This is a genomic window from Halomonas sp. GD1P12, assembly GCF_025725645.1.
Classification (GTDB): domain Bacteria; phylum Pseudomonadota; class Gammaproteobacteria; order Pseudomonadales; family Halomonadaceae; genus Vreelandella.
On the sequence record NZ_CP107007.1, the window covers coordinates 1,983,783 to 2,098,286 of the forward strand.

The window sequence follows — 114,504 nt, forward strand, 5'->3', positions numbered from 1 at the left end:
ACGCTCTCTTCAGCGGCCAAACTCTTTGCCGAGCTGATCGCTATACTCGCCGGCGTGGGCATGCTGGTGGGCGCGCTTTCCATGACGGGGCTCTCTGGCACCATCGCCAACGACTTCATCAACATCGCCGGCGGCAGCGTCCCGCTTCTGTTGATCATGGGCGCGGTTACAAGCTTCGTACTGGGCATCGGCATGACCGTGACGGCGGCCTACATCTTCCTGGCCGTGGCGCTAGCGCCGGCGCTGATTCAAGGCGGTGGGCTGGATCCCATGGCGGTGCACATGTTCATTCTCTATTGGGGCATGTTGAGCTTCATCACACCGCCCGTGGCGCTCGGCGCGTTCGCCGCCGCCACGGTAGCAGGCGCCCGCCCCATGGCCACTGGCCTGCAGGCCATGCGCTTGGGCAGCGTGATCTATTTCATTCCGTTCTTGTTCGTACTCAACCCAGCGCTGATCATGCAAGGCGCGCCGCTGCTGATTCTGGCTGTGTTCGTACAAGCGGTCATCGGCATCGTGCTGTTCGCCTCCGCCATGCAGGGCTATTTGATCGGCGTGGGCCGTTTGGGCTACGGCGTGGTGCAGGAGAGCATCATTCGCACCCTGGTGCTGTTGGCAGGGCTGCTGCTGGCACTGCCTGGTGGCGGTTTGGTGCCGCTAAGCCAACTCGAGCTTATCGGCTTGGCGCTTGCCGCGCTCATACCCGGCGTACTGCTCGCCCGCTTGAGCCAGCGTCGGCAAAAGCCTGCGCATCAGCTGGGCTAACAGCACTGGCTACGGCGCTACGCAGGACAACGACAATCATAAAAATAGCCAAAAGGTATTCGTGATGAAAACAACTTTTCGATCAGTTGCCATCGCCGTGCTCTGTGCCGGCCCGGTGGGCATGCCCTTAGCCGGTGCGGATATGCCCACCACCTTGAACTGGACTTCTTATGGAACCGGTACCAGCGCCAATGCCCAGATCATGGCTATCAGTCAACTTCTGCAAACTGAGTACGGCACGCAGTCCCGGGTGATTCCCGGGGAGAACGACACCATGCGCATGACCCCACTCAAGACGGGACGGGTGGATCTTTGCGCCTGCGGCATCGCCAGCTACTACGGCTCGGAAGGCGTGATGATGTTCGCGCGGCCAGACTGGGGGCCGCAACCGATTCGCGTGATCACAACCTCCATGGCGGGTTTTGGCCTCGGCATGGCGGTGGCGGGCGATGTCGAACTCGAAACGCTGGCCGATCTAAAAGGCAAGCGGCTTGCCTACCTGCGCGGCGACGATGCGCTGAACAAGGCTGCCGAAGCGTACCTCGCTTTCGCCGGGCTTACCTGGGATGACGTGGAGAGGGTCGATTTTCCCGGCTATAACGCCGCCTTCGATGGCATCATCAGCGGCCGTGCCGATGCGGCTATTACCACCACCGTCACCCCGGCAGCGCAGCGCTTGGCCGCCAGCCCTCGCGGTTTGCAATGGCCAGTACTTTCGGCCGACGACACAGCGGGCTGGGAGAGGATGCTTGACGTAGCGCCTTACTTTCAGCCTCACACTGTCACCTCAGGCGCCGGCATCGATCAAAGTGCGCCGCTCGCCAGTGCAAGCTACCCCTATCCTATCGTCGTCAGCAACGCAGACCTTACCGACGAGACCGTTCACGGGCTCATCTCGACGATGGTCGAATCCTATGACGATTATAAGGACAACGCACCAGGCGCTAGCGGCTATGCGCTAGAAAACCAGAACATGGCTTGGGTGATTCCGTTTCACGATGCAGTGGTCGATTACTATCGCGATACCGGTATTTGGACCGACGCCATGGAGGAACATCAGCAAGCTCTGATCGCGCGACAGACGCTGCTCATGGAAGCCTGGCAACGCTATAAAAGCGATGCACCCGAGAACGAAGATGCTTTCATCGAGGGCTGGATGGAGCAGCGTCGTAGTGCGCTGCAATCAGCCGACATGGCCCCAGTCTTCTAAATCAGAACGGTAGTTAGACGTTGGCGGTTCAACCTCTTCGTCATTAATTACATGAATGAAATAATCTTAATTTTGCATTGCGGAATATAATTTCGCTATATTGACTCGCTGCGTCGCATTCGCCATGATTTGACGATCCACCATTTATTCAAGCGAGAAAGCCATGACCGTTTCTTACCAGCGCCACGGGGATATTGGCGTCATTGAAATCGACAACCCGCCGGTCAACGCACTGGGGCACGCCGTGCGCAGCGGCCTGATCGCGGCGCTCGAGGAAGGCATTGCCGATCCGCAAACCCAAGCCCTGGTGCTGATAGCCAAGGGCAGGACGTTTATCGCCGGTGCCGACATTCGTGAATTCGGCAAACCTTCCAAGACCCCGGTGCTTCCTGACGTCATCAACGCATTGGAGGACTGTCCCAAGCCGCTGATCGCCGCACTTCATGGCACGGCCCTGGGCGGCGGGCTCGAAGTGGCGCTGGCCTGTCACTATCGCGTAGCGCTTGAAGGCACGCGTGTCGGCCTGCCGGAGGTCAAGTTGGGGCTATTGCCTGGCGCCGGCGGCACCCAGCGCCTGCCGCGCCTGACCGGGGTTAAGCTTGCGCTAGACATCATTACCAGCGGACATTTCGTGAATACCGATGAAGCGCTCCACGCTAACATCATCGACGCTTTGAGCGATGCCCAGACGCCGCTGGAGGCGGGCCTCGAAGCAGCGCGCGAGGCCCTGGACGGGCGTATCACGCCGCGCGTCACCGGCGAGCTGCCCGCCCCGCAGGCGGACCCGGAAGCCGTGAAGACAACCCGTGATCGACTTCAGAGAGAAACCCCTGATCTTTTCTCACCGTTTCGCATCATTGAGGCCATCGAGGCCTCTACCACCGCGACAACGCTCGCCGAAGGGCTCAAGCGCGAACGCGAACTGTTTCTGGCCTGCATGGACTCCCCCCAGCGCGCTGGCCTGATTCATCTATTCTTTGCCGCGCGCAGCCCGCATCTGGTCAACGGCGTGGAAGACGCCTCTCCCTTCGAGCGAGTGGCGCTCATCGGCGAGCATCCGTTATTCGAAACGCTTTCGAAAGCCGCCTCCCGCGCCAATATCTCGCTACTCGAAGCGCCGGATGCGCAAACCGAGCTCTGCCTGATCGCCCCGAACGCAGAGAGTGACGCCTGCCCGCCAGGCGCCGTTCGCGTCACACTTCAAAGCGCCTCGGACGGCTGCCCCGAGACCGGGCTTGGCTTGATCCTCGCCGACACCGGTGCTTTTCACGAGCTGGTCGACTGCAACGATGACGAGCTTGCCCACCAGCGCACCGCGCTGACGCTCAAGGCGCTGCGCGTCAACGTGGTTGCAAGCCGCCGCCAAAGCATACTGGCCACGCTCAAAGGCGCACTCGAGAACGCCTCGGCAGATGAGAAGCGGGCATCACTCGAAGCCGCAAGCCTAGGCATCGCCGAGCGCGGCGAGTGTTTTCGTCCCGCCGACATCGACCTGCTGGCCGTCGAGGCGCTCGACTACCCGCGCGCGCTCGGTGGCCCTCACCGACAGGCCACGCTGAGCGATAAGGAGCCGTCATGAACCTGACCTTTACCGCCGAAGAGCAGCGCTTTCGCGCCGAGGTGCGCGCGTTTCTCGCCGACTCGCTGCCTGACGACATTCGAAAGCGTGTGCGCCTTGGCCGTCACCTACGCGCCGACGATCACCTGCGCTGGCAGAATATCCTAAGCCGCCAAGGGTGGCTGGCCGCCAACTGGCCCGTCGAACACGGCGGTCCGGGCTGGGGCCCGGTGCAGCGCCATATCTTCGATGAAGAGTGCGCCGCCGCTCACGCTCCGACCGTCGTGCCCTTCGGCGTCAATATGGTGGCGCCGGTCATCATGAAGTTCGGCACCGCCGAGCAGCAGGCGCGCTACCTGCCGCGCATTCTCGACAACCAGGACTGGTGGTGCCAGGGCTACTCCGAGCCTGGCGCCGGCTCGGATCTTGCGAGTCTCAACACTCGCGCGGTACGCGAGGATGATCATTACATCGTCAATGGTCAGAAGACCTGGACCACCCTGGGCCAGCACGCCAACATGCTGTTCTGCCTGGTGCGAACCGATCCCGCCGCCAAGAAACAGGCCGGCATCAGTTTCTTGCTGATCGACATGCAGACACCGGGCATCACGGTGCGGCCGATCGTAACGCTCGACGGCGCCCATGAGGTCAACGAAGTCTTTCTCGACAACGTGCGCGTCCCGGTCGAAAACCGGGTGGGCGACGAGGGTCAGGGCTGGACCTGCGCCAAGTTTCTGCTCACCCACGAGCGCACCGGTATCGCCGGGCTTGGCCATGCCAAGCAGGCACTCGTCCACCTGAAATCGCTGGCAAGCCGTATCCAGCATCGCGGTAAACCGCTGCTCGAACAGCCAAGCTTTCGCCAGCGCGTGGTCAAGACCGAGATCGAGCTGATGGCGCTGGAGGTGACCAATCTACGCGTGATCGCCGCCGCCCGCGACGGCGGCGCCCCCGGCGCCGAGAGCTCGCTCTTGAAAGTGCGCGGATCAGAACTTCGCCAGGAGCTGAGCGAATTGACTCGGCGAGCGCTGGGACCTGCTGCGGTGGCGTTTTTTCCCGAGTTTCTCTACCAGGACGAACCGCTGGACGAGGCCTACGCCGCGAGCGCGGCGGCCAGCGCCCAGTATTTCAATCGGCGCAAACTCTCGATTTACGGCGGCGCCAACGAGATACAAAAAGGCATCGTCGCCAAGACCATTCTAGGTATGTAAGGAAAGCGCCATGGATTTCGCATTGACCGATGAACAGCGCATGCTCGATGAGACGCTGACCCGCCTGGTGGCCGACAAGGTCTCCTTCGAGCAGCGCCGCCACATGCTTAACGCCTCTAAAGCCGGCGCCGATGACCCTCTTTGGCAAAGCTTTGCCCAGCTTGGCCTTCTGCATATGCCTTTCGATGAGTCGGTGGGCGGGCTCAATGGCGACGGCACCGATCTGATGATCATCCTGCAGACTCTGGGCCGCGGTCTGGTACCGCAGCCCTACCTATTTGGACTCGTGCTGCCGGGACAGCTTTTGGCGCTGATGGCCAGCGCCGAGCAGCGGACCTGTTGGCTAGACCCTCTTCTTGGCGGCGAGCATCAGTTGGCGTTCGCCTGGCAGGAGGTCGCCGCCCGCTATGACGCCAAGGGAATCGCTACCACGGCGCGCCGCGAGAACGATCATTGGCGCCTCACGGGCCAGAAGACGCTGGTGATGAACCTGGAGGCGGCCGCCGCAACGCTGGTGACGGCGAAACTCGAAAGCGGCAAGCTAGGGCTGTTCGCGGTGCCCGCCGCCAGCGTCGGCGTGTCGTGCTTCAACTACCGTACGATGGACGAGCAGAGCGCCGGCGATCTGACGCTAGATGACGTGGTGCTGGGTTTCGAGCACTGCCTGAGCGAGGACGTGGAAAGTGCGCTGGAAGAAGTACTCGCCATCGGCCGGGCCGGGCTCTGCGCTCAGGCGCTGGGCGCCATGGAGTCCGCCTGCGACCAGACCCTTGAGTATCTCAAGGATCGCAAGCAGTTTGGCGTTTCGCTGGCGACGTTTCAGGCGCTACAGCACCGCATGGTGGACATGCACCTGCACCTGGAGCAGTCGCGTTCCATGACGATTCTGGCGGCCACCAGCCTGACGCTAGATCCTGCTGATCGTGACTATAAGATCGCCGCCGCCAAGGCCTACTGCGGCGAATCCGCCCGCTTCATCGCCGAACAGGCGATCCAGCTACATGGCGCCATGGGCATGACCGACGAGTGCCATGTCGCAAGCCTCGCACGGCATCTGGTGATGTTCGATCATTACTTGGGCGATTGCGATTTTCATCTTGAAACCGTCAGCGACCGAATCGACGCTGCCTAAGGAGCTTTGCATGTCGTCCTACCCCGATGAAGTGGTCACCGTTAGCCCCGTGGGAGAGGGCGTTGTCGAGGTGGTGATCAATCGCCCGAGCGTGCGCAACGCCTTGAACGAAGCGACCGCGTTGGCACTAGGCGATGCCTTGAAAGGCGTTGCCGAAAATGCTGATGCGCGCTGCGTGATCCTGCGCGGCGAAGCCAGCGCGTTCTGCGCCGGCGCCGACCTTGGGGAGTTTGAGAAGGCCGGTGCTCAGCCGGCCAGCGAACGGCTGGCGCGGCTTTTTCTGCCCGCCCTGAACAGCTTGATGTCCATGGAGAAGCCCGTAATCGCCGCAGTGAGCGGAGCGGCAGCGGGTATCGGCGTCTCCTATGTGCTGGCAAGTGACATGGTGGTGATGGGGCGCTCGGCCTACTTGAAGCTTGCGTTCATCAATATCGGCCTTATTCCCGACGGTGGTGCCAGCTGGCATCTGGTGCACAAGCTGGGCCACCCCCAGGCCTTCGAGATGGCCGCCCTGGCTATCCCTATCGAGGCCGAGCGCTGCCGGTCGCTGGGTCTTGCCAACCGCGTCGTCGATGACAACGAGGTCGTGGCTCAGGCTCGCGAGCTGGCAAGCCAGCTGGTCAAGCAGTCGTCCCAGGCGCTGGCGGCCACCAAGCGAGCGCTGCGCAGCGCCCAGGAGTTTTCGCTTGTCGATACCATGAAGCTCGAAGGCGAGCTTCAGGATCAGTGCAAGGCATCAGACGAGTTCAAGGAACAGCTCGCGGCGTTTCGTCAGAGCCGGCGCAAGGCGTCCAACGCCTGACGGAAATCGCGCGATAATGTGGCGACCGAGGTCGCCACGCTCTCCAGTGAGTCGATCGACCCCACGCCCTGCCCCGCACCCCATATATCCCGCCAAGCCTTCGCCTTGCTGCCGCCGCCGGAGCCATAACGCATGGCGCTCTTGTCGCCCTCGGGAAGCGCGTTCGGGTCAAGCCCCGCCGCCTCGATGCTCTGACGCAGATAGTTGCCGTGCACCCCGGTAAAAAGATTGGTGTAGACGATATCTCCCGCTGCAGCCTCCAGCACCATCTGCTTGTACGACGCCTCAGCGTTAGCCTCTTGAGTTGCGATAAAGCGGGTGCCCATGTAGACCATGTCAGCGCCCATGGCGAGGGCCGCCGCGATCTGCTCGCCGCGCGTAATCGACCCGGCAAGCACGAGCGGCCCATCAAAAAAGGCGCGCACTTCCGCCACAAAGGCGAAGGGGTTGAGCCGACCGGCGTGGCCACCGGCGCCCTGACAGACCAGAATCAGGCCATCGACGCCGGCCTCGACGGCCTTTCTGGCATGACGCAGCGTGGTAACGTCGTGAAAAACCCGCCCCCCATAGGCGTGCACCTGTTCGACTACGCGATTTGGCGCATGAAGACTGGTGATGACCAACGGCACTCGGTACTCGGCGCATAACGCCACATCGTGCTCGAGGCGGTCGTTGGTCGGATACACGATCTGGTTCACCGCGAAAGGCGCCGCCGGTGTATCCGGGTGGTCGTCGTTGTAACGCGAGAGGCTTTGGGTAATTTGCTCAAGCCAGTCGCGCAGCGCCTCTGCCGGGCGAGCGTTGAGCGCGGGAAAAGCACCGATGATACCGGCCTGGCACTGGGCAATAACGAGTTCAGGGCCGGAAACGATGAACATGGGAGAGCCGATCACTGGCAGCGCCAGTGAATCGGTAAGATCGTTCAGCATGGTCAGCTCGCAGTCGAATCAGGTGAAAATAAAGGTGTCACAATCGCAACGGCCGGCAAGCGCCGGCCGCAGACATCGTCACGACAAGAGGCCCTCGAGGGCCTCCTTCGCCGTTAGAGCTTACTCTCGAGCTCTGGCAGAAGCTCGAACAGATCCCCCACCAGGCCGTAGTCCGCCACCTGGAAGATCGGCGCTTCCTCGTCCTTGTTGATCGCCACGATCACCTTCGAGTCCTTCATCCCCGCCAGGTGCTGGATGGCGCCGCTGATGCCCACCGCGATGTACAGATCCGGCGCGACGATCTTGCCCGTCTGACCCACCTGCATGTCGTTGGGCACAAAGCCCGCATCCACCGCCGCCCGGGAGGCGCCGACCGCCGCACCGAGCTTGTCGGCGATGCCGTCGAGCAGTCTGAAGTTCTCGCCGTTGCCCATGCCACGGCCCCCGGAGATCACGACCTTCGCGCCCCCCAGCTCCGGGCGGTCGGACTGCGCGAGCTCCTCACCGACGAACTGCGACTGGTCGTTCTCGACCACGGTGTCCACTGCCTCGATGGCGGCCGCGTTGTCGCGGCCCACGGCATCGAACGCCGTGGTGCGCACGGTCATGACCTTGAGCGTGTCGTCGCTTTTCACCGTGGCGATGGCGTTGCCGGCGTAGATCGGACGCTTGAAGGTGTCCGGGCCGTCGACCGCCACGATTTCGGAAAGCTGGCTGACGTCCTTGAGCGCGGCGACCCGCGGCAGCACGTTCTTGCCCGTGGTCGAGGCGCTGGTGAGAATATGGCTGTAGTCGTCGGCCAGCGACACCACCAGCGCACCCAGCGGCTCGGCGAGCTGGTGGGCGTAGACGGCGTTATCCGCCAGGCGAACCCGGGTGACGCCGTCGAGTTTCGCGGCGGCCTCCGCCGCGGCCTGGACGCCGTCGCCGGCGACCAGCACATCGATATCGCCGCCGATCTCGCGGGCGGCGGCCACCACGTGGGCGGTGGCGTCAAGCAGATGGCCGTCGTGAAGATCGGCCAGTACCAGAATGCTCATGGAGTGTACTCCCTGGAATAACGGTGAAAGAGGCAAGCGGAAGGTGGGGGGATCAAAGCACCTTCGCTTCGTTCCTGAGCTTGTCGACCAGCTCGTCGACCGAGGCCACTTTTACCCCGCCCTTGCGCTCGGCCGGCGTTTCGACCTTCACCAGGCTCACTTTCGAGGCCACCTCGATGCCGTAATCCGCCGGCGTTTTGACATCCATCGGCTTCTTCTTGGCTTTCATGATGTCGGGAAGCTTGGCGTAGCGCGGCTCGTTGAGGCGCAGATCGGTGGTGACGATCGCCGGAAGCGACAGTGACAGCGTCTGCAGGCCGCCGTCGATCTCGCGGGTGACGCTGACCCGGTCGCCGTCGACGGCAACCTTCGAGGCGAAGGTGGCCTGGGGCAGATTGGACAGTGCTGCGAGCATCTGGCCGGTCTGGTTGTTGTCGGTGTCGATCGCCTGCTTGCCGAGAATCACCAGCCCCGGCTGCTCCTGTTCGACCACCTTCGCCAGCAGCTTCGCCACCGCCAGCGACTCGACGCGCTCGTCGGTCTCGATCTGGATCGCCCGGTCGGCGCCCAGCGCCAGCGCGGTGCGCAGCTGCTCCTGGGCAGCTTTCGGGCCGATGCTCACGGCGACCACTTCCGTGGCCACGCCCTGCTCCTTCAGGCGCACCGCCTCTTCCACGGCGATCTCGCAGAAGGGGTTCATGGCCATCTTGACGTTGGTCAGATCCACGTCCGAATGATCGGCCTTGACGCGAATTTTCACGTTGTAGTCGATGACGCGCTTGACCGCGACTAGTACTTTCATGGGAATGCTCCTGCCAAGTTTATCGTTCCGCAAAGCAAAACATTATTTCAATTTATAGAGATCAACAGTAAAAAAACCTAGCGCAAAAATCAAGCGCGAAACGTGCGCCTCAAACGGGCGAGCAGGCAAACCAAAGCGCCAGCAGTGGCACGGTGGCCAGTAGAAATCGTCCGTTCCAACGGTAGCCAATGTGCTGGGTGGGCACACCAGTGAAACGCGAAAGAATGAGCATCGATGCCGTCATCGGTGACGACATCAGCGACAGCGCCCAGCCCACCATGAGCGAGGCGGCAATGATGACCGGCGGCAGACCGTCGATGTCGAGCGTGGGCAGTAGCCCCGCCAATAGCGTTACCGTAACGATGGGGTTGACCCCCAGCTGGGCGAGCCCCAGGACCGTGAACATGGCCAGCACGGCGTTCAGTGTTCCCAACGAATCGAGTATTGAGAGAAGCGGTGCCAGTGACTGAGTATCCACCAGCCCGATGCACAGGTGCCCAAGATAGCCCGCCGCTCCGAGTACCACGATCTCGTTGGCGCTGGGCGAGAGCAGCCAGGGAAGCTTGCGATGCGCGGTGGCGATGGCAGCGGGCAGGCCTCCATAGCGGAGTCGGCGACGCTGCCAGGCAAGCCAAAAAAGCGCGCTGGCAGGCGCGCCGATCAGCGTCGCCACCGGCAGGCGAACGCCCAGAAGCAAGGCGATCAATACGACCAGCGCGACCACGGCGGCCAGCAGCGCGCTGAATCGGGCCAGCGGCAACAGTGATGGCGCGACACGCGAGCTGTCGGCGGGCGGGTGCGGGCCTGTCAGGTAATCCACCGCCCAACCGACCAGAAAGGTAAGGCCTGCAGCGAAAAACACATACGGCGCAAGCTCGAGCCAAGTGATCTGGGGGATGCTCGAGAGCACCACCGCCACGCCCATTCCCATGGGCGAAATCAATGGAGCCAGGGCAAACCCGCGTAAAAGCGCCAGCATCATTCGGCGCTGACGCGCCTCACGCACCCAGGCACGTCCCTGAGCCGCCTCGAGCGTGTTGCTCTTCTCGATCATGGCGGCAAAGAGGTTCAATACGCCGATATTGAGAATGATGCCGAACAGTATCGAGCCGAAAGAGAGAATCGGGTAGCGCCGGCCGGGAGGCTGCAGCAGCATGGCTTGCCCACAGCGACGTACCAGCGGCGAGCCGTAGGCGGGAAGACGCATCATGCCAAGCGCCACGACGAAGGTCGCAAAAAAAGCGAAGCGGCCGCTGGCCTCGAACAGCAGCATCGCAGGCGATGACGAGAAGACGATCGCCAGCATGCTCACCAGGCCCGCCACGGCAAGTAGTCCCCGCGCCATGGCGTTCAGCTGGCCGGATAGCGTGGTGAGATACACAATCAGAGCCACGACACCCACCCCCTGGGCCACCACGGAGGTTCCCCCGCCACTCACCAGATGCAACAGTGTCGCCAGCGTCACTATCAGCAGCAGCGAAACCCGCAGACGGGCAGTCGTCACTCGCGGTGTCCTTTCAGACGCTCCTTGAGTAGCGAGATGGGCACGCCGTCGGGTGATTCGCTGCCGCTCAAGCGCTTGAACGATCCCTCTCCCATGGCGACGAGCCTACCCTGCTCATCGACGACCTCGGCACTGGTCATGTAGATCTTGCGCCCGCCACCGCGCAGCACGCCGACACAGCGCAGCACACCCTGCTTAGCCGGGCTGACGAACGTGGTGCTAAGCGAGAGCGTGACGGCACGGCGGGCGTTGCCTGGCACGGGGCAATAAAGCCCTGCAAGGCTCAAGGCATTGTCCAGAAGCGCCGAGAGCACGCCGCCGTGGACGTTTCCGCTTCGATTGAGGTGTTTCTCCTCGAGAGTCAGCTCGACCACGGCGCGCTCGGCATTCCACTCGACCACGCAAAGCCCCAGTAAATCGTTGAAACCACCTGGCTCATCGGTCGGTACACCGTTCTGGTCATCATCGGCTCGACGCATCACTCACCCTCCTGCTGGGCCAGATCACGCAGGCGGCCCTTGAGAATCTTGCCCGTGGCGGTGGAAGGCAGCGCCTCCATCATGACGATTTGGGCAGGCCGCTTGTAGGGGGCTAACCGTTCGGCAATGAACGCCTTGAACTCGACCATGTCGAGCTCGACGCCCTGCTCGCACTGCACAAAGGCGATGACTTCCTCGTTGCCCGCCACTTGGCGCCCGACCACGGCACATAGTGTGATGGCCGGGTGCTCGTTGATTACCGCTTCGACATCCGGCGGATAGATGTTGAACCCGGAGCGAATAATGAGCTCCTTGCTGCGTCCAACGATATAGAGCTGGCCGTCATGATCGACTCGGGCGATATCGCCAGTGTTAAGCCAGCCATCTGCGGTGAGGCTCTGGCGTGTCGCCTCGGGCTGACGAAAGTAGCCCTTCATGACGTTGGGGCCGCGTACCCAGAGCTCGCCCACTTCGTCACCGGCGGTTTCGCCGGTAGTGGTGCTGCCCAGTGGCTCGAGCCGATACTCAAGAAGCGGCAGTACCCGACCGACCGTATTGCTTTCGTGGCGATCATCGATACGCGTCTGGCTGATGGTCGGGCTGGCCTCGGTCAGCCCGTAGCCATTGTGAAGCGTCAGGTTGAAGGCCGCCTCCACCCGGCTCTTGGTATCGCTGTCCAAAGGCGAGCCGCCGGCGGAGATGTAGATCAGCGCCGGCGCCTTGAGTTCGCAGCACTCGCGCTTGAGGTACTCGAGTGCGCGGGCGTACATCGCCGGCACGCCCTGAAGCACGCTGATCCGCTCCTCATCGAGGGTCTTGAGCAGGTGCGCGGCATCGAAGCGAGGCACCGTATACAGGCAAGCGCCATTATAGAGTGAGCCCATACAGACCGACGATAAGCCGAAGACGTGAGACATGGGGAGCACCCCGTAGACCCGCTGGCCTTCGTTCAAGTGACGCATGCCGCCGGAAATCGAGGCGATGTAGAGAATGCCGCGATGGGTCAGCATCACGCCCTTGGGCGTTCCCGTCGTGCCCGAGGTGTAGATCATCGCGGCCACCTGCTCGGCGCCGCTTTCACTCACCGGCTCCGGGTCGCTTTCGAGAAGCGCCGAAAGGGCAAGCTCGCCGAGCTGCGGATGCTGATAGCGGTCGGCGCCGTGACGCTCGGCATGGCTGGCGGCATCAATTGATGCCTCGCAGGTATAAATGATGCGTCGGGGCAGGCAGTTATCGCGAATAAGATCGATCTCCTGCGCCGAGAGCCGTGAGTTGACGATCGCGACCCAGACATCCATTTCGCTGGCCGCCAGAAGCAGCACCACCAAAGCGCGGCCGTTTTCGCTCACCGTCATGAGGCGATCGCCGGGGCGAAACCCGAGCCCTTCGAGCCAGCGGCGTGCGGCGCGTATCTCATCGCCAAGCTCGGCATAGCTCCAGCGGACCCCGCCATCGACGATGGCCGGATGCTCGCCGAGACGCTGGGCGTTTTCCAGCACCCGGGTGCTGAGACGCTCGGGAAGTTGCGCCACCAGCTCGCTTGCAAGCGTACCGAAGATATCCTCGTCCGGCGCCTGGTAGGGAACCGACAGAGCCATCAGGACGCCTCCCGTACCATGTTACGGGCGATGACCAGCTGTTGGATCTGCGTGGTGCCCTCGTAGATGCGAAACAGACGAACATCGCGATAGAAACGCTCGACGGCGTACTCGGACATGTAGCCCGCACCGCCGTGAACCTGCACCGCGCGATCCGCCACGCGCCCCACCATCTCGGCGCAGAAGAGCTTGCAGCACGACGCCAGGGTCGAAACGTTCTCGCCGTCGTCCTTGCGTCGCGCGGCGTCCATCACCATGGTGCGCCCGGCGTAAGCCTCGGTCTTGCTATCCGCCAGCATCGCTTGTACCAGCTGGTGCTCAGCGAGTGCGGCGCCGAACTGCTGGCGCTCCATGGTGTAGTTGAGCGACTCCTCGACCAGCCGCTCGGCTACGCCCACGCAGACGGCTGAGATATGCAGACGCCCACGGTCGAGCACCTTCATGGCGGTCTTGAACCCTTGGCCTTCCTTGCCGCCGATGATGTTCTCTGCAGGCACCCGGCAATTATCGAAGATGATGTCGCAGGTGTGGGCACCCTTCTGGCCCATCTTGCTGTCCGCCGGGCCACGTACCAGCCCCGGGGTGTCGCCTTCGACGATGAAGGCCGAGATGCCGCCGGCACCCTTGTTGTCCGGATCAGTGCGCGCCATGACGGTGAACAGGTCCGCCTCGGGGCCGTTGGTGATATAGCGTTTGGTGCCGTTGAGAATATAGTGACCGCCGTCACGTACGGCGGTGGTGCGCAGACTCGCTGCGTCGGAGCCGGAATCCGGTTCAGTCAGACAGAACGAGCTGAGAATCTCGCCGGTCGCCAGGCGCGGCACGTAGCGGGACTTCTGCTCGTCGGTGCCGTCGATCAGGATGCCCTGGGCGCCGATACCGTTGTTGGTGCCGAAGACCGAGCGAAATGCCGGCGAGGTCTTGCCGATCTCCATGGCGACCAGCGCCTCCTCCTCCATGGTGAGCCCCAGGCCGCCGTACTCTTCGGGGATGGAAAGGCCGAACAGCCCCATCTCCTTCATTTCCGCCAGCAGTTCAGCGGGCACGGCATCGTCCTCGGCCAGTCGCGCTTCGTTGGGAATCAGGCGCTCGCGCACGAAACGGGAGATGGTATCGACTAGTTGATTGATCAATTCGGGGTCGCGAATCATGACGGCTCCAGAGGGTAGCGAGTAGCATTTCGAAAAATGCGCTGCGAAATGGCTGGTTTCAATACTTACTTTTGTTTTGCAGAGCAAAATTATGGTTCGATATTATTGTCAAGCACTTTTGCATAGCCTAGGATGCTAGTCAATTATTGAAACCTGATTTTGCAATGCAGAACTAAAGCTTTTTGTTTTCTAGTTAAAAGGAGTGTTTATGACAATAACGACATCTTCTCCCTTTACCACGCTAGGTATTGTGGGCACCGGCGCCATGGGACGCGGTATTGCACAGCTGGCGGCACAGGCGGGTCTGGAAGTAAGGCTCTTCGATGTCAAGGAGGGCGCAGTTGAAGAAGCCAAGGCGTTCATCGAAGGCCTGTGGCAACGCGGCGTCAAAAAAGAGCGCCTCTCCAGCGAAGAGGCCACGGCCTACGGTGAGCGGCTGCAAAAAGCTGACGATCTTGAGGCGCTCGCCCCTTGCGACATCGTGGTCGAGGCGATCGTCGAGCGGCTCGACGCAAAGCAGTCGCTATTCTCCGAGCTCGAAGACATCGTCGACACACAAGCAGTACTGGCGACCAATACCTCGTCGCTTTCGGTCACCGCCATCGCCGCAGGCTGCCGCCACCCGGAACGCGTCATCGGATTTCACTTCTTCAATCCAGCGGTACTGATGAAAATCGTCGAGGTAATTCCGGGGCTTCGCACCAGCAACGAGTTCACTGAGCGCGTGAGCGCGCTGGGCGAAGCGATGGGCCACTTCACCGCACTCACTACCGACACGCCGGGTTTTCTGGTCAACCACGCCGGGCGCGCCTTCGGCACCGAGGCGCTGCGCATTCTGGGCGAAAGCGTCACCGATGTGGCCACCATCGATCGCATCATGGTCGATCAGGGCGGTTTCCGGATGGGGCCATTTACTCTTCTGGATCTCACGGGCCTCGACGTTTCCCACGCGGTGATGGAGTCCATTTATCACCAGTTCTATGAAGAACCGCGCTTTCGCCCGTCCCCGCTGACACGCCAGCGCCTGGATGCCGGGCTTCTCGGTCGAAAGACCGACGAGGGCTTTTACCGCTACGTGGATGGCAAGCAGCAGATGCCCTCGGAACCCGAGGTGCCCGGGGCCGAAGCCCGCCCGGTGTGGATTAGCCAGGACGACCTGCAAAGCGCGGCGCTGCTTGCCCAACTCGTGCAAGATGCTGGCTGGACGCTGGAAACTACGGATGCTCCCTCGCCAAAAGCGCTATGCCTGCTGACGCCGCTGGGCGAAGACACCACGACCTGCGCCCTGCGTCTCAAGCTCGATCCTCGCCGCTGCGTCGCCGTGGATATGCTCGCCGGGCTTGAAAAGCGCCGCAGCTTGATGGCAACACCGGTCACCCAAGACGACTATCTGCAGGCCGCCGCCGCTCTGCTCAATCACGACGGCACGCCGGTCAGCACCTTTCAGGACAGCAACGGCTTCGTGCTTCAGCGTATCGTGGCCTGCATCGTCAACGTGGGCGCCGAAATCGCCCAGCAAAGCGTCGCCGAGCCGGCCACCATCGACCGCGCCGTGGAACTCGGACTGGGCTACCCCTTTGGGCCGTTGAAGATGGGGGATCACTACGGGGCGCGACGCATTCTGACCATTCTCGATCGGCTGCAGGCGGCCACCGGGGACCCGCGCTACCGCCCAAGCCCGTGGCTGCGTCGTCGCGCCGAGCTCGACATACCGCTGACCCAAGCCTGAACGAAATCGCGCCGGGCCGAATCCTATTCTGAAACCCGATTCGGCCGGCCTACTTGATAAACGCCCATTGACCACAACAAGGAAAACGTCATGACCGATGCCTACATTTATGATGGTATTCGCACACCGTTTGGACGCCACGGCGGTAGCCTTGCGGCCATTCGCCCGGACGATCTGCTAGGGCTCACGCTCAAGACGCTCGTCGAACGCAACGCCTTCAAGCCTGAAAACTACGAAGACGTGCTGGCCGGTTGTACCAACCAGGCCGGGGAAGACTCGCGCAACGTCGCGCGCCACGCGGCGCTTTATTCGGGGCTGCCTATCGAGGTGGCGGGGCAGACGGTCAATCGCCTGTGCGGCAGTGGCTTGGCGGCGATGATGGATGCCGCCCGCGCGGCGCGCGTGGGCGAAGGTGAGCTGTTTCTCGCAGGCGGCGTGGAGTCGATGTCCCGCGCGCCCTACGTGCTGGGTAAGGCGGAGACCCCCTACGCCCGCAACCAGCCGATGTTCGATACCGTCATCGGTTCGCGCTTTCCCAACCCGTGGATCGCCCGTGAGTACGGCAACCACAGCATGCCGGAAACCGCCGACAACGTTGCCCGCGACCTGAACATCAGCCGCGAACAAGGCGATGCCTTCGCCGCACGCTCGCAGGCACGCTACGCCAAGGCGCTGGAACAAGGATTTTATGAAGGCGAAATCATGGGCGTTGAAGTCCCCCAGGGACGCAAGCAGCCGCCGCTGCTGGTCGACAAGGATGAACATCCGCGCCCTCAGAGCACCGAGGACAAGCTCGCAAAGCTCGGTGCGCTGTTCGAGGATGGCGTGGTCACCGCCGGCAACGCGTCGGGCCTCAATGACGGCGCCGCGGCGCTGATCGTCGGCACAAAAAGCGCCGGCGAGAAAGCCGGAGTCGCTCCCAGGGCGCGAATCGTCGCCAGCGCCGTGGCCGGCGTTTCACCGCGTGTGATGGGGCTAGGGCCGGTTCCCGCTTCTCAAAAAGCGCTCGCCCGCGCGGGCCTTTCGCTTTCACAGATGGATGTCATCGAGATCAACGAGGCGTTCGCCGTGCAGGTCTTGGGCTGCGTGCAAGGGCTTGGCCTTTCAAGCGACGACCCGCGACTGAACATGAACGGCGGCGCCATCGCCATCGGTCACCCGCTGGGCGCTTCCGGCGCGCGCCTGGTACTGACCGCCCTGCGCCAGCTGGAAGCCACCCACGGCCGCTACGCGCTGGTGACCATGTGCATCGGCGTGGGCCAGGGCATCGCCACGGTCATCGAGCGCCTCGACGCTTGATCGCCTGCGTTGAAGGGTGTCACGCCGGCCCCGGTGACATATGCGATAATGAGCGCCATTCACCACCGACTGGAAGACCGAATGCAACACACCGATAGCGATGCCCCGGCCTCGCCCGGCAAGGATCGCAATTTCGTCACTGCTCTAGCCCGCGGGCTGGAGCTTTTGCGCGCCTTCGGAACCGGTGAGGAGTATCTGGGCAATGCCGAGCTCTCCAACCGAACCCGCATTCCCCGCCCGACGGTATCCAGGCTCACCTACACGCTGACCCAGCTCGGCTATCTTCAGCATAATACCCATCTGGAGAAGTACCGACTCGGTCCCGGCGTACTGGCGCTGGGCTACCGCTTTCTAGGCAACATGGGGATACGCGAGATCGCTCGCCCTCACTTGCAGAAGTTTGCCGAAGCCACGGACTGCAACGTAAGCCTGGGCGGTGCGGATCGCAGCGACATGGTGTATCTGGAAACCTGCCACGGCAGCGGGCCGTTGATCATTCGACTGGATGTGGGCTCCAGATTGCCTATCGCCACCTCGGCCATTGGCCGAGCATGGCTGTGTGGCCTGACAGAGAGTAAGCGTGAGCAGGTCCTTCAGGTGCTCGCTCAGCACCATGAGCGTGACTGGCCAGCACTTGAAGCGGGTATTCAGCAAAGTCTGGAAGATTACGCCCAACACGGATTCTGCTTTTCGGAGCAGGATTGGCAACGTGACATCAGCGCCGTGGCCATGCCGCTCATTCTGGAAGATGGCGCCGAGGTCATGGCAATCAACTGTGGTGGCTCCAGCGTGCGCCTGGATCACGATCGACTGGTGCACAACCTTGGGCCGCGCCTCAAGGAGGTAGCCGCGCAAATCAAGCAGGAACTCGCTCCCAAACCGCGCATAGTGCGCTAAGCTTGCGTCCAGAGCTTTTCACTAACGTTCGTTTGAATGCATCATGAAAAGCGCGAGATCGAAAGGACGCGGGAGCGGCAATGCCAACGGAGTGGATCAAACGCGAGGGAGACACGCTCACTCTCAAGGGGGAGTGGACGCTCGAGCATTACATGGCGCTTAAAAAGGCGCTCGACGACCTTGGTCAAAAGCCCGAACCCGAGGTAAAGCTCGAGGGCTTTGATCGCATTGACACTGCCGGCGCGGCGCTATTGGTCGATCTTCTAGGCGTCGAGCGCGCCGTTCAGGTCGATGAGTGGGCAAGCGATTTACCCGACTCGCAGCGCGCGCTGATCATGCGTATTGCCAGCGCCATGGACGTTTCGCTGACCCTGGAGACCGACACGCCGAATCGGCTGGTGTCGATGCTCGCCGGCATCGGCGAGAAGGTCGAGGCGCTTTATCGTCAGCAGCGCGAGCTTTTAGGCTTTATCGGGCTGGTGCTGGCAACGGCGCTGCCGGTGATGGTCAATCCGCGGCGCTGGCGGGTAACGGCGACCGTCGCCCATGTTCAGCAAAGTGGTTTGAACGCCGTGCCCATCGTCATGCTGCTCACCTTCATGGTGGGTGCGGTGGTCGCCTTTTTAGGCGCAACGGTGCTGCAGAGCTTCGGCGCGACCGTCTATACCATCAATCTGGTAGCGTTCTCGTTTCTGCGCGAATTCGGCGTGCTCCTGGCCGCCATTCTGCTGGCCGGGCGCACGGCCAGCGCCTTTACCGCCCAGCTTGGCGCAATGAAATCCAACGAGGAGATCGATGCGCTCAAGGCGCTGGGACTCGACCCGATTGAGCTTCTGGTGCTGCCGCGCATTCTGGCGATGCTGGTGAGTCTGCCGCTTCTGGCGTTCATCGGCATGCTCAGCGGCCTGCTCGGCGGTGCGGTGGTCTGTGCGGTGTCGCTCGATATACCGTTCTATCAGTTCATGAGTACGCTGCAGGAGAGCGTCTCGCTCAATCATTTACTCGTCGGGCTCGTAAAGGCGCCGGTGTTCGCCTTCATCATCGCGGTCATTGGCTGTCTTGAGGGGTTCAAGGTCGCCGGGAGCGCCCAGTCGGTCGGCGCTCACACCACCTCGAGCGTGGTGCAGTCGATCTTCATGGTGATTTTGATCGACGCGCTGGCCGCGCTCTTTTTCATGGAGATGGGCTGGTGAGTCGCGACGATGGCACGACCGCAAAAAGCACAGAAGCTGGTCGCGAGCCGGTCATCCGCGTTCAGGGGTTGGTCAACCGGTTCGGCGATCACACCGTGCACGAGCATCTCGATTTGACCGTCGAAAAAGGCGAGATTCTCGGCGTGGTGGGTGGCTCGGGCACCGGCAAGTCGGTGCTGCTTCGAAGCATCGTTGGTTTGCAGCGTCCTAACGAAGGCACCATCGAGGTGCTGGGTACGGATCTCTCGACGCTGGACAATGAGGCGCGCAGCCGGGTCGAGCGTCGCTTCGGCGTGCTGTTTCAGCAGGGGGCGCTGTTTAGCTCGCTGAACCTGCAGGAGAACATCGCCCTGCCGCTGATCGAGCACAGCGGCTTGCCGCGCGAGGAGGCCGAATATCTGGCGCGCATCAAGCTCTCGCTGGTGGGGCTTTCACCAGAGGACGCACGCAAGTCGCCGGAATCGCTCTCCGGCGGCATGATCAAGCGGGCGGCGCTGGCCCGCGCGCTGGCACTGGACCCGGATATCCTGTTTCTGGACGAGCCCACCGCAGGGCTCGACCCCATCGGCGCCGCCGCTTTCGATCAGCTGATCAAGACGCTGCGCGATGCGCTCGGTTTCAGCGTGTTTCTGGTGACCCACGACCTGGACACGCTCCATGCGGCCTGCGACCGGGTCGCGGTGCTGTCGCAAAAGCGCGTGCTGGTGGCGGATACGTTGGAAAACGTTGCCCAAACCGACGACGAGTGGGTTCAGGAGTACTTCAACGGCCCGCGGGGTCGCGCCGCCGCTTCCTCTTTCGATCAGGAGTGACACGCTCATGGAAACCCGTGCGCATCACGTTTTAATTGGCCTTTTTACCCTGCTGACCGCGGCCGGCGCGCTCGTGTTCGCGCTCTGGATGAGCCAGGCCGCCGGTGAACAGGAGTATCGGCCCTACCGCATTCTGTTCGACAGAAGCGTCAGCGGGCTATCCGAAGGGAGCTCGGTGCAATACAACGGCATTGAGGTCGGCGAGGTCACCCATATGGCGCTCGACCCGACCGACCCGCGCCAGGTAGTGGTGTCGATTCGCGTCGAAAGGGAGACGCCGATCAAGATCGATACCCGCGCCAAGCTCTCGATTCCCAGCATCACCGGCAGCATGTCGGTACAGCTTGAAGGCGGCGCGCCGGAAAGTCCGCTTTTGTACGCACAGTCCGATGATGCGGTGCCGTTCATCCAGGCGGATCCTTCGCCCATTGCCACGTTCATGGAGCAGGGTGAGGAGATGATCGACAACGTCAACGCCATTCTCGAGAACGCGAACCGGTTGTTCAACGACGAGAGCCGCGAGCAGGCGGGCAACATTCTGACCGATATTGCCGAGATCACTGACATGATCGCGTCCCAGCGTGCCGCGCTCGACGAGAACATGGCGCTGTTTGGCGATACGTCCCGCCAGGCTACCGCCACACTTGAACGCATCGAGGTGCTCAGCGACGAGACCACCCGGCTTTTGCGCGAGGATGGCCAGCAGGTAATGGCGAGCGCGGCCAGCGCCAGCCAAGACGTTGCCCGGGCCGCTCAGCGCATCGAGCAGCTGGTCAACGACAACGCCGCCGCGGTCGAAAGTACCCTTGCCAGCACTCAGGACGTCGCCCCGGCCCTCTCGGCGCTGCGCTCGACGCTGACCACGCTTGACCGTATCACCCGCGATCTCGAAGAGAACCCGACCGACTTTTTACTGGGTCGTGACCAAATAGAGGAGTTTCGCCCATGAAGATTCGCGCAGGCCTTGGCCTTTTCGCGGCCGCGCTGCTGGCGGGCTGCTCGGTGCTGCCGGAAAGCGACCCGGCCACGCTCTACCGCCTGCCGGTCGCCGCCAGTCAAACCCCGGCGAACAACCCCTTGCTCGGCGATAAGCGCCTGGGCGTCGCCGCCCCGGAAGCGGGGCATCTGTTCAGCGGCAACCGCATCGTGGTCTATCCGGATCGCAACGTGGTCAACGTTTACGAAGGAGCGCGCTGGCACGAAGACGCTCCAGCGCTGATACAAACCCGCCTGATCGATGCGCTTTCGCAAAGCGGTCTGTTCGAAGGTGTTAGCGTCGACCGGCTGCCGTCGGATCTGCTGCTGGTGAGCGAGCTCAGGCACTTTCAAAGCGAGTACGACCGCACGCCTCCAGCGGCGCGCATCCAGCTCGACGTTCAGCTCGTCGATGGAAAGCGACAGCCGATCGCCAACGAAACCCTGATCGCTAGCGCCCGCGCGGCAAGCGTCGAAATTCCCGATGTCGTCGACGCCTTTGGCGAGGCCAGCGACCGCTTGAGCGCCGCGCTCGTCGAGTGGCTCGCCAACCTTTCAAGCGACGCGCTCGAATCCGAGCGCCTGAATTGAAACGTCAAAGCGCCCGCGGGTTTTTGGGGTAAAAGCGTTCGGGCTGGCGCTCGAGGTGGGAAAAAAACCGGGTGTCCTTATAGGGCATTTTCATGAAGCCGGAGACCCCCAACCCGTCGATCAAATTGACCGCGTCGAGTATCCGATCCAGTAGCGCTGTAAAGGCGTGCTCCTGGTCCGGGTCGAGCAGCCGGTAGTAGCTGTGAATCTTCAGGTGTCGCGGATGGGCCTCGAAGATGATCATGCCGGTGTGGTGGATCTCGTTGAGCCGTTTGAGCAGCGCCATGATGGTCTCAGGCAGCGCCAAAAGCTCTTCCGGATCGGGGCCGTCCTCGAAGTAGCTGTGTTGGCGGGTGCGGTTCTCCTCCGGCGTGGCGCTTTGCTCGAAGCGAATACGGGTGTCTGGCTGGCGCTCAAAAGGCTCAGCTTCGCTCGCCCGCTCCAGATGCAGCGTCTGGCGGGCGTCGAACAGGCAGCTTTTGAACACCCCCTGACGATGAATGGCGCGGGCCAGGTGTACCATGTTGTTGACTGCCTGAGTGAACGCCGGGCGTTTGGCCGGGTCGTGCAGGTTCAAGGAGGAGTCGATATAGACCCCGTCGGCTTCCCAGCGAATGGCGAGCCCCCCCACGACCGGGTATCGGCCCAGCCGGCTCACCGAGGCGAGAAACGCCTTTTCGGTTTCCCCCATCCCCTGCATGAACTGCTTGTAGTAGCGGTCGAGCTGCACGTCGTTGACGTCATCCAGCGCCGGCTCGACGTTGGCTTCGCGCAGAAACGCCTTACGTGAGCTGTATACCACGGTATCGATCTCGGCGCCGGCCGGGCGTGCCCAGACCGGAATCAGCGCCACGGCGGGCTTTTCAGGCAGATCCACCATCACCGTGCGCGCCATGGCGGGCATGCGCGCGAGAAAGTAGTCGCCGGCCTGGCGGCGCGTAGCGGGGTCCGGGTCGAGCATGGCGTCGAGCGTGCGGGCGAACTCGACGGGAAGGCCCAGCGAGCTTGCCGGAATGGCGCGGTGGCCGAATCGGCAGGACTGAGCCGAGGCGAGTGCGTAGAGCGTGCCGGCCACGCCCTGCTCATCAAAACGCGGTGACGACAGCGCCCCGCTCAGCTGCTCCTCGCCAATGAAATAGACGTCGCCCAGGCGCGCGTTGGTGTGCTGGAGATGATTGGACATCAGCTCCATGACGTTGCTGCCGACCGGCTGCAGATCGCTATCCAACTGGGCGAAGACCGATGACCCCCAGTCGATCAGCGCCACGGTCTCACGAGCGGCGTCATACACCAGGTTCGAGGGTTTGATGTCGCCATGCACCAGCGGCCGTCCGTGGGGGCCGGTCTCCTGACGCAGCGCCAGCAGAATATCGGCGAGCTGCGCGGCGATGTTGACGACCAGCCGAGGCGATAGCCGCCCGTAGCGCAGCGAAATCTCCTCCAGATTCAGGCCCGGCGCCCGCTCCATGACCAGAATCGACTGGCCGCGAATGCGCTGATAGCTGATCAGCCGCGGTATGCGCGGATGGTCAATTTGATCGAGCATGAACGCCTCCTCCTCGAGGCGCTCCTGCAGATGCGTGGGTAGGGTGATACGCGAGAATTTGAACACGTAATGGCGGAGGGTGGCACCCTGCTCGGCGCGGCCGGCAAAGACGAAGCCGTAGGCGCCCTTGCCGATCAGCTCGATCGCCTCGAACCCGAGCTGGCCGAGCTCGGCCTGGCAAAGCGCTACCCAGTCCTTGAGCTTTCGCGCATCCCGATGGTTGAGAAGATAAACCGACTGCTCTTCGGGAATGTAGAACTGCTGTAGCGCCTTGGGCATCGCTCCCTCGTCGGGCTTTTGCGGTCAGTGGCTAGCGTAGATGCAAAAGCATCGACTCCGGCGACTCCAAAAAGCCTTTCCAGGCATTACAAAAGCGCGCAATGGTGCCGCCATCGATGAAGCGGTGATCGCCTGCCCAGGTCACCGTCATGATCGCCCGGCGCTCGACCGTCCCCGCTGCATCGAAACGCGGCAGCCACTGGCTTTTGCCGATGGCGACGATCGCCGCCTCCGGGGCGTTGATGATCGGCGCGGCGTAGGTGCCGCCAAGCGCACCGATGTTCGAGACGGTGATCGTGCCGCCCTTGAGATCCGCCTGATCGACGCGCCCTTCTCGCGCCGCCTGGGTCAGCCGGCCGATCTCCCTGGCAAGCTCCATCAGCGTGAGCGCCTCGACCCCTTTGACGTTGGGCACCATCAGCCCCGCCTTGCCATCCACCGCCATGCCAATATTACAGTGGGCGGCGTAGTGAAGGGTGTCTGCCGCCTCATTAAGCCGGGCGTTGACCAGCGGCTCGGACGCGATCGCCAGCGCCATCGCTTTCATGAAAAACGGCATCAGGGTCAGCCGCTCGCCGCCTGCCTCGACCGAGGGCTTGAGCCGCTCGCGAAGCGCCAGAAGCTCGGTGACGTCGATCTCTTCGCCGTAGTGAAAGTGGGGAATGGTGCTGACCGAATGCACCATGCGCTTGGCCATCGCGGCACGCATTCCGCGAAGTGGCTCGGTGCGCTCGCCAGAAGTGTCCTCGGCTGGCACCTGGTTCTTATCGCTGCTTACGCCGTTCAGATGCGCCAGCACGTCTTCTTTCAGCACCCGGCCGTCCTTACCGCTGCCCTTGATCTCGTCGAGCTTGAGATCGTGCTCGCGCACTAGCCGACGCACAGCCGGGCTCGCCGGCGTTTTGCTATGGCACTGTTGAGGCGAAGCATCCGGCGCCTTTTGGGTATCAGTATTGGAGACGGATGAAGCTTCCGGCGCTGTCGGTCGTGACGCCGGCTGTTCACTCGGGGATGCCTCGACTTTATTCTCGTTCGCTGCGCCAGCGCTCTCCTCATCGGGTTCAGCGTCATCGGCCTGGTAGGCGTAGAGCGGCGCGTGCACCTTGGCGATCTCACCTTTTTGCACGTAAAGCCTGGTGACCACGCCCGCCTCGGCGGCGGTGATCTCGACCAGCGCCTTGTCGGTCATCACCTCGACGACCGGCTGGTCCTCTTCGAGCCGGTCGCCCTCCTGGACGCGCCACTCGACCACTTCACACTCCACGATCCCTTCGCCGATGTCCGGCAGTACAAAATCACTCATGGTGTCTCTCCCGGATTAGAAATCGACGCTTTCACGGATCGCCTCGAAGATCTTGAGGTGATCCGGCAGATACTCTTTTTCGAGCACCAGCGGAAACGGCGTGTCCAGCCCGGTCACGCGGCGAATGGGGGATTCCAGGTAGAGAAAACAGCGCTCGGCCACGGTGGCGGCGATCTCGCCGGCAAACCCGCCGGTCAACGGCGCCTCGTGGCTAATCACCAGCCGCCCGGTCTTTAGCACCGACTCGACCACGGCGTCGCTATCCCAGGGCGCCAGCGTGCGAAGATCGATCACTTCGCAGTCGATGCCCTGCTCCTCGGCAAGCTCGGCGGCCTTGTGAATCACCTCCATCTGCGCGCCCCAACCGACCAGCGTGATGTCGCCGCCTTCGCGGGTGATCTCCGCCTGTCCGAGGGGGAGCTGGTAGTCCTCTTCCGGTACCTCGCCGGTGGCGGCGCGGTAAAGGCGTTTGGGCTCGAGAAACAGCACCGGGTCCGGGTCACGGATCGCGGCGAGCAGAAGCCCCTTGGCCTGGTAGGGGTTTCGCGGCACCACCACCTTGAGCCCCGGCGTATGGGTGAAATAGGCTTCCGGCGACTGCGAGTGGTAGAGCCCGCCGGCGATGCCACCGCCGTAGGGCGTGCGGATGGTCAAACCGCCGACGTTGAAAAGATCGCCGGAGCGGTAGCGAAACTTGGCGGTTTCGTTAACGATCTGATCGAACGCCGGAAAGATGTAGTCGGCGAACTGGATCTCGGCTACCGGCACCGAGCCCTGCGCGGCCAAGCCGTTGGCGAAGCCGATGATGCCCTGCTCGACCAGCGGCGTATTAAAGCAGCGCGCCTTGCCGTACTTCTCCTGAAGATGGCTGGTGGCGCGGAAAACGCCGCCAAACACGCCCACGTCCTCGCCAAAGCAGATGACCTTGTCATCCTCGGCCATGGCGATATCCAGCGCCCCGTTGATCGCCTGAAGCAGATTCATTTTAGCCATGGCTACACTTCCTCATCCGTGGACGCGGCGGGCGCGATGTCCAGATCCAGCGATTTGGCGCCCTTCGGGTAGGCCTCCGGGTAGCGGCGGATATGGCGCTTGAGCCCGTCGAGCTGGCGCGTAAGCTCCGGGGTCACCTCGGCGTAAACGTCGGTAATCAGGGAGTCCAGCGGCGGCGCGGCACGCTTCTCGGCGCGCTTCAGGGTCTCCAGCACCTCGCGGCGCAGCGACTCCTCAAGCTCGCTCTGCTCATCGTCGCTCCACCACCCCTGGTGGGTAAGCCACTTTCTAAAGCGCAGCACCGGGTCCTTGAGCCGCCAGGTCTCCTCTTCGCTCTTGGCGCGGTAGCCCGACGGGTCGTCTGACGAAGAGTGGGCCGCGAGACGATAGGACATCGCCTCGATCAGCACCGGTTTGTTCTGTTCGACGGCGATGACACGCGCTTGGCGGGTCGCCTCGAACACCGCCAGCGCGTCGTTGCCATCCACGCGAATGACGTGCATGCGATAGCCCATCGCCCGTGGGGCGATACCGTCGGCGGCGAACTGTTCGACCGCGGGCGTCGAGATGGCGTAGCCGTTGTTACGGCAAAAAAAGATGACCGGTACCTGGTGGACCGACGCCATGTTGAGCGCGGCGTGAAAGTCGCCTTCCGAGGCCGCGCCTTCGCCGAAAAAGGTCAGCGTGCAGAGGCCGTCACCGGCGAGTTTCTGGCCGTAGGCGTAGCCCGTAGCCTGGGGGATTTGGGTTGCCAGAGGCGATGAAATGGTCATGTAGTGCAGCTTGCGCGAGCCGTAGTGCACCGGCATCTGCCGGCCCTTGCCGTAGTCCAGCTCATTGCCGAACAGCTGGTTCATGAACTCGTCGATGGTGAAGCCGCGATACATCAGCGCGCCCTGCTCGCGGTACTGCGCCATGATCATGTCGCGCTCATCGAGGGCAGCGGTGGCACCGACGATGGCGGCCTCCTCACCGGTACACTGCATGTAAAAGCTCAGCCGGCCCTGACGCTGGGCGGCGAGCATCCGCTCGTCGAGAAGCCTGGTGGCAAGCATCGCCTTGTACAAGCGCCGAGCGTGGTCGCGCTCGAGCGCCGGGGCCGTGGCACCGTCATAAAGCGTCCCTTCCGGGTCGAGCAGGCCAAAGGTCGGGATGGAAAACTCGTCGCCGGTCATGAAACTCGGCTGATGGTCAAAGCGTGTCATTTTTTATCCTTGTATGCCCCTTTTGAAGGCAGTGTTGTCGGTGTCGACCGTTTTTGCCAGTGGATATAACCGGCAGCGATCAACGCAACACGTGAACAGTAACGCAGCGAACCACTTTTAGAGATACGACTTAGGGCGCAGAGCCCAAGCGCGCGCTTGGAAAACGCTAACAAGATGGGGGTTAAGCGGCGGAGCGCCTGGCCAGCGCCTGCTGGAAAAGGTCGAAAAGGCTATCGACGGTGAGTGCCAGCAGCGCGATCAAGAGCGCGCCCTGGAGGACGTAAGCCATGTTGGCATTGACGATGCCGGAGATGATCGGGTCGCCCAGGTTGCTCGCCCCGACCGTCGCCCCCAGCGCGGCGGTGGCGATATTGATCGTGATCGAAGTGCGGATGCCGGCGAGAATCACCGGAGCAGCGAGCGGCAGCTCCACACGCCAGAGAATTTGTCGCTGGGTCATGCCCATGGCGAGCGCCGCCTCTTTGGTACCAACGTCCACGCCCTGTAGACCCGCCAGCGTGTTGCGCAAAATGGGCAAAAGCCCGTACAGCATGAGCGCAACGATGATCGGAAGCGTGCCAAAGCCCAGCACCGGTACCGCCAGCGCCAGTACCGCTACCGGCGGAAAGGTCTGGCCAATGGAGGCAAGCTGACCCGCCAGCGGCAGAAAGTCGCGCCCACGCCGGCGGGTGACGCCGATGCCCGCCAGCACGCCGACCACGATAGTGACCGCTCCGGCCACGCCGACCACCAGTAAATGGCGGCCCAACAGGTCGAGAAAGCTGGCGCGGCTATAGATGACCTGGCGGGCATCCGGTGCAACCCAGCGAAAAAAACCGTCGACATAGGGCATGCCGAAGACCGCCAGCGCCAGCAGCGCCAACCAGCCAAGCGGCACCAGCCAGCGCGGTGAACAACCGGGGCGCAACGATTCAACATTAGCCTGCACGGTGAGCGCCCCGCTCGGTCTGGGCTTCCTTGATCAACCGGCGAAGCGTGAGCTCACCGATGGGCACGTCGCTTGAGTCGACCACCGTGAGCCGGTCGCAGTGATCGCGCATCATCATCGAAAGCCCCTGGCGCAGGGTGAAGTCGCCGGGAATACGCGCATGGGCAGGAATGGCCGAGCCAAGCGAGGTCATGTGATCCCTCACCCTGGTCAGCGCGGCCTGCTTGAGCCCGCGCTCGAGCCCGCCGAGCATGGATTCCACGAAGGCGTCCGCCGGGTGCTGTAAAAGCGCCAGCGGGCTGCCCTGCTGCACGATGCGACCATCGCGCATCACCACCAGGTGGTCGGCAAGCTTCAACGCCTCGTCCATGTCGTGGGTAACGAACACTACGGTCTTGTGCAGTTTGGCCTGCAGGCGTAAAAGCTCGTCCTGGAGTTTTTCGCGCGTCAGTGGGTCGAGCGCGCCAAACGGCTCGTCCATTAGCAGAATATCCGGGTCGGCGGCCAGCGCCCGGGCAACGCCCACTCGCTGCGCCTGACCGCCGGAGAGCTGGTGAGGGTACTTGTGGGCGAACTCGTTCACGGGCAGTCCGAAAACGCCCATCAGCTCCTCCACCCGCGCGTTGACCTTCTCGGCGGGCCATTTCAAAAGCCTTGGCACCAGGCCGATATTGCGCGCCACGCTCCAGTGGGGAAACAGCCCGGTACTCTGGATAACGTAGCCGATACGCCGTCTTAGCTTGACCGGATCGAAGCTCTCGAGAGGCTCGCCATTCAGCGTGATCTCGCCGTCGCTATGCGGGATCAGCCGGTTGATCATGCGAAGCGTGGTCGACTTCCCACAGCCGGACGTGCCGACCAGCGCACAGAACTTGCCCTGGCCGACGGTCAGCGAGATATCGTCGACCGCGGTGGCTTCACCAAAGCGCTTGGAAACGTGAGAGAGCTCGATCATGCCTGTCCTCCGTGACGGGTGAGTTCGGCCAGCGCCCCGAGCCCGGCATCCACGATCAGCGCCATGACCACGATCGGCAGCGCCCCGAGCAGCACCATGTCCATGGCGGCCTGGCCCAGCCCCTGAAAAATGAACGTGCCCAATCCACCGGCGCCGATCAGTGCGGCCACCGCGGTAAGTCCCACGGCCTGAACGGTGGTGATACGCACGCCTTCCAGCAGCACCGGCAGCGCCAGCGGAAACCGAACCTGCCAGAACCGTTGGGCCGGTCGCATCCCCATGGCGGTAGCGGCTTCCAGCGTGTCCGGGCGCACCTCGCCCAGCGCAATATAGGTGTTTCGCGCAATGGGCAGCAGGCTATAGGCGATCAGCGCGACCAGCGCCGGCGTATTGCCGATGCCGCTCACGCCGAGATCGCGCAAAAAAGTCACGTTGGCACCAAGCCAGGCAAGCGGCGCCAGCAAGAGCCCGAAAAGCGCCAGACTGGGGATGGTTTGAAAGAAGTTCAGTAGCGCAAACCCGACTTTTTCCACTCGAGTGAAACGGCGCATCAACAGCGCAATCGTCATACCCAGTACCAGGCTTACGCCCACGGCGCTGGCGACCAGCACCAGATGCTGGGACAAGGCGGCGTAAAACGCACTCTGACGCGAATGGAGCTCCTGTACCAGCGCCAACTCGTCGAGCCAGAGGCGAGCGCAGAGCCACCAGACGAGCGTCACGCCGACCAGCAGCGCGGCGGTGGCCAGGCGTTTGAGCCCAAGACGCAGGCGAAGCTCGATCAGACACAACAGCAGCACGAACAGCAGCGTCCAGTAGCCCGCACCGATACCGAGCCGCGCCTGGGCAAGCGCCGGGTCGATTAGCAAATGACCAGCGACCATCAACCCGAAGGGCATCAGCAGCAAAATCAGCACCACGAGCAGCAGCATCGCTTGGTAATTGACCGGCTCGGCCTTGAGCGACATCGCCGCCAGCGCCAGAAGCAACAGCGAGATCAAAAGCGCTCCCACCACGCCGAACGCATCGACGACGCCAAACGTACTACCGGGGACGATACGGTTGGGCGCAACGCTGACCGTGGAGGTCAGCCAAAGCGCCGCGAGCATGACGATCGAAAGCGTCAGCAGTACCGCATTGGGCGCAAGCGTTCGCGCCCCGGCCTTGAGCCGGGCCACTGCCCGTAATGGCATCGATCAGTCGCCCAGGCTATCGAGGTAGTCGCGGGCCACCTGATCCGGCGACAGTCCGTTGACCGCTACGTCGGCGTTCAAGCGCTGCAGGGTTTCGAGATCAAGCGTCTCGAACACCGCCTCCAGGCTCTCCTCGATGGCCGGGTAGGTGTCGAGTACGCTTTCACGCACCAGCGGCGCGGGCTGATAGATCGGCTGCACGCCTTTGGTGTCCTCGAGCACGACGAGGTTGAGCGCGTTGAGTCCGCCGTCGGTGCCGTAGGTCATCGCCGCGTTGACGCCGCTGGTTTGCTGAGCGGCGGCGCGCATGGTGGCAGCCGTGTTGCCGCCGGAAAGCACCAGCAGCTGATCGTCGGACAGCTCGAAGCCATAGGCGTTCTGGAACGCCGGCAGCGCCTGCTCGGATTCGACGAACTCGGCGCTGGCGGCGAACTTGAATTCACCGCCCTGCTCCAGGTACTCGGCCAAATCGTCCAGCGTCTTGAGATCGTTCTCCTCGGCCAGGTCGCCGCGCACGCTGATCGCCCAGGTGTTGTTGGCGCTGGCCGGGCGCAGCCACACCAGACCATTTTGCGCGTCGCGCTCGCGCACGGCTTCAAAGGCCTGATCGGCGTCGTTCCAGACCGGGCTGTCGGTCATGTCGAAAAAGAACGCGCCGTTGCCGGTGTACTCCGGGTAGAGATCGATTTCGCCGGCTTCGATGGCGCTTCGTACCACGCTGGTGGCACCGAGCTGCAGACGGTTTTCCGTCGGAATCCCTTCGCGCTCCAACGTCTGAATGATCAGCTCGCCAAGCACCGAGCCTTCGGTATCGATTTTCGACGCGACGACCACCGGATCATCGGCCTGGGCGGCGCTGGTTGTGAGGGCGAGCGCCAGCGTTGCAAGCGTGGGTTTAACCATGGAGCGCATTGTCATCATCCTTTATTCAATTGGCTCATCAAAGCGTTGAGTATAGGTGTCGCGCCGTCAAGCGCCACACCCACTCCCCGCTCTAGCTCGCCTCGACCACCCAGGTCGTGCCCTCGCGGGAGTCCTTGAGCACGATACCGAGCGCTGCCAGCTCGTCGCGAATGGCGTCAGCCCGGGCGAAGTCCTTGTCCATCTTGGCCTGCTTGCGCTGCTCGATCTTCTCTTCGATGTCGGCGTCGCTGATCGCCGCGCTCGCGGTGCCCTTGAGAAACGCGCTCGGTGCCTGCTGTAAAAGCCCCAGCACGCCGGCCAGGCGAACGAGCTCAAAAGCCAACGCCGGCGCGCCCGACGGCGCCTCGGTTTTGGCGCGGTTCACTTCGCGGGCCAGATCGAATAGCACCGCCAGCGCTTCCGGGGTGTTGAAGTCGTCGTCCATCGCCGCCTTGAAGCGAGCATCGAACGATGTCTCCTCCATCGGCTGCGACGCAGAGGCAAGTTCGACACCGTCAAGCGCGGTGTAGAAGCGGATCAGCGATTTTCGCGCCTCGACCAGCGAGCCCACCGAGTAGTTGATCGGGCTTCGGTAGTGACTCGCCACCAGTAGAAAACGCACCACTTCCGGGTCGTGCTCTTCGAGCACGTCGCGGATGGTGAAGAAGTTGCCGAGCGACTTGGACATCTTCTCCTGGTCGACGCGCACCGCGCCCGCGTGCATCCAGGTATTGACGTAGGTCTGGCCGGTGGCGGCCTCGGATTGGGCGATCTCGTTTTCGTGGTGCGGGAAGGTCAAGTCCGGGCCGCCGCCGTGAATATCGAACGTATTGCCCAGGCAGCACGTCGACATCGCCGAGCACTCGATGTGCCAGCCAGGCCGACCGTCGCCCCAGGGCGAGCCCCAGTGCGCCTCACCCGGCTTGGCGGCTTTCCAGAGTACGAAATCGAGCGGGTCTTCCTTGTGCGTGTCCACCTCGATACGAGAACCCGCGCGCATGTCGTCGAGCTGGCGGTTGTTGAGCTTGCCGTAGCCTGCGAACTTGCGTACCCGGTAGTAGACGTCGCCGTTGTCGGCACGGTAAGCAAAGCCCTTGTCGATCAGCGTCTCGATCATCGCGGTGATGTCGTCGATATGGCCAGTGGCCCGCGGCTCTCGTGACGGCGGAAGCACCCCAAGACGCGCCTCGTCCTCGTGCATCGCGGCGATCATGCGCTCGGTGAGCGCGCCGATCGGCTCGTCGTTCTCTTCGGCGCGCTTTAAAATCTTGTCATCGATGTCGGTGATATTGCGCACGTAGTCGACCTCGAACCCGCGCTCGCGCAGGTAGCGGGTGATCACATCAAACGCCACCATCACCCGGGCGTGACCCAGGTGGCAGTAGTCGTACACCGTCATGCCGCACACGTACATGCGCACCTTGCCAGGCTCGATCGGGGTGAAGGTTTCCTTGGCCCGGGTAAGCGTGTTGTAGATCTGCATGGCCACCTCAGCCCTTTTTCTGAATTTTCGCCCAGCTATCCTTCAGCCCGACGGTGCGGTTGAAGACGAGCTTGTCCGGCGTCGAGAGGTGGCGGTCGGCGCAGAAGTAGCCCACCCGCTCGAACTGGTAGCGCGACTCCGGCTTGGCATCCGCAAGGCTCGGCTCGCCAACGGCCTGGCAGACGACCAGCGACTCCGGGTTCAGGTGATCGAGGAAGTCGGAGTCCTTGTCACGGTCCGGCTGCTCGACCATGAACAGGTTGTCGTAGAGGCGCACTTCCATGGGCACGCCGTGAACCGCGCTCACCCAGTGGATCACGCCCTTGACCTTGCGCCCTTCCGGGTTCTTGCCGAGGGTATCGAAATCCACCGAGCAGCGAAGCTCCTCGATCTCGCCGGCGTCATCCTTGATTACTTCGTCACAGCAGATCACGTAGCTGTTACGTAGGCGCACTTCCTTGCCCGGCGCCAGGCGGAAGAACTTCTTGGGGGCGTCCTCCATGAAGTCTTCCTGATCGATATAGAGCTCGCGGGTCAGCGGCACGCGGCGCACGGGCATGTCGTCGCGGGCCGGGTGACCGGGCACCTCGTACACCTCCTCGAAGCCTTCGTCGACGTTGGTCAGCACCACCTTGAGCGGCTTCATCACGCACATCGCGCGCGGGGCATTGTCCTCGAGATCCGAGCGGATCGCGTGGGTCAGCATGGCGATGTCGACCAGACCGCCGTCGGCGCGGGTCACGCCGATCATTTCGCAGAACTTGCGAATCGAGGCCGGGGTGTAGCCGCGCCGGCGCATGCCGGAGATGGTCGGCATGCGCGGGTCGTCCCAGCCCTCGACGATCTTCTCATCGACCAGCAGTTTCAGCTTGCGCTTGGAGGTGAGCGTGTAGTTCAGGTTCAGGCGCGCAAACTCGATCTGGCGCGGCTTGCTGGGCACCGGCAGGTTGTTCAAAAACCACTCGTAAAGCGGGCGGTGATCCTCGAACTCCAGGGTGCAGATCGAGTGGGTGACGCCTTCGAGCGCATCCGACTGGCCGTGGGTGAAGTCGTAAGAGGGGTAGATCTTCCAGGCATCGCCCGTCTGGTGGTGGCTTGCGTGGCGAATGCGGTAAAGAATCGGGTCGCGCAGGTTGATGTTCGGCGAGGCCATGTCGATTTTGGCGCGCAGCACCTTTTCGCCTTCACCGAACTCACCCAGGCGCATGCGCTCGAGCAGATCCAGGTTCTCCTCGACCCCGCGCTCGCGATAAGGGCTCGGGCGGCCGGGTTCGGTCAGCGTGCCGCGGTATTCGCGAATCTCGTCAGGATTCAGGTCATCGACGTAGGCCTTGCCTTCGCGCACCAGGTGCTGCGCCCAGGCGTAGAGCTGGTCGAAATAGCTCGATGCAAAGCGCACCTCGCCCGCCCACTCGAACCCCAGCCACTCGACGTCCTCCTTGATGGCGTCGATGTAGGCCTGTTCTTCCTTCGCCGGGTTGGTATCGTCGAACCGCAGATGACAGTCACCACCGAGCTCACGCGCCAACCCGAAGTTGAGACAGATCGACTTGGCGTGGCCAATGTGCAAAAAGCCGTTGGGCTCCGGGGGGAAACGCGTCACGATCGTGCTGACCTGCCCGCTTTCGATCTCGTCGCGTACCTGGTTGCGAATGAAGTTCGGCGCTTTGGTGGTCTCGTTGGTCATGGCGGTGTTGATAACCTCACAGTGGATGGCGTGCCGGACGAAAAGCAGTGCGCGTCGTCCCGGAGTAAAACCGTAGCGCTTCGCGGCGCCGGGCAAAACCGCTATTATAACGCGACGCCGATGCACAGCGCCAAGGCGAACGCCTTCATTCAACAGGAATTTAACCATGATCGTATTACAGACCAGCATGGGCGACATCACCGTTGCGCTCAATCACGACAAGGCCCCGAACACCGCCGCCAACTTCGAGCAGTACGTGCGTGACGGCTTCTACGACGGCACGCTGTTTCACCGCGTGATCGACGGCTTCATGGTCCAGGGCGGCGGCTTCGACACCAACTTCGAGCAAAAGCCGACCCGCGACCCGATCGAAAACGAAGCCGACAACGGCCTTGAGAACACCATCGGCACACTCGCCATGGCGCGCACCCAGGACCCGCACTCGGCGAGTTCGCAGTTTTTCATCAACGTGGGTAACAACAGCTTTCTCAACCACAGCGGCAAGAACCTGCAGGGCTGGGGCTACGCGGTGTTCGGCGAAGTGGTCGACGGCATGGACGTGGTCAACGCCATCAAGGGTGTCTCCACGACCCGCCGCGGCATGCACGCCGACGTACCCGCCGAGGACGTCGTCATCGAGCGCGCCTACGTCAAAGACGAGTGATCACCGGGAGGCCTATGCGCACGCTGCTGGTAGCCGATACGCACTTGAGCGGCGATACCCCCGAGATCAACCGGGGGTTCTTTCGCTATCTTGAACACACCGCCCAGGGGGCCGAGGCGCTCTACATTCTGGGCGATCTGTTCGACGCCTGGATCGGCGACGACACCCTCGACGCCCCGCACCCCAGCGCCCAGGTGGCAAGCGAGGTCGCCACGCGCCTGCGCGCGCTGGTCGATGCCGGTACCGCCGTCTATTTTCAGCACGGCAACCGCGACTTCTTGCTTGGCGAGCGCTTTTTAAGCGACTGCGGCGCCACGCTTTTGCCCGACACCTTCGAGACCGAGCTTCAGGGCCTGCCCGTCGTGCTGCTGCACGGCGACAGTCTCTGCACTCAGGACGAGAGCTACATGGCGTTTCGCGCCCAGTCGCGAAACCCCGAGTGGCAGGCGCACATTCTCGCCATGCCGCTGGGCGAGCGCCTGGCGCTGGCCAAAAAGCTGCGCCTGGAGTCGGACAGCGCCAATGCCGGCAAGGCCGAGGCGATCATGGACGTCACCCCGTCAGAGGTGACGGCGCTACTGCGCCAAACCGGCGTGAGCACCATGATTCACGGCCACACCCATCGCCCGATGGTGCACGAGCTGACCGTCGAGGACGTACCGGCCCGGCGCTTTGTTCTGGGCGATTGGCAGCCGCACCAGGGGTGGGACATCGTGATCGAAGCCTGTGATGGTTTGCCGACCCCGCGGCTTCGCCGCTTCGCGCTGGATGCGCCGCCCGAGCCGGACGCCGGTTAAACACGACCGGCGCGGCGCCAAAGGCACGCAACCCGCGGACATGAAAAAGCCGATCCACTGGATCGGCTTTTTCGTATCATTCAAGAGAGCCCTCCAGTGATAACGAGGGCTCGATTGAGTGTCTAACGCTCGATGTCGGCGTCGTCTCTGAGCTGCTCGATCAGCCCCTGGACCGCGGCCTGGGCGCGAAGCTGCTCGGAAATGCGGGCGACGAACTCACTCGCCTGATCGCCTTCGCCGCTCTCCGGCGTGCTTACGCTATCGAGCGCCACCACGGCCACGCTTGCGGGCATCAGTACGCTTGCGTAGCTTGAGTCACCGTCAACCGGGCGCGGCATGGCAAACACGCCGTCGACCAGCGTCGCCGGCAGCGTCGTCGGCCCCTGGCGGGAAATATCGCTGGCCTCTTGCCAGTCGATGTCGACCGACTCATCATCTCTCAGCGCCTCGATAAGCCGCTGGGCCTCTTCCTGCAGCGCATTTTGGCGCTGGGCGGCGGCGACGTATCCTTCGATGTCGCTTCGTACCTCGTCCAAAGGCAGCAGCGTGGCGTCACGGTGATCCGCCGCGCGCAGCACCAGCCGGCGGTCGTCGTCGAGCTCGATGACCTGGCTGTTGTAACCCTCTTCCAGCACGTCGTCGGTGAAGGCCTCGTCCATGACGCCGGGCTCTGAAAGCACGCCGGTACCGCCATCGCGGGTGATCCAGTCGGTCTGGTATAGCGTCAAGCCGAGATCCTCCGCCACACTTTGCAGATCGTCGGCGGCGAAGCTTTCGTCGATCAAACGCTGTACCTGGCGGTTGAAGTCGTCGTTGACCTCATCGAGCGCGGCGGTCTGCTCGAGGCTTTCACGCTGCTCCTCGAAACTTGGGCCTTCGACGCTGGTCACGCGCAGCACGTGGAAGGCGTTGCCCATTTCCACCAGCCCCGAGGTTTCACCTTCTGCCAGTGAGAACGCGGCGTCGTCAAACGCCTCGCCCATGATGCCCGGGGAGACGACGCCCAGATCACCGCCCTGCTCGGCGCTGGCGGTATCGTCGGAGTACTCCTGGGCGACCTGCTCGAAGGATTCGCCGCCTTCGATGGCAGCCAGCGCTTGCTCGGCGCGCGCCTTTGCCTCTTCACGGCTGCGCTCGTCGCCGAACGTCACCATGATGTGGGACATCTGGCGGTCGCTGGTCTGGCTCTGGGCGCGGTAAGCGCGGCGCAGCGCCGCATCGTCGACCTCGACGCTCTCAGCCATCTCCTGACGGTCGATCACCACGTACTCCACCTTCACCTGCTCTGGACGCTCGAAGCGCTCCGGGTGGGTATCGTAGTAGTCGCTGACCTGCTCGTCGGTGACGCTCGGATTGAAGTCGATATCGCCCTGGTCGAGCATCACGTAGCGAAAGCTGCGCTGCTGGTTTTGCAGCGCGAGCATGCGTTCGCGTTCGCTGGGCAGCACGAAATCGCTTTGGGCCAGGCCCTGTTGCAGGTAGCTGCGCTTGAGATCGTTTCTTAGCTCTTCGCGAAACGCCAGTGGGGTATAGCCTGCACGGCCGAGCTGGTTGCGAAAGATATCTGCGTTGAAGCGGCCCTGCCCGTCCTGAAACTCAGGCAGCGTGACGATGACCTGATCGATCTGCTCGTCGGACAGATGGAAGCCGCCGTCGTCGGCGTACTGGCCCAACAGTTCCTGGGTAATCAGCTGGTCGAGCACGTCGTTTCGAAGCGCGCGCTCCTGCTCCGGCGGTACCTGGCCCGAGCGCATCGCTCGCTGCACCTCGACCTCTACCTGCTGGCGCATAATGGGTTCGCCATTGACGCTTGCCACTTGATTGGGGTCGCGACCGAAGGCGCTGAACAGCGACTCCACGCCAAACAGCGCCATGGCGGCCACCATGAGCCCAATGATGATTTTAGCCCCCCAGCTTCGGGAACCGTTGCGAATACTTTGCAGCATGCTTGCCTCAGATCGTCACAGCCATTTGTCGCGCCCGGTGAGGGCCCTTTAAATAACATGGGCGCATCGCTTTCGCGATGCGCCCATTACGTTACAGCAAACGCGGGTCAATCAGTTGACGGCGTCTTTCAACGCTTTACCCGCCTTGAAGTTGGGCACCTTGGCAGCGCTGATCTGGATCGGCTTGCCGGTTTGCGGGTTACGGCCGGTGCGCGCGGCGCGCTCCTTGATGGCGAACGTACCAAAGCCCACCAGTGAAACGCTCTCGCCTTTTTTGAGGCTATCGGTGACAGACTCGACCATGGCATCCAATGCGCGGGTTGCCGCTGCTTTCGGAATATCTGCAGACGCGGCAATAGCTTCAATCAGCTCGGACTTATTCACACTTCACCCCTTAAATGTTTCGAAAAAATGGCTCTGAACGGCGCGGTCACCGGCGGGTACAAGCTCAAAGCATAGCTGCGTTTTATAGCAATGCCTTGAAATACCTGTCAAGCGACCCGGATACGAGCGCCCGCCCCAACGAAGGGCCCGGGCGCTCCTTATACTTGCAAGCCTCTACGGGCTCTAACGCTTAATGCGTACTGGCCGTGGTACTGCCGGTAAACGACGGATCGGCGTTTTTAAGCGCAGGCGCCCCCGCTACCGGCTCCTCGGCCAAGGCTACCGCTAACACGTCATCTATCCACTGTACCGGGCGAATATCAAGCGCTCCCTTGATGTTATCCGGTACCTCCTTGAGATCACGGCGGTTTTCCTCAGGGATCAGGACGGTCTTTATACCACCCCGGCGCGCTGCCAGCAATTTCTCCTTCAACCCGCCAATCGGCATCACTTCGCCGCGCAGATTGACCTCGCCGGTCATCGCCACATCGCAGCGAACCGGGCGACCGGTGTAGGCAGAGATCATCGCCGTTACCATGGCAACGCCGGCGCTGGGGCCATCTTTCGGCGTAGCGCCCTCTGGCACGTGGATGTGCAGATCTTCGCTCTCAAAGCGCTCTGCAGCGATACCAAAGGTGGCCGCCCGCGCCTTGACCACCGTGTGCGCAGCGCTCACCGACTCCTTCATCACATCGCCAAGCGAGCCGGTCTTGTTGATCCGCCCCTTGCCCGGCGTGACCACGGATTCGATGTTGAGAATTTCGCCGCCCACTGAGGTCCAGGCAAGCCCGGTTACGCGGCCCACCTGGTCTTCCTGCTCGGCCAGGCCGTAGCTGTAGCGACGCACGCCGGCGTAGGTCTCGATGTGCTCGGCTTCGAGCGTGCGCGGCGGCTCCTTGGCGTCTTTTGACTTGCTTACCTCTGCCTCGACACGCTCACGCAACACCTTACGGCACACCTTGGCGATCTGGCGCTCGAGCTCACGCACGCCCGCCTCGCGGGTGTAGTAGCGCACGAGTTCTAATAGCGCCTCGTCATCGAGCGCCAGCTCTTCACTCTTCAGGCCGTTGGCCTTGAGCTGCTTGGGCAACAGATAGCGCTTGGCGATCGCGAGCTTCTCGTCTTCGGTGTAACCCGGTAGGCGAATGATCTCCATCCGGTCCAGCAGCGGCCCGGGAATGTTCATCGAGTTCGCGGTGCAGATGAACAGCGTCTCCGAAAGATCGTAATCGAGCTCGAGATAGTGATCGCTGAAGCTGTTGTTCTGCTCCGGGTCGAGCACCTCGAGAAGCGCCGAAGACGGATCGCCACGGTGGTCCATACCGAGTTTATCGACTTCGTCGAGCAGAAACAGCGGGTTTTTCACTTCGGCGCGCGCCATGCGCTGCATCAGCTTACCCGGAAGCGAGCCGATGTAGGTGCGCCGGTGGCCGCGAATCTCGGATTCGTCGCGCACCCCACCGAGCGCCAAACGCACGTACTTACGGTTGGTGGCCCGCGCAATCGACTGACCCAGCGAGGTCTTGCCCACCCCGGGCGGGCCGACCAGACAAAGCACCGGCCCTTTCATCTTCTTCACACGCTTTTGTACCGCCAGGTACTCGAGAATGCGCGCCTTTACCTCTTCAAGCCCGTAGTGGTCCTCGTCGAGTACCTCCTGGGCCTTGATCAGGTCGTGCTTGACCCGGGTGCGCTTTTTCCACGGCACGGCGATCAGCCAGTCAAGATAAGAGCGCACCACCGTGGCTTCGGCGGAGTTCGAGGCCATCATCTTGAGCTTGTTGAGCTCCTGAGTGGCTTTCTCGGCGGCCTCCCTGGGCATACCGGCGTCCGCAATCGCCTTCTCGTACTTCTCGGCTTCGTTAGGCACGTCGTCGAGCTCGCCCATCTCTTTCTGGATGGCCTTCATCTGCTCGTTGAGGTAGTACTCGCGCTGGGTCTTCTCCATCTGCTCCTTGACCCGGGAGCGGATGCGCTTTTCGACCTGCAGCAGATCGATTTCGGACTCGATCAGCGCCATCAGGTGCTCGATGCGATCGCGCACGCGATCCATCTCCAAAAGCTCCTGCTTGTCGCCGATCTTGAGCGACAGGTGGGCGCAAATGGTGTCCACCAACCGGCTCGGATCCTCGATGCCGGAAAGCGAATTGAGCACCTCGTTGGGCACCTTCTTGGAGAGCTTGACGTACTGCTCGAACTGATTAAGCAGCACGCGCACCAGCGCTTCCTGCTCGCGCGAGGTCAAGGGCTCGCTTTCTCGCGGCGTCAAATGGGCCTGGGTGTAGCCCGCCTCGTTCTCTTCGATATCGACCACGTCGGCGCGGAAACTGCCTTCGATCAGCACCTTGACGGTGCCGTCGGGCAGTTTCAAAAGCTGCATGATGTCGGCGACGGTACCCATGCGGTACAGGTCGTCGTTATCGGGCTCGTCCTGGGAGGCTTCGCGCTGGGCCACCAGCAGGACGCGCTTGTCCGCTTCCATGGCTGCTTCCAGCGCATGGATGGATTTTTCCCGCCCCACAAACAGCGGAATCACCATTTGCGGGTATACCACCACGTCGCGCAGCGGCAACATGGGTAAACACTGTGTCTGATCGGCGTTCTGCTGCATCGCAGACGTTCCTCAAATCGGATAGGCGCTCGATAAAGCGTTACCACTTCAAAGCGCCCAACAATGTGGAAGACGCGGCCTGGTAACGTCAGCCGCTGGCTCGCTGAGTGATCCGGGTTCGGCCCGGCGCGGCGCACTGGTAAAGCGCCACGCGATCGGCGCTGGGTCAACCTTCGGTCAAGAACCTTGCGTCGGCAACCTTTCTACAACAACAAGGGGTCGCATAGGCGACCCCTTGACGGTGGTGCAAGCAGATCCTGGATCGAACGCGGGGCGATTAGCCGTCGGTTCCGTCAACGCGCTTCTCTTGCTGATTGGTGTAGATCAAAAGCGGTTGGCTTTCGCCCTCGATGACCGATTTGTCGATCACTACCTTGCTGACGTCCTCGAGCGAGGGAATCTCGTACATGGTGTCGAGCAGTACTGATTCGAGAATCGAGCGCAGGCCCCGCGCGCCGGTCTTGCGCTCCATGGCCTTGGCGGCCACGGCGCGAAGCGCCTCTTCGCGAAACTCAAGCGTCACATCTTCCATTTCGAAGAGCTTGGCGTACTGCTTGACCAGCGAGTTCTTCGGCTCGGTCAGAATCTGAATCAGCGCGTCTTCGTTAAGCTCGGTGAGCGTTGCGATGACCGGTAGACGCCCGACGAACTCGGGAATCAAACCAAACTTGACCAGATCGTCCGGCTCGACAGCGGCCAAAAGCTCGCCCACGCCCTTGGACGCTTCCTTGCTCTTCACGCTGGCGTTGAAGCCAATACCGCCCTTTTCGGAGCGGTCGCGAATGACCTTGTCGAGGCCGGCAAAGGCGCCACCTACGATAAAGAGCATATTCGCCGTGTTGACCTGCACGAACTCCTGCTGCGGATGCTTGCGCCCGCCCTGGGGCGGAACCGACGCGGTCGTGCCTTCGATCAACTTCAAAAGCGCCTGCTGCACGCCTTCGCCGGACACGTCGCGAGTGATCGAGGGATTGTCCGACTTGCGCGAGATCTTGTCGATCTCATCGATGTAGACGATACCGCGTTCGGCTTTCTCGACGTCGTAATCACACTTTTGCAAAAGCTTTTGAATGATGTTTTCGACATCTTCACCCACGTAACCCGCTTCGGTCAGCGTGGTGGCATCGGCAATCGTGAACGGCACGTTCAAAAGCCGCGCCATGGTTTCGGCCAAAAGCGTCTTGCCGCTACCGGTCGGGCCGATCAGCAGGATGTTGGACTTGCCAAGCTCCACATCGCTTTCGCGCACGTCGGTCTTCAACCGCTTATAGTGATTGTACACCGCAACGGAAAGCACCATTTTCGCGCGGTCTTGCCCAATGACGTAGTCATCCAGGGTGTAACGAATTTCGCGAGGTGTAGGCAGACGCTCTTCGTCGCTCTCGGCATCGGCTTCGAGAACTTCCTCGCGAATGATGTCGTTACACAGATCGACACACTCATCGCAGATATATACGGACGGGCCAGCAATCAGCTTACGAACTTCGTTTTGATTCTTGCCACAAAACGAGCAGTAAAGCAGTTTGCCACCTTCGTCCTTGCCTTTGCCGTCGGCCATTGGCGTACCCCTATCACTGCGGCGGCTTTCGCCGCCGGAAAAGCTCGTTGGAAAAGCGGAAATCCGTTTACGCTATCAGGATGCAGGCCGCTTATCCAGCACTGCGTCAATCAGGCCATACTCTTGAGCCTGGTTGGCGCTCATGAAGTTGTCGCGGTCGGTATCGCGGGCGACTTTCTCGATATCCTGGCCCGTGTGATGGGCAAGAATGTGGTTGAGTTTTTCGCGAATACCCAAAATTTCCCGCGTGTGGATCTCGATGTCAGAGGCCTGCCCCTGATAGCCGCCCAGCGGCTGGTGGATCATAACGCGTGAGTTGGGCAGACAGTAACGCTTGCCCGCGGCACCTGCGGTCAAAAGTAGCGCGCCCATGCTGGCGGCCTGACCGATACACACGGTCGACACGTCCGGTTTGATGAACTGCATGGTGTCGTAAATCGACATTCCTGCAGTGACCGAGCCACCCGGCGAGTTGATATACAGGTGGATGTCTTTATCTGGATTTTCAGACTCCAGAAAGAGCATCTGCGCCACGACCAGGTTGGCCATGTAGTCTTCGACCGGGCCAACGAGAAAAATGACGCGCTCTTTCAAAAGCCGTGAATAAATATCGTAAGCTCGTTCCCCTTTGGCGCTTTGCTCAACCACCATGGGCACTAAACCGCCGGCGTTTTGAATATCAAACTCACTCATACGGGTGATTCCTTGCGTCCGGTAAGGGAGAGGCGCACCGGAGTGCGCCACGAGATCATTCAGGAAAGGTCAGGCGTTGGACTCTTCGCTCTCTTCCTCGCCCTGCTCCGCCTGCTGCTGAGCCGCGGCCAGCGCCTGCTGGTAGCTCATTTCGACATCCTTGACGTTTGCCTGCTCAAGAAGTTTGTCGACCGCTTTCTCTTCGAGAATAGCGGATTTGACCTGCGTTTTGAGCTCGTTGTTACCCATGTAGTACTCGACCACTTCAGAGGGGTCCTGGTACTGCTCGGCCAACTCCTCGACCTTCGCCTTGATTTCGTCGTCAGAGGCGTCGAGTTCGTTGGCCTTGATGACTTCGGCAAGCAGCAGGCCGACCTGAACGCGCCCCTTGGCCTGGTCGGCGAACAATTCGTTCGGCAGCTGGCTGACGTCGAAGTCTTCGCCGAGGCCGAACTGCTGAGCGGCCTGACGCTTCATACCGTCGGTTTCCTGCTGCACCAGCGCACTGGGAACGGAAATGTCGTTGGCGTTTTTAAGCGCGTCCAGCACCTGCTGCTTGACGCGGTTATCAACCGCCTGGGACGCTTCGCGGGTCATGTTCTTCTTGATTTCGGCGCGGAATTTGGACTCGTCGCCATCTTCGACACCGAAACGCTCGAAGAACGCGGAATCGACCGCCGGAAGTTCCTGGGCGCTGACCTTATGAACCGTGACCTTGAAGGACGCTTGCTGACCGGCCAGATGTTCGGCCTGGTAATCTTCCGGGAAGGTGACGTTGAGCGTCTTCTCTTCACCCGCCTTGGCGCCGATCAGCTGCTCTTCGAAGCCCGGAATGAAGCTGTTGGAGCCGATGACCAGCGAATGGTTCTCGGCGCTGCCGCCTTCGAACGGCTCGTCGCCCAGGTAGCCCTGAAAATCGATGGTGACCTGGTCGCCGTCTGCCGCGGCCTTGTCCACTTCCTGCCACTCAGCATTTTGCTTGCGCAGGGTTTCGATCATCTCGTCGACGTCGCTTTCGCTGACTTCAACGACCGGGCGCTCGACCTCGGTACCCTCGATCGAGTTCAGCTCGACCTGCGGGTACACTTCCATGACCGCCACGAATTCGAAATCCTTACCCGCTTCGTTGACCTTCGGCTCGATCTGCGGGTAGCCGGCGGGGTTCAAACCCTCGTCGGTAATGGCGCGGACGTAGCGCTCGCGCATGACTTCGCCCACCACTTCGCTGCGAACGCTGTCGCCATAGCGCTGACGCACGACGTCCATCGGAACCCGGCCCTGGCGGAAACCGTTCAAGCGAACGTTTTTCGCGGTGTCTTTCAAGCGAGCGCTGACGGCCTCGTCGATGTCCGCCGCCGGTACCTGGATGGTGATGCGACGTTCGATGGGGGAGGTCGTCTCGACAGAAACTTGCATGAATTGTCCTCTAGCGGCTGGGCGTTGTAGTGAATATGTATCGATAGTTAAAGGGGCGATTTTAAGAACCCCGGCGCAACCTGGCAAGCGCCTGGGTGCCCACCATGTTCGCAAGATGGGGGCGCACTGCGTAATTACAAGGGAGTTTCAGTGAAATTCCGCGCTCCCTTTTCAGTCAGACGGTTTTCGCTGCCAGCCAAGACTGACGGCAAACAGTAAAAGTCCACAGGTGGCGGCGTGGGAGATGAACTGCTGCCAGCTTAGCCAGTCGGTCATCAGCAAATGCCACACTCCCATAGCGGCGGTGCCAAGACCCAGCGACAACACCAGCCGTTTCAACAGCGACGGCAGGCGCTTGCGCTCCTCTTTTGAAAGCATGCGCCAGTTGGCAATCGCCGCGCCGGCCACCAAAACGATGGCGACCAGCAATAGGGTCAAACGCGTATCGAAACCGCCGGCCACGTAGCGTGGCATCACCGACAACATGAGCACGCACAGGCCGATCGCTACCCCTACCCGTTCACAGCGTCCCGGCTGCATCAGGCGACCTTGAGCGACTGCTCGTCGATCCAGGCCTCGACCCAGGGGAGCGCGGCGTCGTCCGCCATGAAGGTCTCCATGGCGTCCACTTCCAGACGCTCGCCCAGGCGTTTTGCGCCCAGATCCTCGAGCAGCGCGTCAAGCGCCCGGCCGGCACCGCAGAAGGTATCGTCATAGGAGCTATCGCCAAGCGCGATGAGCCCGTAATTGAGCTCTGTCAGCGCCGGGCTTTGATCCTTGAGCTGGCGTACGAAGGGAACGAAGTTACCCGGAAAATCGCCGCTGCCGGTAGTGGAGACGCAAAAAAGCGCCAGCGCCTGCTCCTTGACGTCCTCAACGACCGGCTGCTCCTTGATGGCGACCGTATACCCGGCGGCTTCGAACAGCGGCTTGACCTGCTCGGCCACATCGAGCGCCCCGCCGTACATGGTACCCACCAGAATATTGAGCTGAGGCATTGATGAACTCCTCGGTAAGCAATTCTTGAAAAACGCTCTCGATAAACGTTCTTATAAACGATGAAAGCACGGGGCGGACAGCATCCGACCTATACCCGATGAATTTGCTCGGATATTAACACGATTTGACCGCAAAACGCATTTCGGGCGCGTTGGCGCCCGCTCGTTGACGCAAGGCAGCGCACAAAAAAGGCGCCCCCGTTAAGAGGCGCCTGATACGGGCACGCGCGTCGCGCGCAACGACTCAGGTATGGACCTTCAAGCGTCGGTGAAGTGCTCGACCTGCTGCTTGAGCTTCTGGCCCGGGCGAAAGGTCACCACGCGGCGGGCGGAAATCGGGATCTCCTCGCCGGTTTTCGGGTTTCGACCCGGCCGTTCGCGCTTGTCGCGCAAATCGAAGTTGCCAAAACCGGAAAGCTTGACCTGCTCGTTTTCCCGCAGGCAGGCACGAATCTCTTCGAAAAACGTCTCTACCATGGCCTTGGCTTCGCGCTTGGACAGCGCAAGCTCAGTGTGTAGATGCTCGGCCAGCTCCGCTTTGGTCAACGCCCCCATATCGCTTCTCCTTGTCGCCCACCATTGCCAACGATGTTGCTTGCGACCGCTACGTGTCAGCCGCGAAGCTGCGCATTCAACGTGGCGTTTGCCTCGGCCACGATCGAATCCACCCGCTGATTGATTTCATCATCATTCAGCGTGCGCGATGGATGCTGCCAGGTCAAGCCCAGGGCGATACTCTTCTGCCCCGGTTCCACCCCTTTACCCGTGTAGACGTCGAAAAGCTTGAGATCCTCAAGATGATCGCCGGCCTCGCGGCTCACGCAGTCGAGAAGCGCCTGCACCGGCGTTTGCGCATCGAGACTGAAAGCCAGATCGCGGCGCACTTCCGGATAGCGGGACAGCGGCGCGAAGGCGGGAATCACGCCTTCGCTCAGTGCATCGAGGCGCACCTCGAACAGTACCGCGTCGACTTTTAAACCAAGCTCCGCGCGCACTTTCGGGTGTAGCGTACCGATCCAGCCGGCGGGTTGATCGCCGTGGAACAGCTCGGCGCACTGGCCCGGATGTAGCGCCGGGTGCTCGCCGGGCTCGAAGCGCCAGGCGCTGTCGTCGCCCATCGCCAGAAGGCTTTCGAGATCGCCCTTGAGATCGAAGAAATCCACCGCGGTCTTGTCGCTACTCCACCCTTCGAGCTCGCGCGGCCCGCACGCAAGCGCGCCCAGCATCGGCGCTTGGGTGAGCGAATCGAGCTCGCCCTGGAAAACCAGCCCGGTTTCGAACAGGCGTACACGGTGCTGCTGACGGTTCAGATTGTGCGAAAGCGCGCGCACCAGCCCCGGGAAAAGACTTGCACGCATGACCGACAGATCCGCCGAGATCGGATTGGCCAGCACCGGCGAGACCGCCTCGGGCATGAGCGTCTTTTGAAGCTCCGGCGCAACGAAGCTATAGGTGATCGCCTCCTGATAGCCGCGGGCGACCATCCGGTTCTTGAGCGCTGACTGGGTCAGCCGCGCCTCGTTGGCCGAGCGCAGCGCCAAACGCGCCGCCGGGCGGCGTACCGGCAGGTTGTTGTAGCCGTGGATGCGGGCGATCTCTTCGATCAAATCCTCTTCGATGGCAATATCGAAACGCCAGCTCGGCACCGCGACCTGCCACTCGCCGTCGGCATACGAGCTTGTAAGCCCGAGACGGTCGAGAATATCGCTGACCTCGTCAACCGCGAGCTCCTTGGAGAGCGCTTGACCAAGGCGCGTCTCACGCAGCGTGATACGGCGCGCCTTGGGTAGATCCACCTCGTTTTGCGTTTCACACACGGGCCCCGCCTGACCGCCACAAATATCGATCAACAGGCGCGTAGCCCGCTCGATCGCCTGAACGGTCAACGACGGGTCGACACCGCGCTCGAAACGGTGAGAGGCGTCGGTGTGCAGCCCGTAGGAGCGTGCCTGGCCGGCGACCGCTAGCTGGGTGAAGTAGGCGGCCTCGAGAAACAGCGTGCGCGTGGTGGCGCTGACGCCGGAGGACTCACCCCCCATGACGCCGGCCATGGCCAGCGGCCCAGAGGCGTCGGCGATCACCAGCGTATCCGGGCGCAGCGCGATGTCCTGACCGTCGAGCAGCGTCAGTCGCTCGCCCTCTTCTGCCATACGCACCTGAATACCCTCGCTCAGGTTATTCAGATCGAAGGCGTGAAGCGGCTGGCCGAGCTCGAGCATGACGTAGTTGGTGACGTCGACCGCCGGGTCGATGGTGCGCACGCCGCTACGGCGCAGGCGCTCGGCCATCCAGAGCGGCGTAGGCCGCGTCAGATCAATGCCGTCGATCACCCGCGATACGTAGCGCGGGCACTGCTCACCGGCACTGACGCTGACCGGAAAGCGCTGCTCGATGCTCGGCGCCACCGGCTCACAGGCAGGCGCCTGAACCGGCAGACGGTTGAGCACACCGACTTCTCGGGCCATGCCCTTGACGCTCAGACAATCGCCCCGGTTAGGCGTCAGGTCCACTTCGATGGTCGCGTCATCGAGAATCAGGTAGGCACGCACGCTGTCGCCGATTGGAGCGTCTTCCGGCAGGACGAAAATACCCTCGGAGGTCTCTTCTTCGAGGCCAAGCTCCGAGGCGGAGCAAATCATGCCGAAGGACTCGACGCCGCGAAGCTTCGCTTTCTTGATCTTGAAGTCGCCGGGCAGCACCCCGCCGACCTGGGCGAAAGGCACACGCTGACCAACGGCCACGTTGCGCGCCCCGCACACCACCTGCACCTCACCGGTGCCGTCGTTGACGCGGCATACGTTGAGCTTATCGGCGTCCGGATGCGGCTCCTTGGCGATGACTTCGGCGACTACCACGCCTTCAAAGGCAGGGGCTACGGGCTCGACGGCGTCGACTTCGAGGCCCGCCATGGTGATCTGGTCGGCAAGCGTTTGGGTGTCCAGCTGCGGCGATACCCACTCACGCAGCCACTGTTCTGAAAATTTCATGCTCGTTCCTGTGTCTGGCGGCGTGGTTAGGCAAACTGACGTAAAAAGCGCAGATCGTTCTCAAAGAACAGTCGCAGGTCGTTGACGCCGTAGCGCAGCATCGCCAGGCGCTCGGCGCCCATGCCAAAGGCGAAACCGGTGTAGCGCTCGGTGTCGATGCCAGAGTGCTTGAACACTTCCGGATGCACCATGCCGCAGCCCATGACCTCGAGCCAGCCGCTGTGCGAGCAGACCCGACAGCCATCGCCGCTACACATTACGCACTGAATATCCACCTCGGCAGAGGGTTCGGTGAACGGAAAGTAGGAGGGACGAAAGCGCACCATCAGATCGTCACGCTCGAAAAACGCCTGCAGGAAGTCTTCGATAGTGCCCTTGAGATCGGCGAAGCTTACGCCCTCATCGACCAGCAGCCCCTCGACCTGATGAAACATCGGCGTGTGGGTGAGATCCGAGTCGCTGCGATAGACCCGCCCGGGGCAGACAATGCGAATCGGCGGCTCGCTCTCTTTCATCGTACGCACCTGCACCGGCGAGGTGTGGGTACGCAGAAGGCGCGTGGCGTCGAAATAGAAGGTGTCCGCCATACCGCGGGCCGGATGGTGCGCGGGAATATTGAGTGCTTCGAAGTTGTGGTAGTCGTCCTCGATCTCAGGCCCCACCGCTACGTCATAGCCGATACGGGTAAACAGGCTCTCGATACGCTCGAGTGTACGCGTCACCGGATGCAGCCCACCCGGCGCGTGGGCGCGCCCCGGCAGCGTCACGTCGATCTTCTCTGCCGCCAGGCGCGCGTTGAGCGCTTCGCTTTCCAGCGCCTCACGCTTGGCGTCGATTTCTCCAGCTAACGTCTGTTTCGCCTGGTTGATCCGCTCGCCCGCCGCCGGGCGCTCCTCGGCGCTGAGCTTACCGAGCCCCTTCAACAGCGCGGTGACCTCGCCCTTCTTGCCCAGGTAGCGAACTCGTAATTCGTCCAGTTCAGCGACGCTCTGCGCGGCCTTGATCGCGTCGCGCGCCTCTGATACCAGCGTAGGCAGGTGGTCCATCCATTAAACTCCGAATTAAGCGGTTTTCATCCAATAAGGCGTCGCCAGAACGGGACCTTATTGGATGAATTTTCAATAGCCAGGGTTTCAATAGCAACGATTTTTCGATGGCAAAAAAACAGGGGAAGAGCGGCTGCTCTTCCCCTGCATGGGTCATCGGGACATGACCCTGGTTTCAAGCCAAAGCGGGCCTAAAACCTTATTGGGCAGCCTTGGCTTTTTCCACGATGGCAGCGAACGCTGCTTTCTCGTGAACCGCCAGATCCGCCAGTACCTTACGGTCGATTTCGATGCCGGCTTTCTTCAAGCCACCAACGAAACGGCTGTAAGACATGCCGTTGATGCGGGCACCGGCGTTGATACGCTGGATCCACAGGGCACGGAACTGACGCTTACGGTTACGACGGTCGCGGTACGCGTACTGGCCGGCCTTGATGACGGCCTGCTTGGCAACGCGGAAAACGCGCGAACGAGCACCGTAGTAGCCTTTGGCCTGCTTCAGTACTTTCTTATGACGACGACGGGCGACAACGCCACGCTTGACTCGAGTCATGACACACTCCTGACTTTAAAAAAATTCGAAAACGACTTACATATTCGGCAGCATGCGCTGGATCAGCGGCTTGTCTGCTGCGTGAATCTGCTTCATACCGCGAAGCTGACGCTTACGCTTGGTCGATTTCTTGGTCAGGATGTGGCTACGGAAAGACTGCTTGTGCTTGAAGCCGTTAGCCGTCTTCTTGAAGCGCTTGGCAGCGCCGCTGTTGCTTTTGATTTTCGGCATGAGAATAACTCCGCTCGATGTTTTTTAGAAAACCCAGGGCCGGTCAGCGCCAAGCGCTGACCCGTTAAATTCGCCGTTGGATCACTTCTTTTTGGGGGCAAGAATCATGATCATCTGGCGGCCTTCCATTTTCGGGAAGGATTCCACCGAACCGATCTCTTCGAGGTCTGCCGCGATCCGCTCCATCAGCTTGCGGCCGATGTCCTGGTGCGCCATTTCGCGACCACGAAAACGCAAAGTGACCTTGCCCTTGTCACCACCTTCGAGAAAGCGAATCAGGTTTTTGAGCTTCACCTGGTAATCGCCTTCGTCAGTGCCGGGCCGGAATTTGACTTCCTTGACCTGGATTTGCTTTTGCTTTTTCTTTTGAGCCGCTTTTTGCTTTTTCGACTCAAAAACGAACTTGCCGTAATCCATGATCTTGCAGACGATAGGATCGGCATTTGAAATTTGCACGAGGTCCAAACCGGCAGCTTCAGCACGTTCCAACGCTTCAGTAGTGGGCACAACGCCCAGCTGCTCACCTTCAGCGTCGATCAAACGGACTTCTTCTTCGGTAATACGCTCGTTCATTGGTGGGCGCTTGTCTGCAGGACGCCCGCGCGGGTTGCTTCGCTTGATTGCTCTGTCTCCTTAGGCAATTGACGATGTCGCCAGGGCTGCTCTCTCGGCGCTTGCGCGTTCGATGAAGTCATCGACGGTCATGGTGCCGAGGTTTTCGCCGCTGCGAGTTCGCACGGCCACTGAGTCAGCTTCGACTTCCTTATCTCCGACCACAAGGAGATAGGGAATTTTCTGTAACGTATGCTCACGGATTTTAAAGCCGATCTTCTCGTTCCTCAAGTCTGCCTTGACGCGAAGACCGCTTTTTTGCAAGCGTTTCTCCAATTCCAGCGCGTAATCACGCTGCGAATCGGTGATATTCATGATGACCACTTGCTCGGGTGCCAGCCATAATGGCATAGCCCCGGCGTAATGTTCAATCAGGATGCCGATGAAGCGCTCCATGGAGCCGACGATCGCCCGGTGCAGCATGACCGGCGCCTTGCGCTCGCCCTCTTCGGTCACGTACTGCGCGCCCAAACGCTCGGGCATCATGAAGTCGACCTGCATGGTGCCGACCTGCCACTCACGACCCAGGCAGTCCTTCATGTGATACTCGATCTTGGGGCCGTAGAACGCGCCTTCGCCGGGAAGTTCCTGCCACTCGACGTCACAGGCCTTGAGCGCACCGCGCAGAGCGTCTTCGGCGCGATCCCACACCTCGTCGCTGCCGATGCGCTTTTCCGGGCGCAGCGCGATCTTGATCGCGATGTCCTCGAAGCCAAAGTCCTGGTACACCTTCAGCGCCTGGCGATGGAAACTCGTGACTTCCGGCTCGACCTGAGCCTCGGTGCAGAAGACGTGGCCATCGTCCTGGGTAAAGGCGCGCACGCGCATAATCCCGTGCAGCGCGCCGGACGGCTCGTTGCGGTGGCAGCCGCCGAACTCGCCAAAGCGTACCGGAAGCTCGCGGTAGCTTCTAAGCCCGGAGTTGAACACCTGGACGTGGCCCGGGCAGTTCATCGGCTTGAGCGCGTACTCGTGCTTCTCCGATTCGGTGAAGAACATGCCGTCGGCGTAGTTGTCCCAGTGGCCGGACTTTTTCCACAGCGACACGTCCATGACCTGCGGACAGCGGATTTCCTGGTAGCCGCCCTCTTTATAGACGCCGCGCATGTACTGCTCGACCTGCTGCCACAGCGCCCAGCCGTTGGGATGCCAGAACACCATGCCCGGCGCCTCTTCCTGCATGTGGAAGAGATCGAGCTTGCGCGCCAGCTTACGGTGGTCGCGCTTTTCTGCCTCTTCCAGGCGCTTCAGGTAGGCCTTGAGCTGCTTTTTGTCGCCCCAGGCCGTACCGTAGATGCGCGTGAGCATGGCGTTGGAGGCGTCTGCGCGCCAGTAGGCGCCGGCCAGCTTGGTCAGCTTGAACGCTTTTAGATGACGCGTGTTGGGCACGTGCGGACCCCGGCACATGTCCGTGTACTCTTCGTGGTGGTACAGGCGGATAGCCGCGCCGTCAGGAATCTCGCGCACGATCTCCTGCTTGTAGGGCTCGTCGCGGGCAACGAAGGTTTCCAGCGCCTGGTCGCGGTCGACGTATTCGCGGACCACGTCGTATTCGGTGTCGATCAGCGCCTGCATGCGTTTTTCGATCGCTTCCAGATCATCCGGCGTGACCGAGCGGCCAAAATCGATATCGTAATAGAAGCCGTTTTCGATCACCGGGCCGATCGCCATTTTGGCGTCCGGGTAGAGCTGCTTTACCGCATGCCCAATCAGGTGCGCGCTGGAGTGGCGAATGATGTCGATGCCTTCCGGATCGCGGGCGGTAATGATCGCGACCTCGGCGTCGTGCTCGATTACATCGGCCGCATCGACCAGCACACCGTCGATCTTTCCGGCCACGCACGCCTTGGCCAAACCAGGGCCAATGGACTCGGCGAGAGCCATGATGGAAAGCGGTTCGTCAAACGTACGTTGGCTGCCGTCGGGCAGTGTCACTATGGGCATTCGGGTGTTCCTTGAGCGCAGTGGTGATCCATACCAGGGATCACATATCGCTATCAATGGCTTGAGGGTTCGTTTCAAACGCAAAAGCGCCTGCCCATTGATGAGCAGGCGCGTAGCCTAGCAGACTTTCAGGCGGCGAGACACCGGCGCCGGGCTTACCCTTGCGGCGCTTGAAATCGTTAGCCGCGCACCAGCGCCAGAACGTGCTCACGGGTCAGCGGCGCGAGCGTAAGCGCCCGGGCCTTGTGCGGCGTGACCCACACCGCCTCGGCGATCTCCGCCGCCGCCTCGACGCGCTCATCGAGGTCCAGACGAAAGAGCTCGGTATCGATCAGCGTATCCGCCTCATTGGCCGCTTCGATTTTGAGGCGCGCCACATGCTCGAGACGTTCCGGCGAAACGCAAACCCCAAGCTCCTCTTCGAGCTCGCGAACCAGCGCCTGCCTTACCGGCTCACCCGGCTCGATTTTACCGCCGGGCTGCATGAAAAAACGGCTGCCGCGCTTTCGCACCAGCAAAAGCTCGTCAGCGGCGTTGATCACAATCGCCGCGGCGATGTAAAGCGTAGGCAGGGGTGCCCCCGTGGGCGCTTTCGCTGCTACAACTCTATCGCTCATGATGACTTAAAACGCCCAGTCGTCATCTTCAGTGGCGACCGCCTTGCCGATCACGTAGGACGAACCGGAGCCGGAGAAGAAGTCGTGGTTTTCATCGGCACTTGGCGAAAGCGCGGCCATGATGGTCGGGTCCACGTCGGTCACGCTGCTCGGAAAGAGCGGCTCGAAGCCCAGATTCATCAGCGCCTTGTTGGCGTTGTAGTGCAAAAACTTCTTCACGTCCTCGGTCAGGCCGACCGCGTCATAAAGCGACTCGGTGTAGCGCACCTCGTTGTCGTAAAGCTCCAAAAGCAGCTCGTAGGCGTAATCCTTGACCGCCTGCTGGCGCTCCGGGGTGGCCTCGGCGAGCGCCTGCTGGAACTTGTAGCCGATGTAGTAGCCGTGCACCGCCTCATCGCGAATGATCAGGCGGATCAAATCCGCCGTGTTGGTGAGCTTGGCGTGGCTCGACCAGTACATGGGCAGGTAGAAGCCGGAGTAGAACAGAAACGACTCCAGAAAAACGCTGGCGACTTTGCGCATCAAGGGATCGTCTGCGCGGTAGCGCTCGAGAATCAGCTCGGACTTCGCCTGGAGCATCGGGTTCTCTTCGCTCCAGCGAAACGCGTCGTCGACATCGCGCGTGGTACAAAGCGTCGAGAAGATCGAGCTGTAGGAGCGCGCGTGCACCGACTCCATGAAGGCGATGTTGGTGTACACCGCTTCTTCGTGGGGCGTGCGCGCATCCTCCATCAGCGTTGGCGCGCCGATGCTGCCCTGGATGGTGTCCAGAAGCGTCAAGCCCGTGAACACACGGATGGTCAGCTGCTTTTCCTGCTGAGTGAGCGTGTTCCAGGACTGGATATCGTTGGACAGCGGCACTTTTTCCGGCAGCCAGAAGTTGCTCGTCAGACGGTTCCAGACCTCCAGGTCCTTGTCGTCCTGCAGCCGGTTCCAGTTAACGGCGTCGACCCGTGATAGACGTTGCATGGTGTTCATTGAGTGGTCTCTTTCGTTACGTGGTTACAGCGTGCAGGAAACACAGCCTTCGACTTCGGTGCCTTCCAGCGCGCTTTGACGCAGACGAATGTAGTAAAGCGTTTTGATGCCCTTGCGCCACGCGTGGATCTGCGCCTTGTTGATATCGCGCGTGGTGGCGGTATCCGGGAAAAACAGCGTCAGCGACAAGCCCTGATCGACGTGTTTGGACGCCTCGGCGTAGGTGTCGATGATCTTCTCGGGGCCGATCTCGTAGGCGTCCTGGAAGTAGTCGAAGTTCTCTTCGCTCAAGAACGGCGCCGGGTAGTAAACGCGGCCAAGCTTGCCTTCCTTGCGAATCTCGATCTTCGCCGCTACCGGGTGAATGCTCGAGGTGGAGTGGTTGATGTACGAGATCGACCCGGTCGGCGGTACGGCCTGCAGGTTACGGTTGTAAAGGCCGTGCGCCATGACCGACGTCTTCAACTGCTCCCAGTCACCCTGAGTCGGAAGCGCGATGCCGCTGCGCTCGAACAACTCGCGCACCTTCTCGGTCTTCGGCAGCCACGCCTCGTCAGTGTACTTGTCGAAGAACGTGCCCGAGGCGTAGGTGGAGTCGGCAAAGCCTGCAAAGGTATCACCGTGCTCGATCGCCAACTGATTCGACGCACGAATGGCGTGAAACGCTACGCAGTAGAAGTAGAGATTGGTGAAATCCAGCCCCTCTTCCGAGCCATAGTAGATGTGCTCGCGAGCCAAAAAGCCGTGCAGGTTCATCTGACCCAAACCGATGGCGCGCGACTTGGCGTTGCCTTCGGCGATCGAGGGCACGCTTTTGAGGTTGCTCATCTCGGAGACGGCGGTCAGGCCACGAATGGCGATGTCCACGCTGGTGCCGATATCGCCGGAGTCCATGACCTTGGCAATGTTCATCGAGCCCAGGTTGCAGGAGATGTCCTGACCGATCTTGCTGTAGTTCAGGCTTTCATCGTACTCGGTCGGCGTGTTGACCTGCAGAATCTCCGAGCACAGATTGCTCATGTTGATGCGCCCGGCGATCGGGTTGGCCCGGTTCACCGTGTCTTCGAACATGATGTAGGGGTAGCCGGACTCGAACTGCAGCTCCGCCAGCGTCTGGAAGAAGGCGCGTGCGTTGATCTTCTGCTTGCGAATGCGCGCATCTGCCACCATCTCGTGGTAGTGCTCGCTGACGCTGATATCGCCAAACGGCTTGCCGTAGACCCGCTCCACGTCGTAGGGCGAGAACAAGTACATGTCGTCGTTACGCTTGGCAAGCTCAAAGGTGATATCCGGAATGGTCACCCCGAGCGAGAGCGTCTTGATACGAATCTTCTCGTCGGCGTTTTCGCGCTTGGTATCCAGAAAGCGCAGGATGTCCGGGTGGTGGGCGTTCAAGTAGACCGCACCCGCGCCCTGGCGCGCGCCGAGCTGGTTGGCGTAGGAGAAGGCGTCTTCCAGCAGCTTCATGATGGGAATGATGCCGGAGGACTGGTTCTCGATGCGCTTGATCGGTGCGCCGGACTCGCGAATGTTGCTCAGCAAGAACGCCACGCCGCCGCCGCGCTTGGAGAGCTGCAGCGCCGAGTTGATGGAACGGCCGATCGACTCCATGTTGTCTTCGATACGCAGCAAAAAGCACGACACCAGCTCGCCGCGCTGCTGCTTACCGCAGTTCAAAAACGTTGGCGTAGCCGGCTGGAAGCGCCCGCTGATGATCTCGTCGACCAGCGATTTGGCAAGCGCCTCGTCACCGCGGGCAAGCGTGAGTGCCACCATGCATACGCGGTCTTCGTAGCGCTCGAGATAGCGTTTGCCATCGAAGGTTTTCAGCGTATAGCTGGTGTAGTACTTGAACGCGCCCAGAAAGCTTGGGAAACGAAACTTGTAGGCGTAGGCCTGCTCGAACAGCGCCTTGACGAAAGTCGGCGCGTACTGGCCAAGCACCTCGGCTTCGTAGTAGCCCTCTTCCACCAGGTAGTCGAGCTTCTCTTCCAGCGAGTGGAAAAAAACCGTGTTTTGATTGACGTGCTGCAGAAAGTACTGGCGCGCCGCTTCACGGTCCTTGTCGAGCTGAAGCTCGCCATTGGCACCGTAAAGATTCAGCATCGCGTTCAGCGCGTGATAGTCCAGCGTACGCGTCTGGCTCGCTTCTGCCGCCGGTTTTTTCGTTTCAGGCACGTTGGTAGTGGCTACGTTTGTCGTTTCCAAAACTCTTCTACTCCTTTGCGAACCCTGGCGACGTCATCGTCAGTGCCCAAAAGCTCAAATCGATAAAGCAGCGGCACCTGGCACTTCTGGGCGACGATACGCCCCGCCAGCCCGTAAGCCTCGCCAAAATTGGTATTGCCAGCGGCAATGACGCCTCGGATGAGGCGCCGGTTGTGCTCATCGTTCAAAAAGCGGATCACCGGACCCGGCACCGCCCCTTTAGTGCCGCCCCCACCATACGTCGGGGTAATGAGCACGTAAGGGGTGTCGATATGAGGAACCGGGTCGTTGCGGTTGATCGGCAGCCGGTGCGCCGCCAACCCCAGCTTTTCCACGAAACGATGGGTGTTGCCTGACCGGGTGGAAAAATACACCAGCGTGCCAGCCAACGGTGCGTGAGCGTCCGTCAGCATGGCACGAAATTAAGCCAGTGCCTGAATACGATCCGGACGAAAGCCCGACCAGTGATCGTCACCGGCCACGACGACGGGCAGCTGGCGATAACCCAGCGCCTCGACTTCCTGCTGGGCGCCGTCTTCAGCGGTGATATCGATCACGGTGTACTCGATTCCCTGCTTGTCCATCGCGCGGTAAGTGGCGGTGCACTGAACGCAGGCGGGCTTGCTGTAAATCTGGATGGCCATGGCTATTTTTTCCTTTTCATAGCGGCGTTTTTGGGCTAGAGCACCGGTTGTGCCCGACCCCCTCTAAACAGACTACGCATACTATATATAGACCACTGCAAAATCAATTCAAGCATATATGGTATTTTTTAATCCACAGGTTATTGACAAAGTGTACCCAGCGCAGCGGCGCGGCTCAGCCAAAAAGGGGTTTGAAAAAAAGCGAACTGCAAGCGCGATATCCATCGATTAAAGCCGTTTTGAGCGACGTTAATGACCGGGTTTTGAAAGGTTATCCACCTTAGCTTTGACGTCAAAAAAACACGCTTCCAGCAAAATCGAGCCGTGTGAAAACGCAAGAATGTGCGTGGTGGCATGTCGGATGAATGCCGACAATGAATACCCAGGCCCTACGGCGATGGAGAAGGCAGCGAGGCGGCGAAAGAGCCGCGATGAAAAAACAGCGTGTGCGTCAAGCGCGCAGCAAAAAGCCCGGCCGGAGCCGGGCTTTCGACAAGGCGCTCAAAGCGCCTTGCTGATCGGTCAACGTCTTAGGCAATAGCGGCCTGGTAGCGACGCTCGACTTCGTCCCAGTTGACGACTTCGAAGAAGGCGGCAATGTAGTCCGGGCGCTTGTTCTGATACTTCAGGTAGTAGGCGTGTTCCCACACGTCGAGACCCAGAATCGGCGTGTTGCCGTCCATCAGCGGGCTGTTCTGGTTCAGCGTGTTCTCGACGACCAGCTTTTTCTGCGGCGTCACGGAGAGCCACGCCCAACCGCTGCCGAAACGGCCGGTGGCGGCCTTTTTGAACTCTTCCTTGAAGGTGTCGAAGCCACCCAGTTCGCTGTCGATCGCCTTGGCAACGTCACCCTTGGGCTGACCGCCGCCGTTGGGCGACATCATTTGCCAGAACATGGAGTGATTGACGTGACCGCCGCCGTTGTTGATCACGGCCTGACGCTTCTCTTCCGGTACGCGGTCCAGATTGGACACCAGCTCTTCGATCGACAGATCTTCAAGGCCAGTGCCTTCGAGCGTGCTGTTCAGGTTGGTCACGTAGGTGTTGTGGTGACGCGAATGGTGAATTTCCATCGTCATCGCGTCGATGTTCGGCTCGAGTGCGTCGTAGGCATACGGCAGTTCGGGTAGTGTATGTGCCATGTCATCATCTCCTTGAGTGACTTTTGATGTTCATTGAATAGGTGCGGTCACGCCCTACTCTTTTCAACCGCTTGGGCGGAATTTTCCTCGAAACGCAAACGTGCATTGGCGCTGCGCGCCCTAGCACTCTAGCTAACAATCAGCGCTTTATCTAATAGGCGCGCAATAAAAAGCCGGCTGCCCGGCAGCCGGCTTTCGATCATCCGCCTACAGGCGGAAAAACGTCAAGACGCGATCAGAGCTTACTCTCAAGCTCCGGCAGAAGCTCGAACAGATCCCCCACCAGGCCGTAGTCCGCCACCTGGAAGATCGGCGCTTCCTCGTCCTTGTTGATCGCCACGATCACCTTCGAGTCCTTCATCCCCGCCAGGTGCTGGATGGCGCCGCTGATGCCCACCGCGATGTACAGATCCGGCGCGACGATCTTGCCCGTCTGACCCACCTGCATGTCGTTGGGCACAAAGCCCGCATCCACCGCCGCCCGGGAGGCGCCGACCGCCGCACCGAGCTTGTCGGCGATGCCGTCGAGCAGTCTGAAGTTCTCGCCGTTGCCCATGCCACGGCCCCCGGAGATCACGACCTTCGCGCCCCCCAGCTCCGGGCGGTCGGACTGCGCGAGCTCCTCACCGACGAACTGCGACTGGTCGTTCTCGACCACGGTGTCCACTGCCTCGATGGCGGCCGCGTTGTCGCGGCCCACGGCATCGAACGCCGTGGTGCGCACGGTCATGACCTTGAGCGTGTCGTCGCTTTTCACCGTGGCGATGGCGTTGCCGGCGTAGATCGGACGCTTGAAGGTGTCCGGGCCGTCGACCGCCACGATTTCGGAAAGCTGGCTGACGTCCTTGAGCGCGGCGACCCGCGGCAGCACGTTCTTGCCCGTGGTCGAGGCGCTGGTGAGAATATGGCTGTAGTCGTCGGCCAGCGACACCACCAGCGCACCCAGCGGCTCGGCGAGCTGGTGGGCGTAGACGGCGTTATCCGCCAGGCGAACCCGGGTGACGCCGTCGAGTTTCGCGGCGGCCTCCGCCGCGGCCTGGACGCCGTCGCCGGCGACCAGCACATCGATATCGCCGCCGATCTCGCGGGCGGCGGCCACCACGTGGGCGGTGGCGTCAAGCAGATGGCCGTCGTGAAGATCGGCCAGTACCAGAATGCTCATGGAGTGTACTCCCTGGAATAACGGTGAAAGAGGCAAGCGGAAGGTGGGGGGATCAAAGCACCTTCGCTTCGTTCCTGAGCTTGTCGACCAGCTCGTCGACCGAGGCCACTTTTACCCCGCCCTTGCGCTCGGCCGGCGTTTCGACCTTCACCAGGCTCACTTTCGAGGCCACCTCGATGCCGTAATCCGCCGGCGTTTTGACATCCATCGGCTTCTTCTTGGCTTTCATGATGTCGGGAAGCTTGGCGTAGCGCGGCTCGTTGAGGCGCAGATCGGTGGTGACGATCGCCGGAAGCGACAGTGACAGCGTCTGCAGGCCGCCGTCGATCTCGCGGGTGACGCTGACCCGGTCGCCGTCGACGGCAACCTTCGAGGCGAAGGTGGCCTGGGGCAGATTGGACAGTGCTGCGAGCATCTGGCCGGTCTGGTTGTTGTCGGTGTCGATCGCCTGCTTGCCGAGAATCACCAGCCCCGGCTGCTCCTGTTCGACCACCTTCGCCAGCAGCTTCGCCACCGCCAGCGACTCGACGCGCTCGTCGGTCTCGATCTGGATCGCCCGGTCGGCGCCCAGCGCCAGCGCGGTGCGCAGCTGCTCCTGGGCAGCTTTCGGGCCGATGCTCACGGCGACCACTTCCGTGGCCACGCCCTGCTCCTTCAGGCGCACCGCCTCTTCCACGGCGATCTCGCAGAAGGGGTTCATGGCCATCTTGACGTTGGTCAGATCCACGTCCGAATGATCGGCCTTGACGCGAATTTTCACGTTGTAGTCGATGACGCGTTTGACCGCGACTAGTACTTTCATGGTTTCCTCGCTTGGCTGATAAGAAGCCCGGGCGCTGGCGTGAGTAACTCGGCGGCCAGTGCGTTGTGGCGGTGGCTAATGCCGCCTGGCTCTAAAAAATGAAAAAGGCCTGCTCGATACGATATTCATTCAAGCGTTTGACAGACGAGTGTTCACATCAATGTGCCACAGCTTGTCTACGCCCGACAACGCCAGACCGTTAAAATGCCGTCTGACGCTAATATAGCGCTTTTGAAACGATAAATCCGGCGCTCCGACAAAGCCGAAACGCTGGTCAAGGCGCCACAAATGCCCGGCAGACCATCGTCGTGATGACCCAGGCCCGGTATTATGCCTATCATGGGGTATAACCAGAAGCAAACGACCGTTTAGTATTAAGTCCGTGTTTTTATAAGATACGGTACTAACGAGAATAAGGAGAGACCAGTGGAAAACGCAGAGCGCGATGTCATGGAGATGGACGTTGTCATCGTTGGTGCGGGGCCCTCTGGCCTGGCGGCGGCGTGTCGCCTGATGCAGCAAGCCAACGAAGCCGAGCAGGAGCTCAGCGTATGCGTCGTGGAGAAAGGCTCCGAAGTCGGCGCCCATATTCTATCCGGCGCGGTGTTGGAGCCGCGCGCGCTGAATGAGCTCTTCCCGGACTGGCAAGAGCGCGGCGCCCCGCTCAACACGCCGGCCACCCGCGACGACCTTTACCTGTTAAAGGATAGCGAGAACGCTCGCAAACTGCCCCACGCGCTGGTGCCGAAGAGCATGCACAACACCGGCGGCGACCAGACCCGCTACGTGATCAGCGCGGGCAATTTGTGTCGCTGGCTGGCCGAGCAGGCCGAAGCCCTGGGGGTCGAAATCTTTCCCGGCTTTGCCGCTCAGGACGTGATTATCGAAGATGGCGCGGTGCGCGGCATTCTCATCGGCGACATGGGCGTTGCCGCCGACGGCACGCCCAAGGATGGCCATATGCCGGGCATGGAGCTGCGGGCGAAATACACCCTCTTTGCCGAGGGCTCGCGCGGGCACCTGGGCAAGCGCCTGATCCGCGAGTTTTCCCTCGACGAAGGCCGCGACCCCCAGCACTACGGTATTGGCTTGAAGGAGCTTTGGGACGTGCCCGCCGAACAGCACGAGCCGGGGCTGGTAGTCCACGGCTCCGGCTGGCCACTTCAAAACGACACCCACGGCGGCTGGTTTCTTTACCACGCCGAAAACCAGCAGGTCGTGGTCGGCTTGATCATGGACCTGGGTTACAAAAACCCGTGGCTCTCGCCCTTCGACGAATTCCAGCGCATGAAGCACCATCCGGTGCTACGCCAGTATCTGGAAGGCGGCAAACGCGTCGCCTACGGCGCGCGCGCCATTACCAAGGGTGGTTACAACTGCCTGCCGAAAATGACCTTCCCCGGTGGGCTTCTGATCGGCTGCGATGCCGGCACGCTGAACTTCGCCAAGATCAAGGGCATTCATACCGCGATGAAATCCGGGCTGGTGGCCGCCGAGAGCGTATTCGAGGCGATCAAGTCAAATGATGAAGGTGGTGCCGAGCTTTCAAGCTTCACCGCGAAGTGGGAGTCGAGCTGGGCCTATCAGGAGCTCAAGGAGAATGCGAGCTTTGGCCCGGCGATGCACAAGTACGGTAACGTCGGCGGCGGCGCGTTCAATTTCGTCAACCAGCTCGTTGGCAACAAGCTGCCGACGCTTCATGACACCACCACCGACCACGGCGCTTTAAAGCCCGCCGATGAGTTCGAGAAGATCGATTACCCCAAACCGGATGGCAAACTCTCTTTCGACAAGCCCTCCTCGGTGTTTCTCTCCAACACCAACCATGAAGAGGACCAGCCCTGTCACTTGAAACTCGAGGATCCGTCGATTCCCATCGAGCACAACCTGCCCAAATACGCCGAACCGGCGCAGCGCTACTGCCCGGCCGGAGTGTACGAGGTGGTGGAGGACGATCAGGGCAAACCGCGCTTTCAGATCAACTTCCAGAACTGCGTGCACTGCAAGACCTGCGACATCAAGGACCCGGCCCAGAACATTACCTGGGTGGCACCAGAAGGCGGCGGCGGGCCGAACTACCCCAACATGTAGCACCTTTGCATGTATCAGCTCGGCCTCGCGAGGCCGAGCCTTCTCAAACCGCCAGGCCCGCCGATCAGGCGGGCCTGGCGGTTTCCAGCAGCGTAATCGGCGCGCGCCGGGCAATCAGCCGGCGCCGCCCGGCCTGCGTAAAGCGCACGTCGATCACCGGATCCTGAGGATTGCCCTCCACCGCGGCGACCTCCCCTTCGCCAAATACCTCGTGCATCAACCGCTGCCCCGGATAGAACTCGCCCGCGCCTTGCGCCGGCGCTTTGCCTGCCGGGGCCGTCGTCAAGGGGATGTCCTCACGCCCCAGGCGCGTGAGATAGCGCTCGATCAGCGCCGTCGACTCGACGCTAAGCGCCGCTTCCGGCGGGGACGGTGCCTTAAGCGCCTCGGCCACCCGCACGCCGTCGTGCCAGCGGCTCTCGGCAATGAAGCGGCTGGCACGGTGCGCCCCCGCGTCGTTGAGAATCAAAAGCCGCTCCTGGGCGCGAGTGATCGCCACGTAGAAAAGCCGACGCTCTTCTTCCAGGCGCGCGTCAGAGAGCGGGTTGTCGCGGCTGTAATGGGGAAAATCCTCTTCGTTGACCCCGGCGACCACGACCAGCGGCCACTCCAGGCCCTTCGCCCCATGCACCGTGCTGATCAGCACGCCGCCGGCCTGATTTTCCACCGGGCGCTCCAGCAGCTCGATGAAGGCGTCCGGGTCCTGCACGCTCTGCGCCTGCTCGATCAGCACGTCCAGAAGACGCACGTCCTCTTCACCTTTATCGCGGCGCGCGGCGGCGCGCTTGAGCGTCTTTTCCGCCTCGATGGTCGTCACCACGTGCTGCAAAAGTTTCGCCGGCGGCCAGGCGCTAAGCGTCGGCAGGTCGCACAGCAGTGCCCAGCGCTTTTTCAGCGTGCGCTGCTGGATCGGCTTGAGCGAGGCCAGAAGCGGGTCACTGCGCTCGGGAAAGGTCTGAGTCTCGGCCAGCCGGTGCGCCAGACGGCTCAGCCGCTCTCGCGCCACGAAGGGCGTGGGCTGGGCGAGCAGCAGCATGAGATGGTTCGGGTCCTTCAACAGCGCCGGGCGGCGCGAAAGCTTGAGATACCCGGCCAGCGCCTGCACCAGCGGCAGGCGGAACACGAAGCGGTCCTCGCGTGCCAAACGAAACGGAATGCCCGCTTGCAGCAGCGCCAGCTGAAACGGCACCGACAGCGCCCAGCTGCGCACCAGAAGGCTCACCTCGTCGAGCGCTCTGTTTGACGCCTGCCACTGACCGAGCACCTCGAGCAGCAGCCGATTGCCCTGGCCGGCCTCGATCCGGGTAGCGACATTGCCCGGTGCGGCCAGGCAGAGCTGGTCCGGGCGGCGAGCGTTTTGCATGATCGCGTGATTGGCCGTCAGCGCCAGCGCGTGGCCGTGACGAAAGGTGGTCGACAGCGGGTAGTCGGTGGCTGCGCCAAAGGTCGCGGTGAAGTCGTCGAGCATGGTGTCCGGCCGGGCACCGCGCCACTCATAGATACATTGGTTGGCATCTCCTACCGCCATCACGCTCGCCGTGTTGCCTGCCAGCACCTTCAAAAGCCGCTGTTGGGCGGTATTGATGTCCTGATACTCATCGATGATGACGTGGTCGAGAAAGCCCTCGACGCGCGCGCGAAGCGCTGCGTCTGCCTCCAGCGCGTTCAGCGGGCGATAGAGAAGATCCGCGTAGGTCATCAGCGCGTGATCCTTCAAAAGCCGCTCGGCCTCGACAAAGGCGTCGGGAAAGTAATCGCTCTCCTGCTCGAGCTCCAACCGTTCGAAAAGCATCTGCGGGGTGCAGAGCTCCGCCTTCACCAGCCCACAAAAGTGCGCCAGCGTTTCGAGCCGGTCGGCGTCGAGCGCGGTTTCGCGCCGCTCGGGCTGATCCGCCAGCACGTTGAGACTCGCCTGGCGCAGCAGCCGCTCGAGCTGCCACTCCGCCGATAGAAGCTGGCGCTGCTCCAGCGCCCCCCACCGGCACAGGCTTTGGGTGAGCCGGTGCCCCAGCGAGTGAAACGTGCGCACGTCGGGAAGCGCCTGGCCGGCGGGCGCCATGATCGCCAGGCGACGCTGAAAATCCTCTCGCGCGGAGCGGTTGAACATCAGCACCAGAATACGCCTGGGGGCGACACCGCGCTCGAGAAGGCGCAGCACACGGGCGGCCATCGTCGTGGTCTTGCCCGCACCGGCCACCGCCGCCACCCGGGCATGGCCATCTGCGTGTTCGATGACCGCGCGCTGTTCCGGCGTCAGGTTCACGGCGTCTCGCGGGCGCGCTCGTCGCCGCCAAGTTCGCCAAGCGGGTAGCGCGCGCCGGCACTCTCGAGACACAGCCTTGCCCCAGCCGGGTGCTCCTCGAGCACCGCCTCGTCGACCAGCCGGTAGAAAACGTTGCGGTGAAGCCTGGCGGCCAGGCCAAAGCGCACCGGGATTTCCGGCATGAGCTCGCCGTTCGGGGCTTCGCTGAGCGTCATCGGGCGGGCGTCATCGAGGCGCACGACGTCGTCGAACTGGGTGGTGAACCACCAGGCGCCCTCGCTGAAATCCGCCTCGACGATCACGAAAGGTAAATCCTCGACCGTGACTCGCCAGCGTTCGACCGGCGTGACCAGACATACCCCCTCATCGAAGCGGCGCAAGAGCGTGGCCAGAAGGTGTGGAATTTCCGGGCGGCCGAAGGGCTCGCCTTCGTGTCGCCAGCGCCCGTCGGCGTCGATGACGATATCGATATCGCCGCTAAGCGCCGGGTGCCACTGATCCACCGGCGGCACAGTGGCCGAGTCCGGACGGTGCGAGAGCAGACGATCGATGTTCATGGCGTTCTCCCGACGGGGCCCACGCAGGCGGGGCTCACACGAGCCCGGCCTGGGCGAGCGCCTGTTGAACGTGGGGCGGCGCATCGGGGGCGGCGCCGCGAAACAGACGGTAGAAGTTGGCCGTCGTCTGCATGGCGACTTCGTCGACGCTGATACCGCGCTCGGTGGCGATGCATTCGGCGACTTCTACCACCCAGGCAGGCTCGTTGGGTTTACCGCGATGAGGTACCGGGGCAAGATATGGGCTATCGGTTTCGATCAACAGCCGATCCAGCGGCAGCACCCGGGCGAGCTCGCGAAGCGACTTCGCGCTTGCAAACGTGACGATGCCGGAAAGCGAGATGTAGAAGCCGAGGCGAATCGCCTCGCGGGCCATCTCGATATCTTCGGTGAAGCAGTGCAGCACCCCGGCGACATTGGGGTCGGTATGCTCGCGCAAAAGCGCCAGGGTCTCTTCTTTCGCCTCACGCGTGTGTACCACCACCGGAAGCTCGAGCTCGGTGGCGGCGATCAAGTGGCGCTTGAAACGCTCGTGCTGCACCTCGATGCTCACGCGATCGCGGTAGTGATAGTCGAGCCCGGTTTCACCGATCGCCACCGCTGCGAACTGCTCCGCGGCTTCCTTGATCATCTCGACATCGGGCTCGCGCTCGACACTGGTCAGCGGATGAAGCCCCGCGGAAATCGCCACGTCCTGATGGCGGCGCGCCAGCGCGGCCAGACCGGGCATATCGTCGAGCGTGACCGCAATCGCCAGAAACTGGCTCACGTGGGCGGCGCGCGCCGCCGCGAGGGCAGCGTCGACATCGCCGTCGTGGGTGTGTTCGGAAAGACGATCCAGATGGCAGTGCGAGTCAACAAACATTAAGGCCTCGGATAAAACGACACGTTGGGATGCGAAGGTATGACGTGTTAGCTAGAGCGTAAAGGAGGCCGGCGCATCGTCGAGCTGGCCGGCGAGCAGGGTTTCGATCTTGTCGCGTACCGCGTAGTCCTGAAGACCAAAATGCACGCCGATACCCGCCATACGCCGCCCGCTGATACCGGCCGGCGAGACCCAAACGACCGTGCCGGTCACGCTCAGCCGCTCGCTTTCACCGGGCAGCGTGATCAGCAGGTGCACTACCTGCCCGAGGCGATAGAGCGTGTCGACAGGAACGAACATGCCGCCGCGCTCAAGATACGGCATGTAGGCCGAGAGCAGCGTGGGAATATCCGGCACCGTCAGCGAAAGAGCTTTTTGAGCGGTCATCGACACCTCGTGCAGTGGCGTTAAACGGGTGGTGGCGGCCAGGCAGCGGTCAGGAGCGCAGAAGCGCCGACCAGCGCACCAGCCACGCCTCGAGCACCAGCTGAGGATTGGGGTTGGTACCCATCGACAGTAGCCGGCGCTGCTCGCGCGCGTAATCCAGCAGGCGAAACCAGTCCTGAACACGGGCATTCTTGACCGCCTGCCGGTAGAGCGGCTCCAGATCCGGATTGTGCAGCGCCGTGGTCTGGCCGGTCAGGCCGAGCCGGATCAGATCCTCGAGCCAGGCGATACCGTACCATAATATGGCGTCGATCATCTGGCGGTCCAGCCGCGCCGCTTCAGAAACCGGCTCCGCGCCGCGCACCAGCTGCTCGAAGCTATCGTGAATCTGGTGGCGCAGCGCGCGCTCGTCAGGGGCGGCAAGCTCGACGGCCAAGAGCGGCAGCCCCCCGGACACCTGCCACCAGAAAAGCGCCTCATCGCTGCCCAACTGCTCGGTCAAAAAGCCCTGACACTGCTCGAAAGGCACGCTCGGCAGCGACCACTGCTGACAGCGCGAGCGTATGGTGGGCAGCATGCGCGAGGGCACGTCCGACAGTAGAATAAACAGCGTCTGCTCGCCGGGCTCCTCGAGACTCTTGAGCAGCGCGTTGGCGGCGGCGCTGTTCATCGCCTCTGCCGGGCTGATGACGATCACCCGGTAGCCGCCCTGCTGGGCGGTCTGGTGAACGAAGCGATTGACCTCACGAATCGGGTCGATCCGAATCTGACGCTTGCCCTCTTCCAGGCTAATGCGCATCAAATCTGGATGGTAGCCCGAGGCGAGCATGCTGCAGCTGTGGCAATGGCCGCAGGCCTGCTCACCAGGGTCCAGGCACAGCGTACGCGCCACCAGCGCATCGGCAAGCTGCTGTTTGCCAAGCCCGCGGGCGCCGCTGAGCAGCAGCGCGTGGGGCATGCGCCCCTCGCGTGAGAGTCGCAGAAACTGCTGCCACATCTCGCGATGCCAGGGCAGAAGATCCGCTAGCGCCATGCCGCCACCCGCTCGCTCAGCGCCCGCGTCAGGGCGGCTTGAACCTGATCGAGCGGCTTTTGCGCATCGATCAAGGCAAAGCGCTTTGGGTCGGCCGCGGCGCGCGCATGGTAGGCATCGCGTACGGCGCTGAAAAAGGCGGCCTGCTCGCGCTCGAAGCGATCCGGCTCGGTATTGCTGGCCTGTCGACGGCCCTCCAAACGCGCCTTCGCCGCCTCCGGCGGCATATCGAGCAGCAGGGTCAGATCCGGCGCGAGCCCCTTTTGTACGAAGCGCTCGAGAATTTCGATGCGTGGGGGATCGATGCCGCGCCCGCCGCCCTGGTAGGCAAAGGTAGCGTCGGTGAAGCGGTCGCACACCACCCAACCCCCGCGGGCCAGCGCCGGCTCGATCTTCTCGGCCAGGTGCTGGGCGCGGGCGGCGAACATCAAAAGAAGCTCGGCGTCGCTATCGAGCGGCTCATCAAACGTGGTGGCCAGCAGCAGCTCGCGGATCGACTCGGCCCGCGGGGTGCCGCCGGGCTCGCGGGTCGTGATGACCTCACGCCCTTGTGCTCGAAGCCACTGCGCCACGAAGGCAACGTTGGTGGATTTGCCCACCCCTTCGCCCCCTTCCAGGGTAATAAAGCGACCGCGCTGGGTCATTGACACCTCGTAAAACCGTGAGCAGCGCCGGGCTCCCCGGCGCTGCCTTACTGATTGCGTATATAGCGATTGACGGCGTTGTTATGCTCGCGCAGGGTGCGCGAAAAATGGTGCGTGCCGTCCCCCTTGGAGACGAAATAGAGCGTCTCACCGGGAAGCGGGTTGACGGCGGCCTCGAGTGAGGCCCGGCCAGGCATTGCGATGGGCGTGGGCGGCATGCCGTCGATCACGTAGGTATTGTAGGGCGTGGCTTCACGCAAATCCGCGTAAGTAATGCGCCCATCGTAGCGCTCGCCCATACCGTAGATCACCGTGGGGTCGGTTTGCAGGCGCATGCCCTGCTCCATGCGCCGCTTGAACACGCCCGCGATTTCGCGACGCTCTTCCGGCGCCCCGGTTTCACGCTCGATGAGCGAAGCCATGATCAGCGCCTCATAGGGCGACTCGATGGTGAGATCATCGGCGCGGTCTTCCCAGGCCTCATCGAGCATCTGCTCCATACGCTCGAGCGCCTGGCGAAGGATGTCGACGTCGCTCATCCCTAAGTGATAGCGGTAGGTATCCGGGAAGAACCAGCCTTCCGGGTAGGTGCCTTCGCGACCCAGAAGCGCCATCACCTCGTCATCGCTCATGCCAGCAGTGCGGTTGTCGAGCTTTTCGGCGCGGTCCAGACGTTCGCGCATCTGACGAAACGTCCATCCTTCGGGCACGGTCAGCGCGTAAGTCACCACGTCATTACTGCCCAGTAGCGCCATGACCTCGCGCGCACTCATATCCGGCGTGATGCGGTACTCGCCGACGCGAAGCCGTGGCACCTCATCGGGTGCGATGCGCGCCAGCAGGCGAAACGCCCAGCTATCGTCGACCACGCCCTGGGCATCGAGATCGGCGATCGCCTGGTTGAACCCGGTACCGGGTGCTACGTAATAAAGCGTCGGTTCATCGAGGGTCACCGGCGCGTCGAGCCGGCTTTGCCAGTACACGTAGCCGCCGGCCAGCGCCGCCCCGACGAGCAGCGCTAGTACCAGCAGCGCCCCCAGCAGTCGTTTCACCATGTCACTCGCTGCCTCTTGTCAAAATGAATCCGGGTAGCCCAGAAGACGATGCGCCTCGCGCTGAAGGCTGCCTGTCGTGAGCGGCCAGCGCGCAAGCGCGGCACCACCGGCGTCGAGCAGGGTATGAACCGACCAAAGCCCCTGAACGGAGTTGCCGACCCACAGCGCCTCGACGCCCAAAAGCTCGCGCGCGTCGATCTCGGCAACCTCGACGTGGCCCTGCTCGATCAGCGCGTCGCGAAGCGTTCCCGCCACGCCGCATTGCTCGAGCCTTGGGGTGAACACTCGCCCGCGGTCACGCCAGAACACGTTCATGCTGACCGCCTCAATGAGCAGCCCCTGGGTATCGAGCAAAAGTCCTTCGTGAATGTCCGGGTCACGCCACTCCTGGCGCGCCAGCACGTTCTCGAGCCGGCTCAGGTGCTTGATCCCCGAAAGCCGGGGCTGATGGCCCAGGCGAAGCTCGCAAAGTCGCACGCAGGCGCCGTGGCGCCAGCGCTCGACCGGAGCGGTAAAGGGGCGGTAGCTCACCAGCAGGCGCGGCTCGGATACCTCGGGCGTTTGGTACCCCTGGCCACCGCTGCCCCGGGTCACGACCAGCTTGAGCACTTCGAGCCCGCGCGCCGGGTCAAGCGTAAAGCTCGCCTCCAGCGCATCGAGCGAAGGCATGGGAAGGTCGAGCCGTTGACAACCGCGGGCCAGACGCTTGACGTGGAAGGACCACAAAAGCGGCTGGCCTGCGCGCATCAGCACCGTCTCGAACAGCCCGTCGCCAAACGCGAGCCCGCGGTCATCGCCGGGTACGTGGCAGGCCTCGGGCATCGGCGTTTATACCCGCGTGAACAGCAGCGAGCCGTTGGTGCCGCCAAACCCAAAGGAGTTGGAGAGCGTAGTGTCGATGCGCATCTCGCGCGCCGTGTGCGGCACGTAGTCGAGATCGCAGCCCGGCTGCGGGTTGTCCAGGTTGATGGTCGGCGGCGCGATTTGGTCGCGAATCGCCAGAATGCTGAAGACCGCTTCGACCGCGCCCGCCGCGCCAAGAAGATGGCCGATCATCGATTTGGTCGAGCTCACCGCCACGTTTTTGGCCCCCGCGCCGATGACGCGCTCGATGGCCCGGCTTTCGGCGAGATCGCCCGCCGCGGTCGAGGTGCCGTGAGCGTTGATATAGTCGACTTTCTCCGGGTCAATGCCGGCATCCTTGATGGCGTTGCTCATGGCGAGCGCCGCGCCGCGGCCGTCTTCCGGCGGCGCGGTCATATGGAAGGCGTCGTCGCTCATGCCAAAGCCCGAAAGCTCGGCGTAGATGTGCGCGCCGCGCGCCTTGGCGTGTTCGTACTCTTCGAGCACCAGCACGCCAGCGCCGTCGGAGAGCACGAAGCCGTCGCGATCCACGTCCCAGGGGCGGCTGGCCGCCTGCGGGTCGTCGTTACGCGTGGAGAGCGCTCGCGCTGCAGAAAAGCCGCCCAGACCCAGTGGCGTAGTCGCCATTTCGGCACCGCCACAGATCATTACATCGGCGTCACCATAGGCGATGGTGCGTGCGCTGTAGCCGATGTTATGCGTGCCGCTGGTACAGGCGGTGGTGATCGCAATGTTCGGGCCCTTGAAGCCGTGCTGGATCGCCATGTTGCCTGAGATCATATTGATGATCGAGCCGGGCACGAAAAACGGCGACACGCGCCGCGCGCCGCCCTTGTTGAGCGCGTTGTGGTTCTGCTCAATCATCGGAAGCCCGCCGATGCCCGAGCCGATCGCCACACCAATACGCGCGGCGTTCTCTTCGGTGCACTCGATCCCGGCGTCGCTGATTGCCTGCCCACCCGCGGCCATGCCGTACTGGATGAACAGATCCATCTTGCGAGCGTCCTTGGGATTAAGGTACTCGCCGATATCGAAGCCCTTCACCGACCCGCCAAAACGAGTATTGAAACTGCTGGCATCGAAATGCTCGATCGGCGCAATGCCGCTTTTACCCGCCACGATATTGGCCCACGTTTGCTCGACCGTATTGCCCACTGGCGTGACCAGGCCAAGCCCGGTTACCACTACCCTTCTACGCGCCATCAGCTTTCCTCCCGGCATCCTTGGTACAAGACCCAAACGGCCTGCTGTAAAAAATTTCGCCTAGTATACCGGAGATTGGCCAACGAATTCACTTAACCGCCGACACAAAAAAGCCGCCCCGGATGGGGGCGGCTCTTTTTTCTCCAGACATCGACTGCCTGTCTGGACGATCGCGTCGATCAGCCCTTACTGATGGGCGTTGACGTAGTCGATCGCTTCCTGAACCGTGGTGATCTTTTCGGCTTCTTCGTCAGGAATTTCGGTGTCGAATTCCTCTTCCAACGCCATAACGAGCTCTACGGTGTCAAGCGAATCAGCGCCCAGATCTTCGGTGAACGAAGAGCTATTCTGGATATCCTCTTCCTTGACGTTCAGGCGCTCGGCCACGACTTTTTTAACGCGCTCTTCAATGGTACTCATCAACGTACTCCAGTCATTCACAGTTAGCCGTTATTGATAACCAGCTATATCGGGAACCGCTAGCCAAAAGCTGCGGGTAGTTTATAGACGCCCCAGGGTCGACGCAACCGTCGAATCCGGGCCATCAACGCATATTCATACCGCCGTTCACGTGAAGCGTCTCGCCGGTAATGTAGCCTGCCGCGTCGCTGGTCAAAAAGCCCACCGCCGCAGCGATCTCTTCCGGCCCGCCCAGGCGCGCCAGAGGAATCTGTTTCAACAGCGCTTCGTGCTGCGCTTCGGGCAGCGCCTCGGTCATATCGGTTGCGATAAACCCTGGCGCCACGGTATTGACGGTGATCGCACGAGACGCGACTTCCCGCGCCAGCGCCCGGCTAAAGCCCTCCATGCCCGCCTTGGCGGCCGCATAGTTGGTCTGGCCCAGATTGCCCATGGTGGCCACTACCGAGCTGATCGATACGATACGCCCAAAGCGTGCCTTTGTCATACCGCGAAGGCAAGCTTTACTTACACGATAAACGGATTTGAGATTGGTATCCATGACCGAATCCCACTCGTCTTCTTTCATGCGCATCAACAGGTTATCGCGCGTGATGCCGGCATTATTGACCAGAATGGTCGGGGCACCGAAACGCTCGCCGATCTCCTTGAGCACAGAATCGATGCTCGCTTGATCGGTGACGTTCAAGCAGATACCCGCGCCTTCGATACCCTGCTCTTTCAAATCCGCATCGATCTTTTGCGCACCGGACTCGCTGGTGGCCGTACCGATGACGATGCGACCCTGGCGGCCGAGCTCGTGCGAGATGGCGCGACCGATGCCGCGACTGGCGCCGGTTACCAGCGCAACTTTACTTTCGATGGTCATAACGCTTTGCCTTTAACCGTTTGAGAATCTGACCAGTGTAGCGCCTACGCGCGATGGTCGGCGACCGCTTCGCGGGCAAGCTCGAGGGCCTGCTCGAGACTGTCCGGATCGTTGACCGCCAACCCCTTGATCGAGCGTACGATACGCTTGTTGAGCCCGGTCAATACCTTGCCCGGCCCGCACTCGATGAAAACGCTGGCGTCCTGGTCGACCATCTTTTCGACGCAGGCCGACCAGCGCACCGGCTGATAGAGCTGCTCGATCAGCCGCGTGCGCAGCGTGTCGATGTCGGCGTGAGCCTTTGCATCGACGTTTTGCACGACCTTATATCGCGGCGCGCGAAATTCGATCTCTTTCATGTGGGCGCTGAGCCGCTCGGCGGCCGGGCGCATCAGCGCGCAGTGTGATGGCACCGATACCGGTAGCGCCATCGCGCGCTTGGCACCGGCTTCCTGGCAGGCAGTGATCGCCCGCTCCACCGCGTCCTTGTGGCCAGCGATCACGACCTGGCCGGGCGAATTGTAGTTGACGGCGGCGACCACCTCGTTTTGGGCAGCACTTGCGCACGCCGCTTCCACGGCGTCGTCACCAAGGCCCAGAATCGCAGCCATCGCGCCCTCACCGTCGGGCACGGCATCCTGCATCGCCTCGCCGCGCAGGCGCACCATGCGCACGCCTTCGGCAAACCCCACGACCCCAGCGCACACCATGGCGCTGTACTCACCCAGACTGTGGCCGGCCATGATGCCGGGCCGCGGGCCTTCGAGCTCCTGCCAGACGCGCCAGATCGCAACGCTTGAGGTCAAAAGCGCCGGCTGAGTGCACGCCGTTTTGTTGAGCGCCTCCTCCGGGCCATCCTGGACGATTTTCCACAGATCGAAGCCCAGGGCATCCGACGCTTCCTCGAATGTCGTTCCCACCACGCTGTAGCGCTCGGCCAGCTCGCGCAGCATGCCTGGCTGCTGCGAACCCTGACCGGGAAACACGAAGGCAAGGGGTTGTGACATATCGTTCACCTTTGCTCTAGTAGGCATTTGCTCATTCGAGCACATGGACAAGACGGCGCCGCTGGCAGCCGGCCGTCCAATCAACTTTCAATGCGTTGTTTTATTGCTCGCCCCGCGCGGGCCTCGCTCTAAAAGCAGGCGCTCGACACGGGCGGGCAGACTGTGCGCTACCTGGTGTAGCGCGCGTTCGATCGCGTAGTAAAAACCTTCGGCGTCGGCGCTGCCGTGACTTTTCACCACGCTCGCTTTAAGACCCAAAAGAGTGGCACCGTTATAGCGCACCGGACTCAATTCATGCTGAAGCTGGCGCAACAAGGGCCTTGCCAGCCAACTCGCCAGCCGCCCGCTCGGACGCGACCCAAGCGCCGTTTGCAAACGCTTTACGAGCATACGGGTCAGACCTTCACTTGCCTTGAGCGTCACGTTGCCGATGAAACCATCGCAGACCACCACGTCGAACTCGCCCCGGTAGATATCGCCGCCCTCGGCATAGCCGCGATAATCAAGACCGAGCGACTCGGCGCGCTCGCGAAGACACGCATCGGCCTTTCGCACGCTGGCACTGCCCTTGACTGCCTCGACTCCCACGTTCAATAGCGCAACGCTGGGCTTCTCGATGCCGTCCAGACACTGCGCCATCGCCGCCCCCATCAGGGCGAAATCCACCAGCCGCTCCGGCGGCGAGTCCACGTTGGCGCCGAGATCCAGTAAATAGCAGCGCCCGTTTTGCCCGGACGGAATCGACGTGCTGATCGCCGGGCGCGAGAGCCCACCGCAAAGCCCCACGTCGCGTCGGGCCAGCGCGACGAGCGCGGCGGTGTTGCCTGCGCTGACGCCGGCGCTCGCCTCGCCGCTTTTGACCATCGACAGCATGGCGGCCATGCTGGTGGCGTGGCCATAGCGTAGCGCCCAGGCCGCAGTGGCGTCCGGACGCACATAATCCGGTGTATCACGAACCACCAAACGCGACGCTGCCGCAGCCAAAGGCCGCGGCAAGCGCTTAAGCTCAGTCGCCAGGCGCTGAGCAGGGCCAAACAGAACCAGTTCAAGCTCCGGGCGTTCGACTACCGCCCTGGCAGACCCTTCGACGATACAACGGGGGCCTTCATCGCCCCCCATTGCATCAATCGCCAGGCGCACGTGAGACTGGCTCCGTTTTGCCGTTTAAACAAGACGTGAGGCTTATACCTCGACGACCTTGCGACCGCGATAGAAGCCGTCCGGCGCAACGTGGTGGCGCAGGTGGGTAGTGCCGGTTTCCTTGTCCTGGGACAGGGTCGGGCCCGTCAGGGCGTCGTGGCTACGACGCATGCCGCGCTTGGAACGAGTTTTACGACTTTTTTGAACTGCCATGGGATGTTACTCCTGGATTAAGTAGGTAAGTACCGCTTACTTCTTACCGTCGGATGAGTCCTTTCCTTTCAAGGCGCCAAGCACCGCGAAAGGATTCGATGCGGGGGCAGGCGCATCGGCTGCGCCGTCCGTCTTGCTGACCAGCTGATCTGACGAGACATGACACTCGGCCTCGTCGTGATAGACCACTTGCGGCAAACTGAGGATGAGTTCGTCCTCGAGAACCGTCAGCAAGTCCAGCTGTTCGTTTTCCACCAGTACCGGCTCGTGACTGGCAGGAAGCTCGGACGCCAGCGCCTCGTCGGCAATCATTCCCAGCAGGAAGTCGCTCGACACGTCCTGGCTTAGCGGCACCAGACAGCGGCGACACGCAAGCGAGAGCGTTGCACGCACATGGCCACGAATTTCACGACGACCCTGGGCATCGATACCAAACGCAAGCGATGCAAAGCATTCGCCGGTTTGTTCACCAGCCTCTTCGGCCAAACGGGGCATTCTATCGAGCGCCACCTGGCCTTCGAGTCGTTCGTCGCGGGCGGCGAGCTTATAAGGCTCGACCCGACTGGGGAGTTGTGAGGTCAACATAGGCGCGCAATGATAGGCACTCGCCGCGGCCCTGTCAAAGCCGTACCGCCATTTCTTTGCCCTTTTAGGCGTTAATCTCACACGTTTTACGCAAGGCGGTATAAAAAGCGTTATCAATGGGTATTAAAACGTTCTAAAAAGCGCTTTCCTCTTTAAGCGCCCGCCTGCCTAAAGCTACGTTGAGTCATCCGGCACTACCCAGGCGGGCTGTTTTTAACTACTGTTTTAGATCAGGTTTTCAAAGTCTTTTATAAACCGCCTTGCACTGCGTTTTAAAACTTGTGGGCGACAGCGGTTTAATACAACCCGGACGAGTGCTTTTACCGAGCTGACCGACTTTTGAATACTGACGTTTTATAACGCCCTTTAAAGGCCCAAGGAGAACACCGTGCCCGAAGTCGCCAATGCCCCGCTCGTACTCGCCTCGAGCTCCCGCTTTCGCAAAGCGCTGCTCGACCGCCTCCAGCTTCCTTACCAGTGCCGCTCGCCGGATATCGACGAAACGCCTGAGTCGGATGAGTCGCCAGAGGCGCTGGTGCACCGGCTGGCGCTGGGCAAGGCGAGCGCCGTTGCCGATGAGTTTCCCGACCACCTGATCATCGGCTCGGACCAGATCGCGCTGTTCGACGGCGAGATCCTCGGCAAACCGCACACTCATGAGCGCGCCTGCGCCAATCTTTCGCGCTTCTCCGGCCACCGGGTGCGCTTTTTGACCGGCCTGGCGCTGCTCGACACCCGCCGCGGTCAGCACGAGGTCATCGTCGAGCCCTTCGAGGTCGTCTTTCGAACGCTGACTCAATACGAGATCGAGCGCTACGTTGCGACCGAGCAGCCCTTGGATAGCGCCGGCAGCTTTCGCATGGAAGGGCTTGGGATCACGCTGTTCGACGCCTTCGACGGGCGTGACCCCAACGCGCTCATCGGCCTTCCGCTCATGGCGCTATGCACGCTTTTGCGCCAGGCGGGCATGGACCCGCTCGGCGAGCGCGTGGCGACGGCCTAACGCGCCTCGAAACGCAGCGGCGAGCGCGTGGTTTCGACGCCCAGAAGCTCTGCCGCCGCGCCGGTGAAGCCCCGCGTAAAGCGCTCGAAGGGGTCGAGGCGCGGGGTATAATTCTCCCAGGCGGCCTCGTCAACCTGCGCGCGGGCGACCTGCTCAAGGCTACCCAGCTCATCGATGAGCCCCAGCTCGATTGCCTGCTCACCGCTCCAGATCAAACCGGAGAAGAGCTCGTCGCTCTGCACCAGCCGGTCGCCGCGCCCGGCGACGACGTCATCGATGAACTGTTGATGCGTCTGCTCCAGCACGCCCTGCCAGAAGGCGGCGATCTCGTCATCCAGCGGCTGGAACGGGTCCAGAAACGCCTTGTTCTCGCCAGCGGTCATCACCCGGCGCTCGACGCCGAGCTCATCGATCGCTTCTTGAAAACCGAAGCCCGCGTAGATCACGCCGATGGAGCCCACCAGGCTCGCCGGCGAGGCGACGATGGTGTCCGCCGCCGAAGCGATGTAGTAGGCGCCGCTGGCGCCGATATCCTCGATCACGGCGATGATCGGCTTGTCGCCCTGCTCTCTGAGCCGCATGATCTCCGCGTAGACTCGCTGAGACTGCACCGGGCTTCCGCCGGGGCTGTCGATATGCAGCACGATGGCGGCCGCGCTGTCCGCCTCCCAGGCCCGGTCAAGCCCTTTGATGATGCGCTCCGCGTTGGCCGGCGCATCACCGGCGATCACGCCATGAACCTCGACCAGCGCCAGGTGCTTTTGCGTTGGCGCCACGCTACCGGAAGTCGGGAAGAATACGCGGTAGAGCGCAAAAAAGAGCAGCGCGAGCACCAGCGTCAGCATGAGAAGACGGAAAAAGAGCTTCCAACGCCGGCTGCGGCGCTGCTCGGTGAGTACGCCGCCGATCCAGCGATCCATCATTTCGATCTGCGCCAGCCGTTGGCGCTCGCGCAGGGTCTCGCTGCTGTCATCCGGCGCGCCCGCAAGCGTCTCGCCGCGCTCGCTTTTGGCCACTTCCGGCCCCTGAGTCCAGCGATCCTCACGGCCGGTCGCCGTATCGTTCTGCGCGTCCAGACGGCGGCGCGGCGGCGGGTCGAAACGTCCCTCGTCGTTGTTCATGGCATGTTCCTGTCAGCGGGATGGGCGGTCGGGCGAGCTACTCGCCTTCGAGCCAGTTGAAAAGATCGGAAACGCTGTGCGCCACCCAGCGGGGCTCGCTTTGGCGAAGTCTGGCAGAGGTATGGACACCGTAGGTGACGCCGACACGGTCCATACCGAGTGCGCGGGCCATTTCAAGGTCATACTCGGTGTCGCCGACCATCACCGCGCGGGAGACATCGATATCGAGCTCGCACAAGAGCTCCTCGAGCATCTGCGGATGGGGCTTCGAGCGGGTTTCGTCCGCAGTGCGGCTGGCATCAAAAAGCTCGCCGCTACCGGTTTCGCGAAAGATCCGGTCGAGCCCGCGGCGGCTTTTGCCGGTGGCCACCGCCAGGCGCTGCCCCGAACGGGACTTGAGCCGCGAAAGCCCCTCCAGGGCGCCATCGAAAAACGGCATGGGTGTGGTGTTTTCGACCACGAAGTGGTGCGAGTAGCGCTGCCTGAGCGCTTCGGCGCGCTCATCGTCGATGCCCGGGCAGAGCGTGGCAATCGCTTCGGGCAACCCCAGGCCGATGATGTTCTCGATCGCGCCCACCTCGAGTTCGCCCCACTCGGCCTCCCGGGCGGCGGCCTGCATGCAGGCGACGATTTTAGGCACCGAATTCATCAACGTGCCGTCCCAGTCGAAAATGATCAGCTCATAACGCATGGTCGATCCTTAGCGGCGCGCGCGGGCAAGGGCGGATTCGAGCGCTTCGGGCAGCGGCGCCTTCACCGTGACCGGGCGGCCGTTACCGGGCTCGGGAAAGGTCAGCGCGCGGGCGTGCAGAAACAGCCGTTCGACGCCGAGTTGGCGCGACATGTGGCCGCTCTCTTTAGTGGCGTACTTGTCGTCGCCCAACAGCGCGTGGCCGGCGTGGGCGGCGTGCACGCGAATCTGGTGGGTGCGCCCGGTCACCGGCTCCGCCTCGATCAGCGTCGCTTTCTCGAAGGTTTCCAGCACCTGAAAATGAGTGCGCGAGACCTTGCCATTCGGGTCGACCCGCACGCGGCGCTCGCCGTTGCCGGCGTCATACCGGTCCAGGCGTGCGCTGACATAGGTCTTGCGCGCCGGCCAGCGCCCGCTGACCAGCGCCACGTAGCGCTTGTCCATGGCGTGCTTTTTGAGCGACTCATTGAGCGTCACCAGCGCCTCGCGGGACTTGGCGAGCAGCAAACATCCGGAGGTGTCACGATCCAGCCGATGAACGAGCTCTAAAAAGCTCAGGTCGTCGCGCACCTGCCTAAGCGCCTCGATCAGCCCGATCTTCACGCCGCTTCCACCATGCACCGCAAGGCCCGATGGCTTGTTCAACACCATCCATTCCGGGCCTTCCATGATGACGCTGCCGATCAGAAGATCGCGCAAACTATCGCTGACCTCTTTTTGCGCCTCGCGCGGGGTGAGGCGAAGCGGCGGCACGCGCACCAGATCATGGGCGTTGAGTCGATAGTCCACCTTGACGCGCTTTTTATTGACGCGCACTTCGCCCTTACGCACGATGCGGTAGATCAAGGCGCGGGGCGCCCCTTTTAAACGGGTCATCAAAAAATTATCGATCCGCTGACCCGCCTGTTCCGGGGCGATCTCCACCCACTGCACTTCGCGCCCTTCGGCCATCGCCGCATGCTCCTGGTCGGTTGTGACACTCGTCTGGTCGGTTGTAGAACCATCAATGCCAAAGCGCCCCATTCTAACCCAGTGCTAGCGCCATTGCGTCAATTGCTGGCGCCAGGCTTACCTGTTATATTCCAAATGGCTCATTGGCAGGGCGTGATGCAGGTTGGGTACGCCCGACAGACACCGTTGTTTTCCTGCCCAAGCGCTCTGCCCAAGCGCCTGCCCGTCCAACACGCAGGCCCGAGCGAAGGTCCAATGGAATAGTGTACGCATTACCCATTACCGGATGTAAAAAAACGCAGTAAACCTGCCGCCCGACAGGCGGTAGCGTTCGTGGTGATGCCTGGTTGGCCGCCGCGAAAAATTGGAATATACGTTACGCCCCGGCTCGGGGTTCAAATGTCACTGCTCGAGTTATCGATCGAAAGTGCCATCCAAAACCCGGCCCGGCGCGTCAGGATCAACGCTGTGCCGATACCGGCGTTGACGAATCGATGAATGCCAGGTGTCGGCGGTGTCAGCAGGGCCGGATGGACGTCAACGCCACCGAAACACGTTCTGCCTCCGCCACGTACTCAACGCCTCCTAGCCGCGTGGGCCACACTGCCCCCGGCTCAATGCGTCAGCATAGCCATGCGCCGAGCACAAGCACGCAGCAAAAGCGATTCGTCGACGCCAACGCCTTGACGGCGCATCGGTGCACACGCATTGCGAGACACCATGAAAAGAATGCTCATCAACGCAACCCAGCCCGAAGAGCTGCGGGTTGCGCTCGTCGACGGTCAACGCCTGTACGATCTGGATATCGAATCCGGCGCCCGCGAACAGAAAAAAGCCAATATCTACCGCGGCAAGATCACCCGGGTCGAGCCCTCACTGGAAGCGGCATTCGTCGACTTCGGCGCCGAGCGCCACGGCTTTTTGCCGCTCAAGGAGATCTCACGCGAATACTTTCTGAAAGACGTTTCCGGGCGCCCCAGCATCAAGGAGGTGCTCAAGGAAGGTCAGGAAGTCATCGTTCAGGTCGATAAAGAGGAGCGCGGCAACAAAGGGGCGGCGCTGACCACCTTCATCAGCCTGGCCGGACGTTTTCTGGTCTTGATGCCCAACAATCCGCGCGCCGGCGGCATCTCACGGCGTATCGAAGGCGATGATCGCAGCCAGCTCAAGGATGCGATGTCGCAGATGACCGTGCCGGACAAGATGGGGCTGATCGTGCGTACCGCCGGCATCGGGCGCAGCGCCGAAGAGCTTCAGTGGGATCTGGACTACCTGGCCCAGGTGTGGGAATCGATCACTGCCGAAGCCTCCAAGCGTCCGGCACCGTTTCTCGTTTACCGTGAGTCCAACGTCATCATTCGCGCCATGCGCGACTACCTGCGCCAGGACATCGGCGAGGTGCTGATCGACAGCCCCGACATTCACGCCGAGGCGCTGGGCTTCATTCGCCAGGTAATGCCGTCGTATCAGCAGAAGATCAAGCTCTACACCGACGAAGTGCCGCTGTTCTCGCGCTTTCAGATCGAATCCCAGATCGAAACGGCGTATCAGCGCGAAGTGAAGCTGCCCTCCGGCGGTTCGATCGTGATCGACCATACCGAGGCGCTGGTCTCCATCGACATCAACTCGGCGCGCGCCACCCGTGGCAGCGACATCGAGGAAACCGCCCTTCAGACCAACTCGGAAGCCGCTGACGAGATCGCCCGCCAGCTGCGCCTGCGCGATATCGGCGGGCTGGTGGTCATCGATTTCATCGACATGGGCCCGGCGCGCAACCAGCGCGAGGTCGAAAACCGCATGCGCGACGCGCTCAAGCTCGACCGTGCGCGCGTCCAGATCGGACGTATCTCGCGCTTCGGCCTGATGGAGATGTCGCGCCAGCGTCTGCGCCCCTCACTTGGCGAAACCAGCGGCGGGGTCTGCCCGCGCTGTGACGGCCAGGGCAGCATTCGTGACGTACGCTCACTGTCGCTTTCGATCATGCGTTTGATCGAAGAGGAGGCGATGAAAGAGCGCAGCGCCCAGATTCGCGCCATTCTGCCGGTGCCGGTCGCCACTTTCTTGCTCAACGAAAAGCGCAGCGTGCTCGCCGATATCGAAGCGCGTCAGGACGTTCGCGTGGTGCTCTTACCCAACCCGGACATGCACACGCCACACTACGACGTGCAACGCCTGCGCTCGGATCACCTCGACGAGGACGAAAGCCATACCCTTTCGAGCTACGAGCTCTCGATGGAGACCGAGGTCGGCAAGGAGCCGGATGTAAGCTTCGCCCCGCCGGCCCAACGCGCCGAAGCCGCGGTCAAGACCGTCGCTCACAACGCCCCGGCACCAGCATCGCTGCAAACCGATACCGCCCCCGCTCCCGCCGCCAAATCCGAGGCGCCGGGCAATGCGGAGACCGGCGTACTGGGCCGCTTGATTCGCGGCTTCGCCAAACTGCTGGGCAGCGATGAAGCCGCCACCAGCGAGCAAAAGCCCGCCGCCGAGCCCGCCTCTCGCAAGCCCCGGACAAGCGAAAAAAGCGCCTCCAACGAGCGCGGCCAGGGCAGTGAGCGCGGAAAGCCGGCGCGCGAGAAGCGCCCGGACAACGACGCGGCCCGCAGCGAGTCGAGCCAAGCGGAGGCCCGCAGTGGCCAAAGTGCCAAGGGCGACGACGAGTCGAGCGACAAGCGCAGTGGCCCGAACCGCACGCGTAATCGTCGTCGCAACGGCCAGTCCAACAGCGCCCAGGCGAGCAACGCGCAATCCGGCGAGGCGAAGGCCAGCGATAGCGCCAAGCCCGCGCGTCAAGGCGAGCGCGGCGGTGAGCAAAGCGACGCCGGCCAGGCTCAGTCCAACAAACGAAGCGACGGCCGCCGCGACAAGTCGCGCGACGCCAAACCCAAAAACGAGAGCCGCGCGCCCGCCGAGACCGACGCCAAGGCAGCGCCCAAAAGCGAGCCAAAGCCCGAGCCCAAGGGCGAGCAGAAAGCCGATGTCAAGGCCGAGTCGAAGCAGGACGCGCCCAAGGACGATGGCAAGCCCAAGCGCACCCGCAACAACCCGCGCAACCGCTCGCGCAAGCAGGCGATCAACCCGAAAGCCGAAGCCGAGCAGCTTGCGCTTCAGCGCGATGCCGCCAACGCGCCGGCGCCCGCTGAAAGCGTCAGCGACGTGAAGAGTACGGCAAGCGAGCCCGCCAGCGTCGAATCCCCTCAGCGCGAGCAGGCATCGGCAAACAAGGCGAAGAGCGAGCAAGCGCCCGCCGCCGAGAACGCCCCGGCTGCAGCGCCGGCGCCAGGCACCGAAGACGCTCTCGCCGCGCAGCCCCTGAAGCAGGAAAGCAAAGCACAGGTTTTGCAAGAGACCAGCGAGTCCGTTGCTGAGCAAAAAACGCCGCAGGCAGACACCGCCAAGCCGGAAACGATTGACGCGGCAAGCGCGCCGACGCCGAGCGACATTCAGCCCTCGGCCCAGGCGCCCAAAGCGTCGACCGACAGCGATGCCCTGGATGCCGATTCGGGTTCAAGCGCCGACGAAGCGTTGATAAATGCCGAAACCGCCGAGCCGACTCCCGCGCCGGAAAGCGTCGCACCGCAGCCGGAAAAAACCCCGGCCGTCGAGACGCCCTCGACCGCTGAGCAGGAAGCGGCTTCCGGGCAAACGGTTGCCGAGGAAACGCCCAAAGCGCAGCCGGCGCCGACCGACGCACCCGTGCCGGTTGAAAACGATGCTCAGACGCCGAAGGAGCAAGCCCTCGCCTCTTCCGAGGCTCAGGACGACGCCCCTGCCGATGAGACTTCACTCAACGTGAGCCGCGAGACATCAAACCCGACGGAGCAGCTCGAAAGCGTTGAGCCAGCGCCGAAAGCCGAAACCGCCGCGACGGTCGATGCCAGCGCCGAGGATCAAACCGATCCGAACGCTGACAGCGCCGCCAAGGTAGCGGCCGAGGTCGAGCCGGAGGCAGCGCCTGCTGCGCCGACAGAGCGCGCAGCGGCCGAGCCAACCGAGACGCAAAAGAGCGCTGACGAGGCAAACGCCGAGCCTGCCTCTCAAGGCGACAGCGCCTCCGCCAAACCGGCGCCGAAGCGCCGCCGCCGGGCGCACAACGACCCGCGCGAGAAGCGCAAGCAAGGCAGTGCCGGCCAAGAGTAAACCGCGCCCATGAAAAACCCCGCCTCTGGCGGGGTTTTTTTATGTCTGAATCACGTGTTTGGCAGGACGTGCCTGGAAAAACGCGAGCTTACAAAAGCGCTCACAGCCTTCGCGGCTCCGGCTCCAAACGTACGCCAAAGCGGGACTCGACCGCCCCAACGATTTTCTGGGCAACGTCCAGCAGCTCCACACGGCTGCCGCCGCCAAAATGCACCATCACCAGCGCCTGGCGCTCGTGTACCCCAAAGGCGCCGAAGCGCTGGCCCTTGAGCCCGCACTGATCGATGAGCCAGCCCGCGGCGAGCTTATAGCGCCCGTCAGGCTGTGCAAAGCTCGGCATATCCGGGTACCGAGTGCGCAGCGTCTGGGCCGTGGCGTCGCTTACCACCGGGTTTTTGAAAAAGCTGCCGGCGTTGGCGAGCACGTTCGGGTCCGGCAGTTTCTCCCGACGCGTGCTGCACACCGCCTTTGCAACCTGAAGCGGCGTTGCCTCGCCGGTGACTCGTTGGGCCAGATCACCGTAGCCAAGCTTGGGCGCTCCGGTTCGGGAGAGCCGCAGCGCCAGGCGCAGAATCGCGACTTTTCCCGACAGTTCGCGCTTGAAGATGCTGTCACGGTAGGCCAACTCACACTGCTCCCGTGAGAGCCAGTAGACGCGTCTGGAGTCAAGCGCCATGACCTGTACGCCTTCGAGGCAGTCGCCGAGCTCGACGCCGTAGGCGCCGATGTTCTGCACCGGCGCCGCCCCGCAGCGCCCAGGAATCAGCGCCAGGTTCTCGAGCCCCCACCAGCCGCGCTCGGCGAGCGTCATCACCAGCGTATGCCAGTGAACGCCGGCGCCTACGTAAGCGACGCCCCCATCACCGCGCCGTTCGATCCACCACTGATCGAACTCCAGCGTGATCGCCGCACCAGGAAGATGCTCTGGCAGCAGCACGTTGCTGCCGCCGCCGAGCAGCGTGACCGGCCACTCGTTTTCGCGGCACGTATCCAGCACCTGGCGAAGCTCACCAGGCGTTCTGGGGCGGGCGCCGATGTCCGCCGTGCAGGGAAGTCTTAACGTATTGGCGCGGGTCAGATTCACCCGCTGTTCAAGCGTTGTAGCCATCAGCGCTTTCTCAGCGCTCTAATCAGCCCGTGCGAAGCCGCCTCGATCAGATCCAGGACGTGCTCGAAGCCCTGCTCGCCGCCGAAGTACGGGTCCGGCACCTCGGTTTCGCCGGCATCCGAGTACTCCAGAAAGAGCCCGGTGCGCGCACGGCAGCCGTCAGGCGCCATTGCTCGAATGGCATCGAGGTTATCGCGGTCCATGCCAAGCACGTAGTCGAAGGCGTCGAAATCCTCGCGACGAAGCGTGCGCGCCTTGAGCCCACTGATATCCACCCCGCGGCGAAGCGCCGCTTTTTGGGCGCGCTCGTCCGGCGCCTTGCCCACGTGCCAGTCGCCGATGCCGCAGGAATCGACCTCGACATCACAAGAGAGCCCGCCGTCAAAGAGTGCCTTGCGAAACACGCCTTCGGCGCTCGGTGAGCGGCAGATATTGCCCAGACAGACGAACAGTACCCGCGTCATTGGGCCTCCGTTTGTTCGATGAGTAAACGCACCCGCGCCAGATCTTCAAACGTATCCACTCCGGTGGGGTTTTGCGCGCAGGCCAGCGCCACCTGAATGAAGTGGCCGTGCTGAAGCGCTCTGAGCTGTTCGAGCTGCTCCAGCTGCTCGAGTTGGGAAGGCGCCATGTTTTGGTAATCGCGCAAAAAGCTCGCCCGATAGGCGTAAATGCCGATGTGCCTGAGCCAGGCATCGGTACTCAGAAGGCTCGGCTTCTGCGCGAACTGCTCGCGATCCCATGGGACAGGCGCTCGTGAGAAGTAGAGCGCGCGCCCGGCGTGGCTGCAGGTCACCTTCACCACGTTCGGATTGAATAGCGTCTCGACATCCACGATCGGCTCGGCAAGCGTGGCGATCGACGCCTCGGGGTCGTCAGCCAGCCGCCCGGCCACCTGGTCGATCAGCGCCGGCGGAATCAAGGGCTCATCGCCCTGGACGTTGACGATCAGTGTGTCGTCGTCGAGGCCCAGCCGCTCGGCCACTTCCGCCAGGCGGTCGGTGCCGGAGGGATGATCAGCGCGGGTCATGACGACCTCGGCGCCCAGCGGCACCAGCGCCTCGCGAATACGCTCGTCGTCGGTGGCCACCACCACGCGCTGGGCCTGGCTCTGGTTGGCGCGGCGCCAAACGTGGGCCACCATTGGTTCACCGGCGATCTCCAGAAGCGGCTTACCGGGCAGGCGCGAGGAGCCAAAGCGCGCCGGAATGACGACGACGAAATCCGTTGAGCCTGCCATTTACGCCTGCCCCGTGCGTCCCGGGGAGGTGTTGAGCTTCTCGTCGGCGCTGAGTACGCGCGCCTCTTCCGGCAGCATTACCGGGATACCCTCACGAATCGGGTAGGCCAGCCCATCGTAGTAGCAGATGAGCTCCTGCGCGTCGCGGTCATACTCGAGCTTGCCGTTACAGAGCGGGCAAACCAGCATTGCCAAGAGTTCCTTATCCATGAGCGCCTTCCTCGTGTGTGTGGGTCGATAGTGATTCATTCGGGGGCCGCGTGGCCAGCGCGTCGGTAAGCCAAACGCCAAACGCGTCGGGAAGCTCGGCCTCGACCTCCAGCGCCCAGCTCTCTTTTGGTGCCAACGTCCGACACTTTACCGCGTCCTTGGCCGTCATCACGAGCGGCCTGGGCGGAGTAAACGCAAGCGTTTTGGCATCGAACGCGTGATGATCAGAAAACGCGTGTCGCTCGCCTTCGACGCCAAGGGCCGCCAGCGTCTTGAAAAAGCGTTCGGGATTGCCGATACCCGCCACCGCGTGCACTGGAGGCTCGAAGGGGAGCGGTGTGAGCGCTGCGTGCTCGCCGCTGCCCACCCGCTGCCATCGCGCCGGGGCGAGCGTCATCATGACCGGCTCGACAGGCAGCGGTCTTGCGAGAGTACCGTTGACGATCACCGCGTCCACGCTTTCAAGCCTGCACGCCGGCTCTCGCAGCGGCCCGGCGGGCAGGCAGCGCCGGTTGCCAAGCCCCCGCACGCCGTCGACCACCAGAAGCTCGATGTCGCGGCCCAGCGCCAGATGCTGCAGGCCATCGTCACTGATGATGATGTCGCAGCCGCGCTCGATGAGCGCCTGGGCGCCGCGCGGACGGTTCGGGTCCGCCGCCACGCACGCGCCGGTTTGGCGAAAGAGCATCAGCGGCTCGTCGCCGCAGTGCTCGACCGGGGTCGTCTCCTCCACGATGAGCGGATAAGCCGGCGCGCGGCCGCCGTAGCCTCGCGTGACGATGCCAGGCGTATAGCCCTGGCGCGTCAAAAAAGCGGCAAGCCAGGCCACCAGCGGCGACTTGCCGGTACCGCCGAGGGTGATGTTACCCACCACGATGACCGGCACCGGCGCGCGCCAGACGCTTTTTTTACCCGTCTGGTAGGCCCGAGCGCGGCGCTTGATCACGGCGCCATAAAGCGCGCTCAAGGGCAGAAGCGGTAGAAGCCAGGGCGCCCGGGAGAGACGCTCCCGGTAGACCCCGTCGAGCCAGCGGCTGGCAAGGCTCACGCGTACTCCTGAAACTGTATCTGGTAAAGCGCGGCGTAAGCGCCCTGGCGCTCGAGCAGCGCCTCGTGAGTGCCCTGCTCGACGATCCGCCCCTGATCCATCACGACGATGCGATCGGCGCGCTCGATAGTAGAGAGTCGGTGAGCGATCACCAGGGTCGTGCGGCCTTTACAGACGTACTCGAGCGCCTTTTGAATATAGCGCTCGGATTCGGAATCGAGCGCCGAGGTCGCCTCGTCGAACACCAGAATGGGCGCATTGCGATAGATCGCACGGGCAATCGCCAAGCGCTGGCGCTGGCCGCCGGAAAGCGTGAGGCCATTTTCGCCGACCACCGTATCAAGGCCCTGCGGAAGCTGGTCGATGAACTCGCTGGCGTAGGCCGCCTTTGCGGCCTCCTCGATTCGCGCCCGGTCAGGCGCGTTCTCGCCGTAGGCGATATTGGCGGCGATGGTGGTGTTGAACAGCGTCACCTGCTGCGAGACGATCGCGATGTGCTTACGAAGCGCGCCGAGCGCGTAGTCGTCACTATCGGCACCGTCGATGAGCAAGCGCCCCTCGGAAGGCCGATAGAAGCGCGGCAGTAGCCCAACCAGCGTGGACTTGCCGCCGCCGGAGCGCCCAACAATGGCGATCATCTCCCCCGGCGCGATGTGCAGGTCGATGCCGTGGAGCACGTTGGGCTGCTCCTCATCGTAGCGAAAGCTCACGTTTTCAAAGCGCACCTCCCCCTTGAGCGTTTCGGGCATCAACGTGCCGTTATCCGGCTCGGTAGACAGATCCACCACCGCGAACAGCTCGGAAGCGGCGGCCAGCCCCTTTTGAATGTCGCCGTTGATTTCGGTGAGCTGGCGCACCGGCTTGATCATCAGCGCCGCGGCGGTGATGAAGGCCACGAACTCGCCTGGCGTCATGTCGGCCAAAAAGGCCGGCGCCATGGCAAGCCACACCAGTAGCGCCATGGAAATCGCCACCAGCATCAAAATCACCGGCGAGCTGATCGCCTTGGTCATCGCCTGCTTCATGCTCTGGCGGCGGTTCTCTTCACTGGCGCGCTCGAAGCGTTTTTTCTCGAAGGTCTCGGCGCCGTGGGTGCGCACTACCCGATAGCCGGAGAGCGCTTCTGACGCCACGTGGGTCACATCGCCCACAGAGTTCTGTATCCGCTTGGAAATCTTGCGAAAGCGCTTGCTGACGAAGCTCACGACCACGGCGATCACCGGCGTCACGGCCAAAAAGAGCAGCGTCAGCATCCAATTGGTCCAGAGCAGATAGAGCACCAGCCCGACGACGAAGAGCCCTTCGCGCAGAATCACCGTGACCGCGTTGGTTGCCGCACCCGCGACCTGCTCGACGTGGTAGGTGACGCGCGAGACGAGATGACCGCTCGAGTGCTGATCGAAAAAGCGCCCGGGCAGATGCAGCATGTGATCAAACACGTCGCAGCGCAGCGTATGAATCACGTAGCGACCCACATACGCCATGTAGTAGGTGCTCAAGAACGTTCCTACCCCGCGGGCGGCGAACATCAGCACCACGAACAGCGGCAAAAAGAAGCGAAAGGCGGCGTCCGGGTTCTGGATCCCGTCGATCAGGCGCTTCATCATCTCGGCCAGCGCCGTGCTGGACGCGGCGTAGATCACGAAACCGATGATCGCCAACGCAAACATTTTCCAATGGGGTTTTACGTACTCCAACAAGCGTTTGTACAACGCCCAGCTCGAATCGGTCACGCGTGCTCCAGCCCTAAAGTGCAGTGCGCCGAATTCTACCCTAAGGCGCGGCGTATCAACACCGCTTGCGCCCTTTCACCGACGCGCGCGCCGTTTCGACGCGTATTGCTTGGCCCCTCTCGACATGAAATGTCAGCGCTCCGTCCTCCGCGGTGCTCCAAAGGCAGCTCCCCACGCTTTGATACCGGCGCACCACCTCATCCGCCGGATGGCCAAAGGCGTTGTCACGCCCGGCGCTGAAGATCACATGCCCAGGCGCACTTTCACGTACGAACTGTACCCCGGAGCTCGAGCGGCTGCCGTGGTGGCCCGCCACCAGCACGCTGACCGGGGACTTCAAATCACCGATCAGACGCCGCTCGGTCTGGCGCCCGACGTCACCGGTGATCAATAGCCGATGTTCGCCCACGCTGACCTCGAGCACGCAGGAGCGCTCGTTAGGCGTGAGCGCGTTCTCCCCGGCCGGTGGCCAGAGCACGCGGTACGCGATTTCGTCGTGTGTCCAGTGCTGGCCTCGGGCGCAGGGTGTAAACGGTGCGGCTACCGCCTCGCCTTCGGGCGCCTGCCAGACCGTAACCTTGTGTTCGCTCAAAAGCGCCCGAACGCCGCCGGCGTGGTCGCTGTCACCGTGGCTGACGATCACACGATCGAAGCGCTGTCCCGGCGGCCATAAGGACTCGATCGGCATGAACCCGCTTCGAAAACGCGGGCCGGTATCGTACAAAAGCCGCTGTGTGGCGCTTTGAAGCTCGATGAGCTGGCCCTGGCCTACATCGAAAACGGTGACGCGCAAAACCCCGGGCGCAAGCGATTTGGGCTGGGAGAAAAACAGCAGCGCGGCGGCCACCGCGCAGGAGGCCGCCCGCAGCCAGCGTGGCACGAAGGCGAGCCCGAAACAGAGCGCCAATAGTAAAAGCGCCGCGGCCAGCGCAAAACGCAGCTCGATTGCGGGCTCCCAAAGCGGTAGCGCTTCAAGGGCGATGCGTAACAGCGCATCAAAAACGTTGAGGGCGGCTCCAAAGCCGCGCCAGACGAGCTCGCCGGCGCCGAACAGCGGCGCCAGCAGCCAGCCCAGCAGCGCCAGCGGAACCATGACCGCGCTCACCCAGGGCACGGCGAGCAGATTCACCAGCGGCGCCCCTGGCGCCACGCGACCAAAGCTGACCAGCACCGCCGCTGCCATCAGCGGCGACAATAAAAGCTGCGTTCGCACCAGCGCCCAGACCCAGCCCTTGACGCCCTGAGGGCGCGCTCGCCCCTGCCAAATGACGATCAGCCACGCCACGGCGACAAACGATAGCCATAGCCCTGGACGCCAGGGTGCAAGTGGGTCGACCAGCACGACCAGTAAAAGCGCCAGCCACCAGGCCTGCCAGACCCCTGGCGCGTGGCGCCCGCTGAGTACCCAGAGCCCGAGCAGCGTCATCACCATGGCGCGCATTGCCGGCGGCCCCAGCCCCGCAAGCGCGGCGTAACCCACGCAGGCAAGCCCCGCCGCGGCCCAGGGCCAGGCGCGCAGCCGCCAGTTTTGCGGCGTTGTCAGCTTGGCCAACAGCCGGCTGACCCACAGCACCATTGAGGCCACCAGCCCCACGTGCAAGCCTGAGATGACCACCAGGTGCGTGGTGCCGGTGGCGTTCAAGAGCGTCCAATCATCCTGGGTCAACCGCTGGCTCGCGCCCAGGCTGAGCGCGGCGAGCCAGCGTTTGGTGCGTGCATCCAGGGAAGTGGCGTCGATATGTGCAAGTGCAAGTGACCTCAACGTCGAACGCTCTGGGGTGATCAACTGCGGGGCCGGGGCCGGGCGCACGTAGCCGGTGGCATGGATGCCCTCGCGCCAGAGCCAACGGGCGTAATCGAAGCGATGTGGGTTTTTGAACCCGCCGGGCGGGCGCAGGCGAAGCGTGAGCCGCCAGGTTTGGCCCGCTTCAAAGGCGGTATCGCCGTAGGCGCTGACGCGCACGCGATCGAGCCCGGAGCACGCCAGGCGCTGCGCCGGGCTTTCGCACTCGAGCAGCTGCAGGTTTAGCCGGCTCAAGCCTTCATCGCGCTGCGCCTCATCGATGCGCGCAATGACGCTGAGATCCTCGCCGCCGAGCCCCGCCGGCAGGGTTCGCTGCCACTCGAGATGAACGCCGAACAGTACCCAGCCGCCGGCCAGCAGCGCGGGCAGCACCCGGGGAACGCGATTGACGAGCAAAAGCGCGGCCACCAGCACCGCGCCGAGGGCGGGCAGTAAACGCCCTTCGGCGCCGCTGTACTCGGCAAGTATCGCCGCGCCGAGCGCTGCCATGGCCGCCGGCGCGACCACCCCTGTTCGCATGTTCACCCCCATGCCGGTACGTGACGACCGGCGTAGCCTTCGCGGCGCGCGATGTGGATAATGGAGCGCACTATCTCAAAGAGTAACCGACATGCCGCGCCGTTTCCTGCAGCGCTACATGCCCAAGCCCGACACCCTGAGACGCCAGCGATCGCTTCGCTTCATGGCGCCCCTGATCGCCGACCCCGGGCTCTGGCTGTTGACGCGTAAAAGCGTGGCCAACGCCTTTAGCGTCGGTATCTTTTGCGCCCTGCTGCCGATTCCGCTGCAGATGATGGTGGCCGCGCTCGGCGCGCGGATCGTGCGCTGCAACCTGGCGCTATCGGTGAGTCTGGTCTGGATCACCAACCCGCTGACCATGCCGGTGATTTTTTACTTCAACTACCGGGTGGGAACGTTTTTGATGGGTGCGCCGGTGCGCGAGGCACCGTCGCGTATTTCGACGCGCTGGCTGGCCGAGCAGATGCACGACCTCTTGCCGCCGCTGTTTTTAGGCTCGATCGTCACGGCCGTTGTGCTCGCCGTTCTCGCCAACGTGGCCATTCGCCTGCTCTGGCGCTGGCACGTCTCCTACAACTGGAAACGCCGCCGACAAAAGCGTCGGCGGCGTCGGGCCAAAATCGAATCCGAGTTCGACAAGTAACGCGCTACTTGAACGTAGCGCCGGGCGTGTCGTTTTCCAGCCGCCCCGCGTTCAGGCGCATCACGCGATCCTGATGAGCGGCAAGGCCCACATCGTGGGTCACGATCACGAAAGCGCAGGCGCTCTCGCGGGCGAGTTCGTCCATCAAGCTCAGGATGGTGCCGGCGGTGGTTTGATCCAGGTTGCCGGTCGGCTCGTCCATCAGTACAAGGCTCGGGTCGGTGACCAGGGCGCGTGCGATCGCCACGCGCTGGCGCTCGCCGCCGGAGAGCTCGCCGGGCTTGTGATCCGCCCGCGCCTTCATTCCTACCCGCGTCAGAATCTGCATGGCACGCTCTTCGGCGACCTTTTTGCGCTGACCGCGAATAATCAGCGGAAGCGCTGCGTTCTCCAGCGCGCTGAATTCCGCCAGCAGATGATGAAACTGATAGACGAAGCCGATGTAGCGGTTTCGAAAGTGGCCAAGCTGGGTCTCGTTGAGCCCGGCCAGCGACTCGTCGGCGATGGTGATGCTGCCCTGGCTTGGGCGGTCGAGACCGCCGAGCAGGTTCAAAAGCGTCGTCTTGCCGGAGCCGGAGCTTCCGACGATGGCCACGCGCTCACCAGCGCGCACCTCGAGGGTGAGCCCGTCGAGTACCGTCAAATCCTGGGGCCCTTCGCTATAGATGCGGGTGAGCGACTGACAGGAGAGCATCACCGGGGCGTGGGAAGTGGCTGTGGTCATGGGCGCGTCCTTATTCATAGCGCAGTACGTCCGCCGGCTGCACGCGCGCGGCCCGCCAGGCCGGATAAAGCGTCGACAGGAAGGTCAGGCCGAAAGCGGCGAGTACGATATTGCGAATGTCGCTGAAAATCAGTTTCGAGGGCAGGTGACTGACGAAGTAGACGCCGGAATCCAAAAACTGAATGCCGGTAACGGATTCGAACCAGCCGATCACGTCCGAAATCGTTAGCGCCAGCACCACCCCGGCCAACACGCCAAGCGCGATACCGATGATGCCGATGGTCAACCCCTGAACGATGAAGATGCCCATGATCGAGCGCGGTGTGGCGCCAATGGTGCGCAAAATAGCGATGTCGGCGCGCTTGTCGGTGACCACCATGACCAGCGTCGAGACGATATTAAACGCGGCCACTGCGACGATCACGGTCAGCAGCAGCCCGATCATGCGCTTCTCCATCTGGATCGCCTGAAAGAGACTGCCCTGGGTGAAGGTCCAGTCCCGACCGATGTAGCCCGGCCCGAGATCGTTGACGATCGCCTGAGTTTCGCTACCGGCAGCGAACAGATCGTCGAGCTCCAAGCGCAGCCCGCCGATGGCGTCGCCCAGCCGCGCCAGCGTCTGCATATCCGAAATATTGGCGTAGGCAAGACTTCCGTCGAGATCGGCGCCGACGCTAAAGATGCCGCTAACGGTAAAGCGCTTGAGCCGTGGAAACACACCCGCGGGGGTGATCGAGGCCTCGGGCACCAACAGCGTGACACGGTCGCCGACGCCTACTCCCAGCCGGTTGGCCAGCATCGAGCCGAGCACCACGTTCCAGGAGTCCGGCGCCAGATCAGAAAGCTCGCCTTCGCGCATGTGATCACCGATGATCGACACCTGGTCTTCCCAGGCCGGGTCGATGCCGGTCACCATCGCGCCCTGATTGCGCCCGCTGGCCGAGAACATGCCCTGCTGCTCGACGTAGGGGGCGACGCCGATCACCCGGTCGCGCTCGATCAGCCGGTCGGCCAGTGCCTCCCATTCCACGAGCCCCGGGCGGTATTCGATCTTGGTGTGCGGCACCATGCCCAGAATGCGGTTTCGCAGTTCGTAGTCGAAGCCGTTCATCACTGACAGCACCAGAATCAGCACGGTCACGCCGAGTGTGAGCCCCAGCATGGAAATCAGCGAAATAAACGAAATAAAGTGGTTCCGGCGTTTAGCGCGCACGTAGCGCAGCCCCACCAGAAAAGGCAAACGATCAAGCATGGTGTCATCCCTTGGTTAACTGGCGCCCATGGTACGGTTTTTTTCAACGCCCTGCATGGGTAAACGCGCCTTGTAAATACAAACCTTCTCACCCGCCTGGCCGGGCACGGCTGGCTTGCAACTTGCCCGGTGACCCCCTACATTGCGCCTTTTGGCCGGTCTCGACGCCGGCGTTTTCCCTGGCAACGAGAGCACTCATCCTTGGCAACTTTCCCTTACCGTTTGCTGCCGGAATGGCACCCTCAGGACGGCCTGCAGCTCACCTGGCCGCGCGCCGACGGCGACTGGCAGCCGCTTTTAGAGCGCATCGAGGCAACGATGGAGCGCATCGTGCTGGCCGCTGCGCGCTATCAGCGCGTTATAGTAAGCGTGCCGGACGCCGCCACGTGTGCGCGCCTGGAGTCCCGCTTTGCGACCCTTGGCGTACCCCGCGAGCGGCTGCTTCTTGTCGAGGCCGACACCGACGATACCTGGGCGCGAGATCATGGCCCGCTTGGCGTTATGGCGGAAGACGGTGACATGGCGCTGCTCGATTACACCTTCACGGGCTGGGGCGGCAAGTTTCCTGCTCGCCGAGACAACGCCCTGACACGCGCGCTCGAGGCGCAGAACGTCTGGGCCTGTCAGGTGCTGCCACGGGCGCTGGTGCTCGAAGGGGGCGGTATCGAAACCGACGGCCAGGGAACGTTACTGACGACCAAAGCGTGCCTTTTGAACCCGAACCGTAATCCAACGCTTTCCCAGGCAGAGGTCGAGCAAGCGCTCAAGGCAGACTTTGGCGTCGAGCGCATTCTGTGGCTCGAAAACGGCTATCTCGAAGGCGACGACACCGACAGCCACATCGACACCCTGGCGCGCTTTTGCAGCGTTGACACCATCGCCTACGTGCGCTGCGACGACGAGTTAGACCCGCACCATACGGCACTAAAAGCGATGGAGGCCGAGCTCAAGGCGTTGCGCCAGCCAAACGGCGAGCCCTACCGCTTGATCGCCCTGCCCTGGCCTGCCACGGCGCTCGACCCGGACGACGGCCACCGGCTGCCGGCGACCTACGCCAACTTCACCATCATCAACGGCGCCGTACTCGTGCCGACCTACGCCGACCCGGCGGATCTGGAGGCGCTCAACGCCCTGGCTCAGGCGTTTCCCGAGCGCCAGATCGTTCCCATCGAGTGCCACAGCGTGATTCGCCAGCACGGCAGCCTGCACTGCCTGACCATGCAGCTACCCAAGGGCACGCTCAACCCTGCCCGTTTCAAGGAGGCCTCATGAGCCGAGAACTGACCGTCGCCGTCATTCAGCAAAACGCCTGGCCGGACAAGGAGAAGAGCCTTGCGGCCTCCGAAGAGGGCGTACGCGCCGCCGCCGGGCGCGGGGCGAAGCTTGTGCTGCTCCAGGAGCTTCACGCCACCCACTACTTCTGTCAGTACGAGGACCCGGCGCTTTTTGACCTGGCCGAGCCGCTGGATGGGCCGACGAGCCAGCGCCTGGAAGCGCTCGCCCGCGAGCTCGACATCGTGCTGGTCGGCTCGATTTTCGAAAAGCGCGCCGCGGGGCTCTATCACAACACCGCGGTGGTTTTCGACGGCGCGCGTGGCCGGGTCGGCCAGTACCGCAAGATGCACATTCCCGACGATCCGGGCTTTTATGAGAAGTTCTACTTCACCCCGGGCGACGTCGATGAGCGCCGGGGCGAAGGCTTCACACCGATCGATACCTCGGTCGGCCGGCTCGGCGTGCTGGTGTGCTGGGATCAGTGGTATCCGGAAGCGGCGCGGCTGATGGCGCTCTCCGGTGCAGAGCTGCTGCTCTATCCCACCGCGATCGGCTGGGACAAGACCGACGACGAGCAGGAACAGGCCCGCCAGAAGGAGGCGTGGACGCTTGTTCAGCGTGCCCACGGCGTGGCCAACGGCCTGCCGGTGCTGGTCGCCAACCGGGTCGGCTTCGAGCCGGACCACTCCGGCGTCGGCTCGGGCATCGACTTCTGGGGCGGCAGCTTCGTCTGCGGCCCTCAGGGCGAGCTTCTGGCCCACGCCAGCGACGAGACCGAGCAGCTGGTGGTCACTCTCGACATGGAAAAAAGCGAGCGCACCCGGCGCATCTGGCCCTACCTGCGCGACCGCCGCGTGGACGGCTACGGCGATCTGACGCGGCGCTATCGCGACTGATACGCCCTCTTCACTCAATACGAAAACGCCGGCGCATTGAGCGCCGGCGTTTTCGTTCAAGCCAGAACGGGTTCGACGTTGGCGTCTATTTCCAGAAATCGCGAATCGAGGCGATGCCCTGGGCGCCAACGGCGCGGGCGTGGTTGGCATCGAAACGCGTCATCCCGCCCAGCGCGAATACCGGCATGCCGGCACGCTCGACGAGCTGCTGAAAGTCGTGCCAGCCCATGGGGGCCACATCCGGGTGCGACGGCGTGGTGCGAAGCGGCGACAGCGTGACGAAATCGCAGCCAAGCGTGGCCGCCTTGTCGAGCTGAGTTTGATCGTGGGTCGAGGCAGAAAGCCACTTGCCCTCGCCGATCGGGCGCCGCTCGAGCTCCATCAGGCGCTGGCTGGTCAGGTGAATGCCGTCGGCGTCGACCTGCTCCAGAAGCTCGGGCTCGCCGTTGAGCAGAAGTCTGGCGCCGAACTCGCGGCACAGCGCCAGCGCCGTTTGCGCGCGCTGTACGTAGGCATCGCGCGCAAGGCCCTTCGCACGCAGTTGAACGAGGCGAACGCCGTCCTCGTCGAGCGCGCGGCGCAGAAGGCTTTCAAAGCGCTCATTGTCCGGCTCCTCGCCGGTGATCAGGTACTCCTTGGGCAGCATCACCGCGCGCAAAATGGGCAGATTTGCCGCCGGGAAGGGATAACCGACCAGATCCTCCATCGCGACCCAGCGAACCGCCTGGCCTTCACGCCCGAACGGCTCGCCGGCAAATTCGTGCACCTGCCAAACGTCGAGCAGGATATGCTTGTCGCTGTACTCATGGTGAACGCGAATGAGCGGCTGGGCGCGACGGATCTCGACACCGAGCTCTTCGTGAAGCTCGCGCTTCAAGCCCTCGAGCCCGGTTTCGTAGGGCGCGAGCTTGCCGCCGGGAAACTCCCACAGCCCGCCGTGATCCACGTTGGAGGGCCGTCGTGCGATCAGTACGTGCTTTTTATCGGCGCTGACGATGGCGGCCGCGGCGACGTGAACCCGTCGTTTTACCATTACATTCATGACGTTCTTTTCCACATTGGAGCGCCCGGCGAGCCGGGCACTTGACTACAAAGAGCGAAGCCTTGTACCAGCGCTCTTGTCCAGAAACGGCTTTAAAAAGGCGGCGCGCCTAGCTTCGATAGTCGGCGTTGATGGAGACGTAGTCGTGCGACAGATCCGAGGTCCAGACGGTTGCGCGCGTCTCGCCCCGGCCCAGATCGATACGAATGGTAATCTCCTCCCCCTTCATCACCCGACTGCCCGCCTGCTCAGAGTAGCTCGCCGCCCGGCCGCCGTTTTCGACCAGACGCACATCACCCAGATCGATCACCACGCGGCTGACGTCGAAGTTATCGACCGGCGCGCGCCCGACGGCGGCGAGAATCCGCCCCCAGTTGGCGTCACTGGCATAAAGCGCGGTCTTTACCAGCGGCGAGTGCGCTACGGTGAAGCCGACGTCCAGCGCCTCCTGGCGGGTCATTGCGCCTTCAACGTCCAGAGTGACGAACTTGGTCGCCCCTTCACCATCGCGAATGATCGATTGGGCAAGCTCGGTCATCACGCCCTGCAGCGCCTGGCGAAACACTGCGATCTGTTCATCGGTTTCCACGCGCACGCCGGTGTTGGTCGAGGCGAGCATGCAGGCGTCGTTGGTCGAGGTGTCGCTATCCACCGTGATCGCGTTGAAGGAGCGGTCCACGGTTTCGCGCAAAAGCCGCTGCAAAAGCGACTGCTCGATACGGACATCGGTCACCACGAACCCAAGCATCGTGGCCATGTTGGGCTTGATCATGCCCGAGCCTTTGGTGATGCCGTTGATACTAAAGCGCTCGCCATCGATCTCGGCGGTGACCGTGGCACCCTTGGCGCGGGTATCGGTGGTCAGTATCCCCTCACCGGCAAGCTTCCAGGCCTCGCTGTCACTGGATAGCGCTTTAAACGCATCAGGGAGCCCCGCCAGCAGCCGCTCCATGGGCAGCGGCTCGCCGATCACGCCGGTGGAGAACGGCAGCACCTGCTCGCTGGAGACACCGGCCTGCTCGGCCGCTGCCTCACAGGTGCGCCTGGCGTCTTCAAGCCCCTTTTCGCCGGTACCGGCGTTGGCGTTGCCGGTATTGATGACCCAGTAGCGTGAGGACGGCGTTGCCGCCAGATGCGATTTGGCGGTAATGACCGGCGCAGCGCAAAACGCATTTTGAGTAAACACCGCCGCCGTTACGGCGGTGGCTGGAAGCTCGATGACCACCAGATCGCGGCGCTGGGGCTTTTTGATCCCCGCCATGGCGGAGCCCAGGCGTACCCCTTCAAGAGGCGCCATTGTTGGAAACGGACAGTGACCCACCGCCATGCTCTTCTCCTGTAACGTCTATCGGTGCGCATAGGGCGCGCGTCATTGAAGCTTGCCACAGCACTGCTTGTACTTCTTGCCAGAGCCGCAGGTGCACGGGTCGTTACGCCCGACCTTCGGCGCTTCGCGCCGCTGCGGGGCGGCTTCGCTACCGCCGTCCAGGCGTGAAGCCGGGGCCTCGGCGCCGCCTGAGTCCGCGGCGCGCTGGGCCTCGGAGGCGGCTGCCTTTTCGCGCGCGGCGTCTTCACGGCGCTTCTGCTCGAGAGCGTCTACCTCTTCGGGCTGACGCACCTGCACGTGGCTCAGGATACGCGTCACGTCTTCCTTGATGTTGATCAGAAGCTGCTGGAAAAGCTCGAAGGCTTCGCGCTTGTACTCCTGCTTGGGGTTTTTCTGCGCGTAGCCGCGCAGGTGAATACCCCGGCGCAGGTGATCCATCGATTGCAGGTGCTCTTTCCAGCGGGTATCGAGGACCTGGAGCATGACCTGCTTCTCGAAGCGCTGGATCAGCGCCTGACCGGCGGCGGCGATCTTGGCGTCATACGCTTCGCGGTGCATGGTCTGCAGGCGCTCTCTGAGCTTCTCTTCGCTGAAGCGATCGTCCTCGGCAGCCCACTGGGTGACCGGCGCGTCGAGGTTGAACTCGGTTTTCAGGTGCGCTTCGAGCCCGGGAAGATCCCACTGTTCGGCCAGGCTTTGGGGCGGTACGTAGTCGCTGATGGTGCTCTCCATCACCTCTTCACGAATGCCTATCACCGCCTCGGATACCTCATTGGCGGCCAGCACGTCATTGCGCTGCTCGTAGATTACCCGGCGCTGATCGTTGGCGACGTCGTCGTACTCCAGAAGCTGCTTACGAATGTCGAAGTTGCGTCCTTCGACCTTCTTCTGCGCCCGCTCGACGGCGTTCGACACCATCTTGTGCTCGATCGCCTCACCGCGCTCGAGTCCCAGTGCCTGCATCAGGCGCTTGACCCGGTCGGAGCCGAACAAACGCATGAGACTATCTTCCAGTGACAGGAAGAAGCGCGTGGAGCCCGGGTCGCCCTGACGACCGGCGCGGCCGCGAAGCTGGTTGTCGATGCGCCGCGACTCGTGGCGCTCGGAGCCGATCACGTGCAGCCCGCCCGCCTCGAGCACCGCATCGTGGCGCTGTTGCCAGTCGGCCTTGAGCGCGGCGATCTGCCCCTCGTCAGGGTTGTCGAGCTTGGCGACATCCGCTTCCCAGTTGCCGCCGAGCATGATGTCGGTACCGCGTCCGGCCATGTTGGTGGCGATGGTGACGGCCCCAGGACGACCGGCCTGAGCGATGATCTCGGCCTCGCTCTGGTGCTGCTTGGCATTGAGTACGTTGAACTGCATGCCGGCGTTTCGCATCAGCTGGGCCAGGTACTCGGAGGTCTCGATCGAAGCGGTACCCACCAGCACCGGGCGACCCGCTTCGGTCACCTTTTGGACGTCCTTGATGATCGCTTCGAACTTCTCTTCGCCGCTGAGATAGACCAGGTCGTTCAAGTCCTTGCGCGCGAGCGGCCGGTTGGTCGGGATGACCACCACGTCGAGGCCATAGATCTGACGGAACTCGAAGGCTTCGGTATCGGCGGTGCCGGTCATGCCGGCGAGCTTCTCGTAGAGACGGAAGTAGTTCTGAAAGGTCGTGGAGGCAAGCGTCTGACTCTCGCGCTGCACGGTCACGCCCTCTTTCGCTTCCACGGCCTGGTGCAAGCCTTCGGACCAGCGACGGCCCGGCATGCTGCGCCCGGTGTGCTCGTCGACGATCACCACCTGGCCTTCGACGACGATGTAGTCCACGTCACGCTGGTAGAGATTGCGCGCGCGCAGCGCCGAGTGCATGTGCTGGAGAAGATTCAGGTTCTGGGCGGCGTAGAGCGAGTCGTGTTCGCCCAGCAGGCCCTGGGAGCGCATCATCTCCTCGACCTTGTTGTGGCCCTGCTCGGTAAGCTCGACCTGCTTTTGCTTCTCATCGAGCACGAAGTCGCCGCTGACCGGCGTTTCGTCGTCCTCGCTCACTTCGCCACGCTCGAGGTGCTGCGCCAGGCCGTTGACCACGTTGTAGAGCTCGGTGTTCTCGTCCACCGCGCCGGAGATGATCAAGGGCGTGCGCGCCTCATCGATCAGGATGGAGTCGACCTCATCGACAATGGCGAAGTGCAGGTCGCGCTGCACCTTCTCTTCCAGCGAGAACGCCATGTTGTCGCGCAGGTAGTCGAAACCGAACTCGTTGTTGGTGCCGTAGGTGATATCGCACTTGTAGGCGTGACGCTTCTCTTCACCGGTCTGGCCCGAGAAGATGACGCCCACGGTCAATCCGAGAAATTCGTAGAGCGGGCGCATCCACTCGGCGTCACGCCGGGCCAGGTAGTCGTTGACCGTGACCACGTGCACGCCCTTGGCGGGCAGCGCGTTGAGATAGACCGCCAGCGTCGCCACCAGCGTCTTGCCCTCGCCGGTTTTCATTTCCGCAATGCGCCCGCGGTGAAGCGTCATGCCACCGACCATCTGAACATCGAAGTGGCGCATGCCCATGACGCGCTTACTCGCCTCGCGCACGACCGCAAAGGCGTGGGGCAACAGCTTGTCCAGCGATTCGCCGGACTCCAGGCGCGTACGTAGCTCGCCGGTCTGCGCCTGTAGCGCGGCGTCGTCCAGCGCCTCGATCTCGGCTTCGAGCTTGTTGACGTCCTGCACGCTTTTCGTCATGCGTTTCACGTCGCGGTCGTTCTTGGAGCCAATGGCCTTGCGCAATAATGTGTTAATCATGAAGTTTCCAAATCATTTCAAGCGCACCAGCGGAGCACCCTTAAAAAAGCTGTTTCAAGCGAAACGGTAAAGACGGAAGTGATGCTGGGCGGCGGGCGGGCCGCGCGGAATCAATACGTCGCGGGCGGCGACCCGGGGCAAGGCCAGGCGAGAGGCGATCAAACGACGCTTTTCTACGCGCGTGGTGATTTTTTTGACACGACGCAATAGGGAGCGAACTCGACGCCGACGGGCCAAACGCTGCGACTGAACCCGCAGAATGGCAGGCACCCAAAGACAGATCGTCGCCGCGCGCTCGCTTGACTTGACGGCGGATAGCGGTGATAGCGACACCGGTAGCAGGCAACTGACCAGAAGCCCCGCCAGCCACCAGCGCGCAAGCCCGCTGCGGCGAGTGCGCCGCAGGGCTATCCGGGGGCTAGGCGCGGACATGGATGACATGCTGGGTGTCGACTCCCTGGCGTGTTAGGCTCTTTCGATAACGCCCCGGCCGCTCGCAACTGGCGGCCCGAAAGCGCACGGATCCGGTTTTCTGGAATTAAGCGTATGAGTATAAAGGTTAAGCGTTCCCGCGCACAGCCCATCGGCCAGGTGCTTAAAAGCTCTTCCGACATTAGCAACTTGATGCGTCAGTCGCGGCTGATCGATCAGGCCCAGCGCCACCTGCGCGCCCACCTGCCCGAAGAGATGCGTGAGCACATTTTTGTTGGCGGCTTCAGCGACGCCCGTCTGACCCTGATCAGCGGCCAGGCGAGCTGGCTTGCCTGGCTTAGATTCGAGCAGCACCGACTTTTACAGCTGCTGCACCAGCTGCCCGGGTTCGAAGCCGTTACCGGCTTTCACTTCAAGGTACGTCCGGTTCGCCCGATCGTCGCGCCGCCACGCAATACCCGGGCGCTTTCGCAAAAAGCGAGTGAAACGCTCACCCAGTGCGCCGAAGATACTCAGGACAGCCGCCTAAGAGGGGCGCTCGAGCGCCTGGCTTCCCACGCTGCACGCAAGAACCCATCTTCCTGAACGCATAAAGCACCGCCAAGCGGTGCTTTATAAATGGGGGAGCCGATGGCGTTTTCAACCGCGCCCCGCTTTAAAACGCCAACCCTCATACTTCAGGGCTCAGCGTCTGGTCTGAAGAATCAGGCCATGGCCGGCGCGGCGTAGGAGATCGGCGCCACGTCCTTTTCGTCTTCGAACGTGACGACTTCATAAGCTTCGGGGCGAGCGAGCAGCTCGCGACAAAGCTGGTTGTTCAGCGCGTGACCGGATTTAACGCCGCGGAACTCGCCGATCAGGCTAAAGCCCAGCTGGTAGAGATCGCCGATCGCGTCCAGCACCTTGTGCTTGACGAACTCGTCCTCGTAGCGCAAACCGCCCTCATTCACGATGCGGTAGTCATCGACCACGATGGCGTTATCGAGGCTTCCGCCGAGCGCCAGGTTATTGGAGCGCAAAAACTCCAGGTCGCGCATGAAGCCAAAGGTACGCGCCCGCGATACTTCCTTGACGAAGGAGGTCGTTGAGAAGTCGATCAGCGCGTCCTGGTGCTGCTGCTCGAACACCGGGTGATCGAAATCGATGGAGAACGACACCTTGAACCCCTGATGGGGCAAAAATACCGCTTCCTTGTCGCCATCCCGAACCGCGATCCGCTCCTTGATGCGGATGAACTTCTTGGCGGCGTCCTGCTCGAGAATGCCAGCGGACTGAATCAAAAATACGAAAGGGCTGGCACTGCCGTCCATGATCGGAATTTCGGCGGCGCTCACATCGACGTAGGCGTTATCGATACCGAGACCGGCAAACGCCGACATCAAATGCTCGACGGTCGCGACCTTGACGCCGTTTTGCGAAAGCGCGGTGCATAGACGGGTGTCCTCGACCAGCTCGGCGCGAGCGGGCACGTGTACCACGGGGTCCAGATCGGTTCGAACGAATACGATACCGGTGTTCGCGGGGGCCGGGCGCAGCGCCAGATGGACTTTTTTACCCGAGTGCAGACCCACTCCGGTAGCGCGAATCACGTTTTGTAATGTACGTTGTCTGATCATGGGCGTGGTAAAACTCTGATAACGGGGTCTTCGTCAAGAAACCGACGCCGACCGTAAAAAGGGAAGTTATCGAACAGTGTTTACTTTAACAGCAAACGAGCGTTTTAACCAATATTTCTCGGTTAAAACGCTCGCCCGCTGGGGTAAAACCGACGGTCGTTTAAATCAGTCCGCTTGGCGGCGCAAAAACGCGGGGATGTCCAGATAGTCGTCAGATTCGGCCGAACGACGCTTCTCGGCGCGCGGCTTGGGTGAAGACTCCTGCGCTTCGGCGCGAGCCGCGGACTGCTGGCGTGTCACCGTCGGCTGCTGCATCTTGCGGTAGTCGGCAGGCTCGGAGGTGGCGCGGCGAGCCGGCTCGCGGGCGGCCTGTTTGGGTTTGGTGCCATCGAGGCCAGCAGCGACCACGGTCACGCGCAGCTCATCGGACATTTCCATGTCGATGGAGGTTCCCACCACGATGGTCGCTTCCTGAGAAGCGAACTCCTGAACCGTCGCACCGACGTCGTTGAACTCGCCAATCGACAGATCCGGGCCCGCGGTGATGTTGACCAGAATGCCGCGAGCGCCGTGCAGGTCGATATCCTCGAGCAGCGGACTGCGAATCGCCTTTTCAGCGGCTTCGCGAGCGCGGTTCTCACCGGTGGCCCCGCCGGTACCCATCATCGCCATGCCCATTTCGGACATGACCGTGCGCACGTCGGCGAAATCGACGTTGATGATACCGGGGCTGGTGATCAGCTCGGCGATGCCCTGAACGGCGCCGAGCAGCACGTCGTTGGCCGCACTAAAGGCGGTCAATAGCGTAGCGTTCTTGCCCAGTACCGATAGAAGCTTCTCGTTGGGAATGGTGATCAGCGAGTCGACGTGCTCGGAAAGCTCCTTCATGCCCTCTTCCGCGGCGCGCATACGCTTGGGGCCTTCAAACGGGAAGGGGCGCGTGACCACCGCCACCGTTAGAATCCCCAGCTCCTTGGCGACCTGAGCCACCACAGGCGCACCGCCGGTACCGGTACCACCGCCCATGCCGGCGGTGATGAACACCATATCGGCACCTTCCAGAAGCTCCGCGATCCGCTCGCGATCTTCCATGGCGGCCTGGCGCCCGACTTCCGGGTTCGCACCGGCGCCCAGGCCCTTGGTGATCTCGCCGCCCAGCTGCAATACCGTTTTGGCGGAAACGCGCTTGAGCGCCTGCGCGTCGGTGTTGGCGCAGATGAACTCGACGCCTTCGATGTTGCTTTCCACCATGTGGTTGACGGCGTTACCACCGCCGCCGCCCACACCCACTACCTTGATGACCGCACTGCTCGAGGGTGCGTTATCTACCAATTCGAACATAAGCCCCGTCTCCTGAACCGCGCTTGCGGCCCTGTCAGAAATTTCCTTTGAACCAGCCTTTGATTTTCGCTAGCGCCGAATGATCGTCCCTGCTATCACGCTGGACGTGCTCACCGCGCCCCTTATGGGGTGCGTTGGCCCGCCCATGGCTCTCAAGACCCTGTCCGTGGCGGGACTCCTGCAGTGCATAGTGCAAAAGCCCGACGCCTGTCGCATAGATGGGATTGCGAACCACGTCCGCAAGCCCCCGCACGTTCTGCGGGCAGGCGATACGTACCGGCATGTGGAAAATCTCCTCTGCCAGCTCGCTCACCCCTTCCATGCGCGATGTGCCGCCGGTCAACACGACCCCGGCGGCCACCATGTCTTCGTAGCCACTACGGCGTAATTCATCGCGTACCAGTGTAAAGAGCTCTTCGTAGCGCGGCTCGACCACCTCGGCCAGTGCCTGGCGCGAAAGATCGCGCGACGCTCGATCGCCTACACTAGGCACCTTGATCATTTCATCGCTTGCGGCCAGCTGGGTCAGCGCGCAAGCGTACTTGACCTTGATCTCTTCGGCGTGCTGCGTCGGCGTTCGAAGCGCCATCGCAATATCGTTGGTGACCTGGTCACCCGCGATGGGAATGACCGCCGTATGGCGAATCGCGCCTTCACTGAAGATGGCCATATCGGTCGTTCCCCCACCGATATCCACCATGCAAACACCCAACTCGCGCTCGTCTTCGGTCAGTACCGCCATGCTGGAGGCCAACTGCTCCAAAATGATGGCGTCGACTTCCAGCCCGCAGCGGCGCACGCACTTTTCGATATTCTGCACCGCGTTCAAGGCCGCGGTGACCAGGTGCACCTGCGCCTCCAGGCGCACACCAGACATGCCCAGCGGCTCGCGAATACCGCCCTGGGCATCGATGGAGAATTCCTGGGGCAGCACGTGTAACACCCGCTGCCCCTCAGAAATGGCCCGGGCGCGGGCCGAGTCGATAACACGATCAATGTCAGAAGGAGTGACTTCGCGTTCCTTGATCGCGACGACGCCATCTGAATTCATCGAGCTAATATGACTGCCGGCGACGCCGACGTAGACCGAATGGATATCGCAGCCAGCCATGAGCTCGGCTTCTTCGACCGCACGCTGAATCGACTGAACCGTCGATTCGATATTGATCACGACGCCGCGCTTCATTCCCCGTGAAGGGTGAGAACCTATACCCGCAATTTCGATGCCGCCATCGTCGGTGGGTTGACCGACGATCGCGACGACCTTGGACGTTCCGATGTCCAGCCCGACAACCATATTGGATGCGTTGGGTGAGCCTGCCATGAGTCGGGTTATCTCCTTATAGTAATCTTTTAACCGATAAACGATCGATGGTCGGCAACCGCTTATCTACCAATGAACATCAACATGGATCGGATGAAGCGAGCAGGGGCGTCGGCCTGATCCGTTAAATCCAAAAAGCGCCGCGTTTATGCACGCCTTGTTACAAACAAATCGTCATCACTATCACGGCTTTTCTCTAAAATGCACTGTACATCGACGCCAACACATGTTTATTTATACATGCTTTTATAAAAAGCGGGCTTGAACGCATCCCCCGTTAAAGCCGCCCTGATTCGATCATCTATCGCCTTGAATCGCTTGACTGTCCAAAACGCGCTAGAAGAGACGGTCGAAAGCCATCATATAGAAACGCCCACCATTATACGACTGCTCCCGCCCACGATAATGGGCTTGGCGAAGAATTTAAACCCCAGTGATGGCTTTTCCTTGTTGGCAAACGCTCACTTTTAAGTAAACGTCGACCGCGGTTAATGACGAGGGAGTCATTACTCTTCGCTATCGTCGAATTCGGTTTCGCCGTGCCAGGCGACCGCTACGCCATTGGGATAGCGCAAATCAATATAGCGAATCTGGTCACCCTGACGCGAAAGCTCGCGCTGCCAGGAGGCGGTAAGCCGCGCCAGGCGCGTGCCGTGTTCGCGCCGCCCGAGCATCACCCACGCGCCGTTATCAAGCTGTAGCCGCCAGGCCCCGCGCGGCTCGAGACGAAGCTGAGATAACGACAGTGACAATGTCGCGAAGTGATTCGTCAGGCGCTGATAGTAGTCGAGCACTTCCTCGCTGCTACCCACCGGCCCCGCGAGGTCAGGAAGGTTCGGCGGTACCGCGAGCGGCGCGAACGCGAAGGGCTCGCCTTCCGGGTTAAGCAGGAAATCGTCGTTCCAGCGTGCAATAGGCTGCTGCTCGACGAGCTCGAACACCAGCGCGTTGGGCCACTCCCGCGAAATACGCACCTCGAAAAGCCAGCCGATGGTGAGCGCGCGTTCACGCAGCTCACCAAGATCCGCCGATAACCAGGTAGCGTTTTGCACCAGTGGCGCCAACTGGGTGCGCAGGTAGTCGGCGCTGACGTACTCCCACTCACCGCGAATCGAGACGCGCTCGATGGGACGGTCGAGCCAGAGCCACAGCGCCCTGCCCCCGCCACCGAGCAGCAACGCGAGCAGAACAACTCCAAGCCAGGCGTTACGCTTTTTCATAAGGTCCTATCACCGGGATTGCTCACCGGACGACGGCGGTCTGGAGAATGTTGACGACCAGCTCATCGAAGCCAATGCCGGCGTGAGCCGCCGCCTGGGGCACGAGGCTGTGGTCGGTCATGCCGGGCACGGTGTTGACCTCGATGAGCCAGAACGCGCCGTCCTTATCGCGCATCACATCGATGCGCCCCCAGCCACGGCCGCCCATGGCGCGAAACGCTTTTTGACACAGCGCCGCCAACGCCTGCTCGCCCTCCTCGCTCAGCCCGCAGGGCAAATGATAAAGCGTGGTGTTCGAGTGGTACTTCGCTTCGTAGTCGTAAAACCCGCCCGGGACCTCTACACGAATGGCGGGCAGCGCTTGATCGCCCAGAATCGCGACGGTGTACTCCTCACCGGCGATGAAGCGCTCGGCCATCACCTGGGCGTCAAAGCGAGCCGCTTCCGTGTAGGCGGCTTTTAGCTCGGCCTCGCTTTTGACGATGCTGATTCCCAGCGTCGAGCCCTCATGCACGGGCTTGACGATCATGGGCAGACCCAGCGTGTCGACGACCGCCGACCAGTCGGCGGCGTCACTTAGCGTGATGCTCTCCGGCGTCGGCAGGCCCTGGGCGCGCCATACCTGCTTGGTGCGCTCCTTGTCCATACCGAGCGCCGAGGCGAGCACGCCACTGCCGGTGTACGGAATGTTCAAAAGCTCCAGCGCCCCTTGCAAGGTGCCGTCCTCGCCACCGCGCCCGTGAAGCGCGATGAACACCTTTGAGGGCGCCAGCGCCTCGAGCCCGGCGAGTCCGCCCTCACGCGGGTCGTACCCCTGGGCGTTGATGCCCTGACGCTTGAGCGCCTCCAGGATCGCCGCGCCACTTTTCAGCGACACTTCGCGCTCGCCGGACGTGCCGCCCAGCACCACCACCACGTTCTCAGCCGCGCTGCCCGCTGCCGTTACGCTCATAGCTCAACCTCATCCAACGCAAGCCCGGCCTTCGCCAGCGCCAGCGAAATACCGCCGACGTCCCCGGCGCCCTGGGTAATCAAAATGTCGTCCGGGCGAAGCACCCGTTTCAAAAGCGCTGCAAGCTCGTGCTTGTGCTCGACGAACAGCGGGTCGACCTCGCCACGCTGGCGAATGGAGCCGGCAAGCGTACGCCCTTCCGCACCAGGAATCACTGCCTCCCCGGCGCTGTAAACGTCCAGAAGCACCAGCGTATCGACCTGGGAGAGCACGCGCACGAAGTCCTCGAACAAGTCGCGTGTGCGGCTATAGCGATGAGGTTGGTACAGCATCACCAGCCGCCGTTTGGGCCAGCCCGCGCGCACCGCCTGAATCACCATATCGACTTCTCGCGGGTGATGGCCGTAGTCGTCCACCAGCATGACCTCGCCGGTCTGATTCGGCGCGGGAAAGTGACCGTGTACCTGAAAGCGCCGCCCCACCCCGGCGAAGCTTGCCAGGCCCGCAAGAATCGCCTCGTCGCTGACGCCAGCGTCGGTGGCCACCACGATTGCGGCCATGGCGTTTTGCGCATTGTGGCGCCCAGGCATCGCCAGGCGCACGTCAAGCGGGGCGGCGCCGTCGGGCCTTTGCGCGGTGAAGCTCACCTCGCCCTCGCGCTGGCTGAAATCGGTAATACGGTAGTCCGCTTCTTCGTTGAAGCCGTAGGTCACGAACTGGCGCTTCACCTGTTCACACAGGCCCTTGACGTGGGCATCGTCAGTGCAGAGCACGGCAAGGCCATAAAACGGCAGATTGTGCAGAAACTCGATAAATGTGGTCTTGAGCCGCTCGAAGTCGTTGCCGTAGGTCGCCATGTGGTCGGCGTCGATATTGGTGACGATCGACACCATCGGCTGAAGGTGCAAGAACGACGCGTCGGACTCGTCCGCCTCCGCCACCAGGTAGTCGCCTTCGCCAAGGCGCGCGTTGGCCCCGGCGCTGGTGAGCTTGCCGCCGATCACGAAGGTCGGGTCGAGCCCGCCCTCGGCCAAAAGCGTTGCGGTCAGGCTCGTCGTCGTGGTCTTGCCGTGGGTACCGGCCACCGCGATGCCGTGGCGAAAGCGCATCAGCTCGGCGAGCATTTCGGCGCGGCGCACCACCGGCACCCGATGCTCGTGGGCCCAGCGGATTTCCGGGTTGGTCTCGTCGATGGCACTCGACACCACCACGACGTCGGCGCCCTGAACATTGAGCTCGGCGTGGCCGATGAAGACCTCGACCCCACAGCTGCGTAGGCGATCAATAACAGGCGATACGCGCATGTCGCTGCCGCTGACCACATAGCCCTGATTGGCGAGCACTTCGGCGATACCGCACATGCCCGCCCCGCCAATGCCGACGAAGTGTAGACGCTTGATGCGCCGCATACCGGGGCCGCTGGGACGCACGCTGTGCGATGGCTTATCGGTTGTCAAATCGGTCACGCCGAATCTCCTTGCTTCACTAACGAAAGGCATCCTGCCGTCAAACGCTCCAAAGCGTCCAGATGCGCCGCTTGGCGCGCGCAAGCGGCCATCTCGACCAGGGTGTCACGGGTCAATAGCTCGTCCAAAAGCGCGGTCAGCCGCTCCGGGGTCAGCTCACTTTGCACCACGCAGCGCGCCGCACCCGCCTCGACGAGCACTTCGGCGTTGACGCGCTGATGATCGTCCACGGCGAAGGGAAACGGCACTAACAGCGCCGGTTTGGCCGCGGCGGCGAGCTCCGCTACGGTCAAGGCGCCGGCGCGGCAGACGACCAGATCTGCCCAGTCGTAGGCCGCCGCCATATCGTCGATGAACGCCTCGACCCGCGCCGGCACTCCAAGCGTTTGGTAGCTCTCGCGCGTCGCCGCGTCGCGCTCCTGCCCCGCCTGGTGCCACACCTCGGGGCGATCGCCTTCGCCGAGTGCGGCCAGCGCTACCGGCAGGCGCTCGTTGAGTGCGACGGCGCCGAGCGAGCCCCCCACCACCAGCATTCTGAGCGGGCGCGCGCTGAGCTCGACATCGGTGCGCGGCGTTTCGCCCAGTGCGGCGATGTCACTACGTACCGGGTTGCCGATCACCTCGGCTCGGGGGCCGAAGGCGTTGCCGAAGGCGGCATAGGTCTTGTTGGCCAGCCGTGATAATACGCGATTGGTCAGCCCCGCCACGGCGTTTTGCTCGTGGATCACCAGCGGTACGCCACAGAGCTTGGCCGCAAGCCCCCCTGGGCCACTGGCAAAGCCGCCCAGGCCCACGACGACGTCCGGCTTGAAGCGTTTGATGACGCGGCGGGCATCCAGCACGGCGCGGCTCAAGTTGAAAGGCGCCTTGAGCCAGCCCGCCGCCCCGTTGCCGCGAAGCCCGCTGATCGCCACGGTATTGAGCGGGATGCCCGCCTCCGGCACCAGGCGGTTTTCGATACCACGAGGGCTGCCCAGCCACTCCACGTCCACGTGCTGGGCCATGAGCGCCCGGGCCAGCGACAGCGCGGGAATGACGTGGCCGCCGGTCCCGCCGGCCATGATTAACATGCGTCGACGTGCGTTCGTCGTCACAAACGACTCCTTACTCAAGATAAACGCGGCTCGAAGCGAGATTTATAAGGGGTAGAGGCGCGCCGCGGGCGGTGACGGGTTTCCGCATCCACGCGCAGCAAAAGCCCGATCATCATACCGGTGACCAGAAGGCTCGAGCCGCCGTAGCTAATCAGCGGAAGCGTCAGCCCCTTGGTGGGCAAAAGCCCTGAACTCACCGCCATGTTGATGAACGCCTGGGCGGCGATGATGAAGCCGATGCCGTAGCTCACATAGGCGCCGAAAAGGTGGCCGGCAAGCTCGGCCTTTCGGCCAATGAGCATGGCACGGGTAACGAACAGGGTGAACAGCGCCACCACGCAGACCGCGCCGATCATACCGAGCTCCTCGGCGATGACCGCGAAGATGAAGTCGGTGTGCGCCTCGGGCAGGTAATGGAGTTTTTGCACGCTGTTGCCAAGGCCGGTGCCGGAAATGTGACCGCGACCGAAGGCGATCAGCGCCTGGGTCAACTGGTAGCCGGTGGCGAACTGATCCGCCCAGGGGTCGAGAAAGCTCGTCCAGCGCGCCAAGCGGTAGGGTTCCATCACGACCATCATCACCGCGCCGAAGGCGAGCACGCCGCCGCTGCCGATCAACAGCACCATCGAGGCGCCGCTCATCATCAGCATCCCGATCACGCAAACGGTGTAGACCACCATGCCGCCGAAGTCCGGCGCCAAAAAGAGCAGCCCCGCGGGTACGGCAAGCACCGCGATCGGCCGCCACATGCTGAACGCGCGAGTGCGAAGCTCATACGTGAAGCGCGACATGAACGCCGCCATGTAAAAGATCAGCCCCACCTTGCCAAGCTCAGAGATCTGCAGACTCGGCAAGGGGCCGGGCAGCGAAATCCAGCGCTTGCTGCCGTTGACTTCCTGGCCCACCAGCAACACCAGAACGAGCATGAAAATGCTGGCCATCAGGATCAGCGAGGCGTTCTGGCGCCAGGCCTCCAGCGGTACGCAGAGCATGAACAGACACGCCGACCCCGAGACCAACAGGAAAAGGGCGTGCTGGCGCGAATAGTAGAAGCTGTTTTCCAAAAGCCCAACGGAGGCGGAGCTGACCATGATCCAGCCAAGCCCGGCAAGGGTGACCACGGCCACGATCAGCCATACGTCGCAGGGTAGATTTTTCGTACTGATCGCCTTCAAGAAGCGCTGGCGCCGGGTCATGCGTTCACCTCACTGCGTTGTCGTAACACCCACTGGCGAAACGCCTCACCGCGCGCCTCATAGTTGGCGAACTGATCCAAACTCGCGCAGGCCGGTGACAGCAGCACACAGTCGCCGGGCCTGGCCACCTCGAGCGCGGCTTCCAGCGCCTGCTCAAGCGTCTCTACTTCGCGAACCGCTACCGTCGGGGTCAGGGCGATTTTAAGACGCTGGGCATCAGCGCCGAACACCAGCACCTGGCGGGCGTAGCGCGCCAGGGGAGCGGCTAGCGGCGTGAAATCCGCGCCCTTGCCGACGCCGCCGGCCAGCAGCACCAGCCGGCCTTCGAGCGTGGCGCCGATCCCTTCGATGGCGGCAAGCGTGGCGCCGACGTTGGTGCCCTTGGAGTCGTTAACGAAGCGCACCCCGTTCAAGGTGTCGACCACTTCGCTACGATGCGGCAAGCCCTTGAACGTTTCGAGCACCGTACGCATCGCCGCGCGGGAAAATCCCAGCGCCTCGCCAAGCGCCAGCGCCGCCAGCGCGTTCATATAGTTGTGCCGTCCGGCCATGCCGAGCGCATCAACACGCATCACGCGATCAGCGCCTCTGGCGAGCCACTGTTGGCCCTCGAAGGTGACAAGCCCCCACTCTTCTTGACCCGGGGCGTGGCCGGTAAAGCGCACGACCGGCACGGCGGTGTCATCAGGCCAGGTAAGCGGGTCGTCGGCGTTGACGACGGCAAGTCCTGCATGGATGAAAATACGCGCCTTCGCCTGGCGGTAGCGCTCGAGGGTGGCGTGACGATCGAGATGATCTTCGCTCAGGTTTAAAAACGCCACCGCCGCCGCGCCCAAACGCGGCGTGGTTTCGAGCTGAAAACTCGAAAGCTCGAGAATGTAAAGCTCGGCATCGGGATGGGCTTCCAGCAGATCGAGCGCCGCAGTGCCCAGATTGCCCCCCACCGCGGCGGCCACGTTGGACGCATGCGCCATCTCGCCCAGCAGCGTCGTCACGGTGGATTTGGCATTGGCGCCAGTAATGGCGGCAACCGGTGCTTTTACCGCTCGCTTGAACAGCGCGATTTCGCCGACAAGCCTGGGCTCGTTGGTCGCCGGGTTGTGCTCGTCCAGAAGCCCTTCCAGACCCGGTGTGAGCGGGTCGACCCCGGGGCTTATCACCACCTCGAAGGCGCGGCTGAAATCGACCGCGTCGAGCGGGCCGCAGTAGGTGGCAACGTCCGGGTACTCGGCCTTGAAGGCCTCGAGCCCGGGCGGCGCAGCGCGGGTATCGAGCATCGCAAAGGAGCGCCCCAGGCGCGTCAGGTGGCGGCAAATCGCCCGCCCCGACACGCCCAGGCCGATCACTGCGGTCACTCCCTCGGGAATATGCATGGGTTGGCTCCTTACGTTGCACCCCACCCGAGGCTAGCGCACCTTGAGGGTGGCAAGCCCCAACAGCACCAGCACCACGGTAATGATCCAGAAGCGCACGATCACGCGCGGCTCCGGCCAGCCCTTGAGCTCGTAGTGGTGATGAAGCGGCGCCATGCGGAAAATGCGCCGGCCGGTGAGCTTGAACGAGCCCACCTGCAGGATGACCGAGAGCGTTTCGACCACGAAGATCCCGCCCATGATGAACAGCACGATCTCCTGGCGCACGATCACCGCGACCACGCCCAGCGCAGCGCCCAGCGCAAGCGCCCCTACGTCGCCCATGAAAACTTGGGCGGGATAGGTGTTGAACCACAGAAAGCCAAGCCCGGCACCGGCGATGGTGGCGCAGAACACCGCGATTTCACCGGTGCCGAGAATGAAGGGAATATGCAGATAGTTGGCGAACACCGCGTTGCCGCTGGCATACGCAAACACCGCCAGCCCCATGGCGACGAGCACCGTCGGCATGATCGCCAAACCATCCAGGCCATCGGTCAGGTTGACCGCGTTGGAGCTGCCGACGATGACGAAATAGGTCAGCACGATATAGAAAAGCCCCAGCGGCAGCGCAAAATCCTTGACCAGCGGCAGTAACAGGCTGGTCTCGGCGGCGCTGGTGGCATTGAGATAGAGAATCAGGGCCGCGCCCAGGCCCACCACCGACTGCCAGAAATATTTCCAGCGCGCGGGCAAGCCCCGGGGATTTTTTTCCACGACCTTGCGGTAGTCATCGACCCAACCAATCGCGCCGAAGCCCAGCGTCACCGCCAGCACCACCCACACGTAGTAGTTGGTCAGATCGCCCCACACCAGCGTGCTGATGGCGATCGACATCAAAATCATGACCCCGCCCATGGTGGGCGTACCGGCCTTGGAGAGGTGCGACTGTGGACCATCGTCGCGCACCGCCTGGCCGATCTGGCCCTCGACGAGCCGGCGAATGACCCAGGGACCAAGCCACAGGCAGATCATCAGCGCGGTGATGGCGGCAAGAATGATGCGAAGCGTGAGGTAGTTGAAAACCTGAAAGGCGCTTTGGTATTGAGCTAAAAAGTTCGCCAGATGAAGTAACATGAACGGCGTTTACCCTGTTTCAACCGAGCAGCGCGGCGATGACGCGTTCCATGCCCGCACTGCGTGACCCTTTCACCAACAGCGTGGCGTTGGGCGGCAGCGTATTAATAAGATGACGCGCAAGCGTCTCGTGGTCGTCGAAGTGGTGCCCGCGACCAAAGGCATCGCTCGCTGCACGCGCGGCGTCGCCGCAGGTCAGCAGCGTATCGACCCCCAGCGCTCGCGCAAAGCGGCCAACCTCAATGTGAAGCGCCTCGCTTTCTTCGCCAAGCTCGCCCATCGCCCCCATGGCAAACCAGTGTGGGCCGGGAAAGCGCATGAGCGTCTCGAGTGCGACCTTCATCGCCCCCGGGTTGGCGTTGTAGGTGTCGTCCAGAAGAGTCGTGCCGCTTGGCCCTCCCATGACACTAAGCCGCCCTTTCAGCGGCGCAAAAGCGCACAGCGCCTCGACGACGCGTTTGGGTGCCACTCCCACGGCAAGCGCGGCGGCGGCGGCGGCCAGGGC

104 protein-coding genes (2 of these 104 running past the window's edge) are annotated in these 114,504 nt (G+C 62.5%); 22 read left to right on the top strand and 82 right to left on the bottom strand.

Translation table 11 applies throughout. The annotated features are described in order from the left end of the window. The 6 genes from OCT39_RS09275 to OCT39_RS09300 form a co-directional block, all read left to right on the top strand. Positions 1-765 carry the 3' end of a TRAP transporter permease gene (locus OCT39_RS09275; RefSeq protein WP_263584201.1) on the top strand. It extends 1,242 nt beyond the left edge of the window, so only the last 765 of its 2,007 coding nucleotides appear in the window; its start codon lies beyond the left edge, outside the window; it ends in the stop codon at positions 763-765. 64 nt (positions 766-829) lie between these two features. Beyond that, entirely contained in the window at positions 830-1,975 is a 1,146-nt protein-coding gene (locus OCT39_RS09280) for a TAXI family TRAP transporter solute-binding subunit (RefSeq protein WP_263584202.1), read from the top strand. 163 nt (positions 1,976-2,138) lie between these two features. Further along, entirely contained in the window at positions 2,139-3,554 is a 1,416-nt protein-coding gene (locus OCT39_RS09285; protein ID WP_263584203.1) for an enoyl-CoA hydratase/isomerase family protein, read from the top strand. Beyond that, positions 3,551-4,744 carry an acyl-CoA dehydrogenase family protein gene (locus OCT39_RS09290; protein WP_263584204.1) on the top strand — a complete coding sequence of 398 codons (1,194 nt, stop codon included), beginning with the start codon at positions 3,551-3,553 and terminating at the stop codon, positions 4,742-4,744. Before OCT39_RS09285 ends, OCT39_RS09290 begins: the two co-directional genes overlap by 4 nt. 10 nt (positions 4,745-4,754) lie before the next feature. Further along, positions 4,755-5,876, top strand: coding sequence for an acyl-CoA dehydrogenase family protein (locus OCT39_RS09295; RefSeq protein ID WP_263584205.1), 1,122 nt, complete (start codon positions 4,755-4,757; stop codon positions 5,874-5,876). A gap of 10 nt (positions 5,877-5,886) precedes the next feature. Further along, a complete protein-coding gene (locus OCT39_RS09300; protein WP_263584206.1) occupies positions 5,887-6,678 on the top strand; it encodes an enoyl-CoA hydratase/isomerase family protein in 792 nt (263 codons plus the stop codon). Here OCT39_RS09300 and OCT39_RS09305 read toward each other — a convergent pair. The 7 genes from OCT39_RS09305 to OCT39_RS09335 all read right to left on the bottom strand — a co-directional run bounded on the left by OCT39_RS09305 (position 6,648) and on the right by OCT39_RS09335 (position 14,181). After that, positions 6,648-7,607, bottom strand: a complete 960-nt coding sequence (locus OCT39_RS09305; protein ID WP_263584207.1) for an NAD(P)H-dependent flavin oxidoreductase — start codon at positions 7,605-7,607, stop codon at positions 6,648-6,650. The two genes, OCT39_RS09300 and OCT39_RS09305, sit on opposite strands and share 31 nt — an antisense overlap. A gap of 113 nt (positions 7,608-7,720) precedes the next feature. Continuing rightward, positions 7,721-8,647 carry an electron transfer flavoprotein subunit alpha/FixB family protein gene (locus OCT39_RS09310; protein ID WP_263584208.1) on the bottom strand — a complete coding sequence of 309 codons (927 nt, stop codon included), beginning with the start codon at positions 8,645-8,647 and terminating at the stop codon, positions 7,721-7,723. 52 nt (positions 8,648-8,699) lie between these two features. Beyond that, positions 8,700-9,449, bottom strand: a complete 750-nt coding sequence (locus OCT39_RS09315; protein ID WP_263584209.1) for an electron transfer flavoprotein subunit beta/FixA family protein — start codon at positions 9,447-9,449, stop codon at positions 8,700-8,702. Positions 9,450-9,558: 109 nt separating this feature from the next. Then, positions 9,559-10,953: a hypothetical protein gene (locus OCT39_RS09320; RefSeq protein WP_263584210.1), complete on the bottom strand. Its 1,395-nt coding sequence runs from the start codon at positions 10,951-10,953 to the stop codon at positions 9,559-9,561. After that, a complete protein-coding gene (locus tag OCT39_RS09325; protein WP_263584211.1) occupies positions 10,950-11,432 on the bottom strand; it encodes a PaaI family thioesterase in 483 nt (160 codons plus the stop codon). The genes OCT39_RS09320 and OCT39_RS09325 overlap by 4 nt, the downstream gene beginning before the upstream one ends. Continuing rightward, positions 11,432-13,030 carry a class I adenylate-forming enzyme family protein gene (locus OCT39_RS09330; protein WP_263584212.1) on the bottom strand — a complete coding sequence of 533 codons (1,599 nt, stop codon included), beginning with the start codon at positions 13,028-13,030 and terminating at the stop codon, positions 11,432-11,434. Before OCT39_RS09330 ends, OCT39_RS09325 begins: the two co-directional genes overlap by 1 nt. After that, a complete protein-coding gene (locus OCT39_RS09335) occupies positions 13,030-14,181 on the bottom strand; it encodes an acyl-CoA dehydrogenase family protein (protein WP_263584213.1) in 1,152 nt (383 codons plus the stop codon). Before OCT39_RS09335 ends, OCT39_RS09330 begins: the two co-directional genes overlap by 1 nt. Positions 14,182-14,389: 208 nt before the next feature. Here OCT39_RS09335 and OCT39_RS09340 point away from each other — a divergent pair, with 208 nt between their 5' ends. The 7 genes from OCT39_RS09340 to OCT39_RS09370 all read left to right on the top strand — a co-directional run bounded on the left by OCT39_RS09340 (position 14,390) and on the right by OCT39_RS09370 (position 21,677). Then, entirely contained in the window at positions 14,390-15,910 is a 1,521-nt protein-coding gene (locus tag OCT39_RS09340; RefSeq protein ID WP_263584214.1) for a 3-hydroxyacyl-CoA dehydrogenase, read from the top strand. Positions 15,911-16,000: 90 nt separating this feature from the next. Continuing rightward, the gene (locus tag OCT39_RS09345; protein WP_263584215.1) at positions 16,001-17,209 is read left to right on the top strand and encodes a 3-oxoadipyl-CoA thiolase; all 1,209 of its coding nucleotides are present in this window, start codon (positions 16,001-16,003) and stop codon (positions 17,207-17,209) included. Positions 17,210-17,290: 81 nt separating this feature from the next. Continuing rightward, complete coding sequence (locus OCT39_RS09350; protein ID WP_252109778.1) at positions 17,291-18,106, top strand: IclR family transcriptional regulator; 816 nt, start codon at positions 17,291-17,293, stop codon at positions 18,104-18,106. A gap of 80 nt (positions 18,107-18,186) precedes the next feature. Continuing rightward, on the top strand, positions 18,187-19,299 hold the full coding sequence (locus tag OCT39_RS09355) for an ABC transporter permease (protein ID WP_263584216.1): 1,113 nt from the start codon (positions 18,187-18,189) through the stop codon (positions 19,297-19,299). After that, positions 19,296-20,111 carry an ABC transporter ATP-binding protein gene (locus OCT39_RS09360; RefSeq protein ID WP_263584217.1) on the top strand — a complete coding sequence of 272 codons (816 nt, stop codon included), beginning with the start codon at positions 19,296-19,298 and terminating at the stop codon, positions 20,109-20,111. The genes OCT39_RS09355 and OCT39_RS09360 overlap by 4 nt, the downstream gene beginning before the upstream one ends. A gap of 7 nt (positions 20,112-20,118) precedes the next feature. Then, on the top strand, positions 20,119-21,060 hold the full coding sequence (locus tag OCT39_RS09365; protein WP_263584218.1) for an MlaD family protein: 942 nt from the start codon (positions 20,119-20,121) through the stop codon (positions 21,058-21,060). Beyond that, on the top strand, positions 21,057-21,677 hold the full coding sequence (locus OCT39_RS09370; protein WP_263584219.1) for an ABC-type transport auxiliary lipoprotein family protein: 621 nt from the start codon (positions 21,057-21,059) through the stop codon (positions 21,675-21,677). The genes OCT39_RS09365 and OCT39_RS09370 overlap by 4 nt, the downstream gene beginning before the upstream one ends. 4 nt (positions 21,678-21,681) lie before the next feature. Here OCT39_RS09370 and OCT39_RS09375 read toward each other — a convergent pair whose 3' ends face one another. From OCT39_RS09375 to OCT39_RS09420, 10 genes are all read right to left on the bottom strand, one after another. After that, entirely contained in the window at positions 21,682-23,502 is a 1,821-nt protein-coding gene (locus OCT39_RS09375) for a protein kinase domain-containing protein (protein WP_263584220.1), read from the bottom strand. 31 nt (positions 23,503-23,533) lie between these two features. Beyond that, positions 23,534-24,805, bottom strand: coding sequence for a 2-oxo acid dehydrogenase subunit E2 (locus OCT39_RS09380; RefSeq protein WP_263584221.1), 1,272 nt, complete (start codon positions 24,803-24,805; stop codon positions 23,534-23,536). Positions 24,806-24,820: 15 nt separating this feature from the next. After that, positions 24,821-25,798: an alpha-ketoacid dehydrogenase subunit beta gene (locus OCT39_RS09385; RefSeq protein WP_263584222.1), complete on the bottom strand. Its 978-nt coding sequence runs from the start codon at positions 25,796-25,798 to the stop codon at positions 24,821-24,823. 2 nt (positions 25,799-25,800) lie between these two features. After that, a complete protein-coding gene (locus OCT39_RS09390) occupies positions 25,801-27,003 on the bottom strand; it encodes a thiamine pyrophosphate-dependent dehydrogenase E1 component subunit alpha (protein WP_263584223.1) in 1,203 nt (400 codons plus the stop codon). 181 nt (positions 27,004-27,184) lie between these two features. Continuing rightward, entirely contained in the window at positions 27,185-27,952 is a 768-nt protein-coding gene (locus OCT39_RS09395; RefSeq protein ID WP_318152963.1) for an ABC transporter permease, read from the bottom strand. After that, the gene (locus tag OCT39_RS09400) at positions 27,942-28,907 is read right to left on the bottom strand and encodes an ABC transporter ATP-binding protein (RefSeq protein WP_263584224.1); all 966 of its coding nucleotides are present in this window, start codon (positions 28,905-28,907) and stop codon (positions 27,942-27,944) included. The genes OCT39_RS09395 and OCT39_RS09400 overlap by 11 nt, the downstream gene beginning before the upstream one ends. Continuing rightward, positions 28,904-30,100 carry an ABC transporter permease gene (locus OCT39_RS09405; RefSeq protein ID WP_263584225.1) on the bottom strand — a complete coding sequence of 399 codons (1,197 nt, stop codon included), beginning with the start codon at positions 30,098-30,100 and terminating at the stop codon, positions 28,904-28,906. The genes OCT39_RS09400 and OCT39_RS09405 overlap by 4 nt, the downstream gene beginning before the upstream one ends. Positions 30,101-30,103: 3 nt before the next feature. Beyond that, complete coding sequence (locus tag OCT39_RS09410; protein ID WP_311960725.1) at positions 30,104-31,012, bottom strand: ABC transporter substrate-binding protein; 909 nt, start codon at positions 31,010-31,012, stop codon at positions 30,104-30,106. Positions 31,013-31,094: 82 nt separating this feature from the next. Continuing rightward, a complete protein-coding gene (gene cysS / locus OCT39_RS09415) occupies positions 31,095-32,486 on the bottom strand; it encodes a cysteine--tRNA ligase (protein WP_263584226.1) in 1,392 nt (463 codons plus the stop codon). 7 nt (positions 32,487-32,493) lie between these two features. Then, the gene (locus tag OCT39_RS09420) at positions 32,494-34,173 is read right to left on the bottom strand and encodes a glutamine--tRNA ligase/YqeY domain fusion protein (protein ID WP_263584227.1); all 1,680 of its coding nucleotides are present in this window, start codon (positions 34,171-34,173) and stop codon (positions 32,494-32,496) included. Positions 34,174-34,339: 166 nt separating this feature from the next. Between OCT39_RS09420 and OCT39_RS09425 the strand changes: the two genes are divergently transcribed. After that, positions 34,340-34,837 (top strand): peptidylprolyl isomerase, encoded by a 498-nt coding sequence (locus tag OCT39_RS09425; protein WP_263584228.1) that lies wholly within the window; start codon positions 34,340-34,342, stop codon positions 34,835-34,837. A gap of 14 nt (positions 34,838-34,851) precedes the next feature. Next, on the top strand, positions 34,852-35,634 hold the full coding sequence (locus OCT39_RS09430; RefSeq protein ID WP_263584229.1) for a UDP-2,3-diacylglucosamine diphosphatase: 783 nt from the start codon (positions 34,852-34,854) through the stop codon (positions 35,632-35,634). A gap of 122 nt (positions 35,635-35,756) precedes the next feature. Here OCT39_RS09430 and OCT39_RS09435 read toward each other — a convergent pair whose 3' ends face one another. The 23 genes from OCT39_RS09435 to OCT39_RS09545 all read right to left on the bottom strand — a co-directional run bounded on the left by OCT39_RS09435 (position 35,757) and on the right by OCT39_RS09545 (position 60,166). Further along, positions 35,757-37,580 carry a SurA N-terminal domain-containing protein gene (locus OCT39_RS09435; protein WP_263584230.1) on the bottom strand — a complete coding sequence of 608 codons (1,824 nt, stop codon included), beginning with the start codon at positions 37,578-37,580 and terminating at the stop codon, positions 35,757-35,759. Between the two features lie 111 nt (positions 37,581-37,691). Further along, complete coding sequence (locus tag OCT39_RS09440) at positions 37,692-37,964, bottom strand: HU family DNA-binding protein (RefSeq protein WP_252109795.1); 273 nt, start codon at positions 37,962-37,964, stop codon at positions 37,692-37,694. Positions 37,965-38,154: 190 nt separating this feature from the next. Continuing rightward, positions 38,155-40,575, bottom strand: a complete 2,421-nt coding sequence (gene lon / locus OCT39_RS09445) for an endopeptidase La (protein WP_263584231.1) — start codon at positions 40,573-40,575, stop codon at positions 38,155-38,157. Between the two features lie 277 nt (positions 40,576-40,852). After that, a complete protein-coding gene (gene clpX, locus OCT39_RS09450; RefSeq protein ID WP_263584232.1) occupies positions 40,853-42,133 on the bottom strand; it encodes an ATP-dependent Clp protease ATP-binding subunit ClpX in 1,281 nt (426 codons plus the stop codon). A gap of 75 nt (positions 42,134-42,208) precedes the next feature. Continuing rightward, positions 42,209-42,826 (bottom strand): ATP-dependent Clp endopeptidase proteolytic subunit ClpP, encoded by a 618-nt coding sequence (gene clpP / locus OCT39_RS09455; protein WP_252109798.1) that lies wholly within the window; start codon positions 42,824-42,826, stop codon positions 42,209-42,211. Between the two features lie 69 nt (positions 42,827-42,895). Continuing rightward, positions 42,896-44,242, bottom strand: coding sequence for a trigger factor (gene tig / locus OCT39_RS09460; protein ID WP_263584233.1), 1,347 nt, complete (start codon positions 44,240-44,242; stop codon positions 42,896-42,898). A 171-nt stretch (positions 44,243-44,413) separates the two neighbouring features. Then, positions 44,414-44,782: a hypothetical protein gene (locus OCT39_RS09465; protein WP_263584234.1), complete on the bottom strand. Its 369-nt coding sequence runs from the start codon at positions 44,780-44,782 to the stop codon at positions 44,414-44,416. Further along, complete coding sequence (locus OCT39_RS09470; RefSeq protein WP_263584235.1) at positions 44,782-45,240, bottom strand: flavodoxin domain-containing protein; 459 nt, start codon at positions 45,238-45,240, stop codon at positions 44,782-44,784. Before OCT39_RS09470 ends, OCT39_RS09465 begins: the two co-directional genes overlap by 1 nt. A gap of 258 nt (positions 45,241-45,498) precedes the next feature. Next, positions 45,499-45,795 (bottom strand): integration host factor subunit alpha, encoded by a 297-nt coding sequence (locus OCT39_RS09475; RefSeq protein WP_252109802.1) that lies wholly within the window; start codon positions 45,793-45,795, stop codon positions 45,499-45,501. A 56-nt stretch (positions 45,796-45,851) separates the two neighbouring features. Next, the gene (pheT, locus tag OCT39_RS09480; RefSeq protein WP_263584236.1) at positions 45,852-48,227 is read right to left on the bottom strand and encodes a phenylalanine--tRNA ligase subunit beta; all 2,376 of its coding nucleotides are present in this window, start codon (positions 48,225-48,227) and stop codon (positions 45,852-45,854) included. A 26-nt stretch (positions 48,228-48,253) separates the two neighbouring features. Then, positions 48,254-49,273, bottom strand: a complete 1,020-nt coding sequence (gene pheS / locus OCT39_RS09485) for a phenylalanine--tRNA ligase subunit alpha (RefSeq protein WP_263584237.1) — start codon at positions 49,271-49,273, stop codon at positions 48,254-48,256. A gap of 199 nt (positions 49,274-49,472) precedes the next feature. Continuing rightward, on the bottom strand, positions 49,473-49,826 hold the full coding sequence (gene rplT / locus OCT39_RS09490) for a 50S ribosomal protein L20 (protein WP_009097607.1): 354 nt from the start codon (positions 49,824-49,826) through the stop codon (positions 49,473-49,475). Between the two features lie 36 nt (positions 49,827-49,862). Then, positions 49,863-50,057 (bottom strand): 50S ribosomal protein L35, encoded by a 195-nt coding sequence (gene rpmI, locus OCT39_RS09495; RefSeq protein ID WP_263584238.1) that lies wholly within the window; start codon positions 50,055-50,057, stop codon positions 49,863-49,865. A gap of 81 nt (positions 50,058-50,138) precedes the next feature. Further along, positions 50,139-50,630, bottom strand: coding sequence for a translation initiation factor IF-3 (infC, locus tag OCT39_RS09500; protein WP_263584239.1), 492 nt, complete (start codon positions 50,628-50,630; stop codon positions 50,139-50,141). Positions 50,631-50,690: 60 nt separating this feature from the next. Continuing rightward, complete coding sequence (gene thrS, locus OCT39_RS09505) at positions 50,691-52,613, bottom strand: threonine--tRNA ligase (RefSeq protein ID WP_263584240.1); 1,923 nt, start codon at positions 52,611-52,613, stop codon at positions 50,691-50,693. Between the two features lie 179 nt (positions 52,614-52,792). After that, positions 52,793-53,230, bottom strand: coding sequence for an NUDIX hydrolase (locus tag OCT39_RS09510; protein ID WP_263584241.1), 438 nt, complete (start codon positions 53,228-53,230; stop codon positions 52,793-52,795). Positions 53,231-53,236: 6 nt separating this feature from the next. Further along, entirely contained in the window at positions 53,237-54,208 is a 972-nt protein-coding gene (gene nrdF / locus OCT39_RS09515) for a class 1b ribonucleoside-diphosphate reductase subunit beta (RefSeq protein WP_263584242.1), read from the bottom strand. Positions 54,209-54,232: 24 nt separating this feature from the next. Continuing rightward, positions 54,233-56,386 (bottom strand): class 1b ribonucleoside-diphosphate reductase subunit alpha, encoded by a 2,154-nt coding sequence (nrdE, locus tag OCT39_RS09520; protein ID WP_412031143.1) that lies wholly within the window; start codon positions 56,384-56,386, stop codon positions 54,233-54,235. 11 nt (positions 56,387-56,397) lie between these two features. Further along, entirely contained in the window at positions 56,398-56,829 is a 432-nt protein-coding gene (nrdI, locus tag OCT39_RS09525; protein WP_263584244.1) for a class Ib ribonucleoside-diphosphate reductase assembly flavoprotein NrdI, read from the bottom strand. A gap of 9 nt (positions 56,830-56,838) precedes the next feature. Next, positions 56,839-57,060: a glutaredoxin-like protein NrdH gene (gene nrdH / locus OCT39_RS09530; protein ID WP_252109812.1), complete on the bottom strand. Its 222-nt coding sequence runs from the start codon at positions 57,058-57,060 to the stop codon at positions 56,839-56,841. A gap of 530 nt (positions 57,061-57,590) precedes the next feature. Then, positions 57,591-58,202 (bottom strand): superoxide dismutase, encoded by a 612-nt coding sequence (locus tag OCT39_RS09535; RefSeq protein ID WP_252109813.1) that lies wholly within the window; start codon positions 58,200-58,202, stop codon positions 57,591-57,593. A gap of 235 nt (positions 58,203-58,437) precedes the next feature. Beyond that, positions 58,438-59,364, bottom strand: coding sequence for an electron transfer flavoprotein subunit alpha/FixB family protein (locus OCT39_RS09540; RefSeq protein WP_263584208.1), 927 nt, complete (start codon positions 59,362-59,364; stop codon positions 58,438-58,440). Between the two features lie 52 nt (positions 59,365-59,416). Then, positions 59,417-60,166: an electron transfer flavoprotein subunit beta/FixA family protein gene (locus tag OCT39_RS09545; protein ID WP_263584209.1), complete on the bottom strand. Its 750-nt coding sequence runs from the start codon at positions 60,164-60,166 to the stop codon at positions 59,417-59,419. Between the two features lie 426 nt (positions 60,167-60,592). On the opposite strand from OCT39_RS09545, the gene OCT39_RS09550 reads away from it, so the two are divergent. Continuing rightward, positions 60,593-62,257 carry an electron transfer flavoprotein-ubiquinone oxidoreductase gene (locus OCT39_RS09550; protein WP_263584245.1) on the top strand — a complete coding sequence of 555 codons (1,665 nt, stop codon included), beginning with the start codon at positions 60,593-60,595 and terminating at the stop codon, positions 62,255-62,257. Between the two features lie 64 nt (positions 62,258-62,321). Here OCT39_RS09550 and OCT39_RS09555 read toward each other — a convergent pair whose 3' ends face one another. The 15 genes from OCT39_RS09555 to OCT39_RS09625 form a co-directional block, all read right to left on the bottom strand. After that, a complete protein-coding gene (locus tag OCT39_RS09555; protein ID WP_263584246.1) occupies positions 62,322-64,520 on the bottom strand; it encodes an ATP-dependent helicase in 2,199 nt (732 codons plus the stop codon). After that, a complete protein-coding gene (locus OCT39_RS09560) occupies positions 64,517-65,077 on the bottom strand; it encodes a DUF1285 domain-containing protein (RefSeq protein ID WP_263584247.1) in 561 nt (186 codons plus the stop codon). The genes OCT39_RS09555 and OCT39_RS09560 overlap by 4 nt, the downstream gene beginning before the upstream one ends. A 34-nt stretch (positions 65,078-65,111) precedes the next feature. After that, complete coding sequence (locus OCT39_RS09565; protein ID WP_263584248.1) at positions 65,112-65,942, bottom strand: TatD family hydrolase; 831 nt, start codon at positions 65,940-65,942, stop codon at positions 65,112-65,114. 51 nt (positions 65,943-65,993) lie between these two features. Beyond that, complete coding sequence (locus tag OCT39_RS09570) at positions 65,994-66,329, bottom strand: PilZ domain-containing protein (RefSeq protein ID WP_263584249.1); 336 nt, start codon at positions 66,327-66,329, stop codon at positions 65,994-65,996. Between the two features lie 49 nt (positions 66,330-66,378). Further along, entirely contained in the window at positions 66,379-67,362 is a 984-nt protein-coding gene (locus tag OCT39_RS09575; protein ID WP_263584250.1) for a DNA polymerase III subunit delta', read from the bottom strand. Beyond that, on the bottom strand, positions 67,353-68,006 hold the full coding sequence (gene tmk, locus OCT39_RS09580) for a dTMP kinase (RefSeq protein WP_263584251.1): 654 nt from the start codon (positions 68,004-68,006) through the stop codon (positions 67,353-67,355). The genes OCT39_RS09575 and tmk overlap by 10 nt, the downstream gene beginning before the upstream one ends. Positions 68,007-68,053: 47 nt before the next feature. Beyond that, positions 68,054-69,061, bottom strand: a complete 1,008-nt coding sequence (gene mltG / locus OCT39_RS09585; protein ID WP_263584252.1) for an endolytic transglycosylase MltG — start codon at positions 69,059-69,061, stop codon at positions 68,054-68,056. An 18-nt stretch (positions 69,062-69,079) separates the two neighbouring features. Further along, positions 69,080-69,883: an aminodeoxychorismate lyase gene (gene pabC, locus OCT39_RS09590; RefSeq protein ID WP_263584253.1), complete on the bottom strand. Its 804-nt coding sequence runs from the start codon at positions 69,881-69,883 to the stop codon at positions 69,080-69,082. 6 nt (positions 69,884-69,889) lie between these two features. Then, entirely contained in the window at positions 69,890-71,128 is a 1,239-nt protein-coding gene (fabF, locus tag OCT39_RS09595) for a beta-ketoacyl-ACP synthase II (RefSeq protein WP_263584254.1), read from the bottom strand. Positions 71,129-71,314: 186 nt separating this feature from the next. Continuing rightward, positions 71,315-71,548: an acyl carrier protein gene (gene acpP / locus OCT39_RS09600; RefSeq protein ID WP_008956801.1), complete on the bottom strand. Its 234-nt coding sequence runs from the start codon at positions 71,546-71,548 to the stop codon at positions 71,315-71,317. A 124-nt stretch (positions 71,549-71,672) separates the two neighbouring features. Further along, a complete protein-coding gene (gene fabG, locus OCT39_RS09605) occupies positions 71,673-72,416 on the bottom strand; it encodes a 3-oxoacyl-ACP reductase FabG (RefSeq protein ID WP_263584255.1) in 744 nt (247 codons plus the stop codon). 44 nt (positions 72,417-72,460) lie between these two features. After that, positions 72,461-73,423, bottom strand: coding sequence for an ACP S-malonyltransferase (fabD, locus tag OCT39_RS09610; protein WP_263584256.1), 963 nt, complete (start codon positions 73,421-73,423; stop codon positions 72,461-72,463). A gap of 87 nt (positions 73,424-73,510) precedes the next feature. Further along, a complete protein-coding gene (gene plsX / locus OCT39_RS09615) occupies positions 73,511-74,563 on the bottom strand; it encodes a phosphate acyltransferase PlsX (protein WP_263584257.1) in 1,053 nt (350 codons plus the stop codon). A gap of 42 nt (positions 74,564-74,605) precedes the next feature. Beyond that, the gene (gene rpmF, locus OCT39_RS09620; protein ID WP_252107626.1) at positions 74,606-74,776 is read right to left on the bottom strand and encodes a 50S ribosomal protein L32; all 171 of its coding nucleotides are present in this window, start codon (positions 74,774-74,776) and stop codon (positions 74,606-74,608) included. Positions 74,777-74,812: 36 nt separating this feature from the next. Beyond that, the gene (locus tag OCT39_RS09625) at positions 74,813-75,361 is read right to left on the bottom strand and encodes a YceD family protein (RefSeq protein ID WP_263584258.1); all 549 of its coding nucleotides are present in this window, start codon (positions 75,359-75,361) and stop codon (positions 74,813-74,815) included. A 388-nt stretch (positions 75,362-75,749) separates the two neighbouring features. Here OCT39_RS09625 and OCT39_RS09630 point away from each other — a divergent pair, with 388 nt between their 5' ends. Next, positions 75,750-76,364 (top strand): Maf family protein, encoded by a 615-nt coding sequence (locus tag OCT39_RS09630; protein ID WP_263584259.1) that lies wholly within the window; start codon positions 75,750-75,752, stop codon positions 76,362-76,364. Here OCT39_RS09630 and sppA read toward each other — a convergent pair. The 3 genes from sppA to OCT39_RS09645 are packed head-to-tail and all read right to left on the bottom strand — an operon-like array spanning position 76,361 to position 79,127. Continuing rightward, positions 76,361-77,485: a signal peptide peptidase SppA gene (gene sppA, locus OCT39_RS09635; RefSeq protein WP_263584260.1), complete on the bottom strand. Its 1,125-nt coding sequence runs from the start codon at positions 77,483-77,485 to the stop codon at positions 76,361-76,363. The genes OCT39_RS09630 and sppA overlap by 4 nt on opposite strands. Positions 77,486-77,522: 37 nt before the next feature. Continuing rightward, positions 77,523-78,176: an HAD family hydrolase gene (locus OCT39_RS09640; RefSeq protein WP_263584261.1), complete on the bottom strand. Its 654-nt coding sequence runs from the start codon at positions 78,174-78,176 to the stop codon at positions 77,523-77,525. A gap of 9 nt (positions 78,177-78,185) precedes the next feature. Then, positions 78,186-79,127, bottom strand: a complete 942-nt coding sequence (locus OCT39_RS09645) for an RluA family pseudouridine synthase (RefSeq protein WP_263584262.1) — start codon at positions 79,125-79,127, stop codon at positions 78,186-78,188. 720 nt (positions 79,128-79,847) lie between these two features. Between OCT39_RS09645 and rne the strand changes: the two genes are divergently transcribed. Further along, positions 79,848-83,267 carry a ribonuclease E gene (gene rne, locus OCT39_RS09650; RefSeq protein ID WP_263584263.1) on the top strand — a complete coding sequence of 1,140 codons (3,420 nt, stop codon included), beginning with the start codon at positions 79,848-79,850 and terminating at the stop codon, positions 83,265-83,267. 100 nt (positions 83,268-83,367) lie between these two features. On the opposite strand, the gene murB is transcribed toward rne, so the two are convergent. The 7 genes from murB to OCT39_RS09685 are packed head-to-tail and all read right to left on the bottom strand — an operon-like array spanning position 83,368 to position 90,929. Next, positions 83,368-84,375, bottom strand: coding sequence for a UDP-N-acetylmuramate dehydrogenase (gene murB, locus OCT39_RS09655; protein WP_263584264.1), 1,008 nt, complete (start codon positions 84,373-84,375; stop codon positions 83,368-83,370). Then, positions 84,375-84,839, bottom strand: coding sequence for a low molecular weight protein-tyrosine-phosphatase (locus OCT39_RS09660; RefSeq protein WP_263584265.1), 465 nt, complete (start codon positions 84,837-84,839; stop codon positions 84,375-84,377). The genes murB and OCT39_RS09660 overlap by 1 nt, the downstream gene beginning before the upstream one ends. Beyond that, a complete protein-coding gene (kdsB, locus tag OCT39_RS09665) occupies positions 84,836-85,615 on the bottom strand; it encodes a 3-deoxy-manno-octulosonate cytidylyltransferase (protein ID WP_263584266.1) in 780 nt (259 codons plus the stop codon). Before kdsB ends, OCT39_RS09660 begins: the two co-directional genes overlap by 4 nt. Continuing rightward, positions 85,616-85,825: a Trm112 family protein gene (locus OCT39_RS09670; protein ID WP_252107600.1), complete on the bottom strand. Its 210-nt coding sequence runs from the start codon at positions 85,823-85,825 to the stop codon at positions 85,616-85,618. Beyond that, a complete protein-coding gene (gene lpxK, locus OCT39_RS09675; RefSeq protein WP_263584267.1) occupies positions 85,818-86,873 on the bottom strand; it encodes a tetraacyldisaccharide 4'-kinase in 1,056 nt (351 codons plus the stop codon). Before lpxK ends, OCT39_RS09670 begins: the two co-directional genes overlap by 8 nt. After that, the gene (gene msbA / locus OCT39_RS09680; protein ID WP_263584268.1) at positions 86,870-88,606 is read right to left on the bottom strand and encodes a lipid A export permease/ATP-binding protein MsbA; all 1,737 of its coding nucleotides are present in this window, start codon (positions 88,604-88,606) and stop codon (positions 86,870-86,872) included. The genes lpxK and msbA overlap by 4 nt, the downstream gene beginning before the upstream one ends. 55 nt (positions 88,607-88,661) lie before the next feature. Then, a complete protein-coding gene (locus OCT39_RS09685; protein ID WP_263584269.1) occupies positions 88,662-90,929 on the bottom strand; it encodes a DNA internalization-related competence protein ComEC/Rec2 in 2,268 nt (755 codons plus the stop codon). A 91-nt stretch (positions 90,930-91,020) separates the two neighbouring features. On the opposite strand from OCT39_RS09685, the gene OCT39_RS09690 reads away from it, so the two are divergent. Beyond that, positions 91,021-91,572: a DUF2062 domain-containing protein gene (locus OCT39_RS09690; protein ID WP_263584270.1), complete on the top strand. Its 552-nt coding sequence runs from the start codon at positions 91,021-91,023 to the stop codon at positions 91,570-91,572. Between the two features lie 4 nt (positions 91,573-91,576). On the opposite strand, the gene OCT39_RS09695 is transcribed toward OCT39_RS09690, so the two are convergent. Beyond that, on the bottom strand, positions 91,577-92,296 hold the full coding sequence (locus tag OCT39_RS09695; protein ID WP_263584271.1) for an ABC transporter ATP-binding protein: 720 nt from the start codon (positions 92,294-92,296) through the stop codon (positions 91,577-91,579). A 10-nt stretch (positions 92,297-92,306) separates the two neighbouring features. Then, positions 92,307-93,548 carry a lipoprotein-releasing ABC transporter permease subunit gene (locus OCT39_RS09700; RefSeq protein WP_263584272.1) on the bottom strand — a complete coding sequence of 414 codons (1,242 nt, stop codon included), beginning with the start codon at positions 93,546-93,548 and terminating at the stop codon, positions 92,307-92,309. A 201-nt stretch (positions 93,549-93,749) separates the two neighbouring features. Between OCT39_RS09700 and OCT39_RS09705 the strand changes: the two genes are divergently transcribed. Together OCT39_RS09705 and OCT39_RS09710 are read left to right on the top strand one after the other, a co-directional pair. After that, a complete protein-coding gene (locus OCT39_RS09705) occupies positions 93,750-94,820 on the top strand; it encodes an agmatine/peptidylarginine deiminase (protein WP_263584273.1) in 1,071 nt (356 codons plus the stop codon). Continuing rightward, a complete protein-coding gene (locus tag OCT39_RS09710; RefSeq protein ID WP_263584274.1) occupies positions 94,817-95,719 on the top strand; it encodes a carbon-nitrogen hydrolase in 903 nt (300 codons plus the stop codon). Before OCT39_RS09705 ends, OCT39_RS09710 begins: the two co-directional genes overlap by 4 nt. Positions 95,720-95,804: 85 nt before the next feature. On the opposite strand, the gene OCT39_RS09715 is transcribed toward OCT39_RS09710, so the two are convergent. The 4 genes from OCT39_RS09715 to OCT39_RS09730 all read right to left on the bottom strand — a co-directional run bounded on the left by OCT39_RS09715 (position 95,805) and on the right by OCT39_RS09730 (position 101,310). Then, positions 95,805-96,752, bottom strand: coding sequence for a Nudix family hydrolase (locus OCT39_RS09715; protein WP_263587322.1), 948 nt, complete (start codon positions 96,750-96,752; stop codon positions 95,805-95,807). 118 nt (positions 96,753-96,870) lie between these two features. Further along, on the bottom strand, positions 96,871-98,088 hold the full coding sequence (argJ, locus tag OCT39_RS09720; protein WP_263584275.1) for a bifunctional glutamate N-acetyltransferase/amino-acid acetyltransferase ArgJ: 1,218 nt from the start codon (positions 98,086-98,088) through the stop codon (positions 96,871-96,873). A 42-nt stretch (positions 98,089-98,130) separates the two neighbouring features. After that, positions 98,131-100,869: a preprotein translocase subunit SecA gene (gene secA, locus OCT39_RS09725; protein WP_263584276.1), complete on the bottom strand. Its 2,739-nt coding sequence runs from the start codon at positions 100,867-100,869 to the stop codon at positions 98,131-98,133. Between the two features lie 54 nt (positions 100,870-100,923). Beyond that, on the bottom strand, positions 100,924-101,310 hold the full coding sequence (locus OCT39_RS09730; RefSeq protein ID WP_263584277.1) for a hypothetical protein: 387 nt from the start codon (positions 101,308-101,310) through the stop codon (positions 100,924-100,926). 105 nt (positions 101,311-101,415) lie between these two features. Between OCT39_RS09730 and OCT39_RS09735 the strand changes: the two genes are divergently transcribed. Continuing rightward, positions 101,416-101,886 (top strand): DUF721 domain-containing protein, encoded by a 471-nt coding sequence (locus OCT39_RS09735; protein WP_263584278.1) that lies wholly within the window; start codon positions 101,416-101,418, stop codon positions 101,884-101,886. Positions 101,887-102,005: 119 nt separating this feature from the next. Here the strand turns inward: OCT39_RS09735 and lpxC are convergent, their stop codons facing one another. The 11 genes from lpxC to OCT39_RS09790 all read right to left on the bottom strand — a co-directional run. Further along, positions 102,006-102,917, bottom strand: coding sequence for a UDP-3-O-acyl-N-acetylglucosamine deacetylase (gene lpxC / locus OCT39_RS09740; protein ID WP_263584279.1), 912 nt, complete (start codon positions 102,915-102,917; stop codon positions 102,006-102,008). Positions 102,918-103,082: 165 nt separating this feature from the next. After that, positions 103,083-104,258 (bottom strand): cell division protein FtsZ, encoded by a 1,176-nt coding sequence (ftsZ, locus tag OCT39_RS09745; RefSeq protein ID WP_263584280.1) that lies wholly within the window; start codon positions 104,256-104,258, stop codon positions 103,083-103,085. A gap of 34 nt (positions 104,259-104,292) precedes the next feature. After that, complete coding sequence (gene ftsA / locus OCT39_RS09750) at positions 104,293-105,582, bottom strand: cell division protein FtsA (protein WP_263584281.1); 1,290 nt, start codon at positions 105,580-105,582, stop codon at positions 104,293-104,295. Positions 105,583-106,088: 506 nt separating this feature from the next. After that, positions 106,089-106,802, bottom strand: a complete 714-nt coding sequence (locus OCT39_RS09755; protein ID WP_263584282.1) for a cell division protein FtsQ/DivIB — start codon at positions 106,800-106,802, stop codon at positions 106,089-106,091. A 22-nt stretch (positions 106,803-106,824) separates the two neighbouring features. Further along, complete coding sequence (locus tag OCT39_RS09760; RefSeq protein ID WP_263584283.1) at positions 106,825-107,754, bottom strand: D-alanine--D-alanine ligase; 930 nt, start codon at positions 107,752-107,754, stop codon at positions 106,825-106,827. Next, positions 107,751-109,163, bottom strand: coding sequence for a UDP-N-acetylmuramate--L-alanine ligase (murC, locus tag OCT39_RS09765; RefSeq protein ID WP_263587323.1), 1,413 nt, complete (start codon positions 109,161-109,163; stop codon positions 107,751-107,753). Before murC ends, OCT39_RS09760 begins: the two co-directional genes overlap by 4 nt. 53 nt (positions 109,164-109,216) lie before the next feature. Then, entirely contained in the window at positions 109,217-110,314 is a 1,098-nt protein-coding gene (gene murG, locus OCT39_RS09770) for an undecaprenyldiphospho-muramoylpentapeptide beta-N-acetylglucosaminyltransferase (protein WP_263584284.1), read from the bottom strand. A 14-nt stretch (positions 110,315-110,328) separates the two neighbouring features. Next, positions 110,329-111,510 carry a putative lipid II flippase FtsW gene (gene ftsW, locus OCT39_RS09775; protein ID WP_263584285.1) on the bottom strand — a complete coding sequence of 394 codons (1,182 nt, stop codon included), beginning with the start codon at positions 111,508-111,510 and terminating at the stop codon, positions 110,329-110,331. Further along, positions 111,507-112,883, bottom strand: a complete 1,377-nt coding sequence (murD, locus tag OCT39_RS09780; RefSeq protein ID WP_263584286.1) for a UDP-N-acetylmuramoyl-L-alanine--D-glutamate ligase — start codon at positions 112,881-112,883, stop codon at positions 111,507-111,509. The genes ftsW and murD overlap by 4 nt, the downstream gene beginning before the upstream one ends. A 33-nt stretch (positions 112,884-112,916) precedes the next feature. Beyond that, positions 112,917-113,999 (bottom strand): phospho-N-acetylmuramoyl-pentapeptide-transferase, encoded by a 1,083-nt coding sequence (mraY, locus tag OCT39_RS09785; protein WP_263584287.1) that lies wholly within the window; start codon positions 113,997-113,999, stop codon positions 112,917-112,919. A 19-nt stretch (positions 114,000-114,018) separates the two neighbouring features. Further along, positions 114,019-114,504, bottom strand: partial view of a UDP-N-acetylmuramoyl-tripeptide--D-alanyl-D-alanine ligase gene (locus tag OCT39_RS09790; RefSeq protein ID WP_263584288.1) — the 3' portion only. It continues 858 nt past the right edge of the window; 486 of the gene's 1,344 nt are visible here — the last part of the coding sequence; its start codon lies off the right edge, out of view — the gene reads right to left on this strand; its stop codon occupies positions 114,019-114,021.

What these genes read in the sequence shown, in the direction of transcription:
- OCT39_RS09280 (WP_263584202.1), top strand. Translation starts at nt 830, where the DNA reads ATGAAAACAACTTTTCGATCAGTTGCCATCGCCGTGCTCTGTGCCGGC.
- OCT39_RS09285 (WP_263584203.1), top strand. Translation starts at nt 2,139, where the DNA reads ATGACCGTTTCTTACCAGCGCCACGGGGATATTGGCGTCATTGAAATC.
- OCT39_RS09290 (WP_263584204.1), top strand. Translation starts at nt 3,551, where the DNA reads ATGAACCTGACCTTTACCGCCGAAGAGCAGCGCTTTCGCGCCGAGGTG.
- OCT39_RS09295 (WP_263584205.1), top strand. Translation starts at nt 4,755, where the DNA reads ATGGATTTCGCATTGACCGATGAACAGCGCATGCTCGATGAGACGCTG.
- OCT39_RS09300 (WP_263584206.1), top strand. Translation starts at nt 5,887, where the DNA reads ATGTCGTCCTACCCCGATGAAGTGGTCACCGTTAGCCCCGTGGGAGAG.
- OCT39_RS09305 (WP_263584207.1), bottom strand. Translation starts at nt 7,607, where the DNA reads ATGCTGAACGATCTTACCGATTCACTGGCGCTGCCAGTGATCGGCTCT.
- OCT39_RS09310 (WP_263584208.1), bottom strand. Translation starts at nt 8,647, where the DNA reads ATGAGCATTCTGGTACTGGCCGATCTTCACGACGGCCATCTGCTTGAC.
- OCT39_RS09315 (WP_263584209.1), bottom strand. Translation starts at nt 9,449, where the DNA reads ATGAAAGTACTAGTCGCGGTCAAGCGCGTCATCGACTACAACGTGAAA.
- OCT39_RS09325 (WP_263584211.1), bottom strand. Translation starts at nt 11,432, where the DNA reads ATGCGTCGAGCCGATGATGACCAGAACGGTGTACCGACCGATGAGCCA.
- OCT39_RS09330 (WP_263584212.1), bottom strand. Translation starts at nt 13,030, where the DNA reads ATGGCTCTGTCGGTTCCCTACCAGGCGCCGGACGAGGATATCTTCGGT.
- OCT39_RS09335 (WP_263584213.1), bottom strand. Translation starts at nt 14,181, where the DNA reads ATGATTCGCGACCCCGAATTGATCAATCAACTAGTCGATACCATCTCC.
- OCT39_RS09340 (WP_263584214.1), top strand. Translation starts at nt 14,390, where the DNA reads ATGACAATAACGACATCTTCTCCCTTTACCACGCTAGGTATTGTGGGC.
- OCT39_RS09345 (WP_263584215.1), top strand. Translation starts at nt 16,001, where the DNA reads ATGACCGATGCCTACATTTATGATGGTATTCGCACACCGTTTGGACGC.
- OCT39_RS09350 (WP_252109778.1), top strand. Translation starts at nt 17,291, where the DNA reads ATGCAACACACCGATAGCGATGCCCCGGCCTCGCCCGGCAAGGATCGC.
- OCT39_RS09355 (WP_263584216.1), top strand. Translation starts at nt 18,187, where the DNA reads ATGCCAACGGAGTGGATCAAACGCGAGGGAGACACGCTCACTCTCAAG.
- OCT39_RS09365 (WP_263584218.1), top strand. Translation starts at nt 20,119, where the DNA reads ATGGAAACCCGTGCGCATCACGTTTTAATTGGCCTTTTTACCCTGCTG.
- OCT39_RS09370 (WP_263584219.1), top strand. Translation starts at nt 21,057, where the DNA reads ATGAAGATTCGCGCAGGCCTTGGCCTTTTCGCGGCCGCGCTGCTGGCG.
- OCT39_RS09375 (WP_263584220.1), bottom strand. Translation starts at nt 23,502, where the DNA reads ATGCCCAAGGCGCTACAGCAGTTCTACATTCCCGAAGAGCAGTCGGTT.
- OCT39_RS09380 (WP_263584221.1), bottom strand. Translation starts at nt 24,805, where the DNA reads ATGAGTGATTTTGTACTGCCGGACATCGGCGAAGGGATCGTGGAGTGT.
- OCT39_RS09385 (WP_263584222.1), bottom strand. Translation starts at nt 25,798, where the DNA reads ATGGCTAAAATGAATCTGCTTCAGGCGATCAACGGGGCGCTGGATATC.
- OCT39_RS09390 (WP_263584223.1), bottom strand. Translation starts at nt 27,003, where the DNA reads ATGACACGCTTTGACCATCAGCCGAGTTTCATGACCGGCGACGAGTTT.
- OCT39_RS09400 (WP_263584224.1), bottom strand. Translation starts at nt 28,907, where the DNA reads ATGATCGAGCTCTCTCACGTTTCCAAGCGCTTTGGTGAAGCCACCGCG.
- OCT39_RS09405 (WP_263584225.1), bottom strand. Translation starts at nt 30,100, where the DNA reads ATGCCATTACGGGCAGTGGCCCGGCTCAAGGCCGGGGCGCGAACGCTT.
- OCT39_RS09410 (WP_311960725.1), bottom strand. Translation starts at nt 31,012, where the DNA reads ATGCGCTCCATGGTTAAACCCACGCTTGCAACGCTGGCGCTCGCCCTC.
- cysS (WP_263584226.1), bottom strand. Translation starts at nt 32,486, where the DNA reads ATGCAGATCTACAACACGCTTACCCGGGCCAAGGAAACCTTCACCCCG.
- OCT39_RS09420 (WP_263584227.1), bottom strand. Translation starts at nt 34,173, where the DNA reads ATGACCAACGAGACCACCAAAGCGCCGAACTTCATTCGCAACCAGGTA.
- OCT39_RS09425 (WP_263584228.1), top strand. Translation starts at nt 34,340, where the DNA reads ATGATCGTATTACAGACCAGCATGGGCGACATCACCGTTGCGCTCAAT.
- OCT39_RS09430 (WP_263584229.1), top strand. Translation starts at nt 34,852, where the DNA reads ATGCGCACGCTGCTGGTAGCCGATACGCACTTGAGCGGCGATACCCCC.
- OCT39_RS09435 (WP_263584230.1), bottom strand. Translation starts at nt 37,580, where the DNA reads ATGCTGCAAAGTATTCGCAACGGTTCCCGAAGCTGGGGGGCTAAAATC.
- lon (WP_263584231.1), bottom strand. Translation starts at nt 40,575, where the DNA reads ATGCAGCAGAACGCCGATCAGACACAGTGTTTACCCATGTTGCCGCTG.
- clpX (WP_263584232.1), bottom strand. Translation starts at nt 42,133, where the DNA reads ATGGCCGACGGCAAAGGCAAGGACGAAGGTGGCAAACTGCTTTACTGC.
- clpP (WP_252109798.1), bottom strand. Translation starts at nt 42,826, where the DNA reads ATGAGTGAGTTTGATATTCAAAACGCCGGCGGTTTAGTGCCCATGGTG.
- tig (WP_263584233.1), bottom strand. Translation starts at nt 44,242, where the DNA reads ATGCAAGTTTCTGTCGAGACGACCTCCCCCATCGAACGTCGCATCACC.
- OCT39_RS09465 (WP_263584234.1), bottom strand. Translation starts at nt 44,782, where the DNA reads ATGCAGCCGGGACGCTGTGAACGGGTAGGGGTAGCGATCGGCCTGTGC.
- OCT39_RS09470 (WP_263584235.1), bottom strand. Translation starts at nt 45,240, where the DNA reads ATGCCTCAGCTCAATATTCTGGTGGGTACCATGTACGGCGGGGCGCTC.
- OCT39_RS09475 (WP_252109802.1), bottom strand. Translation starts at nt 45,795, where the DNA reads ATGGGGGCGTTGACCAAAGCGGAGCTGGCCGAGCATCTACACACTGAG.
- pheT (WP_263584236.1), bottom strand. Translation starts at nt 48,227, where the DNA reads ATGAAATTTTCAGAACAGTGGCTGCGTGAGTGGGTATCGCCGCAGCTG.
- pheS (WP_263584237.1), bottom strand. Translation starts at nt 49,273, where the DNA reads ATGGACCACCTGCCTACGCTGGTATCAGAGGCGCGCGACGCGATCAAG.
- rplT (WP_009097607.1), bottom strand. Translation starts at nt 49,826, where the DNA reads ATGACTCGAGTCAAGCGTGGCGTTGTCGCCCGTCGTCGTCATAAGAAA.
- rpmI (WP_263584238.1), bottom strand. Translation starts at nt 50,057, where the DNA reads ATGCCGAAAATCAAAAGCAACAGCGGCGCTGCCAAGCGCTTCAAGAAG.
- infC (WP_263584239.1), bottom strand. Translation starts at nt 50,630, where the DNA reads ATGAACGAGCGTATTACCGAAGAAGAAGTCCGTTTGATCGACGCTGAA.
- thrS (WP_263584240.1), bottom strand. Translation starts at nt 52,613, where the DNA reads ATGCCCATAGTGACACTGCCCGACGGCAGCCAACGTACGTTTGACGAA.
- OCT39_RS09510 (WP_263584241.1), bottom strand. Translation starts at nt 53,230, where the DNA reads ATGAGCGATAGAGTTGTAGCAGCGAAAGCGCCCACGGGGGCACCCCTG.
- nrdF (WP_263584242.1), bottom strand. Translation starts at nt 54,208, where the DNA reads ATGAACACCATGCAACGTCTATCACGGGTCGACGCCGTTAACTGGAAC.
- nrdI (WP_263584244.1), bottom strand. Translation starts at nt 56,829, where the DNA reads ATGCTGACGGACGCTCACGCACCGTTGGCTGGCACGCTGGTGTATTTT.
- nrdH (WP_252109812.1), bottom strand. Translation starts at nt 57,060, where the DNA reads ATGGCCATCCAGATTTACAGCAAGCCCGCCTGCGTTCAGTGCACCGCC.
- OCT39_RS09535 (WP_252109813.1), bottom strand. Translation starts at nt 58,202, where the DNA reads ATGGCACATACACTACCCGAACTGCCGTATGCCTACGACGCACTCGAG.
- OCT39_RS09540 (WP_263584208.1), bottom strand. Translation starts at nt 59,364, where the DNA reads ATGAGCATTCTGGTACTGGCCGATCTTCACGACGGCCATCTGCTTGAC.
- OCT39_RS09545 (WP_263584209.1), bottom strand. Translation starts at nt 60,166, where the DNA reads ATGAAAGTACTAGTCGCGGTCAAACGCGTCATCGACTACAACGTGAAA.
- OCT39_RS09560 (WP_263584247.1), bottom strand. Translation starts at nt 65,077, where the DNA reads ATGAACATCGATCGTCTGCTCTCGCACCGTCCGGACTCGGCCACTGTG.
- OCT39_RS09565 (WP_263584248.1), bottom strand. Translation starts at nt 65,942, where the DNA reads ATGTTTGTTGACTCGCACTGCCATCTGGATCGTCTTTCCGAACACACC.
- OCT39_RS09570 (WP_263584249.1), bottom strand. Translation starts at nt 66,329, where the DNA reads ATGACCGCTCAAAAAGCTCTTTCGCTGACGGTGCCGGATATTCCCACG.
- OCT39_RS09575 (WP_263584250.1), bottom strand. Translation starts at nt 67,362, where the DNA reads ATGGCGCTAGCGGATCTTCTGCCCTGGCATCGCGAGATGTGGCAGCAG.
- tmk (WP_263584251.1), bottom strand. Translation starts at nt 68,006, where the DNA reads ATGACCCAGCGCGGTCGCTTTATTACCCTGGAAGGGGGCGAAGGGGTG.
- mltG (WP_263584252.1), bottom strand. Translation starts at nt 69,061, where the DNA reads ATGGTGAAACGACTGCTGGGGGCGCTGCTGGTACTAGCGCTGCTCGTC.
- pabC (WP_263584253.1), bottom strand. Translation starts at nt 69,883, where the DNA reads ATGCCCGAGGCCTGCCACGTACCCGGCGATGACCGCGGGCTCGCGTTT.
- fabF (WP_263584254.1), bottom strand. Translation starts at nt 71,128, where the DNA reads ATGGCGCGTAGAAGGGTAGTGGTAACCGGGCTTGGCCTGGTCACGCCA.
- acpP (WP_008956801.1), bottom strand. Translation starts at nt 71,548, where the DNA reads ATGAGTACCATTGAAGAGCGCGTTAAAAAAGTCGTGGCCGAGCGCCTG.
- fabG (WP_263584255.1), bottom strand. Translation starts at nt 72,416, where the DNA reads ATGACCATCGAAAGTAAAGTTGCGCTGGTAACCGGCGCCAGTCGCGGC.
- fabD (WP_263584256.1), bottom strand. Translation starts at nt 73,423, where the DNA reads ATGTCACAACCCCTTGCCTTCGTGTTTCCCGGTCAGGGTTCGCAGCAG.
- rpmF (WP_252107626.1), bottom strand. Translation starts at nt 74,776, where the DNA reads ATGGCAGTTCAAAAAAGTCGTAAAACTCGTTCCAAGCGCGGCATGCGT.
- OCT39_RS09625 (WP_263584258.1), bottom strand. Translation starts at nt 75,361, where the DNA reads ATGTTGACCTCACAACTCCCCAGTCGGGTCGAGCCTTATAAGCTCGCC.
- sppA (WP_263584260.1), bottom strand. Translation starts at nt 77,485, where the DNA reads ATGAACAACGACGAGGGACGTTTCGACCCGCCGCCGCGCCGCCGTCTG.
- OCT39_RS09640 (WP_263584261.1), bottom strand. Translation starts at nt 78,176, where the DNA reads ATGCGTTATGAGCTGATCATTTTCGACTGGGACGGCACGTTGATGAAT.
- OCT39_RS09645 (WP_263584262.1), bottom strand. Translation starts at nt 79,127, where the DNA reads ATGGCCGAAGGGCGCGAAGTGCAGTGGGTGGAGATCGCCCCGGAACAG.
- rne (WP_263584263.1), top strand. Translation starts at nt 79,848, where the DNA reads ATGAAAAGAATGCTCATCAACGCAACCCAGCCCGAAGAGCTGCGGGTT.
- murB (WP_263584264.1), bottom strand. Translation starts at nt 84,375, where the DNA reads ATGGCTACAACGCTTGAACAGCGGGTGAATCTGACCCGCGCCAATACG.
- OCT39_RS09660 (WP_263584265.1), bottom strand. Translation starts at nt 84,839, where the DNA reads ATGACGCGGGTACTGTTCGTCTGTCTGGGCAATATCTGCCGCTCACCG.
- kdsB (WP_263584266.1), bottom strand. Translation starts at nt 85,615, where the DNA reads ATGGCAGGCTCAACGGATTTCGTCGTCGTCATTCCGGCGCGCTTTGGC.
- OCT39_RS09670 (WP_252107600.1), bottom strand. Translation starts at nt 85,825, where the DNA reads ATGGATAAGGAACTCTTGGCAATGCTGGTTTGCCCGCTCTGTAACGGC.
- OCT39_RS09685 (WP_263584269.1), bottom strand. Translation starts at nt 90,929, where the DNA reads ATGCGAACAGGGGTGGTCGCGCCGGCGGCCATGGCAGCGCTCGGCGCG.
- OCT39_RS09690 (WP_263584270.1), top strand. Translation starts at nt 91,021, where the DNA reads ATGCCGCGCCGTTTCCTGCAGCGCTACATGCCCAAGCCCGACACCCTG.
- OCT39_RS09695 (WP_263584271.1), bottom strand. Translation starts at nt 92,296, where the DNA reads ATGACCACAGCCACTTCCCACGCCCCGGTGATGCTCTCCTGTCAGTCG.
- OCT39_RS09700 (WP_263584272.1), bottom strand. Translation starts at nt 93,548, where the DNA reads ATGCTTGATCGTTTGCCTTTTCTGGTGGGGCTGCGCTACGTGCGCGCT.
- OCT39_RS09710 (WP_263584274.1), top strand. Translation starts at nt 94,817, where the DNA reads ATGAGCCGAGAACTGACCGTCGCCGTCATTCAGCAAAACGCCTGGCCG.
- OCT39_RS09715 (WP_263587322.1), bottom strand. Translation starts at nt 96,752, where the DNA reads ATGGTAAAACGACGGGTTCACGTCGCCGCGGCCGCCATCGTCAGCGCC.
- argJ (WP_263584275.1), bottom strand. Translation starts at nt 98,088, where the DNA reads ATGGCGGTGGGTCACTGTCCGTTTCCAACAATGGCGCCTCTTGAAGGG.
- secA (WP_263584276.1), bottom strand. Translation starts at nt 100,869, where the DNA reads ATGATTAACACATTATTGCGCAAGGCCATTGGCTCCAAGAACGACCGC.
- OCT39_RS09730 (WP_263584277.1), bottom strand. Translation starts at nt 101,310, where the DNA reads ATGTCATCCATGTCCGCGCCTAGCCCCCGGATAGCCCTGCGGCGCACT.
- OCT39_RS09735 (WP_263584278.1), top strand. Translation starts at nt 101,416, where the DNA reads ATGAGTATAAAGGTTAAGCGTTCCCGCGCACAGCCCATCGGCCAGGTG.
- lpxC (WP_263584279.1), bottom strand. Translation starts at nt 102,917, where the DNA reads ATGATCAGACAACGTACATTACAAAACGTGATTCGCGCTACCGGAGTG.
- ftsZ (WP_263584280.1), bottom strand. Translation starts at nt 104,258, where the DNA reads ATGTTCGAATTGGTAGATAACGCACCCTCGAGCAGTGCGGTCATCAAG.
- ftsA (WP_263584281.1), bottom strand. Translation starts at nt 105,582, where the DNA reads ATGGCAGGCTCACCCAACGCATCCAATATGGTTGTCGGGCTGGACATC.
- OCT39_RS09755 (WP_263584282.1), bottom strand. Translation starts at nt 106,802, where the DNA reads ATGAAAAAGCGTAACGCCTGGCTTGGAGTTGTTCTGCTCGCGTTGCTG.
- OCT39_RS09760 (WP_263584283.1), bottom strand. Translation starts at nt 107,754, where the DNA reads ATGAGCGTAACGGCAGCGGGCAGCGCGGCTGAGAACGTGGTGGTGGTG.
- murC (WP_263587323.1), bottom strand. Translation starts at nt 109,163, where the DNA reads ATGCGGCGCATCAAGCGTCTACACTTCGTCGGCATTGGCGGGGCGGGC.
- ftsW (WP_263584285.1), bottom strand. Translation starts at nt 111,510, where the DNA reads ATGACCCGGCGCCAGCGCTTCTTGAAGGCGATCAGTACGAAAAATCTA.
- murD (WP_263584286.1), bottom strand. Translation starts at nt 112,883, where the DNA reads ATGCATATTCCCGAGGGAGTGACCGCAGTGATCGGCCTGGGCGTGTCG.
- mraY (WP_263584287.1), bottom strand. Translation starts at nt 113,999, where the DNA reads ATGTTACTTCATCTGGCGAACTTTTTAGCTCAATACCAAAGCGCCTTT.